Raw genomic sequence first — 115,343 nt, 5'->3', positions numbered from 1 at the left:
TAATATTGTCATTAACGCTGCGCATTTAAGCATAAAACAAGCCATATTAAATAATTATTTATTTTCAATACGTTAAGCTTTAACAAGCATCAGACACTGACAACATGTAAAAAAACCTGACAAAATAGCTTAGGCATTCATATAAGAAATTAAAAAATAATTTTGCTTAGTCAATAATGTGTTAGATCTAAATTTACTCGAATATAATGTTGATATCGTGAGACTTCGAGTTGTTTAAAATATTTAACCGACAGAGCTATTATTTTTAGTAAAATCCGCTTCTAACCTTAGACTCGATGTTGATCTGAATTTAATGAGCTAGATAATCTATCTAATACGCAGTAGATAATCATTAAACCAACAATTAAATCTCATTAATCAGGGTTAAAAACATACCTAATTTAATAACATTAAACACATAAAAAACCCTAGCAACTTTACTCAGCTAGGGCTTGTTATTTAACTTATCAAAGTACTAAATTAGACCCCTAAATAGGGTGACTTTCATTAGCCTTTTGCTCAAGTTTTTCAATTTCATTAGCAATCGCTTGCGGCGAACCGGTATTACGACATAACCAGTAATAAGCACCCGGGACGATAAATAGGGTAAATATACTGGCGAGTGATACGCCGGCAAAAATAACTACACCTATAACCATACGACTCTCAGCACCTGGACCAACAGCTAACACTAACGGAATAGCACTGGTTACTGTGGTAAAGGTGGTCATCACAATCGGGCGTAGTCTTTGTTTAGAAGCACTAATTAATGCCTCCTCAAAAGCAATGCCTTTGTCACGTAACTGGTTGGCAAATTCGACAATTAAAATACCATTTTTTGCCGCTAAACCAATGAGCATAACAATACCTATTTGACTGTAGATATTTAAACTCATGCCCATCAACTCCAATCCGGCAAGTGCGCCAACTAACGCCAGCGGCACCGTAAGTAAAATAACAAATGGATGAATGAAGCTTTCAAACTGCGCGGCTAATACCAAGTAGGTAATTAGCAGGGCAAGTAAGAAAACAAATAAGATAGAGCTACCCGATTCTTTAAGTAGTAAAGACTCGCCTTTATAATCAATCTGTACGTGTTCCGGCAACTTATTTTTAGTTACCTCCACCAGGAAGTCTAGTGCTTCACCTAAGGCATAACCATCGGCTAAGTTTGCTGTGATGGTAATACTACGTAAACGGTTATAACGATTGAGTCGTGACGAGGTCGCATTTTCACCAATGGTTAATAAGTTCGCTAATGGAATTAACTTATTGGTCGTGCGTGAACGGACATAAAGGTTATCGATATCCGTTGGGCTTTGAAATTGCGTCTCATCGCCTTCAACAATAACGTCATATTCTTCACCGCGATCGACAAAAGTAGTGACACGGCGCTGACCTAACATGGTCTCTAAGGTTTCGGCGATATCACCTACAGGCACCCCTAGATCATAAGCACGTTCACGGTCGATTTGAACTAAAAGCTGTGGATAGGTTTCTTGATAATCACTATTAATATTTGATAAATTAGGGTTCTTTTGCGCTTCGGTGATCAAAATATCACGCCACTCAGCCAACTCGGCAAATGTATTACCTTGTAGTACAAAAGACACAGGTGCATTACTACCGCCACCGCCACCAATACCACGACGCATAATGGCAAAGGCGCGCACATCGGTAACACTTTGCACATCAGCATTTATTTTATTAATAAAGCTAAAAGTATCAATGCTACGTTTATCCCATGCAGGTAAACCGACAATAGCAATACCACCCGTACCACCAAAACCTGGCACACGGACAATCACTCGGTCTAATTCGCCCTCAGCTTGATAACCTAAAAGTTTCTCTTCAATTTTATGCATGTTTTTGACGTTATTTTCATAACTGGCGCCTTCAGCACTTTGCATAATTAAGAAGAAATTACCGCGATCTTCTTTTGGCGTGTATTCAGAAGGTAACTTATTAAACAATAAAAATACTGCTGCTAATGATAAGCCCAGCACCAGTACAATAAGAATGGGTTGATGAATACTATTTTTTAATGCTCGCCCATAAGCTGCTTCAAAGCGAGCAAAAGTGCGATCAAGTTTTTGACCAAAAGAAGAACTACGCTCTCTGTGTTTTAACATTTTTGAACACAACATTGGCGTTAGTGTTAAAGCCGTCAAACTTGAAAAAACTACAGCCGCCGCGATGGCAATAGCGAATTCAGTAAATAATCGTCCCATGTTGCCCGATAAGAATACCAAGGGAACAAAAACAGCTACCAAAACTAAGGTAGTAGCAACTACGGCAAAGGCTACTTCCCTACCGCCTTCATAAGCGGCCATTAAAGGTGTTTGACCATTTTCGATACGGCGGTAAATATTCTCTAATACCACAATGGCATCGTCAACAACTAGACCGATAGCCAAGACTAAAGCCAACAATGTTAATAGATTAATGGAGAAACCAAACCAAGATAATGCCATCAAGGAGCCAATTAAAGCTACCGGAACAGTAATCGCTGGAATGATGGTAGCGCGAATATTTCCGAGGAATAAGAAAATAACCAATACCACCATTAACATGGCAATAATTAAGGTGTTATAAACTTCATCAATAGAGCCTTGAATAAAGACCGAGCTATCATAGCTATTGGTAATCGTTGTACCTACGGGTAAAGAGCTACGGATAGTAACCATCTCTTTTCTCGCAGATTTAACCACGTCCAAGGTATTGGCTTTAGATTGCTTGATTACGCCCAAGCCGACCATATTTTTACCATTGCCGCGGAACATGTTTTCATCATCTTGCGCGCCAATAAAGACTTCGGCAACATCACCTAAACGCACTACAGACTTACCTACTAAATTACTTTCAGAACTACTTTCAGAGTTACCTTCTGAGTGACTAATTACCATATTGGCAAAATCTTGCACGGTTAAATAGCTACGCTCGACCCGAATAGAAAAATCTCTGTCTATTGACTCGATGCGCCCTGCTGGTAACTCAACATTTTCATCACGTAAGGTATCTTCTATATCTTGCACGGTAATATTACGTGCCGCCATAGATACACGATTTAGACGTATTTTCATGGCATAAGTGCGACCACCACCTACTTGCACACGAGCAACACCATCAACCACCGCAAAACGGTCAACGATATAACGATTCGCGTAATCGGTTAGCTCCAGCGTGCTCATGGTTTCACTTTGCAGCACAAACCAAACAATAACATTTTCATCGTCATTGGCTTTTGAAACTTCAGGTGGATCAGCCTGCTCTGGTAAGTTATTTAATGCGCGAGAGATGCGATCGCGGACATCATTAGTCGCGGCATCAATATCTCGGTCTAAATTAAATTCAATGGTAATACTCGAGCGACCTACACGGCTATTAGAATTGATGGTTTTAACCCCTTCAATCCCACTAATTCTGTCTTCAAGTAATTGGGTTATTTTAGTTTCAACTATGGCGGCAGAAGCCCCTGGGTAATTGGTACTAATATTAACTATCGGTGGATCAATATCTGGATATTCTCTTAATGGCAGCATTAAAAAAGCAACAATACCAAAGGTGATAATAAGTAAGTTTATTACCGTGGCAAAAACTGGTCGTTTTACCGATAAGTCAGATAAAATCACTAGTGCTTGCTCCCTTTATCAGCAGTAGGATTTTCTTCAGTTTCAGCAAGTGCTTGTTCTTCAGATTCTTGACCTATAATTGTCACCGCAGAGCCATCACGAAGTTTAAGTGCGCCTTCAACCACCACTTCTTCACCGGCAACTAAGCCTGAAACGACTTCCACCACACCAGGATGGCGACGACCAATTTTTATCGCTTTACGCACGGCTTTACCATCAATCACAGCAAAGACATAATGCATATCTTCAATAGGGATAATACTGCTTTCAGGTAATTGCAGTATGTTTTCTACTTGCAATAACACGCTAATTTTAAGCAACATACCAGGGTGGAGTTTTGACGCTTTGTTATTGATGGTAGCGCGAACTTTAATGCTACGGGTACTTGAGTCAATACGACTATCAATGGCAGAAATTTTTCCAATAAATTCTTTATGTTGGTAAGCGGTATTTACCGCGCTAATTTGTTGACCAACATGAATATGCGTTAATAAACGCTCGGGTAAATGAAAGTCTACTTTAATAACACTCAAGTCATCTAAGCGAGTAATCACACTACCAGCATCAATATAAGCCCCCTTACTCACTTCGCGAAAGCCAAGTACACCGGAAAATGGTGCTCGAATAGTTAAGTTACTTAATTTAGCGCGAGCACTGGTTAGCTGCGCTTCAATCGCTTTGGTTTTCGCTTCTTGTTGCTCTACCAATGATTTAGAGGTAGCTCTACTGGCAAGTAACTCAGATAAACGCTTCAAGTGCGCCTGTGATTCTGACAGGTTAGCTTTTAACTCACTCACTTTGGCTAGCTCTTCTTGATTATTCAGCTTAACCAGTACAGCACCTTTTTCAACTGTTTGGCCATCGTCAAAGTAGATTTCATCTACAAGATCAGAATATTTACTGGTGATCACCACTTGCTCATTGGCACGCGCGGTACCGACCGCTTCGACACTTTCAATAAACTCAGCCAATACCACTGGCACCATTTTTACCGCAACCACACGCTTGTATTTACTTTTTTCTTGCTTAGCTTCTGGCCATTGCAAATAAGTAATTAAGGCCACAAGAATGGCAAGTATAATGAATAAGGGCAAACGGCGGGTAACAGCCGAAGTACTTGAAGTCGCTGTAGATACAGACTGATTTGACATAAAGAGGTTCTCTAATAACATAGTAATAGTGTGGTGGAGATAGTGCACTTGACGCATGTTTGACGGATAATTGCACGCAAATACTATAACCTATAGACCTATCAATAGCATTTACCTAGCCAGTAACTTAGCTTAAAATATTAACCACTTAACGCAAATTAACGTAAAAGAGAAAAACTTTGAATAAATTAGCTGTACTAGCCTTTGCCATATTATTATTTCTCAGTACCATGTTATGGTATCTCGCCAATGGCTCTTTAAATGATTACCTAAAAAGCCAAGTTCTTTTGCAAAGTCATTACTATAGCGGGCAAAAGTCTCAGTTACTCAGCGCTGATTTTTCAACGAATACCGGTATCACTACCTTTACCAATTTCTCTGTTGCCAATATCGATGGTTTAACTCAGCCTCAGCTATTTAAAGTCGATAACATCAGCGTACAACTGGCAGAGCTTGCAACTAGCCAATTTGACGCCCCCAGCGTAGCGAAAAAAACCACTACTTTAGTGCATGTTAAACAACTTCGCTTCAGTAACTTACACGCTTGGTCAGAGATTGATAAAATAAGTGAAACCGGTAAAACTAATTTACAGATTTTGATTAAAAAAGTTGAGAAACAACTAGCCACTGACTACCCCGCTTTATACCCACAACTAAGCGCTGAGCTATACGCAAAAATGTACCCTGAGCGCAGCGAAGAATTGGCCTTAGAAAATATTGATTCCAGCCGAGAAGTAGCAGAAATTGAAACCAACAAAGCAGTTATCGCCTCCAATGCCGCTAAACAGAAAAGACGTTTATTAGGTAAAGCACTAACCCGCGTTCGCATCAGTTCAGTACTTATTGAAGAATTAACCCTGACTATTGTTAAAGACAATAAAGTGCTTACCAAACAATTTGAGAATATCGAGCTAGGCAGTATTGGTAATGAAGATGGCTTAGACAGTAATCAATTAGGCGGAGAGCTACTTAGGCTGTTACTCAAGGAGTTAATTCGTCTTGAAAACTCTAACACTATGGAAAGATTGGCTAATTAGCTTGAACAGCAAAAATAAATAAATCATCTAGATGACTAAAAAACACTAAAGTTCACTCATTATTGCCGATATAGATCAAAGCGATTATTTAACCTTACTGTTAAAGTTAAATAATCACTTTTATTAGCCTACTCACTTTTATGTTGTGCAAACTATGTCATCTACTATGAAACAATTAATTTCTGTTACCGATTTAAAAGGTAATTATACCTATGTAAATCAAGCGTACTGCCAAACCACAGGTTATCAAGAAAGTGATCTGCTAAATACTGATACACGTAGCTTAACTCATCAGAAAATGCCCAAAGTGGTGCTCGATGAGTTATCGGCAACTTTGGCTAAAGGTTTTTCATGGCAAGGCTTATTACAGCTGAAGAGTAAAGCAGGTAAGAGTATTTGGCTTGATGTCTTTATCACCCCGCAATATAGCCAAAGCAAGATAACCGGATTTCAATGTATTAGCTCTGTGGCAAGCACCAAGCTTGCCAGCGATGCTGATCACATCTACCAAGCGCTCAACAAACAGAATAACTGGGTAACTTTTGAATTTACTAAGAACCATAAATTTGCTTTTTTAATATTGCTCACTGTCTTAGCTCAAGGTTATATTTTCACTCAGCTTGGTTTACTTGCTTCAGTTATTGCCGGCCTGAGCGCGGTTACCCCCATTATCATATTTTGGTCAGATATAATCCCGACTGCTATGCGTGCTCAGCGCATGCAAACAGTGTTCGACTCAGTATCACGTAAAGTCTACTTCGGTAAAGGCAGTGCCAGTGTTTTTGATTTTAATTTCTCACTGTTAAAAACCAAAATCAAAGCCATCATAGAGCGCACACTTGATGCTGCTAAACCGATAAAAGCGGTAATGGCGAAAGTAAGCCAAGGTTTAACCGATACCCGCAGCACACTAGCGCAGCAAAAAGATGATTTAGAGCAATTAAGTACGGCTATGAGTCAAATGCAAGAATCAACCCAAGATATTGCCCAGAATACAGTTAATGTTGCTAGCGAATTAGAAATAACTTTCGAACACTGCGAGCAATCACAAAAAAATATTTATGAAACCAGTGATAAAATTAGCCAATTAGCGCAAGCGGTAGAGAATGCTTCAAGCTCAGCCGATAGCTTAACGCAATCGGCTAATAATGTGGGTGAGTTGATGGAGGAGATTCAATCTATTGCCGATCAAACTAACCTGTTGGCATTAAATGCGGCCATTGAAGCGGCTCGCGCGGGTGAACATGGTCGTGGTTTTGCTGTCGTAGCTGATGAAGTACGTAACTTATCATCACGTACGCAAGAATCTGCAGTAAAAATCCATCAACGCTTAACCATTATGCTCAATACCATAGAGCAATGGGTAGCTTTAATGAATAAAAACAAAGATGAAGCGCAATACTGTGTCGATAGTGCACAAGCATCACATCAGCAAATTGATTTAGTGGTTGAGAAAATGCAAAACATTAACCAAGCCGCCACTCAAATTGCTACGGCCGCAGAAGAGCAATCTTGTGTATCTCATGAAATTAATAATCACTTAAATGATATTGCTCACAGTACTGAGACGACTTGGCAGCAAACCGATAGTGTTGCTGAGCAAATGCAAGAGCTGGCGAAGAGTGTTGATGATATCGCTGATTTAGCTAGCACCTTTGTGCCAAAGAATAAGTAAACTCTCTAACAATTAAAAGGACTGAAAATGTCTTGGAAAAATAGTGAAAATCACTACGGGCTTGTCTCAATAAAACTTCACTGGTTAATGGTGGTTTTAATGATTTTTGTTTTCGCCAGCATTGAAGGTAGAGTATTTTTTGAAAAAGGCACCGACATGCGAGATCTCTTCAAAACGATACACTTTATGCTAGGTTTATTGGTTTTTACCCCAGTCTGTATACGTCTCTATTTACGCTGCCTACAAGTAACTCCAAAAATAACCCCGCCACTTTCTAACATGCAAGCATGGGCAGCCAAAACGGCTCACTTAGTGCTTTATGTTTTTATGATTGCCATGCCAATTTTTGGCTGGTTTGTGCTCAGTGCAAAAGGCAAAGTTATTCCCTTTTTCGGGCTAGAACTGCCTGCGCTTATTGCTTATGACAAACCTTTAGGAAAAGTATTAGAGGGCTGGCATAAAGAAATAGGCTCATGGGGTTATTATCTTATTGCTTTTCATGCTGTCGCAGCTTTAATGCACCATTATATTCAAAAAGATGACACCTTAAAGCGCATGTTACCTTTACGAAAAAAAAGATAGGGAACTAGCTATTCATTGGTCTCAATAAATACTGTTCTACTACCGTCACAATGCAAGTCGGCAATCAAATGTGGTGAGCCATCATCATTAAGCTCTAAATACCCTAAGCCGATTTTTGGCTGCAGCCCTTGATGGCCCTAATTTTAATTTTTCAGCCTTAGCTTGTGTTCCAGCTGAAGGCTTATATTGAGTATCGATGCTAACCATTAACTACAGCCTTTAATACGCATAGAACGACGTTTGGTAAATTAGTATTAATAGTAAAGCCAAGTCATTACCTTATGGAATTAAATCAACATATTACCATTACTGCCGATACCATATATTGCTTGCATAACAATACTCAAGCCTTGAGTTACTTCCATTTCATTCATGGCAGCAAAACCCAAGCGGATAAAGCGATACTCCTTTTTGGGTAAGTCATGGTCAGATGATTTTTCGCAAGATAAGTCTTTGAGCCTGCTAAATTCAACTTCCGTTTGCAGGTAGACCCCTTTGGCTAATAGCTTTTCTTTTAAGCCAACAACAGACTTACCAATATCAAGCCAAATTGCCATACCGCCGGCGGGAATTTCAAAGTGTAATGGCAGGCCCTGCCTTTGATAACTTTGTAGCAGTGACACCATATGATCACGGCGCTTGTGATAAAGCTTAGTCATGCGGCGTAGGTGCCCTTCAAAGCCACCTTGCTGCATCCACTTAGCTACCGATTGCTGCACTAAAACATTACACTTATGATTCATCAACATCTTATAAGCCGCAAGCTGCTCAATTAAGGCATCATTTGCCACCACATAACCAATACGCGCGCCGCCAAACATCAGTTTTGAAAAGGTAGAAATATAAATAACTAAGCCTGCGGGATCATCGCTAGCCATCGGTGCTATAGGTTGGCTGTTATAGTGAAACTCATGATCATAATCATCTTCCACTATGGCAACACCATATTGCACCGCTAATTGGTATATTTGCATACGCCTGCTGATATCAAGAGATACTGTGGTTGGATATTGGTGTAATGGCGTCAGATAAAGTAGCTTTACCTTACCCTGAGAAAATACTTGCGCCAGATGCTCAGGATCTATACCACGATCATCTTGTTTGATGGCAATTAACTTCGCACCGGTACGCTCAAAAGCAGCCCAAGCCGGTGGATAACCTAGTTGTTCAACCGCAACCTTATCGCCAGATTGTAACAGCAGTTGTGAAATCATATACAAGGCTTCTTGTGAGCCATTACAAATCATTAATTCTTTATCAGTAATCGAGCGAACACGCCTTAAATAAGTGGCGATTTCTTTAATGAGACCTGCTTCTCCAAGACTATCACCATAACTTAAATCATCTATTTTAGGCCGCTGACAAACTTGCGAAAAATGACTTTTAAACTCATCAAAAGGGAATTTTCTGATATCAGGCTGACCACCAGAGAAGTTAAAAGGATATTGGCTAGCTTTTATTTTTGGCGTGACTGGTACGTTTTGTTTAAAGCGAAATTGCCAAGTAAAACTTTGCTGCGTTTGCGCTACTTTATTTACTTGCTGGCTTGTTTGAATTGGTAAGTTTTTTACCACTCGATAACCTGAACGCTCTTTCGCTTCAACCCAGCCTTGTGCCACTAATTCAGCTAAGGCCGCCATGATGGTATGGCGATTAACCGTTAACTGCTGGGCAAGTTTACGTGCTGACGGCAATGCTTCAGTGGGAGCAACCTGCCCATCTTTAATGGCTTGTCGCAACGCATCGGCAATGGCCAAATATTTTGCTTGTTTAGCTGAGGTCTTATTTTTATCTAAGCTCTCAGAATTTAATTTTAAGCTTAAATGTAAATTCAAAGTTAGGGCTTTCAATCTGGTCTATCAACTTATACAAATCTGGTTGTAGTAGTTATACCAAAGACAATCATAATAACAACCACTAACCAGCCAATTTATGCAGCAACTTATGTTAAAAAACCCAGCGTTAAAAGATTTCCTTATTAAATCTTGTCCTATTAAACCATTACCTCTTAAGGCGATAACATTAGAAACCCGCTTAATAAAATTAGTACCCCTGACAATGCAGCACCTTGAAGGGTATTGCTTAGCAGGTAATTACCCGCAAGTTTGGCAACACATGCCCATCAACCGCTGTCAAAGCCAAGAGATTGCTAAGCCTTGGCTAGCAGAAGCCATCAAAAAAATGGACCAAGGGCTAGAGCTTGCTTTTGTCATCATTAATAAAGTAAGTGAGAAAGAAAGTGATACCGTTATCGGCTCAACTAGACTGTTTCGTTACAACGACAATGATAAAACCATTGAACTAGGCCACACCTTTATCACCCCTGATTTTCAACGCAGCCATGTTAACTCCCATGCCAAGTACTTAATGTTAAAACATGCTTTTGAGCAGTTAAAAATGGTTCGGGTAGAAATATGTACGCACGAAAATAACCAGCAATCACGTAATGCTATAACGCGAATTGGTGGTCAGTTCGAAGGGATTTTAAGAAAGCATCGCCGTGCTCCTAATGGCGACTATAGAAATACGGCACTCTTTAGCATCATCGATGAAGACTGGCTGCAGGTAAAACAACAACTATTAGCTACAGGAAAAAGCCAAGAGGAGTTTATGCATGTGCCAAGTTAATGAATACCCTACGCTCTTTAGCATCATTGATGAAGACTGGCCGCAGGTAAAACAGCAACTACTGTCAACAGGAAATACTATGAACAGCAAAAAAGCAGAGGTGTTTATACATGTACCAAGTTAAAACACACTCGGAACCAGAGTATCCCGCTGAGCATTTCATTAATACAAAGCCGATCGCTATGCTTGAAGTTATCGAGCAAAGTCCATTAGCGACATTACTCTTTTTTGATAACAATAATGAACTAGATATTAGCCACATTCCCTTTCACTTTACCGACAACACAATAGTTAGGATTAACGAAAACCAGAGTGAAAGTAAAAGTGATAGTAATCGGTTGATAGGTCATCAGTTAATGGCGCATGTTAGTAATCAGCATCCCTTAGCACAACACCTTAAAGCTGTTGCTAACAGTGACTATAAAGATAATGCTGAAGGCAAAAAAAATATCACCCTAATCTTTCACGGTGAAGATGATTATATTTCCCCTAATGATGTCAGTGCTGAACATAGTTCAATGCAAAAAGTTCCCACGTGGAACTACGCAAAAGTACATGTTAGTGGTCAAGTTACGGAGGTGACTAACCTTGATGAAAAATACCAGCATATGCTGATCAGCAGTGATCATTTTGAACAAGTTAAAGTGCAACAAAAACTAACATCACCGAATACGCAAGTTGCTTGGTCACTTGCTTCAGCGCCAAGCCATGCTATTGAACACATGCTAAAATCGATTACTGTTTTTACCTTCACCATTAGCCGTATTGAAGGTCGCTTTAAGTTAAGTCAGAACAAACCTACAGCATTAAGAGCGCAAATAGCCGAACAGATCACAAAGCGAAATAAACCTACATTAGCAAAACAGATAACTGGCATTTAGCCTTCACTTACGCTCCACTTATTTTCCATGACCCGGTACGGAATTGCGACGACTTGCGTTTGCTGATATGTTGTTAACGGATATATTGTTAATTAATAGTTAACATAACTACACCAGTGTTAACTTTTATCTATCCATATCAGATAGTTCAAAAAGCGACTGCTCAACTAGTGATAAATCAACAGGCAATAATAATACAAAAAGGACGTTACGATGAAAAAGACATTAGTATCTTTAACGGTACTTATAGGATTAATGGGCTGTAATAACAGTAATAATTTAACTGCAGCAAATGATGACAATAGCAGCCCAGTGCTCATTTCTGGTTTAGATATTTCCTCCATCGATGCCACGGTAAAACCTGGTGATGACTTTAACCTTTACGCTAATGGCAATTGGCTAAAGAAAACTGAAATCCCAGCCGACAAATCATCTTATGGCATAGGCACTATAGTGCACGAGCAGTCTCAAACTGATGTTAAAGCGATAATAGAAGCCGCTTCTGCCGGTAATTTCCCCCAAGGCTCAAATGAGCAAAAAGTCGGTGATTTATATCAATCTTATATTGATTGGGATACCCGTAATAAAATTGGTTTAGCCCCAATTCACCAAGAGTTTAGCCAAATAGATGGCATTACTAATCATGAAGAATTAGCGGTACATTTTGCCTTAGCAAATAAACTCGGTTATGCCATTCCATTTAATCTTGGTCAATATGTCGATTTTAAAAACCCAAACTCTTATATGAGATATACCTGGCAAGCAGGTTTGGGTTTACCTGATAGAGAATATTATTTCTTAGAGGACGATACATCAAAAGAGCTCAGAGCAAGTTACCTTAGCCATATTGAAAAAATGCTAACCCTAGCTGGATTAGCCGATCCCAAAGCGGCTGCTAAAGATATCTTTGCCTTAGAAACTAAACTGGCAAGTCATCATATGAAAAAAGAGCAAACTCGCGATATGGTTGCTCTTTATAATAAAATACCTACCGCTGAGCTAACTCAACTTATGCCAGATTTTAACTGGGATGGCTTCTTAGCACAGTCGGGTATTGCCGATATAGATGGCGTGGTCGTTACGCAAATGGACTACATGAAAGCGCTGAATAACATCATCAAGGATACACCGATATATACTTGGCATGTCTATTTAAAATGGGGCGTGATTAATAGCACTGCTAGTCGATTAACCCAAGAGCTTGATCAACAAAATTTTGAATTCTATGGCAAGACCTTACGTGGTGTAAAAACACAATTGCCAATGTGGCGCCGTGGCGTTAGCGTAGTTAATCAAAATATTGGTGAAGTAGTTGGCAAAGTCTATGTTAAAAAACACTTTCCACCACAAGCTAAAGCTCGCATGGAAGAGTTAGTAGCAAACCTAACCAAAGCTTATAAAGTGAGTATTGAAAATCTTGATTGGATGACGCCTGAAACCAAAAAACAAGCGTTAGATAAACTCTCTAAGTTTACCCCTAAAATTGGCTACCCAGATATTTGGAAAGATTACTCGGCCTTAACCATCAAAAAAGATGACTTGTTTGGTAACTTAAAACGCTCTGCCTTAGTGATTTACCAACAAGGTTTAGATAAACAAAATGGTCCGGTACAAAAACATGAATGGGCTATGACGCCACAAACAGTTAATGCTTATTACAACCCACCGCTAAACGAAATAGTATTTCCTGCGGCAATCTTGCAACCGCCATATTTCAACCTAAATGCTGAAGATGCTGTTAATTATGGTGCTATTGGCGCAGTGATTGGCCATGAGATTGGCCATGGCTTCGATGATGCAGGTAGTGCTTTTGATGGTGATGGCGTCTTACGTAACTGGTGGACAGATGCTGATAAAGCGGAGTTTAAAAGCAGAACTAACAAGCTAGTGGCCCAATACGATGAGTTTGAGCCACTTAAAGATGTGCATGTTAATGGTACTTTCACCTTGGGTGAAAACATTGGTGACCTTGGCGGACTAAGCATCTCACTGCTGGCATATAAAATGTCATTAGCGGATAAAACTTCACCGGTTATTGATGACTTTACCGGTGAGCAGCGTGTCTTCTTGGGCTACGCGCAAAGCTGGAGTAAAAAGTACCGCGAAAAAGCGTTAAAGCATCAAATCAGTACTGATCCACATTCACCTGCAATGTACCGAGTGAATGGTGTTGTCCGTAACGTGCCTGAATTTTACCAGCTTTTTGATGTGAAAGAAGGTGATAAACTTTACTTAGCACCTAGTCAACGCGTTAAAATTTGGTAGTGGTATTTCTCATCTGAACACAAGTTAAACGAAGTGCTCGTTAAAAGAATAAAGCGCTGAGTGGTTTTAAGCCACTCAGCGCTTTTCTTATTTTACCTTTCGAAAGGCGATAAAATCGTTAATCCTCCCAGATACTCTGCAACTCCGGCTTAGACTTAGCTTTAAACTTAGGCATAGGCTTAACTTTAAGTTTTAAATTTATCAACAATTTGTTGTAATTGCGCAGCTTGACTATCAAGGTTGTCAGTGATGCCTTTGATGTTACTAATACTTTTGGTACTTTCATCAATCGCTGTCGACATATGCTGAATATTTTGATTTATCTCTTCAATTGCGCTCGACTCTTCTTCAATAGAAGTAGCGACTAGGGAGGTTTCACTGGCAATTTTTTCACTGGAGGCAGTGATGTTTTTCAGTAATTCAAGTGACTCCTGCCCCTTTTCAACACTTTCTTGAATTTTTGAGTTTAGCAGGGTGATATGCTCATATGATTCATTCGATTGCGATTGTACTGTTTGAATCAACTCGGCAACTTGCGTAGCAGCACTGGTTGTTCTACCTGACAACTCTCTTACTTCATCAGCAACGACAGAAAAGCCTCTACCGGCTTCACCAGCCCTTGCTGATTCAATGGCGGCATTTAATGCTAATAAGTTGGTTTGATCAGCAATACCGGTGATGAGTTTAATTATTTCATTAATTTTCTCAGAGGAAGTTTGTAAATTATTCAAGGTCTCTTTAAGCGAGGTCATATCATCGGCGACACTGCTCATTAACTCGATAGCTTCAGAGATAGTTTTACCGCCAGCAATAACTTCAACTTTTGAATGTTCTGCTAAGTCTTCAGCACCTTTTACCGTGGCTGATATTTGCGCTGAGGTAGTAGATACCTCATGTAACGCCGCAGCCATAGTATGTGATTGAGTATTTTGTTCTTCGGTAGTCGTTGCTAAAGAGTCACTTGCTTGTGCTACATGACTAGACAGTTGGTTAACGCTATCGGCATTACTTTTAACCTCGATCACTAGCTCTCGAATTTTTTCAACAAAATCATTAAAGGAACACGCTAACTCGGCTGTTTCATCATTTTTGCTGCGAACATTAATCCTGATGGTTAAATCACCATCACCCGAGGCAATTTCTCTCAGGTTGTCTTTTATTTGAATGATAGGGTCAGTGATCAATTTAGCCACCTGCCAAGAAGCGACGATAAAGATGATTAACATAACAATTTCAATCATCATCATTCGGGTAATAATCGCATTGCTCATCATCAATATTTCATCTTTGGGCACGAAGCCAACAAACTTCCATCCCAATTCTGCTGAGGTGATGATATTCACTTCATAATCGATATCACCTAATAATATACTGAGTTGCCCTGAGTTTAGTTGTGCTATGTTCTTAAAAGCTTCTCCAGGTAAGGTATTGATATTTTTGAAGGTGTTTTGGGTATTATTGGGATCGACTAAAATAGTGCCATCATCTTGTAACAGCATAATATAACCCTGCTCGCCCAGTTTAATTTTCCTAACAATTTCTGTTAAGCCTTTTAAGCTTACATCCATGCCTTGCACACCAATAACCTTGCCATTAGCATCACTGACTGTGGCAACAGTACTAATGATTGAGGCATCATCTGAGGCAAAATAATAAGCACTGGTTCTAGTGATTTCACCACGGCTATTCAGCGCTGACTGGTAAAAAGGCCTTTGTCTGGGATCATAGTTAGCGCCAATATTCCCGGCAGGCCATTGTAAATAACCGCCTTCATGGTTAGCAAAATAAACATAGGCAAGGTTTTCATGGCTATTACCGAAATTGTCAAACATGGTAAAAATTGATGACTCTAAGCCACCATTTTTTGCTGGCGTCATTAATACGCTGCTAGCATTAGCTTTATAACTGGTGATATCTTTATTAGCCGAAATAATTTTTGGATGATTGATAAGATACTTAACGTTATCCTCTATGCCTCTAAAGAATATTTTCATGCCATTTTCAACTTGTCTTATTTCGCGTTCAGAGACATCATAAAATTGCTCATAAGCTTTTTCAGTAACAAACATGGCTAATATAACTGAAATAACAATACCTGGAATAACTACCGCCGACAGTACACTTAGCTGTATTTTCACTCTTATATTCATATAATTAAAACCTTTCCCTTAACTTAAGTTAACTTCGCAAAACCTAAAAGTAGCTTTAAAGCATTTTAAAAATAATAACCAAAGTTAATATTAAACCTTGTTTGCCAGTCATCACTATCCCCTGCCATGGTGCCGCCAACGAAAGGCTGGTTTTTTGCTCTGACTAAATCGACATAGGTATAAAGTGCGCCTGCTGAAATAGCGACCCCTAACACATTCATAATAGTGTCATTATTAAAGTCGCCTGATTTATCAGTCATCATGTTGTAGTTGTTATAAAAATTTAATGAGGTGATGGGACCAAATTCGACTGGTTTTAAATAGGCAACATTAACGGTATAAAGTTTAGCTTCGCTGGGAATAGAATCATAAAAACTATAAGCACCAACGGCTATTTGTGGCGAGTAACTATCAAAATCGTATTCGTAGTCTGTATATTGTAGTTTTACATTCCAACGATCAAATTGCGCGTCAGTGTGTATGGCAAAGGCGGTACGATCACCTATCGATGATGTCGCATCTCGTATATCTCCTGATAGCCAAGAAAAGCCCAGCTCAACATTAGCTAACTGATAAGCATAGCGTAAATTGAAGGTGTTGTGCTCAGCAGCTTCTAGGCTAGGTTGATCATAAATCCCCTCATCACTTGCACGTACACCAACTATATCGTAAGAATATCTATCGGTTCTATTATCAACATAACCATCTATGCCGCCCATTTCATCGGTGAAAAAAAAGGCTATCCGTAAATCATGGTTTTCATTTTTTCTAATAAACTTGATACCTGCATCATAATCATCTTCTAAACCAACGTAGTAATTACTACTAAAGAAATAGTTGTGAGAGTTATAATTTAAGTTACCAAAGGGCACACGTGTTATGCCAATTTGTCCTTGCCATTGCTCGTTAAAATCATAACCAACCCAGGCGTGATGAATGACATTCATATATTGAAACCAGCGATATTGCGCCGATAATATCACCCCGCCAACTTCACCATTTAAATCAAGGCGAAAGATATCAAAGTCTAGATCGCCTCCTCGACTGCTATTGTTATCATTGTAGTCTTCATATACATATTGAAAACGAACAGCTCCCCCCAAAGTAATGCCAGTATATTCTTTTTCAGCGGCTTTGCTATCTGCAGTGTTTTTTTCTGAAGTAGTGTTATCAGCTGCATTTACTGTCTTTTTTAGTTGCTGTATTTCTATTTCAAGTTGCTTTACTTTGTTGATCAACTCTTCTTGCTCAGCAGAGAAACATGCCGAAGAAAAACACAAGGGTAGTAAAAGCATTATTGATTTTTTCATAATATCGACCTAATTACCTTGCAATAAAATTATTTCCAGCCAAAAACTTATAGCTTTTATGGTTATTTATTTGATTAATTTAGATGATTAATTGATTTCAACTGGCCACTTCTCGCCGTTACTATCAGGAATATAATACGAGATTGACCGCAATTTTTTTAACTTAGCGAAGCCTTGATTAAACTTGTCTCTGAAGTACTCGGCATTGGGGTGATCTTTAGAGCAGAGTAAATAGTTTAACTGTGATTTTAGTGGTTTAGGGTGGGTGGTAATCTGCTTTATTGCTGCTTCACTATAAAGTTCCCGCAATTGAAACCAACCGGTTTTTACACTGGGAAAAAGATCAATTCTACCTGACATTAGTAGTTGCCAGTTTTGTCTGTCTCTGGCAACCCAGTGAACACTTAATTCTTGCTCGTCAGCCAGTTTATGAAATTCGTCACTATAAGTGTAGCTCAAGGTTGCCCCTATGATATAACGAGATAAGTCAGTTAACTTTTGCCATTCAACAGGTGTTTTTTTTAAATGAAAAAATAGCCACTCTTCTTCAAATAATGGTTCACTAAATATAAAATATTTAACTCTATCGGGTGTTTTTCCGTAATACATAATACAAGCTTCATGACCCAACCTTACCATTCGTAAGCCTCGGGCCCAGGGCACAAAGATAAAGCTCACCTTAATTCCTTCTAGTGCAAAAGCATCGGCAACAAGTCTAGATACGTAACCTTTATCCTCATCTGCTTCATTGATAGCTGGCGGGTAAGGACCTGTAACAATAACCATGGAAGTTAAATCATTATTTTCAGCGGCCATCGTTGAGGTGAACAGGCATAAACAGGTAGAAAAAATGCAAAGTTTTAAATAATTAATCATAGATAAACAGCCCCTGTTCACATGACTACTAAAGAGCTTATCTAAAAGCTCTCAACACGCTTAACTTAGTTTAAGAGTTGAATATATTTTATAGCTTATCTAAGGGATTATGCAATGTTTCACTACTAGAGGAATGTACTTGGCAGCGGGGTATACTTACTTTTAGCTAAATATATTTACTCTACGTTTCTTTGAGCTAATCTAAACCCGCAAACGTATTTCTTATAACACTTTTGCGATTATCAAAAAGCCCCCTCCCCCAATTTTCGATTAGCTTTTATCGCCGAAGAAAAAGCAGTAATTTAAGAGTGATATTGAGATAAAATAAATGATTCACGCTAATATTTTCCTGGAGAAGGTACTAGTGAAAGGACCAGTACCGTTACTAAAACAGTACTAATAGCATTACTAAAGATAGTACTAGCGTGAAAATAGGCTGAAAAAGAAAAGCTAGCTTAGTGCTTTTTCAACTCATTGGCTTTTAACAACATGGATTTACTTTCTTCAAGGAAGTCACCAGCATAATCTCCAAACCAATCAGAAACGTGATTAAACATATCAACAAAAGCATCTTTGTCATCAAGACTAACATCTTCAAGTAATTCTAAGAATCGATAAGCAAAGCGTTTCATCATGCCGACATTGTCTTTGTTAGCAAAAATGATATCGGCATAAAGAGTAGGGTCTTGGGCAAATAGTCGACCAACCATAATGAGCTCTAATCGGTAAATGGGTGAGCTCATCGCCACCAGTTTTTCAATATCTGCACCTTCGGCCATTAGATGGTAACCGTAAGCAATAGTAGAAAAATGTCGCATTACTTGCACCATGGACATAGCTTGATCATGTTCATGGGCTTCAACCGGATAAATTTTAGCGCCCCATACTTCAAACTGCTCAAGTAACCACTGATATTTTTCAGGAAAGCGGCCTTGACAACTAATGATGGTTTGCTTAATTAAACCGGTAACATCAGGGCCAAACATAGGATGTAAACCTACCACTGGACCTGCATGTGCCTTTTTCATCTCAAATAAAGGCGACTCTTTAATACTGGTTAAATCGGCCAAAATACAATCTTTTGGCAAGTTATTTAAATGATGAATAACCATAGTAGTTAAACGAATTGGCACTGCGACAATTACCACACCAGCATCAGCTAATATAGCCTCGCTGTTGGGCCAATCGTCTTGTTCTATAATGGCAACCTGATAATCAGAACGTTGAAATAAATCGACAAAAATGGCACCTAACTGTCCTTTACCACCAACAACAACCACTTTTTTACAATCAACATTCACACAGCGATAGCCGCTAGCATCTTGACTGACGTATGAGTCACGCATTAAACGGCGTAAAACATCTTCAATTAAATCAGGGGATAAACCAGCCTCACTGGCTTGTAAACGTCTTTTAGCAAATAAACTCGCTTCACGTGCGCCGTCATAAATAGGCTTGCCGACACTGCTTTTTAATTGCCCCACTTTACTGGTAACGCTAAGTCGCCGCTGTAATAGCTTAACTAAATCACTGTCAATTTCATCAATTTCATCACGCAAGCTGGTTAACTTTTTATCAAAGTCGGGATCTGAATTGGTCATTACTATCTCTTATATAAAACATCTTCTCTAAAGCACATTGTCTAGAACAAGAATATTAAAGTATTTTTCTTAAAATTATTTATCAAAGCCTTTAAAATAAAAAACGCGACATAAGTCGCGTCTAATACTTTACCTACCTACATTAGGTAAAGAACCGGTAGGTAAAAAACCTTTAGGCAATTCGCGCTGTTAAACAACCTGATAATTGTGCTTCGACATCGGCTAATAGCTGCTCAGTTTCAGCAAAATCAATGCAAGCATCGGTAACGGATACCCCATAAGCTAGATCTTCTTTGGCTAAATCGCTGCTTTGCTTACCAGCATTAATATTACTCTCTAACATTATACCAATAATCGACTTATTACCCGCACAAATTTGCTCAACAACATCCAGTGCAACCAATGGCTGACGAGTGTAATCTTTGTTGGAATTACCATGACTACAGTCGACGATAATACCAGCATCAATATCTTGTTTAGCTAAGGTTTTCTCACACTCGGCAATACTTGCTGCATCATAATTTGGCGCTGCGCCGCCACGTAAAATAACATGGCCATCAGGATTACCGCGGGTTTGAATCAAGGCAACCTGCCCTTGACGATTTATGCCCATAAAGTGATGCGGAGAAGCAGCTGATTGTAATGCATTTACTGCCACACCTAAGCTACCATTTGTGCCATTTTTAAAGCCAATTGGCATGGATAAACCACTGGCCATTTCTCTGTGAGTTTGAGACTCGGTAGTACGGGCGCCTATCGCTGACCAGCTAAACACTTCTGCCAGGTATTGTGGGCTAATAGGGTCAAGCGCTTCAGTTGCTAGAGGTAAACCAAGCTCTGTTAAGTAAAGAATTAATTCACGTGCTTTGCGAAGACCGGTTTCAACATCAAACGAGCCATCCATATGTGGATCGTTTATTAAACCTTTCCAACCAACAGTAGTACGAGGCTTTTCAAAGTAAACACGCATAACCACAAATAAAGAACCTTGGTGTTTATTATGCAGCGCTTTTAATTGGCGGGCGTAATCTTTAGCCGCTTCAACGTCATGAACAGAACACGGACCTGAAATAACTAATAAACGCGGATCACGCTTGTGGATTATTTCACTAATGGTTTTACGCGACTGTTTGACAAACTCACGGCCGGCTTCAGAAAGTGGTAATTCTGCACGCAAAGCTTCAGGGGTAATTAATACATGTTCGGCATTAACGTGAATGTCATTTGAGCTCGTTGGCACTGCGCTTAATTCGCTAGTTGTGGTCATGATTTTTCCTTAAACAATCTATTTTTCCACCAAGTGGATTTTTAAAGTGGGTGTACGCTAGCTAAATAAAGAGATTAAACATGTGAAATTCAAGGAAGGATAACAGCTTAAAACAAGGGCCACAGCTCAACCAAAAACAAAAACAAGGAATCGTAAAGATTTAAGTACGCAATTTGTATTGATATAATTACACCCTTTTAAGCTTATGTATAGTATTAAATAGTAAATAAGCGATAAAAAAAGAGTGAAAAATTTACCTGCTTGTTGAGCATTTAATTACACAACAACTTTGGTCAACTAAAACAGCTTCAGTAAACAATTAAATTCATATTCCTTACCCCACCTCACTTAATGATTACAAGTTCAAAGTCGCACAGAAAAACATAGAGCTAGCTTTCAATTAACTTGATAGAAGCTAAAAAGAACTAGATAAGTATTTGGTAAAAAGTAGATTTCATGCATACGTATTCAATATAGATAACGATGACATTGAATAAATTTTAAGCAAATATGCAGCGGTACTCAATTTAAGAAACGGATTTAAAGAGAAAATAAATAATAATTATAAATAGGAGCTAAAATGAGATCTAAAATAACTAAAAATTTAATGGCCACAAGCTTAGCTATTGCTTTACCACTTCTAGCCATAACTCCCGCACAAGCAGCCGCTCAACCAACTACCTTTGTGCATTTATTTGAATGGAACTGGCAAGATGTAGCCCAAGAATGTGAAGATTACCTTGGTCCGAAAGGATATGCGGCAGTGCAAGTATCACCACCCAATGAACATATTCAAGGAACACAATGGTGGACACGTTATCAACCAGTGAGCTATCAACTGCAAAGTCGCGGCGGTGATCGAGGCCAATTTATCGATATGGTTAATCGCTGTAAGGCTGTTGGGGTAGATATTTACGTTGATGCAATTATAAATCACATGGCAAATGGTAGCGGCACAGGTACTGCGGGCAGTAACTATGGCAATAAAACCTACCCACTTTTTAGCCCACAAGATTTCCATAGTACCTGTAACATCAGTGACTATAGTAACCGCTGGCAAGTGCAGAACTGTGAATTAGTCAGTTTACCTGATTTAAATACCGGCTCGGTTTATGTACAAGAAACCCTAGCAGGCTATTTAAATGACCTTACCAGTATCGGTGTCGCTGGTTTTCGATTGGATGCCTCAAAACATATGGCAGTTGGTGATATTCAAGGGGTTTTATCGAAGGTCAATGGCAGCCCATTAGTTTTTCAAGAAGTCATAGATCAAGGTGGCGAGGCGATCAGTGCGTCTGAATACACTAGTGCAGGTTTAGTAACTGAGTTTAAATATACCACCCAACTCGGTAATACCTTCAAAAATGGTAAATTAGCTTGGTTAAGTACCTTTGGCGAGGCTTGGGGCTTTATGGCCAGTAGCTCGGCAGTTGTTTTTGTTGATAACCATGACAACCAACGTGGCCATGGCGGCGGGGGCAATGTCATAACCTTTGAAGATGGCCGTTTATACGATTTAGCCAATGTATTCATGCTGGCTTACCCGTATGGTTACCCAAAAGTAATGTCTAGCTATGACTTTCATGGTGATACCGACGGTGGTGCTCCTAGTGTATCCGTACATAATAATGGCAATTTAGAATGCTTTGGCGACAAATGGCAGTGTGAGCACAGGTGGTCATACATTGCAGGGGCTGTCGATTTTAGAAATAATACTGCGGATAACTGGAGCACAACCAATTGGTGGGATAACGATAATAATCAAATCGCCTTTGGTCGCGGTAGTTCAGGTTTTGTTGCCATCAACAAAGAAAACTCAAACTTAACCACTACGTTAAACACTGATATGGTCGCAGGAACTTACTGTAATGTGCTTAAAGGTGAGTTATCTACCGATGGTCAATCTTGTAGTGGTGAAATCATTACCGTCAACAGTGACGGAACGATCAATGCCAATGTTAACGCTTGGGATGCCTTTGCTATTCACCAAGGTGCAAAAACTGATGGTGTAGTCATTCCGCCAACCGATGCTGACTGGCAGCGTACTGTGATATTTATTCAAGCGCAAACACAAAGCGGACAAGATATGTTTATTCGTGGCGGTATCGATCATGATTATGCTAACAACCAACTAGGCAGAAACTGTCAAACCAGTAACTTTGCTTGTGCTATGCCAATTAGGCATAACAATTTACTTAATAGCACAACAACACCATGGAAAAATAATGAAAACTATTTAGATTGGTATGGCAGTGAAGTGAATCAAAGTACGGCAGCTGAAGGTACGCCTCTTGATTGGACTACCAATGTTTGGCCAAGTAGCTGGGGCGAATTGCGCACCACAGCTAATGATGGTTATGGTGAAGACCCACTCAATATTTGGGGAGCTCATTACTGGATGATAGATGTTGATATGGATTGCAGTAAAGCGGTTAACGGTAAGTTTGAAGTAAAAGCCTTTATTAAAAATGGCCAAGGCTGGGAAGGTAATATTTCACAGGCTGATGCACCTTTTAGTTCTAATAACCACTTTGCCCAGTGTGGCAAGGTTAACAAGTTCGAATTCAATACTAATAGTGTTGAAATAACAAACTTTTAATTTTCATAGTTTAACACCATAAAAAAGCGCCTTTCGGCGCTTTTTTTATACCATTTTAACTAACCTCCTCCTCGTACTGTTAGGGCAAGGTTAGTTAAGCGCTATTTAATCTCAGATCTTTCACTGATCAACACGGGTTCACCATCAATGACCAATTCAAAAGTAACATCTACCGCATTAGGTTTGCTTTTAGCGCCTGCTTTTACAGTAAACTTATTACTAAACTGGCGAATTTCGTAAGGTGCCATGGTAATTTCTTCTTCATAATATGAGTTTTCAAAAATATCTGAAGGGTACGCTTGTACTATTATTTTACCTTTAGTTTCTCCCGCATGTGGCCCTCTAAATTCACTGGTAATTAATACTTCTTCGCCAATGACTTTTGCATCTTCAACAATTGCCATAGATGACCAAGGATATACCCGTGCACCTTGAGTTACCGTTAGCTCAATTAACTGCCCCTGCCATGCAACACTTGCCTTAGCAGTTATCTCCTCTTTACTGGTACGAGTCGCTAACGTAGTGGTTAAGTCTTGCATGGTTTTATCGCCACTTGCTAGCTCAAACTCTTTAGCCAATGTGTTATTACCTTGTTGGCTCAATACTATGTTCGCCTTAGCTACTGAAGCGCCTTGATTACGCAAAACTGCAGAAACAACTTGCTCACCATTGGTCTTTTCTTGACGCCACTCTAAACGCAGGTGCAAGCCAGACAGCTCTTTTAAGGCATGATTAATCTTGTCTTTCGTTGCGCCTGAATTAACAATGGCAGCAACTAAGCTAGCACTAGCAGCATTCAACTTATCTAAAGAAGCTAATTGAGTTTTACGGTCTTTTGGTGTGGCATCTATCATATATTCATACATAGCTGATAACTCACTAGGAACCTTATCACCTAAGCGCCACATGGCTCTAAATAAACGGCTGATAGCACGATCGGCTGGGTTTGCCCACGGGTTAACTTCTAGATTAGTGGTTAAATCTCTAGGTACTGGGTTAAGGTCTCTGCCATCATCAAAAAAGGCAGTGAGCCTATGCTCAGCATTTTCTGCCAGTATTGCCATATTTCTATCAAGTAACTTAGCGCGTACATCATTAGATATTGAAAAATTCACCTTATGCTGACTAGCTTTCGATTTAAGTAAAATAGTTAAATGATCAGCGTTAATGGTAACCGACAGTCCCAATTTAGGTTGTTGCTGGCTTTCTAAGTCAGCAATCATCTGTGGTGAAATAGAGTAACGAATATCTTCTCCGCCCAAAGAACTCGCATTGACCACAATGGTATTGCCTTTAACGACTTTTATTTGCAGTAATTCATCTTCATCTGGTTTATAAGACTTTTGTTTGAAGGTGCCAACTTTTTTGTCCGCTGTTAATCTTTGCTGGTTTTCATCACTGATCTTTAAACCTAAACCAATGCCGACATGACCACGATGCAAATGGTCAGCCAAATAATCTATCTCTAATGCCACCGTAGGGTTATCAACGCCACGGACAGGTTTAACGATTAATGACGACATTTCTGCTAAAGGTTGATCAAATTTAAATGACTTATAGCTAGGTTTCTCACCTGGTTTTAAGCGGACATCCATACGAGGAGAGCCATGTTCGTAGCTATTATTTAGCACTCGTACCCATAACTTATTGCCGTCTTGTTCCCAAGGTCCAGCAGCGGTATTGAAGGTTTTATTAATACCGGCAACATATTCAACAAACTGAGCTTCTACCTTCTCCCAATTGCCAAAAATATCCATCATCAACTGATGAGATAATTCTTTGCCACTACCATAATCCGATTGACGTTTTGCCGCCATTTCATCGCGGTACGCTTTAAATTTATGTGATCTGTCTGGATCGTCTAACATAAAATGCACAATGAAAAAGTTTACCCCACGATACAAACTCGGGTTGTTAGTCATGTCTTGAATACTTGGACTATTTAAGGCTTCATATTGTTTTAAACCTAAGCGCACATAATCCATGGGTGATGCTCGATCGAACACCATCACTTTTAGCTGTTTTTTCTCAGGATCATAATAATGATGTGCTAATGCATCAGCAGTGCCTTCGGTAAACCAAGTGGGTAACCAGCCCGGATAGTCCATTAACGACATTTGAAAAACATGACCTTGCTCATGTACAACAATATATCGTTGATGTTGCTCACGCGCACTGGGAAAACTATAACCTACAAGGTTATAAAACATCGCTTCGCCACCCGCACTAATGCCTCGGGTTAAATTATCGTCGGTAACAAATATTTTAGTTTCACTTTTACTGGAACCATAAACTGCCGCCATGCGTTTATTTTCCATATCTGGCGGTGTCATGCCAAATAGTTCGATATAGTGTGGAAATGAACTTTCCAGTAACTCCATATACAAGAGCACTTGATCTTCTGGCCGGTTACTTTTAAGGGCAAAATGTTTACTGACGTACCAGTCAAAACCTGGGGTATTGTTTACTCTACCTGAGCTATAGGTATAAGGAATATTTTTACCGACCTTAACTACCTCTATGCTATTGAGCGTCGACACTCTGCCATTAGCAGTAACGTCAACACTCATTGCTGAAGGGTGTGGAATGACACTTGCTACTGGTATCAAAGAGCCTTGCGCTGTTGTTAACTCTGCAGAAGTTGCTGGCGACTTAGTAGCGTGATTATCAGTAGAGGCATTACAGCCGGATAAAATTGCACTGGCAATAACCAATGATAGTAACGTTGGTTTTAAGTTCATGCTTAACCTTATAAATGAGAAATTATAATTATTGAGATGACAAACACTATATATGTATATTGTATACACGCAAGGGAAATTGATAAGCAGTTGTAACAAAAACAAATCACCGTAGTAATAAGCGTAATAAAAAATGACTAAGCAAGGGCTTCACGATTAACACATTTCAGGAATGACAAACCTCTCTTCGTCATTCCGGCAGTCTTTTGGCCGGAATCCAGTTGATTTGGACAGTGAAAGTTAATTTGTTTTCTAGATTCCCGACAAGAAACCTCGGGAATGACGACCAATTAAATACTCACTACAAATGACAAATACAAAAAAAGCGCCTTGCGGCGCTTTTCAGTAGTGTAGCTATGATAAACAGTTAAGATTTAACTGCTAGGTATTAACCACCATGAATAATACGTTTAGCAATTAAGTTTTCAACAACACTTGGGTCTGCCAATGTTGAAGTATCACCTAAGCTATCAACATCGTTTTCAGCAATCTTACGTAAAATACGACGCATGATTTTACCTGAACGTGTTTTCGGTAAACCTGGTGCCCATTGCACATAATCAGGCTTAGCAAAACGGCCTAATTCTTTGGCAACAAATTCACGTAGCTCAACATTTAACTCATCAGACTCGGTCGCATTACCCATTAAGGTCACGTAACAATATACGCCTTGGCCTTTAATTTCATGTGGGTAACCAACAACAGCCGCTTCAGCAACAGCCGGGTGAAGTACTAGCGCACTTTCAATTTCTGCAGTGCCAAGTCTGTGACCTGATACGTTCAATACGTCATCAACACGACCGGTGATCCAATAGAAACCATCTTCATCACGTTTAGCGCCATCACCAGTAAAGTAATTACCTGGATATTGACCTAAATAGGTTTGATAGAAACGCTTGTGGTCGTTGTAAACTGTACGTAGTTGTCCTGGCCAGCTGGCTGTCATTACTAACAAACCTGCATTTTCGCCTTCAAGGGTATTACCTTCTTTATCAAATAACGCTGGCTGTACACCAAAGAACGGTTTACCAGCACAACCTGGTTTCATATCAACAGCACCTGGTAGTGAAGTAATTAAAATACCGCCGGTTTCTGTTTGCCACCAAGTATCAACAACTGGACAATTGCTCTTACCAACAATTTCATAATACCAATGCCAAGCTTCAGGGTTAATTGGCTCGCCAACGGTACCTAATAAACGTAATGACGATAAATCAGATTGGTTAACTAAGTCATCACCAACACTCATTAGCGCGCGAATAGCGGTTGGCGCGGTGTAAAATATATTAACTTTATGTTTTTCACATACTTGCCAGAAACGACCCGCATCAGGGTAAGTTGGTACACCTTCAAATACTAAGGTGGTTGCACCGTTTGCTAACGGGCCATAGAATATATAAGAGTGGCCTGTGATCCAACCAGCATCAGCGGTACACCAATAAATTTCGCCTTCTTTGTAATCGAATACATATTTATGGGTCATAGCCGCATATAAGATATAGCCACCACAGGTATGTACTACACCTTTAGGTGTACCTGTTGAACCTGAGGTATAAAGAATAAATAATGGATCTTCTGCGTCCATGATTTCTGGTTCACATACCGCAGATTGTTTTGCGACAGCATCAGCATAGTTAATGTCAACTTTCTCATTCCAAGCAACATCTCCACCAGTACGGGCAACAACAATCACTGAGTGCACATTTGGACAATCAGCAACGGCTGCATCAACATTCGCTTTTAATGGAATACGCTTGCCACCACGAAGACTTTCATCAGCAGTGATAATGACTTTACAGTCAGCATCTAAAACACGGGCTTTAATAGATTCAGTAGAGAAACCACCAAAGACAACAGAATGAATTGCGCCAATACGCGCACAGGCTAACATGGCATAACCCACTTCAGGGATCATCGGCATGTAGATACAAACACGGTCGCCTTTTTTAACGCCGCGTTCTTTTAATAAGTTAGCTAAACGACAAACATGGTCGTGTAACTCTTGATAAGTAACTTTTGAATCATCACTTGGATCATCGCCTTCAAAAATGATGGCGGTATCATTAGCTTTAGTCGCTAAGTGACGATCGATACAGTTATAACTGACATTAAGTTTAGCGCCCGAGAACCAGCTAATTTCAGAGTTTTTTAAATCAACTTTACTTACGCTGTCCCATGGTTGGTACCAATCAATAAATTCTTTCGCTTGCTCGCCCCAAAACTCATCAGGTTGCTCAATTGATTGTTTGTACATGGCATCGTATTTAGCCGCATCAATATGAGTATCCGCTTTAGCTTTATCAGACACTGGATAACGTAATTTTAATTCTTTCATTCTCTCTTCCTTCGGACTTAACTTGAGGTGATTAACTTGAAATATTTTATTAATTGTTTCTTATAATTTTCTTATATTAGTTCTTTATCTTTTTATTTTATTAACGCTAACTATTCTATGGCTACTCTCTGAAAATTAGCTAAACATTCGTTAAAATTTCATTGAACATAGTTTTAACGTATTGCTTGCGCTATTTCCAGCAATAACGTTTTCATCATTTATACCGCTGCGATAATTGCTTAACTAACATGCTAGAATTTTTAATTCGTTTTTCATATACGGCTTTAGTCTTAATTTACGTTTTTACTCTATATTTAGAGTAATTAACTGTAAATTAAATGTACAAGTCAATCACCATAACATTGAACCTTACAATTGACAACGCTGTCATTTTACTAAAATGACACAGAAATAAAAATGCACCCGCTTGTATCTGGATGCTTTTTGCTATTTTTTGACATGGTGGATTGTGTTTATAGAGTGATAAATCCGCCTCTATAATTAATGCTAGGGGGCTTTATACTAGCTGTAATTAGTAACTCATTTTGAGTGATAAGGATATACTTTCTATTTTATAGTCAACAGTCGTTGTGCCTGAATAACTAAGGTATTCATAGTTTTCTGATACCGCCTCGCTCAAGCCCATATCAATAACGGAATATTCTATTCCAATGCTAAAGGTCTCATAAATACGGTATTCTGCACCAACACCATAATAAATATCGTTACCATCACCTTTTATTAGCACTAATTCATTTGGCAAAGAGGAGTTAGTTGAACTGGCTTCAAAATCCCAATTAGCAATACCTAAACGGGCAAATACAGAGAAGTCATCAAAAAGTGGTAAAAGACCTTTAATGCCAACAGTACTTGAAGAGCTTTCTATTTTATCAATAACAGCGTCACCAAACTCATCAATGTCAAATCCATCCAAGTTACCATATTTGTTGTGACCCAATTCAACAGCAAAGTATTGGCCAAATTGATAGCCTAATTTAATAGCCGCAGACATGCTATCTCCTGAAAGGTTTACTGTTTCGGCTATGGGCTCTGCTAACAACGCTCCATTTGTATTGGCAATTGTTGAAAAAGTACTTAGTTTGCCACTATTTTGAGTCAAACCTAAAGAGAGTTCTCCATAAAATCCAGCATCCGCTAAAGCGGGAACGCTGAAGAATAGAGTTGATACCATCGTTGATAATACCGAGGCAATTTTATTCATTGAAAAACATCCTGTTTCTTTTCTATGAGAGAATAAACATAAAAATATGTGTCTATTAAATTTAACATTTTTATTACATTTATAAATAAGCGGGCATACTAGCAAGGGGCATTAACAAACTCCATTGCTAATCCCCCTTGCTAGTATAAATATGCTTTCGCCCATAAAAAAACCGAGCACATGGCTCGGTTTTATCAACGGATATTAAACGACTAACTATTCGTCATCAAAATCAATATCGGCTTCATCTCTTGGGGTAAAGACTCTAACGCCTTCTTTTGCGATGATCTCAATATAAAATGACGTTAAACCGTCAACTTGAGTTTTATCAATGCGTTTATTAATGTCTGACAATTGCACTGGTTCAGCTTCTTCTTTGGTATTACCGAATTGGCAATCAAAGTCCCAATAATCAGCACCCGCTGGTAACTTTTTGTTGCGTTCTCTTTTAAGGTATTTTTTAACCTCGTTCTTTACCGCATCAACACGTCTTTCCAGTTTTACTTTTTCATGGGTTAATTCAAATGTTTTTTTCATGGTTGGCCTTAAGTCTATGGCTACAATTACTCGTTTTTACAACGCGAGCATAGGTGTAAATAAATCAATGCCAGTATTTTACGTTACTTTCACGCAAGTAGCGAGATAGTGATGGCAACACAAGTAAAAAAAATACTGTTGTTGCCCCCTACTGCTATTTTACCTTGATAACGTTAAACGGATAACTTGGTAGCAAAGTTATCCAGACAGAAAGGTTATAGCGATAACATCGCCTGTGTCGCGGCAATAAGGTGATGTTTAGTATTTGGCTCTACTGAAGCATGACCCGAAGCTTCGCTTAACACGAGTGTTGAGTTAGGCAACTTTTGATGTAATAACCAAGCATTATCGGCTGGGCAAACAATGTCATAACGGCCGTGTACTATTGCGGTTGGAATATCTTTTATTTTATCGCAATTAGCTAAAATTTGATTATCTGTTAAAAAACAATCATTAACCATATAGTGCGCCTCGTGACGTGCTAAGGTCCACGTGGCCTTATCATCACTTTTCGCATCAACAAAAGCTTGATCAGGAATTAAAGTACAGCAGCGTGTTTCCCATAGACTCCATGCGCTGGCAACCTTTTGCGCGAGCACTTTATCTTCACCCACTAACATTTCATAAGCAGCTTTGGTATTAGCTTGTGCGCTGCCTTGTGGTAGAACATCAACATAGTCTTGCCAATAATCAGGGAAGATACGTGTGGCGCCACCACCAGAGAAAGTCCAGTTAGTATCAACATCACGACCTAAGAAAATGCCACGTAACACTAAACTGCTAACACTTATCGGGTGAGTTTGTGCATAGACTAAAGATAAGGTTGAGCCCCATGAGCCACCAAATACATGCCATTGCTTAATTTGTAAGTGCTGACGAATTTTTTCTATATCAGCCACTAAGAAACTGGTTTCATTATTATCTAAACAACCATGGGGTAATGAACGACCACAACCACGTTGATCAAATAAAATTATATGATATTGCTCTGGATCGAAAAAGCGTCTGTCATTGATTGAACAGCCGCCACCAGGACCGCCATGAATAAAAAGCACTGGCTGACCTTGTGGGTTACCACATTGCTCAATATAAATTTGATGTTGACCATCTACATCGAGTAAAAAGTCATTAAATGGCGATATTTCCGGATAAAACTCATTCATTTTGTTCATACTTTTATTCTCTTCAAAGGTGATTTTTTCTAGGCTGGCCTTGCTTAGTGCTTGTTTTATCTTGCGCTAGTTCAAATCCAAGGCATATTTTTTTAATAACTCAATAGGCACTATTTCCAGAGCTTTAAGATGAGTTTTTCGTAAATGTACTCGCGGCGCTCTATCATTTTCATAAGCCTCTAACCAGCGTGCTGCACACAGGCACCAAGTATCACCGGCTTTAATGCCTTTAAAGTCAACTTCAGGTACGGGTGTTGACAAGTCATTGCCTTTAAAACGTGAAAACTCAAGAAATGACTGACTGGCTTCAATACAAACGGTATGTGAACCGACATCTTGTGCACAAGTATTACATTTATTATCTCGGAAAAATCCGGTTACTGGCTCACCACTGCAGTCTTCTAGTACTTCACCAAAAACATTAATTGACTCATCCATTGCTATCACTTGTTCCATAACTTGACCTTTATTAACTTGAATGTACTGAATATGCTGACGTTACCGCATTAGCGCGCAAGTTTATACTGTTACCCGCGATAAAAATGGCTCAAATCGCCCATTGACCGGCCGAATAGCAGTAAATGGTTAAGTAGCAGTGCCAAAGGCAGGGTTTTAGCAACTTTGTCGACTCAATAACAAGCTAGATAAGCAATCTACTGCTTGTTAAATATGGCTACATAGAATTTCATCAATTCTTAATCAATTGTTTTTTTTGATAATTAACTCAAAAAAACAAATAGTCTATTATCAAAAACTCAAAGCTAAATGATTTAAAATAGCGTGAGATAACTGTAATAATAAGCTATACATAAGGCATCGTTTATTCTTCTATGATGAATATTTCAAATGGACTTAGATAACGTGCGAGGTAATATGCAAGGAAAGTCGACGGCTCTGCGCTTTAAAATCAGTGAATTTACAATTCGATTTTCCCTACAAATAGCAGTATTGCTAATGGTCACAGGCATAGTCAGTGCCTACTTTTTTCTATCGAGTACCACCAAGTCACTGACCAACCACACATCAGAACTCAATGCACAGCGCTATTTAGAAGCTTTATCCGCCTTTCGCACCCTTTATACCAATGAAGTAGTGAATACCGCTAAAAAGCAAAACATCACCATAAGTCACGATTACAAAAACATTAAAAATGCCATCCCTTTGCCGGCAACCTTAAGCATGGCGTTAGGCAAGGAAATAGGTAAGTTTCAATCAGGTGCTCAAACCTTTTTATATAGCCGCTACCCTTTTCCTTGGCGAGAGCAAGAAAATAAAACGATTTTTAGCCAAGATTTCTCTCAACAAGCTTGGGATAGTTTAACGAAAAATCCAGAGCAAGCCTTCTTTCGTTTTGAAGAGGTTAATGGTCAGATGGCGATACGTTACGCTATTGCTGATGTTATGCGCGAAGGTTGTATTGATTGCCATAACAATCATGCACAAACACCTAAAGATGACTGGAAACTAGGCGATGTTCGAGGCGTGATGGAAGTAATTTTACCCGTAGACAAAGCGCAATTAACCGCGCAATCTTCGTTAAAAGCCACCTTTATCGTTTTGTTTGCAATGATAGTTCTTATCACTTTAGTACTATTTATCTTTGTTAGTCGCATTAAGAAAGATGCAAAAAAACTGGCTGACTCCAATGTGGAAATGATGAACAAACAAGAGCAAGTCAATTTTGCCAATGAAGAAATGGGCTTAGCTATCGAGCAGTTAGAGCTCAAGGCCAGCGAGTTAATTAGCAGCAACCAGGTTAAAGCTGATTTTATGGCAACGATGAGTCATGAAATTCGCACACCACTCAACGGTGTTATTGGCATGTTAAGTTTATTAAAGCAAAGTGAAATGACCCATGAGCAAAATCATCATGCTCACCTTGCCACTGTTAGCGCTAGCTCGTTGTTAAATATAATTAATGACATTCTTGATTTTTCAAAAATAGAAGCCGATAAGTTAGTCATTGAATCAGTGGAAATACGTTTAGCTGAGCTAGTGAGTAACCTTAGCTCTACCATGGCACATATAGCACACGAGAAAGACTTAGAGCTTATCGTTGACGTTTCTCAATTAAAGCATGTGGTCACCAAAGGAGATCCGCATAGGATCAGACAAATTCTGACTAATTTAATTAGCAATGCCATTAAGTTTACCACTCAAGGTGAAGTGGTTATCAGCACCAAGATTGAGACTATTGATGAAAAACATCTGCAGTTTTCCTGTTCAGTTACCGATACCGGCATAGGTATCGCGCAGAATAAATTAGATTCTATGTTTGAACGTTTTACCCAAGAAGATAGCTCAACGACACGCCAATACGGTGGCACAGGCTTGGGCTTAGCCATAGTAAAAAAATTATGCCAGTTAATGAATGGCGACATCACAGTAACCAGTACACAAGGCCAAGGTAGTACTTTTAGTTTTACCTTGTTATTAGAGTCCTGCGATACCCTTAAAGCAGAATTGCCACAAGTAGACTTATCGGCTTATAAAATATTAATTGTTGATGATAATAAAACCAATAGAGAAGTATTGTATGGCCAGCTTAAATTATGGGGAGCAGATGTCAGTCAAGCTGATAATGCTAAAACGGCGTTCTCATCTTTGACTGAAAACTTTGCCAAGGCTAGCGAGTCAAACTTTGACATTGCCATTTTGGATATGCAAATGCCTGAAATGAATGGCGCGCAACTAGGGCAAATAATAAGAGCCTATAAACAGTTCGAAAATTTAAAACTCATTATGCTTACTTCCTTAGCTAGACCCGGTGATGCACAGTACTTTGCCAACTTAGGTTTTGATTTTAGCCTGCCAAAACCTGTTATTACTGCAGATTTAGCCCATGCGTTAATTCAAACGGCAAATAGTAGTGAGCCAACTAGTCAGCAGAAATTATTACCCGCCAGCGCTAATAATAAGAAAATAACTATTAAACCCTTGCCTAAATCTACCCGAGTATTATTAGTAGAAGATAACGCCATCAACCAAATTGTTGCCAAAACCCTATTAACAAACTTAGGTGCGCAAGTTGAAATAGCGAATAATGGCGAAGAGGCACTAGCTTGCTTAGAAAAGGACTATTTTGATGTGATACTAATGGATTGCCAGATGCCGATAATGGACGGCTATACCGCAACGAGAGCCATCAGAAATTCGCAACGAGATTATAACGATATATATATTATTGCTATGACGGCAAACGCTATGAGTGGCGATCGAGAAAAGTGTATTAATGCCGGTATGAATGACTACTTAACTAAACCGGTCGATATTATTGCCCTAGAAAATAGTCTACTCAATGCGCTGAATATGTCCTTAGAAGAGCTTGAATCTGTAAGCCCCACACAAACCGAGCAAGATATTACCAGTAAAGATAATGCAATAAACACAGCAGATGAAAGTAACAGCGATCAGATTTGGGGGAAAGGTGAATTCTATAAAAGGGTTGGACAAAATCAGCAACTAGCTGAGCGGATAGTCGCTATGTATTGTCAGGATATACCCGGTGAAATAGATAAGTTAACTCAAGCGATGACGGCCAAAGATATAAAATCAATTGAAGCTATCGCGCATAAAATAAAAGGCTCAAGTGCCAACCTTGAAGCGAAAAAGTTGGCCCAGTGTGCTCTTGAGATTGAGTTAGACGTGAAGGAAAATAACTGTGTCGATATTGAATCACTATCAATTAAGCTAAAAGATAATTTTGCTGAACTACTCGTTGAGCTTGAAGAGTTCCTCGCCATTAATGTGCAAGATGAATGATAACTTAACTAGAATAGTTGAATTGGAAAGACTTAGCTGATGTGGCTTAACTGAATAGCTTCACTAAATAGAGTAGTTGTCGTCGCTTAGCCTTTGAACTTTGCAATAAACCATGGCAATGCCCCCTGCACTTAAAATGGTATCGGCTATAGTGCTTTGACACCATGACAGCCATTATCTACAATACTCACTCTTACCTTATGCACAATAATTCATTGATAAAGAAGCAAGTCATGTCGAATCAAGCCCTACCTAATAACGAAACTAATAACGAAACCGATATAACACAAGTCATCGCTTTTTTTAAAACCCTGCAAGATAGAATTTGTCAGGCACTAGAAGCCGCTGACGGCTCTGGAACTTTTGTTGAAGATAACTGGCAGCGTAAAGAAGGCGGCGGTGGTAGAACCCGCGTAATGACCAATGGCACAATAGTTGAGCAAGGCGGGGTTAATTTTTCCGTAGTTTCTGGCGATAAGTTACCACCTTCCGCCACCGCGCATCGCCCTGAGCTTGCTGGCAGAACATGGCAAGCTTGTGGTGTATCATTAGTTATTCACCCGAAAAACCCTCATATTCCTACTTCACACGCTAACGTGCGCTTTTTTATTGCCGAAAAAGAAGGTGAAACGCCTGTTTGGTGGTTTGGCGGTGGTTTTGATTTAACACCTTTTTATCCAAAAGATGAAGATGTAGCGCATTGGCATCAAACCGCATTCGATTTATGTCAGCCTTTTGGTGATAATGTTTATAACGATCATAAAAAGTGGTGTGACGAGTACTTTTATTTAAAACACCGTGATGAGACGCGCGGTGTTGGTGGGCTATTTTTTGATGATTTAAATCAGTGGGATTTCGACACTTGTTTTGATTATGTTAAAGCAGTAGGTCAAGGTTTTATCGATGCTTATGTACCCATCATGCAGCGCCGTAAAGATGATAGCTACAGTGAACCTGAGCGCCAATTTCAGCTTTACCGCCGTGGTCGCTATGTCGAGTTTAACTTGGTGTTTGATAGAGGCACTTTATTTGGTTTGCAGTCTGGCGGTAGAACGGAATCAATTCTGATGTCGATGCCACCATTGGCACGCTGGGAATATAACTATCAACCCGAAGAAGGTAGTGCTGAGGCTAAGTTAGCTGATTACTTGAGTCCAAAAGATTGGCTTAAGGTTTTGAAATAGAATAAGGGTAGTACGATTCTATAACATTTACTCTTTCAAACGACTCTAACATGCCTATGTAGTTTACTCCGGAAATTTTTGTAAACGTCATCTTCGAAGTCTCTGATCGAAGATCCATTGCTCTTTATACACTGGATTCAGGACAATAAGCTCCATGCATTGTCTAATAAGTGCCATCCATGGCACGTCCGATTAAAACACCACGGGGATGACGATCCTGAGCCAAGTGCATAGGTTTGAACTCTAAAGATAAAAAGTCTTATTTAATAAGGGCTAGCAATTACTTGCTAAGCCGCCATTAAATAAGACTCTCCTCTTACATTTTTAGCTTTACGCTGATACGAACCTTTACCTTTTTTCGCTTTAACCACCTGCATCTTATAAAGCTTTGATGTTACTAGTGCCGCTAAAAAGTTATCTTTAATTTTTCCCCTACCCAGCTCCGTTTCACTTTTCTTTGTTACTGTGCTCTTAGCTTTCGCTAATGCATTTGTCTGCTTACTCATGATTTATCCTTTTAAATTTTATCAATGACTGAATGTCATTACCTTATGGTAACGTTTGATTATTATACAGCTAAAATACACAAGCTTTGTAAAAAACTTTCTAGTTAAGCTTTTCCCTCAACTTCTTTATTTCTATATACAAAAGCAGCTAATAACGCTACTTTCTTGTAATCTATACCTAGATTACAGTCACACCGCACTCATTTAGCACAAGGACATTAAAGTAATAATGATCATTCAACAGCACAGCCAAGATATAGAAACGCCAACAGGCACCATGCGTACCTATGTTTATCGTCCACAAGCATCAGGCAAGTTCCCCACTATTATTTTTTACTCTGAAATATTCCAACAAACTGCGCCAATAGCAAGAACAGCAGCATTGATGGCGGGACATGGCTTTGTGGTACTGGTACCTGAAGTATTCCATGAATTAAACCCTCTTGGCACTGTGTTAGGTTACGACGATGCCGGTAAAGACAAAGGTAATCAAGATAAGTGGGCTAAACCTTTAGAGCATCATGATAGCGATACCCAAGCCTTAGTGGACTTCGTACATCAGCAAGAATATTGCACTGGTAACATTGGCACCATGGGCGTTTGCATTGGTGGTCATCTAGCTTATCGCGCGGCATTAAATGAGAATATTTTAGCTGCTGCTTGTTTGTATGCCACCGATATTCATTCAGGCGATTTACCCAGTGCTGAGGGCAATGACACACTAACACGCACTAAAGACATTAAAGCCGAGCTATTAATGATTTGGGGCAAACAAGACCCACATATTCCAGATGCAGGTCGTATGATGATTCACAAAAACCTTTTAGCTTCGGGCAATACGTTCTCATGGCATGAGTTTAATGCCTCGCATGCGTTTATGCGTGATGAAGGCGAGCGCTATGATCCTCAGCTTGCCTTAAGAGTTTATGGTATGTCAGTGGAACTATTTCGTCGGACATTAGCTTAATAGTACACTTACCGGAATTTTTATTCTGAGATAAGCACCACCTGTGCACACAGGCACTTAATGCTACACAGAGAAAGTGCACTTATGTTTACTCTCTTCTCGGTGTAGCGCAGCCTCGGTGTTCTCTGTGGTGATGTAGTCAGTTTTAACCTTTGAATAAATTAATAACTTACCACCGAGGCACTTCGTGCTACACAAGAGTTATTTCCCCCTAGCTGGCTATGCTGTGGGTCTCGACTTTAACGGCTCAACCTGAATATCACCGCCCTTTTCAACAAGTAAGGTAATGAGTTGCTCAGCTAACACGGGTTTACTAAACCAGTAACCTTGAATTTCATGACAACCTAAACCACGTAAAAACTCAACATGGCTTTCTTCTTCTACGCCTTCGGCAATTAAAGATAGATTTAAGCTTTTCCCTAACGAAACAATGGTTTTTATTATCGCTTTATCTTCATCATTTTGATGACAGTCACGAATAAATGACTGGTCAATCTTCAACTTATCAATAGGAAAGCGCTTTAAATAAGAAAGCGATGAATACCCCGTACCAAAGTCATCAATAGATAAATGTAAGCCAAACGATTTTAGCTGTTGCAGCACTGCTAGGGTGTTTTCTTCATTGTGCATAAAAACCCCCTCAGTAATTTCTAACTCAAGGTTTTGTGCTGGCAATTGTACATTTTCAAGAGTACTTTTCACTGTGTGACAAAACTGTGGATGAGTAAATTGACGAGGCGATACATTCACAGCAACAACAATGTCGATATAACCTAAATCCACTAAGCGCTTAGCAAACAGGCAAGCTTGCTCTAATATCCACTGCCCAATGGGAATAATTAGCCCTGATTGCTCAGCTAGCGGGATAAAATCTACTGGTGAAATAATCTCACCACCGTGCTGCCAACGAACCAAGGTTTCAATACCCGTAACGCGATTGCTCTGAATATCAAGTTGCGGCTGAAAGACTAAAAACAATTCTTTTTTGGCCACCGCATGGCGAAGTTTATTAATTAACTCACTATTATGTTGCCTATCTTCTGAGAACTTAGGCTGATAGAGGCAAAAATTATTATGCTCATCTTCGCTAGCTACCGCTAAGGCACTATGGGCACTCTTGATCAAAAAATTACGATCTTCACCATGGGTTGGATAACAACCATAGCCGAAATCCAATTCAACAAAGAACTCACCACAATGAGTTAGCAATGGCTGCTCGGCCACAGCGCTAACCACTTTTGTGAGTTTTTGCAGCGCTAATGAATTATTACTTTTATTACACAACAAGCCAAATTGACTATCATTAGTCTGATAAAAATAAACACCTACGGGTAATGCTTGAGAAATATTTTTAGCTAAGGCTTTAACTAATGCCTCCGTTGACTCTAGGCCTAATGTACTCACTTTTTCATCAAAAGCACGAATAGAAAAAATACCAATAGAGAAATTTTCTCCTGCTTTAATGGCATTATCAATATCGCGATTAAATTTATATTGGTTAGGTAAATTAGTCCCTTGATTATAAAACGCCAGATGATTCACTTGCTCTTCTGCTAGTTTGCGTTCGGTAACATCTTTAATGTGAATATCATAAGCATCAATCTCTTCATGCCAATAGACACTAATCTGTAATATATGATCATTAAGTACTTGCTCAACAACCATACTATGTTCTTGTTGTGAGCTCAGCAGCTGCCTTAAAGACAAGAAATTACTGGGGAGCAAATAGTCGACTTCATTAGCTTGATAGCCCACACAAAGCAGTAGTTTTCCACACGCGGGGTTAGCAAAGACAACCTCACCTACATTATTAACACTTAAGATGGGATTAGGATTTTGCTGTGAAAACAGCGCTAAGCGGGTATTTTTTGCTTGAGTTAGCATGTACTGGCGAATATACCAAGAAATAACCCCAGCAATAAGCACAATCGCCACGCCATAAATAATGACTAACCAACGTGAGATAGCCATTTGCGCTAACGTAGCTTGATGACCTTCATCCACAGTTTTTTTGGTTTGCATTTCAATAAATTTAAGTGTTGGCAGTAGTTGTCGCCTTACCTTTGATACTTGCGATAAGATAGCCCGCATTTCATCCCAATTATCTTCGTCAACTTGCATCGCTTGATAAAAATCGTCAAATAAAACAACGATTTTTTTCTGATCTTTAACAATAACAGCCGCTTCACTGGAAAAGCGATCTTGCGATAATATAACCGCTAAGTGCATATCAAAGGTATTCATAACTGCTGTAGATGACTGACGGAAGGTGTCATTATCTTGTGAACGATAATATTCATATATAACCCGCTCTTGCTCACTTAAATCAGCGATTAGTTCATTAATACTGGTCAAAATAGGGATGCGATGGCTAACCAGATCTATGGCGTTGCTTTTAACCTTTTCTGTTGATTGATAAACCACAAAGGATAATGCCAAGCCCATAAAAATGGCAAAGCCAGCTAATAGTGATGCTCTAACTAAATAAGGTTTGCTCATTGATGCCATGGTGAGTCCTTGTCCCTTGGAGAATTTCATTGGTTATTTTACTTGTACTAGATTGACAGGTTTTTTAAAGCAAAAATTACAGAGAATTAAAAATATATTTGCAATGACTATGACAGAGTAGCCGATACTTTATAAAATGACACCAGGGAAAATATTAACGTTTGTTGTTAGTCGATATTGAGCAGGCACTGTGCAGACAATAACTTTTCAAATTTTAAACACAAAAAAGCCTGAATAATTGCTTATTCAGGCTTTTTTTCAAACTTTCTTTACAGAAAAATGTATAAGAAATATTTCTATCTCTTAGCCAATTTTTCTTTAATACGTGCTTTACGGCCAGATAGCTCGCGCAAGTAGTAAAGTTTAGCTTGACGAACATCACCGCGACGTTTCACTTCAATTGAGTCAACAATTGGGCTATGTGTCTGGAATACACGTTCTACACCAACACCGTTCGAAATTTTACGAACAGTGAAAGCAGAATGTAAGCCACGATTCTTAACAGCAATAATTACACCTTCAAATGCTTGAAGACGTGATTTCTCACCTTCTGTAACTTTTACTTGAACTACAACAGTATCGCCCGGAGCGAATGTTGGTAGATCAGTTTTTAATTGCTCTTGCTCGAGCATATCAAGAATTTTACTCATAATACCTTCTTCCTAGTGTGCACAGTCTAAGTGGTTTGCTTCGCTTGTTTTTTAATTAAAGCGAGTGCTTTTTCCTGCTCAGCTGTCAGAGCTAGGTTAATTAATAATTCTGGTCTTCTAGTCCACGTTCTTAGCAAAGATTGCTCTTGTCGCCATAAGCGTATGTGTTCATGATTACCACTAAGCAACACTTTTGGTACTGACATTTCGTCCCCGTTAGGAGTAGTCATTACTTCTGGCCGAGTGTAATGAGGACAATCTAATAAACCGTTAGAGAAGGAGTCCTGCTCTGCTGATTCTTTATGTCCTAAAACGCCTGGCACTAAGCGTGCTACGGCATCAATCACATTCATCGCAGGGAGTTCACCACCACTTAAAATGTAATCGCCGATCGACCATTCTTCGTCAATATCTGACGCGATTAATCGCTCGTCTATGCCTTCATATCGCCCAGCAATAAATACTAGTCGATCATGTTGTGCTAATTCACTTACGCCTTGTTGATCAAGCTTTCTTCCTTGCGGAGACAAGTAGATAACTTTAGCCTTTTTACCACCATGAATGGCAGCATCAGCATCCGCAGCTTTACGCGCTTCAGCTATTGCATCACGTAATGGTTGCACCATCATTAACATACCCGGACCACCGCCATAAGGACGATCATCAACGGTACGATGTTTATCATGGGTAAAGTCTCTTGGATTCCATAACTGAAATTCAATTAACCCATTACGAATCGCTCGACCTGTTACCCCGTACTCCGTGATAGCATTAAACATTTCGGGAAAAAGGCTAATAACCCCAATCCACATTTTGTTTTTCTCTTTAGTAGAGGTAGTGCTAGTCACAAGTTAAAAACCCGGATCCCAGTCAACACAGATTTGTTTATTTTCAATGCTAACAGACTCGATAACTTGTTCAAAAAGATAAGGGATTAACCGCTCTTTCTTACTAAAACCATCATTTAAGTTAGCTTTCACAACCAGTACATCGTTAGCGCCAGTTTCCATCATGTCTGAAACTACACCCAGGTCGTAACCCTTGTTAGTCACAACAGACATACCTATTAAATCGCGCCAGTAAAAATCATCTTGCGATAATTCTGGTAACGCTGCTTCACTGGTTTGTATTTCTGAGCCGACTAATGCTTGCGCTTCGTCTCTGTCATCAATACCCGCCACTTTCACAATTAGGCCTTTGTTATGCTTGCGCCAATCAGTAATTTCTACTGTTTGTATCTTATTCCCTAATTTTAATGACCAAGGGAAATAGTCAAGTATGGCATCGGTTTCACCCGTGAATGAATGAATTTTCAACCAGCCTTTGATGCCATAAACAGCGCCTACTTTACCTAAGGTGATCTGTTGTTCTTTACTCACAAAATTCTCCTAATACCTACTAAGCAATTAAGCCGCAGTTGCGTCTTTAACTAACTTAGCCACACGATCAGATACTGTCGCACCTTGACCTACCCAATGGGTAATACGGTCTAGATCTAAGCGTAATTTTTCTGCTTGACCTTGTGCTGTTGGGTTGAAGAAACCAACTTTCTCGATGAAACGACCATCGCGAGAGTTACGGCTATCTGCAACAACAACCTGATAGAATGGACGCTTTTTAGCGCCGCCACGAGCTAAACGAATGGTAACCATATCGTCCTCTATATATGTTAAGTGTTAAAACGGATTTTCCAGACACTTCCTGCCGATAAACGACAGAAAAGCTCGCGTATTCTACGCTTTTAGAGGCTTTTTACAAGCTTTATTTATCTAATAGACTAGTTCGGTTTATTACTACTCTTGCCTATTTAAATAAAACATGGCGTAAAAGGATAGTTGGTCAGCTCAATACTGGGTTAAGTTTGCTGCCAGGACGGGGATTGCAGTAGCTGCTCAAAGGCTTTGACGTCAACAGGATGACTAAAGTGATAGCCCTGCATAGAGTTCACATGACTCACCGCCATAAACTCACGCTGCTCGGCAGTTTCGACTCCTTCAGCGGTTACGTGTAGCTTTAATTGCCTAGCTAGAGCAATCATGGCTCGAGTAGCCATGACATCAGTTTCACTTTTAGGGATGTTTTTTATAAAACTACCGTCTATTTTCAATTTGTTAAGTTTAAATTTAGATAAATACTTTATTGAAGAGTATCCGGTACCAAAGTCATCAAGGGCGATAGAAACACCTAAATCACTCAATTGCCTAAGTTGCACGATGGATTGTTTGGCATCCTTCATCAGAGTTTTTTCAGTAAACTCTAACTCTAGGTATTGGGGCTCTAAGTTACTATCAGCTAGCGAACGGGAAATGGTGGCAGCGCAATCCCTTATACCTAATTGCATTACAGACATATTAATTGACATCACTAATCCCGGATATCCCATCTGCTGCCAAGTTTTGTTCTGTAAACAAGCCTGGTTAAGCACCCAATCACCTATTTGTGCCATCATGCCTATATCTTCGGCAATGGGGATAAAAACATCCGGCGCCAAATTACCAAGGAATTCATTATGCCAACGTAATAAGGCTTCAACAGCGATGATTTCATTAGAGGCTGTTGATACTATTGGTTGGTAATGTAAAGTAAATTCATCCTTCTCCATAGCCTCAAGTAATTGTTCGGCAATTTTTTTCTTGGTGTTGACTTGCTGTTGTAACTCTTTAGAAAAGAAGGCTAAGCCATTACGGCCTTTTTCCTTGGCGAAACACATCGCAGTATCTGCATGTTTTATTAATTCTTTACTGTGCTCTCCATCATTAGGATAGACAGCAATACCAATATTACTGGTTATATACATTTCTTGCATCGAAATTCTGTAGCATTTAGTAAGCTTTACCAATAACTTAGCTGCAAAATAATTTATATCTTCTGTGGGCGAAAGTGATTCAAGTATTATTAGAAACTCGACACCAGTAATTCTCGCTAAGGTGTCACCAGAGCGTAACTCTCTTGATAAGCGCTTGGCGACTTGTTGCAGTAACTTATCACCACTCTCGTGGCCTTGTTTATCATTGATAGACTTAAAGTCTTCAATGCCAATAAATAACACCGCTATTGTGGTATTGCTTCTTGCTGCGCCTGCTAAGGCATGCTGTAAACGATTTAGGCAAAGTTCTTGGTTCGGCAGGTTAGTTAAGCTATCAAAAAAAGCTAGGCGTTTAATTTCTTCTTCGGCCACAAATTGTCGCTTCATTTTATTACGTAAATATAAGCTGTAGCGAATTAATAATATTAATAAACCAAGGGCAGAAATACTGGCGAAGGTAATGATTTCATCTAAGCGCCAATCTTGCTGTTTACTAGACATTTGCATGACAAATTCAGGTACATCGACTAAACGCGTTAGCCAGAGTGATACGGCAGTAAGGAGGATAATAAATATGCTTTCGAAAACAAAAGCAAAACGTTTGAAAAAGCCGACACTTTCAGCCTTTGCTGTATGTTCTCGAGTAACATTTTTACTGGCTTTGCTTTTAGCCATATAGCCGAATACCTCAATTAGAGTCTATAACTAAAGCCCACGGTTTACTTGCATGATTTACTTACAGAGTTTCATGACATAACTAAACAGTGAGCTTACTGTCAACAGATCACGTTAATTGACGAAGCGCTTTGTGCTATAAAAACGGAGAAATTAAGTGACTGCTAAAGAGTATAGCTAGCCTATAAGAAAATAGTTAACAACAAGTTATAAAGAACTATTTTCTCTGCTACCGCTTAGGCAGAAGACTTTGAGCAGCCTTTTTGAAGGGTTCAAAATATATTTGCAGCAAACTATTATGCCCTTGGTGATTAACACTGATGCCGTAAGTGATTTTTCCCACTTGTGAGGCTTTAATGTGACAGAAAAATAACCTATCCCATAGCGCAAGCGCTGAGCCGAAGTTACGATCAAAGTGCTTAGGGTTATCACTGTGGTGTATTTGATGTTGGGCTGGGCTTATCAAGTAATTCTCTACCTTATCACCCCAACTTAACCAAATATGACTATGGCGTAAATTTGAGCCACAAAAATTAAACATAAACACCAAAGCGTTTGCCCCTAAGATATCGTACATCTTCAATGTTGGACCAAAGAAGTAATAACAGAGCCCGACAACCAAACCTTGGGTTAACGTCATTCTAAAGGCGTACAGTAAGCTCTCAATTGGATGACTGCGATAAATGGTAAAGGGTGTAAGCACTAAAGCGGAGTGATGAACCTTGTGAAACTCCCACAACACCGGGACTTTATGCAAAATATAATGTAATAAAAAGCGGGTAAAATCATCAAATAAAAAAAGTAATACGGTAAAAATGGCAATAATAACGGTAGTAGATAAAGCTATGGGCTCTAGGTAACCAAATAGGTATTCTATTGCTGATGAAACGCCAATAGCAATAGGCGCCATGGTAATGACTACCAGCGGAAATAATGCTGATTTGATCAGTTTATTTACCACTAGCAGGACATAATCATGCCGAGCAGATTTATGTGTATAAACAGACTTTGGAAAAACAAAGCGTAAGAATGGCAACAGGGAAAAACCTGAAAATTTCAGCCAATAAACAGGAACAGCCAACGCTAGTGCAGAGAGTAGATAAACAATGTAAATACGTTTATTTGCATCAAAAAAATATTGGCTGAGTTCCGATATGTTAATTGATAAAAAATCCAGCACAAAACCGCCTTATAAGCTTTAAAATTAGAATAAATATAAGGCGCTAGCCTATATCAAAACAACGGTTATTGTTTTGATATAGCTCAAAAGTGACTAGAATTTAGAAACTATATTGATAACCGACAAACATCTGTTGTGGTTTACTTGGTCTTGCGCCATAAGGTCTACGGCTGACAATTTCTTGGCTATCAAGGATATTATCGGCTTTGATATAGACTTTACCATACTGGCCAAGATAATAGCTTGCTGATAAATCGACAACAACATAAGCTTCCGTTGTTTCACCTGACAAAGTCACATCTTCACCCGAAGCTTCAAGCATTTCACCAACATAACGGGCAATAAAGTTAATATCCCATTGCTCCGCAGTAAGACCAAGGTTTAGCGTTAATTGATGCTCTGCTAAATAAGGTAAACCATCACCAGCCGTGATAGTGCCCCACATTGTAAAATCAGATTCAAAGCTATTTTTAAATTCTGAGTCACTGTAAGTGTAAACAACTGACATTGGTACATCTAATTGCTCGGATAGTTTAGCAGTATAACTGGTAGAGAACTCCAAGCCGTAGACATCAACTTCACCACCGTTATATTCTTTATCTAAATTATCACTACAAGATGATGCCGCAGAGAACGAACAACTTTCTTTTAAGTTACTCATATCGTTATAGAAAAATATCGCCTCGGCTTGTAAATCGCCCTGATAAAAACGGCCGCCAAACTCATAATTAACGCTATTTTCAATTTCAGTTTCCGGGCCTTCTTTTGGACTGGTAGGAATAAAGCCTTCATGAACACCAAAAAGTAAACCTAGGTTTTCATTTACCGTATAAAACAAACTCAAGCTAGGTAACCAAATATGTGAGCTTTTCTTTTGCCAATCATCTTCTTTTCCAACAACACGATTTTGATAAGTCGAATCGATAAACTCACCACGCAGGCCTAACGTTATATCAAGGGCATCGTATTTAATGGTATCTTTAAAAAATACCGCGATAGCGTCAGTTTGTTCGCGATTGGTGCTACCTTTAACTTGCGCTTCGCCATCACTAACTAAATGACCATCACGCATATCAAAAGTATCTTCGGTATGATTACGTTCAATTTGATCTTGATGAAAACGAGCACCAATATTAAATTTATGATTTAAACCAAACAGCTGCTGTTCAAAATAAAGCTCGGTTTGAATGCCTTGTGAATAATATTCACGGGCATTATCACCAACAATAATTTTCTCATGTTCTCCAGCACTATCGGCTTGGCCAGTTAATACTTGATAAAAATCGGCATTACCATCATCTTCGGGGTTGGCTAAGATATCTTGCAAATCACTATATTGATTATCAAACTTTTTAAAACCATTTATTTTAAACCACGAACGCTGAAAATTATTGCGATAAACACGTGTGGTAATATCAAAATCATTGGTTTGCATAAAGTGAGTAAACTGGAACTGCTCATGCTGCCAATCCATATTATCTAATTCGCTAGCAGCATAGCGACGATCTGGGCTGGCGTAAAAGTCGTCGTCGGTTAACCCTAGGTATGTTTCATTGGACTTTTCGTCTGCATAAGAGACTTTTAAGCCAAAAGTATGATCAACACTGCCTGTAGTTAGGTCATAACGAAACTTCGCCATAATGTCATTTTTATCAAAGCCGGTATTACCATCACCGTTGCCATAAAGCGTAGAGCCGCCACCATCCAGCTCTTTAAAGCCATCGGCTTGCATATTTATAGCTTCAACTAATACGCCAAGATCACCAATACTCGTGCCGTAATAACCGTGTACTTTGCTATAACCATCACTACCCGCTGACAAATCTATCATACCCTCTTGGGCATCAGGCACAGCACGTGTTGTCATATTCAATGCGCCAGCAACGGTATTTGGACCATATTTTATTGCCGCAGGGCCTTTAAATACTTCTATAGAAGTCATTTTAGACATCATAGGAAAATAATAAGCCGCTGGAGCAGAGTAAGGTGCGGGGCCGATTAAAATACCATCTTCCATTACAGTAATCTTTTTACTACGCTCTGGGGTAGCGCCACGAAAGCCGATATTAGGTCTTAAACCATAACCATCTTCTTCACGAATATTGACACCGGGCACGTTATAAAGCACACGGTTAATATCATCAAACTTGAATTTTTCTAACTCAGCTTCACCAATTAAAGTGGCTGAACCACCTTCAGTTCTTAGTTTATCCCCGCGGCCAATAATTTGAATACGCTCAATAAAATCAACTTTATTGCTGATACCATCAGCAATTTCATTAATATTACTTGCGGTACTTGCCGCCGTAGTTGTTTGAGCATTATTGCCTGAAGCTTTGTTATTGGTTTCATCCGCCGCTATTGCTTTTGATAGCGGTATTAAGCTGGTAGATAGTGCAATTGACAGCGCAAGTGCTGTCGTTGACAGGGTGAATTTTTTTGTCGAATTAGCCATCATTAATCATTATCTCCAGCAGAAGTTTTTGGCAGCTCTAAAGCTAGGCTGGTAATAAAGTCACTTTTTAGTTTATCGGTAATGTTTTTTACCTCGCCATGGGTTGCCAAGGCTTTATCAGAGTCTGTTGCTAATGTTGTCGCAAGTGATTCTTGATAATTTTTAGTATCCGCTAGAGCCAGTTCTACATGCTCATTAATGATGTTAGCGGTAACTTCATCACCAACATCAATTAAGTAATGACTAAAACCCAAGGCATCTACTTCATCGGCAGTTAAACTGCCTTGCATAAACATTTTCAGCGCTTGTAAGTTATTAGTGATATTTTTAATCGAGTGGTTAGCATATTTTGACTCAACGGCCTCGGGACAAGCTTGTGCACCACATTCATTGGCAAACAATCCTAGCGGTTTCGCTAACTTGCCATCTTTGGTGTATTTATCGAGGTAAAAAATGGCATCACTTAATTTGTTTACTGCTTCATGTTGCGTGGCAAAATCACTGCCGACAGTGCCTGCGCTTTTAAGTTTAGCGGCGTAACCACCATTACCATCACTGCCTAACCAAGCAGTTAATAGCTCATCAGCGTTATTTACAATATCACTGGCCACTTCACTAGAAAATTCACAGCGGACAACTTTACGGTATTGTTCTGTTTGATTATCCCAGCTGTCCGGTTTTGTTGAACCAGTACAAGAGTGAGCAAGGTTATCATTGAAAAGTAAGTACTCTAAGGCGACCATACTTTTACGTGAGGCTGTTCGCGTAGCGATATTGTAAGGTTGGCCATTAACACTGCCGGCTTTAAAGTAAGTTACATCAAGGTCAACACCACAAGTATTTTGTGTAGGCCATGAATAGATATTATTTCGTAAAGCTCCATCACCAATTAGCAAAGGGGACAATTGCATCATATCCGCCTGTTGCCATGAGTTCATAGCATTACGCCAGCTTTCTTTTGCCAATACTTTGGCATCATTTACTAGTGTTTCACTACCAGTACCCAAGGCAAGTGCTGACTCTTGCACACAGTAATTACTGATTGCTTGTTGTTGAGAAGAAGCTACCGAAGAAAATTGTTGATAAGTGGGCGTAATAACCTTATCAACGATACTGACAATTAACTTGCCTTGGTCAAAATCGGTATTAGTGTTTTGGCTGTTATTAAAGCCCTCACCACTGCTGCTGGATGAGTCTTCACCACAAGCGCTTACCAAAAATACTGAGGCAAGTGCCACGGAAATAAGCTTCTTATTGAATGAAAGAGCTAAAGAGAGTTCTTTGGGATACTTCATGAATTTATTTACCTTAACTTGACCTATATCTTGCTTAAACCTTAACAACAATTTCCCCTTGCACAATGATGCAAGTTACTAAGTATTTAAACGCAACAAAGCTCGAACAACATCCCTGTTCAAGCTTTGTTTAAAAATTTTAATTGTCTAACCTAGAGTTTTAATGCCCTAGACTAGCAATAAACGCTTACCAAGCAGCAACGTTTTCAGCATTAAAGTTGTACGCTATACGTAACAACTCACTAGCTAATGCTAAATCTTCACGATAACCAGTAACATCCCCAGTTAAAACTGGCGCATCTTTTAATAGCGTATGAAGCTCTAAAAACTTAGCAAATTTAGCTTCGTCAGTACCAGCAATTGGTGAGTATGGGTTAAATTGTAAACCTAAAGCAAAACCTTTTAGCTCAGAGAAGTGTTTAGCTGTTGTTGCATAATCAAACTCTGCAGTATCAACTTTTGCCAAATCTGCATCTAGATCATTGATATAGTGGATAACTGTAGCAACTACGCCACGTTCCCATGCATCAACGGCAACATCACGGTAGCCTTCTAACTCAGTCATTTGCGCTTCAGTTAATGCCATACCAGCATTATCATTAATAAGTTTACGACCGTTTAAGAAAGCATCCATGGCTTGCTTAGTGTAATCAGTAGACACAACAGCTTTACGGTCACGTTTAGCGGCATTAACTGAGTTACCAAAGTTAAACTCACTCGTTAAGTCGATACCATCTTTACCATCAGTATCATGTTGACCCTGCCATTCATCACGACCACCTTTACTCGCGATCTCATCGTCGCTATATGACAAGTAGTCTCTTGCTGCACCAAAATAACCAAAACCTTCATCAAATTGATGTTCTAATGAGGTGTAATCTTTAGTGCCTTTATCTTGAGCTATGTTATCTGCCGCTAAACCTTTAGCTTCATCCAAGTAATCATCAGTAGCTTGTGAGTAAGCCACTGACATCAATAAAAACTTTTGAATTAATTGATTTAAATCTAAACCATTATCAGTAACGTAAACAGGTATTTCATTATCTACAACTTGCTCTGCACCTGGTACATAACGTTTATCACCCAAAGTACCAATGGCAATATCAGCAATTTGTTTGAAATATTGTTGAACAAGACCATGAGGTGTTTTCTGTGGAAGAACATCCTCAGCAGGGACAAGAGGAGCAACAGTTTCCCATTCAGACCAACCAGCAAAGGCGATGTTTACACCATTGTAGTGACCGTCTGCATTTTGTTCACCATTCCATAACTTGTGTTGACCACCAGAATCATTACCAGCAACTTTAGATTTTAAGCTTTTATAGCTACTTGATAATTCTTTAAATAACTTTTGTTTCGCTGTAGTGAAAGTAATTTCAAATCCATCCCACGATTCTTCAGTGGCATCATAGTAGCTATTTAACTTATCAATAACTTGCTGCTCAGTGGTTAAATCGCCATTAGCTAAATCAGCTTGTAAACCGCCTTTACCAATGTAATGTTTCAGCTCGGCAATTAATGCATGACGTGCAGATTGACCACCGTAAGAAACACTTGAGTTGTTGACATCACCAACTTTGCTCATAAAACCGTAGTAATCAAGTAAATCATTTACTTCGATGCTTAGTACCTTTGTAACAGCAGTACCGCTACTATCAGTAGCTGTAATATTAACATCTACTGTTTGTTCTTTTTCATAATCAAATGAGTATTCAGCGGCTAGGCTTAATGTATTACCCGAAATAACAAAATTTTCATTGTCTGTTGAATAAGTAAATGATTTTATTGAATCTAAAATATCTGTAGAGATAGAGCCAACTTCAGCACCTTTTGAATTTTCATCAACTGAGTTACTTGATAATTCTATTTTAGTTATTTTGTCGTTAATTATTTCTTTGACATCGTCACTTGAACAAGCGCTTAACGTTGAGGTTGCTACCATTACGGCTATAGCGAGTGCTTTTCTTTGAAATTTCATTACTACTCCAATTGAGCTCATTAGTGCCAAAAATGTTAGCTCAATGTTAAATACTGAGTGATAACATGTAGACTAGAGCTATTTTGTATTATTTTAATTGCCCGCATAATACACAAAGTTAAACACAAATGCGAATAAATCTCATAAAGATGTAAGTTAATGTTACCTTTATTGATTTATAGCAACAAATTACCAATATAGGCAAGTGAAGCGATAAACTTAATCGAGATAAAATAGAAAAGGCCGCGAATGTGACCTTATTAGAATAGATAAGTATTAAGCTTAATATTAGGAAAGTGAGGATTAACGGCCGTTCATATCGCCGATAGCGTACTGTCTTCATAGTGCATCATACTTGGCATGATGATCATTGTAGTTTACTTATAACTGCATTGGCTAACAGCATTTGATGTAACTTAAATTTACTGCTTTCTTATCTGTTATATTTTACATTTTTTTATTGCTGAAAATAAAAAAGGCCGCGAATGCGACCTTTATTAGAATAGATAAGTATTTAGCTTACTATTAGCAAAGTGAGGATTAACGGCCAAACATACCGCCGCCACCGCCCATTCCACCACCTGGTGGCATCATGCCTTGCATGCTGCGCATCATTTTCTTCATGCCGCCTTTACCTGACATTTTCTTCATCATTTTTTGCATTTGAGCAAATTGCTTGAGCATTTTATTAACATCTTGGATCTGAGTACCAGAGCCGGCAGCAATACGACGCTTGCGAGAACCTTTGATAATATCAGGACGTTCACGTTCGCCCGGAGTCATTGAATTAATAATGGCTTCCATACGCACGGTGATTTTATCATCCATCTGATCTTTGATTTTATCAGACATATTGCCCATACCCGGCAGTTTATCCATCATGCCCATCATGCCGCCCATGCTTTTCATTTGCACAAGCTGGTCACGAAAGTCTTCTAAACTAAAACCTTTACCACTTTTAACTTTTTTAGCTAATTTCTCAGCTTGTTTTCTATCAACTTTTTGCTCTATCTCTTCAACAAGCGAAAGTACGTCACCCATACCCAAGATACGTGAGGCAATACGATCTGGATGGAATGGCTCTAGCGCTTCAATTTTTTCACCGACACCCATAAACTTGATTGGCTTACCGGTAATATGACGAATAGAGAGCGCTGCACCACCGCGAGCATCACCATCGGTCTTGGTTAAGATAATACCGGTTAATGGTAAGGCATCATTGAAGGCCTTTGCAGTATTCGCTGCATCTTGACCAGTCATGGCATCAACAGTGAAAAGAGTTTCTACTGGGTTGATAGCGGCATGAAGTTGCTGAATCTCGGCCATCATGGCTGTATCGATATGTAAACGGCCGGCAGTATCAACAATTAAGACATCGAAGAAGTTTTTCTTCGCATGATCAATAGCGGCAGTAGCGATATCAATGGGTTTTTGCGAGATATCACTTGGGAAAAAACCAACATTAATTTCATCGGCTAAGGTTTCCAGCTGTTTTATCGCTGCTGGACGATAGACATCGACACTGACAACTAATACTTTTTTCTTTTCACGTTCGGTTAAAAACTTTGCCAACTTAGCAACAGAAGTGGTTTTACCCGCACCTTGTAAACCAGCCATTAATACGATAGCTGGTGGCGCCGCTTTTAAATCAAGGCCTTCGTTGACTTCACCCATGGCTGATTCAAGTTCTTTCTGTACAATTTTGACAAAAACTTGACCTGGGGAGAGACTTTTAGAAACATCGGTACCAACCGCTTGCTCTTTTACTTTAGCAATAAATTCACGAATAACGGGCAAAGCGACATCGGCTTCAAGTAATGCCATACGTACTTCACGTAGGGTATCTTTAATATTGTCTTCGGTTAAACGGCCACGGCCACTAATGTTTTTAAGCGTTTTACTTAAGCGATCGGAAAGATTGTCAAACATGAAATACTCTAACAGCGAAATATAGGTGAGGTTAATGCTGCTATTATACCCAAATATCCCTAAGATGCGACAGCAGATAGTCCCGCATGTCATTTAGTGCTGATAAAAGTGAATTATAAATACTTTAGTGCACAAGATTCATTCGCTATTCTCAATTAAAGTACTGAGTAGCTTGTGAATAAAATAACCTTTGGTTTTCTTTAATTTAAGTCAATACTTTGCACGAATCACATGGCGCAGGAGATTTTATCTGATAGAATCAATTTTTTAATGGATATGTTCCGTTGTTTTAGGGGTTAATTAGTGGATTTTTTGGTTATAGGTTCAAGTTTAGCTTTTGTGCTTTATATACTTGCTACGTTAGCAATCGTTACACGATTATTTCATCCTAAAGGACCGAATATCACTTTAGTATTAAGTTTAGCTACTGCTGCTATCACGGTACATGGCTTTAATGATGCCTTATTATTCTTCTCCCAAAACAGTATCAACTTTAACTTACCCAATGTGATTTCCTTAGTCAGCTTAGTTATCACAATGGTGATTACTCTGGTGGCGCTGCGCTTTAAAGTCAATTTATTGCTACCCGTGGTCTATGGTTTTACCGGCTTATGGCAATTAGTCATCATCTTTCTTCCGCCCATTGACTCCATTCCCTTGGTGGTAGAGAAAGTCATTTTATTGAGCCATATCAGTTTTGCCTTAATTGCTTATTGCATTCTCATTATTGCGACCTTATTTGCCTTCCAAGTCACTTATATCAACTTAAAACTAAAAAATAAAAACTTGACCGCTGTCGCTCATTTACCACCACTTATGCAAGTAGAGAAGCAACTTTTTAGTATCTTAACCGTAGGTACAGCCATTCTATTTGTTAGTGAAGTTATTGGCTTTGCTTTCCTTGATAACTTTCTGGCGAAAGAAAATGCTCATAAAACTGTACTATCACTGCTAGCTTTTGCTATTTATTGCCTTATTCTTTGGGGACACTTTGAAAAAGGTTGGCGTGGTCACCGAGTCTTGGTATTAATGATCAGTGCCAGTGGCTTACTGACATTAGCTTACTTTGGTAGCCGCTTGGTTAAAGAATTCATTTTATAAATAACCACTATTTCTCCCTGCCCTTGTCGCAATGACACTGCTGGTATAAGCTAGCAGTGTTACATCATTATTTTAATTTTTAACTTTTACTTTAGCTAAAGGAAATTCCCTTTTTGGACAGTATATCCACCCAGATGCTCTTTACCATTCTTGGCATCTTAATCGTTTTATCTGCCTATTTTTCAGGCTCTGAAACCGGCATGATGTCATTGAATAGATATCGATTACGTCACCTCGAAAAACAAAAGCACAAAGGTGCTAAGCGAGTCAGTAAATTACTTGCTCGCCCTGACCGCCTTATTGGTTTAATTCTTATTGGTAATAACCTGGTTAATATCGCAGCCTCGGCTATTGCCACGGTAATAGGTTTACGCTTATTTGGTGACATGGGAATTTTGATTGCCACCGTAGTATTAACCTTAGTCATCCTAATTTTTGCTGAAGTCACCCCTAAGACTCTCGCAGCGCTGTACCCGGAAAAAGTGGCCTTCCCGAGCTCAATAATTTTAAGCTTATTACTTAAACTACTCTTCCCTCTAGTGGTCGTGGTCAACTGGATAACCAATAGTTTCTTGATGCTTTTAGGTATTAATGCTGAACAAAGAGAGCAACATAGTCTTAGTAGTGAGGAATTAAGAACGGTAGTAAACGAATCAGGTGCGCTATTGCATCAGCGCGACCAAGCTATGCTAGTAAGCATTTTAGATTTAGAAAAGGTCTCGGTTGAAGACATCATGATTCCCCGCAATGAATTAGTAGGTATAGATGTTAACGATGATTGGAAAAAAATACAGAAGCAACTTACTCAATCAAACCATACTCGAGTGCTGCTTTATCGCGATAGCATAGATGATGTTGTCGGTTATATACATGCCAGAGACGCATTAAAGCTTCTATCCAAAAACCAATTTACTAAGGCGACATTACTTAGAGCGGTTCGTGAATTATATTTTATTCCTGAAGGCACACCATTAAATATTCAGCTATTAAAGTTTCAGCATGCTAAAGAACGCTTGGGCTTAGTGGTTGATGAATACGGTGATATCCAGGGCTTAGTTACTTTGGAAGATATTCTTGAAGAAATTGTTGGTGATTTCACCACCACCATGACGCCACCCACCAGTGATGAAGTTACCTTGCAGCCAGATGGCAGCTATTTAGTCGATGCTAGTGCCAGTATTCGTGATATTAATAAAGAGATGTCATGGCAATTGCCCACAGATGGACCTAAAACTCTTAATGGCTTGATTATCGAATACTTAGAAGAGATTCCACAGAGTAATATTAGTTTGCGAATTTCAGGCTACCCTGTAGAAATCATTGATGTGGCAGGCAATATGATAAAAACAGTACGGGTAATGCCTGAGCATTTTATTGATGATAACCCCGAAGACGAATAATTAAACAGTAACAAAGTTAACCACAAAGTTATCCACAGAATAGGGCTTTCGAATAACCTCATTCAGCTTTCCACAATTTCTGTGGATAACAATAGCCAACCCTATCAGTAGCAGCACTTTGTTATATCAACAACTATTTAACAAAAAAACAGTCTTTATTTTCTATTTTTCTTCTTAAAACGCTAGCTATTGCTGAAGCTATTATCACAGCTAGCCTTAGCGCTTTTTCGTTGTAAAAAGAAGAAAATGACAATCTTTATGGCACTGTGTTTATGATCATTACTAGATCTAAGCTGGTAAAAATTAGCCTGCATAACTAATATGCAATGATTTACTTTAGCCAAAGAATAATCGCCATAACCAACCATGATCGAGATCTTTTTCACAGCTCTTTAATTGACTACTATAACGCCTAGCTCGGTTATCCACTTTACGCGACACCTTAACTAACCAAGGCTTTTTCTTATAGCTTTTCTGCTTAAAGCCACCCCAGCCTTCGTGGTAATTTAGGTATTGGTTATATGCGTCCCATTTGGAGACACCATTCACTTTTTGGGTTTTAAAGATAAACCAGCCCATAAAATCAATGGCATCATCAAAGTCATCGCGATCAGCACCTGAATTGCCTGTTTCCCGCACGTAGTCTTTCCAAGTCATGGTTTTAGCTTGAGCATAGCCATATGCGCTGCTCACCCTACCCCAAGGAATAAAACCAAAGAGGTAATCTCTTGGTGGGATGGCATTATGACGAAAAGAGCTTTCTTGATACATCATACTCATAGGCACATGTATAGGCACACCCCAGCGCTCACGAACATCTTTAGCGGCAAAGTACCAATCACGGTGTTCGCGAAATATTTCACAAATATTTTCAGGGTTTTTAGGAGGTGGTGTTGCACAACTTACCAGCAATAAAACACTTGCAGCAGTTATTAAGGTCTTTTTACATGAAGGCATATACAAATAACAGTTATTTAAATCTACCTTGATAATGCCAGAAACACTTAACCAATGGCAGTTATTGCGAGTAAATTTATCATCTTTAAGTTAACCGATAAAATTATTTAATAATAAATAAAAATAATTTGAACTAAACCTTAAAGCGGTACTCTTACTAAACAGTTATGTTATTCCCTTAGTGTTTCATGTTTTACGCGCTTACTTTTATAGTTAAGCGCTTTTTTTTGCCTAGGATTTAGAGATAACTATAACAACACTGTTATTCCGCCATCATTAGTACCGTTTCATGCTTTTACACGCTCTCTCGTTCCTTTAAAAGACTGTTGAGCGCTTTTTTTACCTGACATTCAGCAAGTAGAATAACAACTATGTTATTCCGACCTCATTAGTGACGCCTCATGCTTTTACCGCGCCTTATAGTTTTAGTTAGGCACTTTTTTTGTCTGCGATTCAGCGAATAGAATAACCATGATGTTATTCCGCCTCTTATTAGTGATGTCTCATGCTTTACGGGTTTCCCTAAATTAAATCGTGAGTTTTAATGTTTAATTAGAAATAATGTGAACTAAACATAAAAGTGGCACTCTTACTAAACAGTTATGTTATTCCCTTAGTGTTTCATGTTTTACGCGCCTTCTAGTTTTAGTTAGGCGCTTTTTTTTGTCTAGAATTCAATAACTGAAAATGTACCGAATAACAGCTATGTTATTCCGCCTCTTATTAGTGATGTCTCATGCTTTTACCGCGCCTTTTAGTTTTAGTTAGGTGCTTGATTGAGAGCAACGCCGCGTTGGCGTATTTTACCCCGCAAAAGTGGGTAATAATTTAACGGAATGGGTATAAGGTTTAATAACAGACCATGTAAGCGTAACAGCCTTATTATTCCACTATCACTTGTAAGGTATTCGCTTTAGCCATTTTCATCGCTAAAACAAGCTTCAGGGCGTTCTAAAAGGGGAAATGGTAGTCTACTGCGCTCTAGGTAATGAATTAAACTATGGCAGTTTTTATCAGGATGAACTTAATGAATATAAATAATTTTTAAATAAAGTGAACTTCTCGTTTGATACGACGTCTTAACTATTGAAACATTCTTCCCTGGATTGCTTTCATTTAATTTAAGTATTGTTTGCTTAGATAACCGGCGCGTCAACTTGACGCGCTTTTTTTATCTCTATCCTACTGGTTTATCTATTAAGAATTCACTCAGTCCTACCTAGTTTTAAGCGAAATAGTCAGATAAAAACTCATCGAAATCTAGTACATCACCTGCTTCAATTTCAGCTTGCGCTTGATGAGAAGCCGGCACACTTTCGTCAAAGAAGGCTTGGTTATAAAACTGGTAATCGCGAGCTTTCGCCTGTTGTTGATATTGACTGGCTTTCTCTAAAGCATAGCTTGATAAACTCTGCTTTTGAATAGCCAATATTAGCTGCGCCGAAGGCGTTAAACTAGCATCATTAATTTTAGCTTGCTCACGAACAATAGCGGCACTGTAATTACTGGTTTGGTAAGCCTTATCTAACAGCTCAGCCACAAGTTGCAGCTGCTCAAATATCTCATTACCCCAAGTAGTAACCGATTTAAGTTTAACTTCACCTAGGTTATTGCTATCAGACAATAATAACTCAGGGTCTCTACCACGTAACACTACCTCATTCATATTCGAGTCATGAATTTTTTGTGCCGCGCAATCAAACTCTTTATTGTCGACAAAAGCGCAAAAGGTAAGGAATATATCTAAAAAGTGAACTTGTTCGATGCTAATACCGGTATCTGAAAAAGGATTAACATCAAGAGCTCTCACCTCAATGTATTCTACTCCACGCTCTCCTAACGCAACAGAGGGCTTTTCTCCAGATTTAGCCACTCGTTTAGGACGAATAGGTGCATACAGCTCATTTTCAATTTGTAGTACATTGTCGTTCAGTTGTTGGTATTGGCCGTTAACCTTGACACCAATGCCTGCAAAGTCTTTAGATTTTAGTTTTATCGCTTGTTGTACACCATCAACATAATCTGCCAAGTTGTTGTAACAGATTTTCAAGGTTGATTGCTCAGAGCTGGTATAACCTAAATCACTCATGCGTAAAGAAGTAGCATGCTCAAGGTAAAGCGCGCCAAAAGGTGATTTTTTAAAAGGTAACTTATGTTCTATACCTTGTAAGAAAGAGCCACAGATCGCCGGAGAGCTACCGTATAAATAGGGGATCAACCAACAAAAACGTTTATAATTTCTTAAGATAGAAAAATAGCGTTCAGAAATGAAGTCACCTAGCGGTAACGACTGCTCACCTGATGACTCTATTTTTGCAGTCTCATGTAGCTTATGTTGTACTTGCCAAAAATCTTGCGAAAATGAAAAGTTAAAATGAATTCCTGAGATGACTTGCATCATAGAGCCATAACGATTTTTCAGCCCTTGACGATAAACCGTCTTCATTTTACCAATATTAGAACTACCATACTGAGCAAGCGGTATCTTTTCAGCATCATTAACAAAACAAGGCATACTCATCGGCCACAACAGTTCTCCTTCAATATTCTCAAAGGTGTACTTTTGAATGTCTTGTAATTGGGCAATAGCTTGCTCTGGTGAATAACTTACCGGGGTAATGAATTCAAGCAAAGTCTCTGAATAATCGGTAGTTATCTGTCCATGGGTCAGCGCTGAACCCAGCTGATGATAATGACTATGCTCAGATAATTTACCTTCTGGCAATATGCGCAATGCTTCTCGCTCTATACCGCGCCCAATACCGGCAACGGCAGCTAAATTTTCACTTTGGCTAAAGGCGCCAATATAATCTGTTAATGAGAGTGTCAAAATAATTCCTATCTATACGAATGCGCTAAGTAGAGCCATTAGCTTAATTTAGTATTTAGCGAGTAAGGGTTTAAGTGTCTAAAACAAAAGACCCCTTATTGATACGATATTAATAAGGGGTCTTTTAATGTTTTTCAATACCTAGTAATTAAATTTCGGCTTTATTTGTTATACCTAAGGTTTTATTTGGCCAATTCTAAATCAACCACTTCAATACCAAGCTTTTCTAATTGTGGCTTAACTACTTGACCGTCACCAACCACAATCCATTGCATAGGTTTTGCTAATTCTTTTGCGGCAATCGCATTTAACTGCTTAAGGGTGATGTTTTTGATAATTTCACCTTGTTGCTCACCGTAATTAACCGGCAGATTAAATTGTAACAATTGTCTTAAGAAACCACTTTTTTGACTCGGCGTTTCAAAACTTAACGCTTCATTTTGTGAAATAGCTTGGCGCATAAAGGTAACCTCATCATCCGTTAAGCCATGTTGCTGGTAATTTTTCAGCTCTGCTTCGATTTCAAGCATAGCATCATAGGTATGCTCTTTTTTAACACTAGCGCCAGCACTGAAGCGGCCGAGGGTTTTACCTGCCGAGAAGTAACTTGAGGCGCCGTAGGTATAACCTTTGTCTTCACGTAGGTTTAAATTAATACGGCTATTAAACGCGCTACCTAGCGGATAATTCATTAACGTTGCTTTAAAGTGTTCACCTGTTGCATCATAAGTCATTGCTCGGCGAGAAAGCTTGATTACCGATTGACTGGCATTAGGTAAATCCACAAAATAAAGTTTATTTGGCGTTACTTGTGGGAACTGATAATCACCATGAATACTGTAGTCCTTGCCCTGCCAAGCTTTCAAGGGCGACAATTTCGCTAATAACTCAGCTTTATCAATATCTCCCACTACCACTAAACTTGCCTTAGCCGGTGAAAAGTAAGCTTGATAAAAGCCTTTGATATCATCAAGTGATATAGCCGATACCGTAGCTATGGTGCCGCTATCAGCTAAACCAAAGCGATTATTCTCACCGTAAGTCACTTGCTTTAATGCTCTACTGGCTAAAGTACGTGCATCTTTATTACCTTGCTCTAATCCTTGAATTAACTGATTTTTAACTCTATCAAAATCCTCTTGAGCAAAGGCAGGTTTAAACATCATTTCGTTCATTAACGCTAGCGTCGCATCAAGATTTTTAACTAAACTGTTAACTTTGATATAAGTGTTACGACCTGCTGCACCGATAGAGATATCACTGCCAAGTTTAGCGAGTTCATTCGATAACTCTTCTTTGCTGTGTACGGTAGTGCCTTCATTCATTAAGCCCGCGGTTAAACTCGCTAAGCCGGCTTTTTCGACTGAGTCGAGTAAGACACCGCCATCAAGACTTAGTAATAAACTTACCGTTGGTGTTTCACTGTTTTTAGTGGCAATCACTTCAATGCCATTATCAAATTTCTCACGCCATAAACTTGGTACGGTAATCTGTGGGTTTGCGCCAGAGCTAGGCATAACACTGCGATCAAAATCACTGGTGTTTTTCATCAGTGGTGTATCAAGTTGTGCCAGCGTTGGTGGCTTACTGATATCCGGCAGAGTAAAGTTGTTTGCTTTTGCTATTAGCGCTTCTTGTCCGTGAGGCACTATGGATAATACTGCCGCGCCCTTGCCTTGAATATATTGCTTAAATACTCGCATAACATCGGCTTTGGTCACTTTATTATAACGAGCCACTTGTTGTTCAGTGTAATTAGCATTACCTAGCATGGTTTGATAATGAGCTAAGTTAGATACTTTACCTGAAACACTTTGCAACCCATAAATGGTGCCAGTTTCAATGCCTACTTTGGTTTTTAATAAATCATCGGCATTTACACCGCGCTCTTCAAACTCAACTAGCGTGTCATTAATTACTTGCTCAATTTTTGTCAGTGATAAACCTTGTTGTGGGTTTGGCAAAGCAAAGAAATTCATACCACACGCTAATTCACGACATGGATGACTCGCTCCTGCTTGTACGGCAACGCCAGATTTCACTAAGTTTTTATAAAGTAGTGATGTTGGACCTCCACCTAAAATATTCGCTAATACATCTAATGCAGGCTCATCAGCATGCATGCCGTAAACCGTTGGAAAGCTAATGTAAAGTAATGGCAAAGAAACGTTATCGGTAAAGGAGTAATAACGATTATCGGTCAGGGTAACTGACGTCTTAGCAATGTTTTCTACCGTAGGACCGGCATTAAATGCACCAAAGTACTTATTCACCCAAGCAAGCGTTTGCGCTTCATCGATATCACCACCGATAGTCAATACCGCATTATTAGGTCCGTACCAACGAGAGAAAAACTCTTTTAAATCAGTTACTGTGCCGCGGTCTAGATCTGACATATAACCAATAACAGGCCATGAATAAGGGTGTTCTCGTGGGAAGATCATTTGATTCACGGTTTCATTTAATCGGCCATAGGGACGATTATCAACATTTTGACCACGTTCATTTTTTACCGTTGCACGTTGTATCTCGAATTTTTCTGGAGTGATAGCTTCAAGTAAAAAACCCATACGGTCAGACTCAAGCCACAACATTTTTTCTAATTGGTTTTTCGGCACAGTTTCAAAATAGTTAGTACGATCTGAATTGGTGGTGCCATTTAAGTCGCCGCCACTTTGCGTAACCACTTTAAAGTGCTGCTCATCGGCAACATTTTGTGAGCCTTGAAACATCATATGTTCAAAGAAATGGGCAAAGCCGGACTTACCTAGCTGTTCACGGGCTGAGCCAACATGGTAGGTAACGTCAACATGTACTAAAGGGTCAGAGTTGTCTTGATGTAAAATCACCGTTAAGCCATTAGCTAACTGGTACTTTTTAAAAGGTATATTAAGCGTACCTTGTTGAGCTGTAACCGTTTCAATTAAACTTACGCCGGTAGGTAACTGCGTCGTTTCTTGACTACTACAAGCAAATAATAACGCTGTACTAGCGGCTATCGCCGTGACTTTAAATGTAGATTTAAATTTATTTATTACCTGCGCAGAAAAGCGGCTTTGAGGAGATTTTCGCAAAATAACATCCTGTAAAAAGAGTAAAATATTTATGATTGAATTATCATAGCAAACATAAAGTCTTTTCGGTTAATTTAAATGTTTAAAACTATTACAGAACATCATGATTTTATTGTGGTTGATAAAGAACCGGGCGTTAATTTTCATGATGAAGGTAAAATCGGCTCCGGGCTATTCTCTTTAGTAAAACAGCAAATACAAAGCCATAATAAGAATGCCGAACTTTACCCAGTACACCGCTTAGATAAAATGACTTCAGGTTTGGTAATCTTTGCCAAAAATCTAACCTGTGCACAAACCTTTGGTCAGCTTTTTAATGATCACGATATCGAAAAATACTATCTTGCCATTGCGGATAAAAAACCGAGTAAAAAACAGGGTCTAATTAAAGGTGATATGGCAAAAAGTCGCCGTGGCATGTTTAAGTTATTACGCACCATGGAAAACCCGGCAATTACCCAGTTTTTCTCTTATAGCATTGCTAACAAGCAAAGGTTATATCTGCTTAAACCTCATTCGGGTAAAACCCACCAATTACGGGTAGCACTAGCGAGCATAGGCGCGCCCATTGTTGGCGACCAACTTTATTACAGTACCTCAAAAGCAGACCGAGGTTATTTACATGCCTATGCACTGAAGTTTACTTATTTAGGTGAAGAGTTTGAGTTTACTTCGCTACCGAGTAACGGTGATTATTACTTAAATACAGAGGTTAATGAGCTATTAACGGCAATAAAAAAACCTTGGCAGTTAAACTGGCCAAGGCTTTAAGGCTGGAACTTTCAAACATTACAGCTATAGAGTTTTATATACCCGTTACCATTCAAAGTGCTCGATTTCAGTGGGAATTAAAATGCCTTTAGGCAAGGAGAATAATTCAAACATAGTCACTCTATGTTTTGATTATTTACCGCTGCATAAAGACATTTTAAACCCATCAGAGAAGCGTTTGAGCAATTCCACTTCTTCGTTGCAGTGACTTAGAAGGGAATAACCATTCCTTCATCACTGCGCCTTGAATTGAAATACCTCAAGCGCTCTGAATATGCATCTTGAGTGGTGACGGGTATAGGTTTAGCTAACCTTAACAAATAGGTTAACGGCTATCTGTTTGGTGTTTATACAAGACATAATATGTGACGTGTAGTCTGCTACACGAACATACGATAACGCAGTATAAACTTCAAACAGGTGTCGTTAAAGAGAATGCCAGAATACTAATGCAATAGCTGTCGGACATACAAACTTAGTGTACCAAGGCCAAATCTTCCAGAAGAGGCTATGTTCCGCGGTATCATTACCTTGTTTAATCTCCGCTAAGATATCACTTCTATGCCATATCCAAGTGGCAAAGACACAACACAGCATGGCGATGATAGGCTGACCATATTGCGTTGATAAAATAGCAACAAAATCTAACATCCATTCTAAATTAACCACAATAATAATACTTAGCACTAAAATGCCTAAGCCAATAAAGGTGGTTGCTCGCTCACGTGGTATATCATGACGTTCTACCGCAAACGATACCGGTCCTTCCAACATAGATATACTCGATGTTAATGCCGCAATAGACATTAAAACAAAGAAGCCAAAGGCAACAAATAAACCAACAAAGCCCATTCCCGAAAATAATGCCGGCAAAACCGTAAAGACCAAGTTAGAGCCAGATATTAAACTGCCGTCTTCGGCGAATATAGCTACGCCCTGCGCCTGTGCTACATACATAGATGGGATAATTAATAAACCTGCTAAAAAGGCAATAGAGACATCAATTAGGGTCACTTGTGCGCCTAGAGTCACTAAGTTTTCTTTCTTCGCAATATAAGAGCCATAAATAATCATCACGCTGGTACCCAGTGACAAGGAGAAAAATGCTTGCCCTAAAGCACTGATCAATAGATCAGGCTCTAATACTCGAGAAAAATCAGGATTTAAATAGGCATTAAAGCCCTCTCTTGCGCCTTCAAGGGTAAAAACATAAATGATTAATAATATCAGTAAACCGATTAACATAGGCATCAGGCGCTTTGACCATTTCTCAATGCCCTGCTCAACACCACTTCGAATGATTAAAATGGTCAGTCCCATAAAGAACGCGGTAAATAGAATATTGCGTATAAGGGAGTGATTTATCAACCAGTCAGCTGCGCCAGTTAAACCCACTAACCTTGCTAGGGGTTCAATGGCATAAGACATCATCCAACCGGCGATAATGCCATAAAAACTTAAAATAAGTGCCGCACAAATAATGCCGCCAAAACCAACGACAAAGCCAAAGCGTTTTTGCCAAGTATTACGGGCAATTTTTTGCATACTACTCACGGCATTGGCTTGACCATAACGGCCAATTAACAGTTCCGCCATAAAAGCTGGGTAAGCTAAACAAAATGCCAAGACTAAATAAACGAGCACAAAAGCAGCACCACCATTACTCGCGGTTTGGGTTGGAAAACCCCATATATTGCCCAAACCAACAGCCGAACCTGCCGCTGCCATGATAAAACCGAAACGCGAACTAAAGCCGCCTCTTGAAACACCCATTTACTTCCTCACTCTCTTGCATTCACTTTAAAAATTATCCGTTGAATTTAGGTTACCCTTACTTTCAAGGAGAATATTATTGTTATATTTTATAAGTGCCCTAATCTACGCAATTACGGCTAAGAAAAATAGCGTTAGAGGTTAAATAAAGAAAAAAGCCCGGTGTATCACTCTCTGTACAGAGTTTTACACAAGGCTTTACATGTTTTAACACTATAACTTATCTGCAGCTAAGCATTACTTGTTATAAACGATAAATATTATCGGCACTATCTCGGTCAATGTATTTCACAAAAGGATCTACACCAGCAAATTTAGGTTTACCCTTTACCCGCACGGTGATTTCGTTACTACCGGTTTTAATTTCATGTTTAGCTAAATATAAAACAAAGTCTTTGGCTGAGAGATCTTCAGGGTCAGCACTAAATAAACCAATATCGATTGAGTCAACAAACTCAACCTCAGTTTCTTTACCTTGACCATCAGCTCTTTTTAAAGCGGCATCAATAGTAAGTGTTACGTCATAAAAGTCATCCATACCGTCAACAGCCACTACTTTTACATCGGTTGTCTTGAGGTCGTATAAACTAATATGTTCAAACAAATTACTGACAAACGCTTGTTCTTGCTCTGTCGCTTCTTTTGTTAAGTAAGCCATTAAATCTAGAGTGGTAGGATAAGGCGTACTTTGATACTTAAACGCTGTTAAAAATGCCTTCAACGCTGTATTAACCTTTTGCTCACCTAAACGATCTTTAAGTGCCATCATCACAACAGAGCCTTTACGGTAATGAATATATTGCTGATTTTCACTACGATAAAGTGGCATTTCTTCTATAGACTCAACACTTCGTCCACGTAAATAACGATCTAATTCGTATTTCAAGAACTTACGGATTTTTTCTTCTCCGTATTTTTTCTCCATTACCATTAACGCACTATATTGTGAAAGCGTTTCCGAGATAATCGCATTGCCTTGCACGTTAGCGGCGCCTACTTGATGTCCCCACCATTGGTGAGCGACTTCATGGGCCGTCACATAATAAGCTGGATCAATATCTTCGGGGTTACGTACATCGCTGATAAAACCAATATTTTCAGAGTACGGTACGGTATTAGCAAAGCTTTGCGCAAAACTTCTATACCCTGGAAATTCAATAATACGTAGTTGCTTGTGTTGATAAGGGCCAAAGTGTTCCGTGAAATAATCAATAGAGTCTTTCACTGACGCTATCATGCTATCCACGTTCATTACATGATTTTTGTGGAAATACACTTCAATATCAATACCTTTATATTGCTCTTTTCTACTCGCTAAATCTGCAGACATGAAAGAGTAAAAGTTTACGATTGGGGCATCCATTTTATAATGATAAATTTTTCGCTCACCAACCACTTTTTCAGATTGTAGATAACCCGGTGCGATAGCAAATTGATTCTTCGCAGTTGAAATTGTTGCTTCAAAATCAATAAAGCCAACACCATTGCCGAAAAAGCTCTCATTATAAAAGCGGTCATCTTCAAGTTTATTTGCTCGTTGCAAGGGTTCTAAATCATGGTTACGACGTTTATGGCGATCGCTGAGCTGAAAGCCTTTTTGATAGCCAAAGGTTGGAAACAATTCAAAGTTATTTATGAAGGTGCCATTTTTAACTAAGGTAACGTCATAATTACCATCAGTGAAACCATTATTATCTCGCGTTACGGTTAACTTACCTTGACGGATTTCACCGGGTTGTAAAGGTTTATCAAAAACAAACCATGCGCTTTTAAACTGAGTATCCATTTCACCTAGAGTACCGCCGTCAATTTCAACATTCCATTGTTGTGTATGCTGTGGTTTAGTGACTAAGAACTTTTCAATAGCAGTGTTTGAGGTATTTGTTAGCGTTAATTCAGCAACCGCTTCAATTCGCCTTTCTTCGGGGTAAATATCTACTTTTGCATGGGTTTTGGTAATGATCGGAATTGCCGCATTAAGATGCTCAACATATTTTTTCTCATAGGCAGCTTGCAAGTCTTCACTATCATCACTAATCACAAATTCATTAACAATACGGGTATTATAATGAATGACACTGCCTGCACCGATAAACAGTACTAAACCTAAAGCTATGCTTACTTTACCTGGCGTAGCAAGATAATAACTGACTTTATTTAGACGTGTTTTAATTTTTTGCGCTGGTCCTCTATGCCAAAGTGCATAGGTCAAGCTTGCAAAAACAATAGTTAAGCCGCCCCAATAAAGCGTATACCAATGCTGGCTTGTTAAAAAGCTACCATAACCATTGATATCTGAATATAACACCTGTGGTGCACTGCCAAACTGAAACATATTGTGGCTAAAACCAAAGCTACTTAAGGTTAGAGAGCTAATAATAAAGAGTACAAATAACAACATACCTATATATTTATTTGGGCTAATCACTTGTAAGAAAAATGCGAGTACAGCAGTAAAGATTAGTGGCAGTAAATTAACGTAACCTAATCGTATTACATACTGGGATAGCTCAATATGGTTATAGCCCTGTAATAACTGATTTACCACAGCAACCGCTATGCCACAAACATATAAAAGTGCCAGTACTAAACTGATTGCAATTATTTTTGATAACCAAAAAGTTATATTGTTCACTGGCATAGAGTCGACAATATCACCCATGCCTGAATTACGTTCACGCCAGACAATTTCAGCACTGTAATAGGCCAGCACGATCATCATTAACAAGCCTGTTGAGTTAGAAATTAATGAAACCATACTTTGCGTCAACGGCCAATTAGGCGTACCAAACATACCTTGCGGGTCTACCAATGGAGCGACTAACATAAAAATAGTTAATACTGATAACACCAAAAATGGTGCACTGAAAATCACTTGTTTAATTTCAAATAATATACGCATGCGCATATGCGAACCAGTTTGAATACCAGAACTTTTTGTAGAAATATTGTTTTGTAATAACTGAGGGATTTTTTCAGTTTGCAGTGTTAGCTGTTGTTCAGCTTTTTTCAGTGCTTTTTTGCTTTGCTTTTTTACTTTGCCTTGGCTTAAACGTACTTTCGAACGAAAACCACCAAACAACACCATAATTACCACAGAAGCGCCAAGCCATAACAAACGGTTCTCAAGTAAAATCCCCGATAGCTCTATTGGGCTATTATTTTTATCAAACATAGTCCAATAACGGGTTACTTCACCAAAAGTATTCAAGCCAAATGGATCAAGTAATGCCGCCAATGTTCTGTATTCAGGTTCATTCAATAACTGTCCTGAAATAGAGTAAAGAATAAATAAAGCAACGGCAGATAAATAAACCGCCATCATAGAACGAAACCTAATAGCTACGGCATAAAAAAAACAAGACAGCACAAATAAACTAGGCAATGATAAGTAAAAATAAGCACTAAAGTAGTAACTTAAATTAGTTGGCCCTAAACGTTCAGTATCAACCCAACCCGCTAGTTCACCTAGAACAGTACCGATAAGTATGCCTAAAGGTACAAAAGCAAATACTGTAGCAACAATCGCAAATGAGCCTAAAAAACGACCCAGTTGGTAACTTAATGGATTAATCGGTTTACTGTAAAGTAACTCCGACATTTTACTGGTTTCATTTCGGGTTGCCGTACTCGCAACAAAATTAACGACTAAAAACATGGCAAATATGCCCATGATCAGTAGTGTTTGGGCAATAGAAAATGGCCCGTTATATAATACATTACCGCCACCGCCAATTTGTATATTTTCACTTACTGTGGCAAAAAAAGTCAGTAAAAAAAACAGTAAACTGGTGACATAAAAAGAAGGTTGTCGAGTAAAGTATCGCCATTCAAAGGCAAACATTTTTATTAACATAATAGATTCCTCATCCTTTATTTCGCTAATTAAGCAACTTTGCTTTTTGTTGCTGCTTGATGAGTTGAACGATGCTGGTTTAATGTTGAAAAATATACATCCTCCAAATTCGCGGGAGCCGCTTCAAAACCTAATGGCGCATTTTCAGCCATAATATGCACGATAGTTTGTCCGGCAAATAAGCGTTTAGAAATCACATTGTATTGCTCTTCAATATTACTTAGCTCAGTTTGCGTAATTGCTTTACGCCAAATTTGACCATTTAACTGGTTAGTGACTTCAATAGGGTTACCCTCAAGTACTATTTTACCTGATGCTAACACCGCCATATTAGGACAAAGTTCAGTCACATCTTCAACAATATGTGTTGATAATATAATGACCTTTTCTTCACCTAAGCCCACTAACAGGTTATGAAAACGATTACGTTCTTCAGGGTCTAAACCCGCGGTTGGCTCATCCACAATTAATATATCTGGATCGCCTAATAGCGCCTGAGCAATACCGAAACGTTGACGCATACCCCCAGAAAAACCACTGACGGCATTTTTTCTGTGCTGATAAAGGTTAGTTTGTGCTAACAACCCTTCTACCGCTTCTTTGCGTTCGCCTGCATTTTTTAAGCCTTTCAATATGGCTAAATGATCAAGTAATTCATACGCGCTAATACGAGGATATACACCAAAATCTTGCGGTAAATACCCTAAGCGTTGCCTTAAGGCTTGAGGATCATTGAGTACATCAATGCCATCAAAGTCAATACTACCGCTGTCTGCATCTTGTAACGTTGCTATGGTACGCATTAATGACGATTTACCCGCGCCATTTGGGCCAAGTAAACCAAACATGCCTTTTGGTATTTCTAAGTTGACGTTATCAAGCGCTTTAACGCCATTATCATACGTTTTGGATAGGTTTTTTATTATTAACATTATTATTCCTGCGTTGTTTTATTATTTGCCTTCATGGCTATTTTATTAAAAAATAATTATCTCTTTTCAATATTTATTGACCACCAAAATTGATGGACGATGAACGATTAAGACTTTTGTCGGTTCTAGGAGTCTAGAGGGTTTTGACTAGTGAGAGTTCGATATCACAGACTAATCGTAGATTATTGAGAAGAGCTATATTGTAGTGCGCAAAGTACGTTCCTCAATTTCAAGAGGCATGCACTGCGATGAGTTTAAAATATCTACAAAGCTAACAATAACAATTTGTTAACCGAATGTAAATTCCAAAAAAGTACTACTTTTTATTCACTTAAGTATTAATACCAACTTGGTATAGGTGTATTGATTAACGCACATAAAAAAGCCCATTGTTACAGTGTGATAAACACTATAAACAACAGGCTTTAGTTTTCGATGTTAACGAATAAGAAATGAGTCTTAAGTTATTATTCCGCTTCAGGGCGCATATGCGGGAACAAGATAACATCTTTGATTGTTGGTGAATCAGTGAACAACATCACTAAACGGTCAATACCAATGCCTTCACCTGCCGTTGGTGGTAAACCATATTCTAGGGCTGTGATGTAATCAGCGTCATAGTGCATAGCTTCATCATCGCCAGCATCTTTTTCTGCTACTTGTTTTTGGAAACGTTCAGCTTGGTCTTCAGCATCGTTAAGCTCAGAGAAACCATTGGCTAATTCACGACCACCGACAAAAAATTCAAATCGGTCGGTAATAAATGAGTTTTCATCATTACGACGTGCTAATGGTGAAACTTCCCACGGGTATTCTGTGATAAACGTTGGTTGATCTAATAAATGCTCGGCAACTTCTTCGAATATTTCACAAATGTATTTACCTGGGCCCCAAACTTTAGAAGCACTACTTTCTTTAACACCTACAGCTTTAGCCATGGCTTTAATTGCGTCAAAGTTATTTTCAGGGTCACGTAATACGGCTTCATCAAGGTGTGCTGCAGCGCGATGTTCTTTGCCGTATTGTAAAATAGCATCAACCATAGATAAACGTACAAACGGCTTACCAAGGTCATAGAATTTCTCTTCTACTACTTCGCCATCAGCATTTTTAACGGTATTACGAATAGTGGTAGTACCTAGTACATCTTGAGCAATGGTACGTAACATTTCTTCGGTTAAATTCATCATGTCATTAAAATCAGCATACGCTTGATAAAATTCAATCATAGTGAATTCTGGGTTATGACGAGTTGAAATACCTTCGTTACGGAAACTACGGTTAATTTCAAAAACACGGTCAAAACCACCAACCACTAAACGTTTTAAGTTAAGCTCTGGCGCAATACGTAGGTACATATCAAGATCAAAAGTATTATGATGCGTCATAAATGGCTTAGCCGTTGCGCCGCCCGGTATGATTTGCAACATAGGTGTTTCAACTTCCATAAAATCACGCTGCGTTAAGAAGTTGCGAATTCCAGCAACTATTTTTGAGCGCATTTTAAAAGTATTACGGGTCTCTTCATTGATAATTAAATCAACGTAACGCTGACGGTACTTAGTTTCTTGATCAGATAAGCCGTGGAATTTTTCTGGTAATGGGCGTAATGACTTAGTTAATAGTGAGTACTCATCCATGTTCACGTAAAGATCACCTTTACCTGATTTATGTAAGATACCTTTAATACCAATTATGTCACCGATATCTAATGAACCCCATTTAGCTCTTATTTCTTTTTGCACGGTTTTTTCAGCATAACCTTGAATACGACCTGACGAGTCTTGTATCACTAAAAATGGTCCACGTTTTGCCATAACACGACCGGCAATAGCATAAGTAACCTGTAGCTCTTCAAGTTCTTCTTTGGTTTTTTCACCATGTTCAGCTTGGATGTCAGCGGCTAAGTGTTCACGATTAAAATCGTTAGGAAAACCATTAGCGGAACAATTAGAGCGAATCTTTTCAAGCTTTACACGGCGCTCAGCAATCAGTTTATTTTCGTCTTGTGCTACGGGTGTATTATTGGCTTTATCTGTCATGTTAGTTTCTCAAAGTTATCTTTAATTTTTCAATGTGTGATTCACACCTTGTTGAGGTAACTATGTCTTTCCTCTATTACCTTTAGTGAATCCATAATGTGTTCATGGATTCCCGACAAGACACTTCGGGAATGACGTAAACACGCTAAAGTGCTTACCTCAATGTTGGTTAATCTATGATTACTGCTACAAACCAGACTTTAAACTGGCTTCTAAAAATTTATCTAAGTCACCGTATTACTACAGTTTGAATACGGCTTGCTTGGTTTATGCTGCTTCTATTTTCAACACCCGCATGCCGATTCTACAAACCAGATTTTAAACTGGCTTCTAAAAACTTATCTAAGTCACCGTCTAAAACGGCTTGGGTATTTCTATTTTCAACACCCGTTCGTAAATCTTTAATACGGCTATCATCTAATACATAAGAGCGAATTTGACTGCCCCAACCAATATCTGATTTACCATCTTCTAATGCTTGTTTGCCTTCATTTTTCTTTTGCATTTCTATTTCATACAATTTGGCTTTAAGCAGCTTCATCGCTGTCGCGCGATTCTTATGCTGAGATCTGTCTGCCTGACATTGCACCACAGCTCCACTAGGAATATGGGTGATACGAATTGCTGAGTCGGTTTTATTAACATGTTGCCCACCAGCACCTGATGCACGGTAAGTATCAATGCGTAAATCTGCCGGATTGATATCAATCTCAATGTTGTCATCAATTTCAGGATAAATAAACGCTGAAGCAAATGAGGTATGGCGGCGACCTGATGAATCAAACGGCGATTTACGTACTAAGCGATGTACACCTGTTTCAGTGCGTAACCAACCGTATGCATATTCACCGGTATATTTTATCGTACAGCCTTTAATGCCGGCAACATCGCCATCGGTGACTTCAATAGCTTCGGTTTTATAACCGTGTGCTTCACCCCAGCGTAAGTACATACGCATCAACATTTCAGCCCAATCTTGCGCTTCAGTGCCGCCTGAGCCAGATTGAATATCTAAATAGCAATTATTGGCGTCTTGCTCGCCCGAAAACATCCGGCGAAATTCTAATTTTTCTAAGACAGCATCAAGGGCAGCAGCTTCTACTTCTGCATCGTCGAAGGTTTCTTGATCTTCTTCTTCAACCGCTAGCTCAACTAAATCTGCGATTTCTTCACAACCAGTTTCAAGCTCGACAATCGTATTGACCACTTCTTCAAGGGCACTACGCTCTTTACCTAAGGCTTGAGCACGCTCTGGCTCATTCCAAACTTCTGGCTGCTCTAACTCTCGAGAAACTTCAACTAAACGTTCTGCTTTAACGTCGTAGTCAAAGGTACCCCCGAAGCGAATTAGCACGTGCACGGATTTCTTTTAATTTACTTAATATTGGATTTGTTTCGAACATAAATCTTCAAGCATTAATTTAATTAACAGTCTTTTAGCTACCTTAACGGGCAAAAGACAAATAGTCGCGCATTGTAACGTAAATAAGGGGGTAAATATACGCCTAACAACTCGCCTTTATACTTTTTAAAGTTACTTTTATTCTTACCTATATACCTAGCTTTATTACTATTTTTTATAACGACTTTTCTAAATAAGTAATCATAACGAATTAGTCATATAAGATTATTGCGGTTTGGTTTTTTTTCTTTGTTTAATACTAAGAATATCGCCGATGCTAATCCCGCTGAAGCAAAGACCATACACATCACCATAATTTGATAGCGCGCTGCGATAAATGGCGAGACGCCAGCAAGTATTTGCCCTGTCATCATGCCCGGCAGAGAAACAATGCCAACGGCAAACAAGGCGTTAATATTAGGTATCATCGACGCTTTAAAAGCAATGTTACGGGCATTTATAAAACTTTCACCGCGATTAAGTTCGGCAAAAAACGCTCTCCACATAAACTGACGCTATTCATGCCATTGGCGAATACCATACCAGCGAGTGGCACTAGCGTTTTCGCTTGATGCCAGGGCTCTAGATTCAAGACACCTTGGGTGATGACGACTAAAACCACCAAGCTACTGATGAAAATAGCTAAAAAAGCACTGTTAAAAAGAGATTTTCGCGGCGACTCAATATTATTTAACGCGATCCAACTTGAAAACAGTACCATCACCAGCAGTAATGAACCTATAACCCAGGCATTATCACTGGCAAAAATATAGCTTAAAACATAACCTACTAACAATAACTGCACTAACATGCGCACTAAGGCATGCAAGGTTCGCTTTTGTGGTAATGACCAGCAAGCTAAAAGAATTAGTACCAAAGCCACGGGAATAAAAGCGATGGCAAGTTTAGTCAGTGGGATAGTAGCCAGTGCTTGCTCCATTTAAAATCCTTAGTTTTTATTGGTGCTATTTTTAATGCTGGTTTCTCTAGGTAGCCAGAGCCTGTGTTAGACAGTACGAATATCAGCAATCATCAGTTGTACGGTACGCTTGCCACGAAATTCATTAACATCGAGACGGTAAGCAAGATGAACCTGTTTAACTTGTGTATTAGGCCAAGCTTTAACATCAACATTAAAGGCAATGCCGTCAAAAACCTGCTTGCCTTGAGCACTGTCTTTTTCTACCACTATCTTCAGGTGCTTTTCACCGACAATTCTCTGCTGTATTAGGGTGAAGGTGTCATCAAATAACGGCTCGGGAAAACTTTGTCCCCAAGGACCCGCTTCACGTAATTGCTCGGCAAATTCAAGAGTCAGCATGTTTGCACTTAATTCACCATCGGAAAGGATGATGCTTTCTAAGTCTTCCGGTTTTAACCATTTTTCAGCCAATTCATCAAACTTCTGCTGAAATAGCGTAAAGTTTTTTTCTTTAATTGATAAACCTGCTGCCATGGCATGACCACCGAACTTAATAATTAAGTCTGGGTTTTGGCTATCAATGTGTTCAAGTAAATCACGAATATGTAAACCCGGAATTGAACGTGCTGAGCCTTTAATTTCGGCGTGTTCAGAATCATTATCTTCGACTTTCGCTTTAGCAAAGACAATACATGGACGATGAAACTTTTCTTTTAAACGTCCGGCAACAATACCAATAACCCCTTGATGCCAATCAGCTTGAAAGAGTGAAATTGCACTGGGTAAGTGCTCTTCATCAAAATTAAGTGATGTAAGTACACGCTCCGCCTCTTGTTGCATACCCTGCTCTATTTCTCGGCGGGTTTTATTTAAATCATCGAGTTCAGCCGCCATTACGCGGGCACTCGATAAGTCATTGGCAAGTAAACAATTGATTCCATAAGACATATCATCTAAGCGGCCAGCAGCGTTAATACGTGGACCAAGAGCAAAACCAAAGTCACTGGCAACCAGCCTTTGCTGGTTTTTATTGGCGATTTCAATCAAGGCTTGGATACCCGGCCGTGTTTGTCCGGCGCGAATACGCTTTAAACCTTGAGCCACGAGAATACGATTATTTGCATCAAGTGATACCACATCCGCTACTGTGCCAAGGGCAACTAAATCTAATAACTGGGCAATATTGGGCTCAGCAATACCTTGTTCAGTAAAGAAGTTGTGCTCTCGGCAATATTTTCTTAACGCCAGCATCAAGTAAAATGCCACGCCAACACCGGCAAGGGCTTTACTGGGGAAATTACAACCGACTTGATTGGGATTAACAATGGCATCAGCATTGGGTAATGAATGCCCTGGTAAATGATGATCAGTAACGATAACTTGCATGCCAAGATCTTTAGCGCGTTTAACGCCGGCAATACAGCTAATACCATTATCAACAGTAATTAACATTTGTGCTTGTTGCTGGGCAGCAAGATCAACAATCTCAGGAGTTAAGCCATAGCCGTATTCAAATCGATTAGGCACAATAAAGTCATGGTGATTACTACCAAACAGATTAAGCGCTGTCATCATTAAGGCGGTACTTGTGGCGCCATCAGCGTCGAAATCACCAACAATTATAATGCGTGTTTTATTTAATAACGCTTGATGTAATAATTGACATGCTTTGTCCATGCCCATAAGCGCAGTATCAGCCGACATGCCTTGTAAACGAGCAACATTAAGCTCAAGCTCTTGCGCTGATTGCATGCCTCGGCTAGCATAAATTTGTTTTATCGTTTCGGGTAAAGTATCTGGCAAATGAGCAGTTGATACTTGTGCTCGGCGAATGATTTTTTTAATCATCTTTATTCGGTCTCAGTTAGGATATTTACGGCTTGCGGACAGAGTTATTTTTAACATAAAAAAAGTACTTACAGATAATCAGCAAGTACTTTTATAAGGTAAGCCATAACAACTATTTAGCAGAGTAATAAAAACTTAAGTCTTTTTCAATAACTCTTCTAATTGTGCAGGTGGTTGGTAACCAGGGATCATCATACCATTGGATAAGATAATTGCTGGCGTACCGTTAACTCCTATTTGGCGACCAAAATCAAACTGTGCTTCTATTGGTGCGTCACAAATTCGATAAGGGATACCACTACCGGCTTTAGCTTTGGTTAATGCTTTTGCAGTATCGTCACTACACCATACTGAGCGTAAATCTTTAAAACCTTGACTCAAATTACCCATTCTGTCTTTAATACCTGAGCGTGGATAAGCTAGGTAGCGAAAGGTTATGCCACGGTCATTATAATCTGCCATTTGTTCATGCATTTTGCGACAATAGCCACAAGTGATATCGGTAAACACTGTTACCACATACTTTTCATTTTCTGCTTTATAAACAATCATGTCATCTTTAAAGTTTTCTATACCTTCAAGACGAATTTTCGCTAAGCTTTCTTCAGCTAAATCGGTCACTGTACTGCCTAAACTATAGACCTTACCTTGAATGAAAAAATCACCATTATAACTGGCGTAAAACAAACCTTGATTAGTGACGAGCAAAGCAATACCAGGTACCGGTGTCGCTTCAACTTTAATAACGGTTAAACCTAAAGAACTATTGATTTTTGCTTTTAACGCTTCAACATCAAGCACACTTGGGTCACTAGCTGTTTTAGCTAATGTCGCAGGCACATTAGCCTGCCCTTCAGCATGGGCGCCTTGGGTAAATAAAGCTAAGCTAAACGTAGCCAGTGCTACGCTAAAAAAGAACGTTTTATACATATTGATTCCTAACAGTTTCCTAATAAATAGGTAACAAATGGCTAATAAACTTTTAATTAATGTTTAATGGATTTTTAATTAACTAACAGCAATAACGCTATAAAAAATAAGCTAAACATAACGGCTCATTTGAATAGACCTAATTTTATCCAAGGAAATTACAGCCATGAGACATTATTTGCAACTTAAAATCGCGACTATAGTGAATTAACTTGTAAACAAAGATAAATGTTTTTGCTAAAATCCCTGTGAAATTGCTCTGTGATCCTGAACTTGTCTCTTGAAGTAGAGCGGATATATATATCAACATTGGAAATAGCAAAATGAAAATTGGTTTGTTTTATGGCTCAACCACTTGTTACACAGAGATAGTTGCCGAAAAAATCCAGGCAATAATCGGTGCCGATCTGGTTGATATATTTAATATCAAAGAGCAACCTTTGGCACTGTGCCTTGATTATGACTTTATAATTTTAGGTATATCCACTTGGGATTACGGTGAGCTGCAAGAGGATTGGGAATCAATTTGGAGTGATATTAACCAATTAGATCTTTCAGATAAGATTATTGGCTTATATGGTATGGGCGACCAAGTTGGTTACAGCGAATGGTTTCAAGATGCACTTGGCATGTTACACGAGCAAGTACTGGCACAAGGCGCTAAACCAGTTGGCTATTGGCCGATTCAAGGTTATGAGTTTGCAGCCTCAAAGGCATTAACAGCTGATGGCGAGCTATTTGTAGGGTTGTCGTTAGATGAAGATAGCCAATATAGCTTAACGGATGATCGTTTAGATACTTGGTGTGAGCAGATATTAGTCGAGTACAGTAGCTTACTTTAATTAGCCCCAGCCACTCAATAATAGTTTCCACAGCGACGCTACTCTATTGATTACTTAGCCCTTGCGATAAATAGTTACAGCAAGGGCTAAAACCACTATAATTGCCGCCATATTAACCTTTTTAACCCTTAGTGAATTATCCCCTATGTTTGAGCAATTCGATCTAGACTCAGAATTATTAGCCAGTATCAATAAACTTGGTTACACCAAGCCTACCTCAATTCAAGATCTAGTGATCCCTGAAGCGATGGCCGGCAAGGATATACTAGCATCAGCCCCAACTGGTACGGGTAAAACCGCCGCCTTTTTATTACCTATTGCTCAACATTTATTAGACTATCCGCGTACTCAACCTGGCTTTCCTCGGGTGTTAATTTTAACGCCAACTCGAGAGTTAGCGATACAAATTGGCGAAGATAGTAAGCAACTTACTGAGCTAACTAAAATCAAAACGGGTGTTATAACAGGTGGTGTTAACTATGGCAGTCATACTGATATTCTTACATCGACAACCGATATATTAGTGGCAACGCCAGGTCGATTATTAGAATATATTGAAAATGAGCAGTTTGATGCCCGCGAAATTGAAATATTAGTGCTAGATGAAGCCGATCGCATGCTCGACATTGGTTTTAGTGACACCATCAACCGCATTGTTGCTGAAGCCCGCTGGCGCAAACAAACCATGTTATTTTCAGCAACCTTAGAAGGTGCTGGTGTACTAGGTTTTGCCAAAGAAGTACTGGACGATCCTATATTTTTAGAATCAAACCCTTCACGCAAAGAGAAAGCGGTAATTCATCAATGGCTTCACTTAGCTGATGATTCTAATCACAAGTTAAATATGTTGATCAATATATTGAAGCAAGAAGGCGTCGAACGTACTGTCGTTTTTGCTAATAAACGTGAAACTGTACAAACTCTTTCGGGTAAACTTTACGCTGAAGAATTACCTTGTGTTTGGCTAGAAGGAAAAATGCCGCAAGATAAACGTAACAAGGCCATTGAACGCTTCAAAAATGGTGATGTGAAAGTATTAGTAGCTACCGATGTTGCTGCCCGCGGTTTAGATATTGATGACATCAGCCATGTCATCAATTTTGATATGCCACGCAAAGTAGATATTTATATTCACCGTATTGGCCGCACAGGTCGTGCTGGTAATAAAGGTACTGCCATTTCCTTAATTGAAGCACATGATATGGCTGTTATTGGTAAAATAGAGCGCTATACCAAAGAACGTCTGCCACGTCGTGTTATTCAAGAGTTACGACCACAGCACAAAGAATCTCGTGTGGTTAATAAGAAGGTAAAACTTAAGCTTACTAACTCGCAGAAAAAAGCCAAAGCTAAGAAACACGTAAAGAGAAAAGCTAAGCAAGCAAAAAAAGCAGCGAAGTAACCCCTTGCTAAATTCTAGCCCTCGCTAAGTGTTACATTGATATAACGCCAAAGATGGTGGCGTTTATCATGGTTGGGGCTTTACGGTAGCAATGTGTAGCTACTAGTAAAAGCATCACCAATAAAAAGACCGTAATGCTTTAAGCAATACGGTCTTTTTTTATCTAAAATTCAAACTGAATAAACTAACCAAATAAATCGCCAAGTTTATTTTTCAACTTATCTTTTAACTTATCTTTGGCTTTATCTTCTAGCTTTTTCTGCTGCTGTTTAACAATATCTGAATTCTTTAAGTCTGCCAGCGCTTTATCGGTATCCGTTAATAAGGCCTCAAGATCAAGCAGCTCTGCCGCTTGACTATCACCTAACTTCAAGGCATTAGCTAATTTCTCATTTAAGCCTTTATTCACTTTGTCCTTAAAGTCATTAAGTTTTCCGGCAACCTGCTGTTTAAATGCACCCGTTAAAGCGTCATTTAATGACGAGGCAATAGTAAAGTTTGGCTTACTTAGCTCACCACGGACACCGACATCAATAGTTAAACTATCTAATGACATAACGGTATCGAGTAATAATTGAGTGATTGTAGACTTAGCCTGACCTTGATAACTTGCCTGCTTTAGCGAGATATGATTAGTTGCGACAACTTCGCTATTGATTAAGTCAAAGCTGCCCTTACCGCTAAGCTGTGCTTTCTCAAGGGATAAGGTTAGCGCTTTGCTTTTGGTCAATTCAGTATTTGATAACTTTCTATCATTTACCAACCATTCTCCGTTAGCCTTAAAATCACCTGATTTTGACTGCATGAAGTTACTACTAAGGCTAAGTTCACCATTAGCGCTTGAGTTAATATTCATTAGACTGGCTTTACCCCTAATCCAATGTTGATGTGTTAACTCACTACCACTAACCGTTACTTCTCCCTCAGCAAGCTGAATAGAAAAAAGTGCCTTTTTGATTAATACTGATGGTAATGGTGACTCTTCTTTAAAGCTGATAAAGCGCCCTTTTGCATGGTTCTGTGCCGCTTCAGTAGTTTCTTCACCATTAGTATTATCAAGAAAAGGTGACACTTTATCATAGGCCCATTGAGCCTTTTGCACATATTCACGCGCTTGCTCGCCAAAGAGGATATGAGCAAAGTCTTCGGTATCGATACTTTCAAGTTGATACGTTTTTTCAATTTGTTGCCAATCTTTACTTGGTGCATCTTTTAGTTCACTAACTTGCTGAGCTAAAAGGCTCTTGCTGGCTAATATTTGTCGTTTAGCTTTTTTAACCAGTGCTTGATCCGCTTTAAACTCGGCTTTGATTTTATCGAATTTAGCTTTGATTTTTTCTATATCCGCTAATGAATTCACTTTCATCTTGCCTAAAGATTTGACTTTATCTTGGTAAGATTTCAGCTTCGCTTTATTAGGCAGTTGCGCCTGCAATGCTTTTAATTTCACTTGTTCAGCTTTATAACTATCTTGTAGTTGTTTGCTGGCGTTAACCGTTAATAAGTTACTGTCATTAAGTAAGGTTTTAACATCCGGTAGTTTCATATCAACTTCCGGTAGCATGGCTTTGGTTTGCTCAGCTAAGCTTATTTCAGTTGCTTCTCCATCCGATTGCTCGTTGAGGTAAACTTTACCCGCTTGTGTACGAATGCTAGAAAATTCTAATTTACTTACTTCAAGTTCATCAATAATGATCTTACCAAATAAGTATTGCCAAACATCGATACCGGCAGTGGCACGCTCAAAACTGAATAAGTTCTGCGTAGGGGCTTCTTTGTCGGTTACTTGAAAACCTAGAACGCTTAACTGCAATGGCGAGTATGAAAGCTGAACCTCTGCAACATTTACTTCTGCGCCAAAAGCACTTTCAGCTGAACTGACTATCGCTTTTTTTACTAAGCTTGCGGCAAATAAATAGATAAATACTGCTACTAAAGCACTTAATACAATAAAGGCAATCATACCTTGCCAACGAATAAAACGAGCCATTACAGGCCTCCTTTAGTTAGGCTAGAGTCACCAGAAAAACTACTATATAAGCTATAAAACTTAGAGGCTTTTAGTGCTTTAACAATTCTAAACTTCTCAAAAAATGTCATTATATGTACGCGGTATTTCTCAATCATAAACTTGCTGATAAAATATATTGGCGCAGATAACACCACACCTAAAACAAACGCACCCAAGGTATATGTATGATGCCAATGGGCGAGTTTAAATATGCTGAGTTGGTAGAGCGCGGTAAAAAAGTCAGCAAGAGCAGGTTGTGTTAGTAATGACTCACCCACCTGAACAATAACAGGAGAGAGTAAGTAACTCAGCCCGGAGAAGAAACCAACCGCAAGAATGAAGCTACCTAAATGCACCCTAATGAGTAAGACAAAAAAGATTATCACGATATTATGCAAAGTAAATAGTGGTGATAAACCCACTATAAAACCTAACGCTATTGCTAAGGCTATTTGCCTAATGGAACTATCACTGTTTAAGGCATGAAAAAGCTTTGCTAGTAAAGTTAACATGTCACCTCCTGTTAAAATGTTTATTTTATAAATTTGGCGAGTAAAGTTAACAACTTCAACTCTCCTGCAAAATGTTTAAATATATAGTCTAATGAATATTGTCGCCAATCACTCAAAGGTAATAGCTAGAGGTCTTTACGGGTAAAAACCCAGTCGTTACCTTGAGATAAACTGTCATTGTATTGATAACCCGCCAAATCGAAATCTTTGATTTGCTCAACGGAGGTTAATTTATTTTGAATAATATAACGCGCCATAAAACCACGAGCTTTTTTGGCATAAAAACTAATAATTTTATATTGACCATTTTTCCAATCTTTAAACAAAGGTGTGATTATGGTGGCATTCAAAGACTTTTTCTTTACTGATTTAAAGTATTCGGTTGACGCTAGGTTAATAAGCACCTCATCACCTTGCTCACTCAAGGCTTTATTAAGTTCACCGGTAATAATATCACCCCAGAATTGATATAAATTAGCACCGCGACTATTAGCAAGTTTACAGCCCATTTCCAAGCGATAAGCTTGCATTAAATCAAGGGGTTTTAACAAACCGTATAAGCCAGACAATATTCTAAAATGCTGTTGAGCAAAATCAAAATCTTCTTCACTAAAGCTAGCAGCGTCAAGTCCGGTATAAACATCACCATTAAAACTTAAGATGGCTTGCCTAGCATTATCCGTAGTAAAGGGGGTTGACCACTCACCAAAACGTGCGGCATTTAAGCCGGCAAGCTTATCACTCAGCTTCATTAAACTAGCGATATCACTCGGAGCAAGCTTGATACAATCGTCGATCAATAACTGGCTTTGCTCAAGTAAACTAGGTTGACTAAATTTATCTGTCGCTAACGGAGATTCAAAATCTAATTTTTTTGCAGGTGAAACAACAAGTAACATATTTTTTTGCCAATTTTAGTGAGACCTTAATAAGACGTAATATATCATAAGCGTTGAGTGAGTTAACAGCGTTTAATCTAGGGCAAGATAAGCCTAATCAATCACCTTTGGCGTAAGTTAAAAACAAAATCACAACAACTTGGTGAAAATAGCGCAATAAAGGGTGCTTTTTTATTTTTTTGTTGTAATATTTCTCCAGCTACATTCATTATCTAATTTTGAAATGTTCAGCAATCAATTTTTCAAGGATAAAAATAAGGTAACGTCATGACAAACTCTTCTTCACAGCTTGCGCAATTAAAACAAATGACCACAGTTGTGGCTGACACAGGTGACATTGAGGCGATCGCAAAGTTCCAACCTCAAGATGCAACAACAAACCCATCGCTTTTATTAAAAGCTGCTTCATTACCTAATTACCAAGGGTTAGTAAAAGATGCTGTTGTTTGGGCTATTACACAATCTGACAATGCTGAGCAGCAAGTTATTGATGCTGCAGATAAGCTTTCAGTATTAATTGGTCTGGAAATTCTAAAAACAGTACCTGGTCGTATATCTACTGAAGTAGATGCTAGATTATCGTTTGATACCACAGCATCAATTACTAAAGCACATAAGCTAATTGCCATGTATAACGAAGCAGGCATTAGCAACGATAGAATTTTAATTAAACTTGCCTCAACTTGGGAAGGCATTAAAGCCGCTGAGCAACTAGAAAAAGAAGGAATTAACTGTAACCTTACTTTACTATTCAGCTTTGCCCAAGCACGCGCTTGTGCTGAAGCCGGTGTATTTTTAATATCACCTTTTGTTGGTCGCATCCTAGATTGGCACAAAAAAGATACTGGTCGTACTGACTATGCTAGCAATGAAGACCCTGGTGTTGTTTCTGTTACCAGTATTTATAATTATTATAAAGAACAAGGTTACAATACCGTAGTAATGGGTGCTAGCTTTAGAAATATTGGCGAAATTCTTGAATTAGCAGGTTGTGACCGTTTAACTATCAGCCCAGCATTAATGGATGAATTAGCTAATAGTACCGAGACTGTTATACAAAAACTTACTGCCAGTGAAGCTTCTGCAGAGAAAGAGCCGGTATTAAGCCAAGCAAAATATCGTTGGTTGATGAATGAAGATGCCATGGCAACAGAGAAACTAGCGGAAGGTATTCGCAACTTTACCATTGATCAAGTTAAGCTTGAACAGCAATTAGCCGCTATGCTCTAGTATACGCCAGTCGTTTTTTATTCAAAAAACGACCATTTAAAACGCATAATTCGTAAGGAATATGCGTTTTTTCGTTTTAATCCTTAAAGATATGTGATAAAAAGTAAGGGCAATTGTTTTTCGATGTGATGGTAAAAATAAGGGGCGCTTAATGGATAAGATAAACCAAGTTTTCAACTCAACAAATCAAGTAGCAAAAAAACGTGTGGCATCAACAACTAAAAGAAAATGGCGAGAAATAGAATCCATTCGAGATAAATTTCAGCTAGAAAAAGATATGCGCATGTATGAGGACTCATTGGAATATATGTTAGAAGAGTTCTAATGAGTAAATAAGCTAAAAACAATCTCAGATAATCATAAAAGCCCAGTATGCTGGGCTTTTTTATGTCTGTTGTTTATTCCTTTAAATTTATTCCCTTAACTTTATTTCTTTAAGCTAACATCTTTAAATTAACACCTTAAAAATACTAAGCAGTTGACAAAATTTAAACACCCGTTTAAATTTCATCCTAGTCTCTTTTACTTGTTAATTTCACCAATGCCAAAACATATCATTAATTTCGCCCACGCTAACGGATTTCCAGCAGGTAGCTATCAAACCTTTTTTAGCTACCTGCCTGAAAATATGCAGGTCATCGCCTTAGATAAATATGGTCACAGTAAACAAAAACCGATTAACCATAACTGGCAAGCTCAAGTAGAAGAGTTAATAAGTTATGTAGAAAGCAATCAAGTGAATGGTAAGAAAGTCATCTGCCTAGGCCATTCATTTGGTGGCGTAATATCTTTTATTGCTTGCTGTCAAAGACCTGATTTATTTAACGGGCTGATCATGTTAGATCCCCCTGCCCTGAGTGGCGCTGGTGCTCTAGCGGCGAGACTGGTAAAGAAAACGAGATGGATAGATAAATTTAGCCCTGCCGGACGTGCTGAAAACCGTCGTGCTCAGTGGCCATTGGGCTCAGATATTGGCGCGCTCTTTTCTGGCAGAAAACTGTTTAAGGACTTTGATAGTCGTTGTTTAAACGATTATATTACTCATGGTATATGTGAGCGTAACAATCAATTAGAGCTGACTTTTGACGCGCAAGTTGAAGCAAATATCTTTCGAAATATCCCTTCAAACTTATCGAGTTATAAAAATAAATTAACTATACCTGCAACCTTGGTTTATGGCACTACTACCGATGTTTTCCCTCATCATATATTTAGTCGCTTTATCAAACTCAACAAACATATCAAGCTACAGACTACTCCTGGTGGCCATATGTTTCCATTAGAGAGCCCTGAACGAACAGCGAAGTTAATTACAAATATAATAAACAGCTTTCCTAAAGAGTAATCCTCCCCCTTCCTACATTAAACTACAGCCACAAAAAAACGCGACCTAGGTCGCGTTTTTCATATATTTAGTTCTGTTATGAATTAAGTATATTAATAATGATTAATACTGAAGCTAGAGGATAAAATAACAAGGCGTTTGCACGGAGCTGACGCTAGTCAGTGAGTACATGCAACGCAGTTATTTTACACACTAGCAAAGGTATTGATTATTATTGGCCTTTAATTTCGCTACGACCATTAAATATTGCTTTATCACCTAAGAACTCTTCAATACGTAACAATTGGTTGTACTTAGAAACACGATCAGAGCGACATAAAGAACCGGTTTTTATTTGACCAGCAGCAGTACCTACCGCTAAATCAGCAATAGTAGAGTCTTCAGTTTCACCTGAACGATGTGAAATAACCGCAGTATAACCCGCATCTTTTGCCATTTTAATCGCAGCTAAAGTCTCAGTTAATGAACCAATTTGGTTAAATTTAATTAAGATTGAGTTAGCAACGCCAGTATCAATACCACGCTTGAAGATTTTAGTATTGGTAACAAATAAATCATCACCAACAATTTGTACTTTATCGCCAAGTAAATCAGTTTGGTATTTAAAACCATCCCAATCAGACTCGTCTAAACCATCTTCAATTGATACGATTGGGTATTCTTTACAAAGTTCGCCTAAGAAATCAGAAAACTCGTTTGAAGTGAATTGCTTGCCTTCACCTTTAAGGTCATAAATACCTTTGTCTTTATCGTAAAATTCAGTAGCAGCACAATCCATCGCTAAAGTAACATCTTTACCTAAAACATAACCAGCAGCATCTACTGCTACCTTAATTACCGCTAAAGCATCAGCGTTAGAAGCTAAATCAGGAGCAAAACCACCTTCATCACCAACAGAGGTACTTAATCCCTTGTCTGATAGTACTTTTTTCAAGGCGTGAAATATTTCAGCGCCCATACGTAATGCTTCTGAAAAGTTTTTAGCGCCAACTGGCTGAACCATAAACTCTTGAATATCAACGTTATTATCAGCATGCTCACCGCCATTGATGATGTTCATCATAGGAAGAGGTAAGCTATAAACACCTGGAGTGCCATTTAAATCAGCGATATGTTCGAATAATTGTACACCTTTATCCATTGCCGCTGCTTTAGCGACCGCAAGAGATACGGCAAGAATAGCATTAGCGCCGAATTTTTCTTTGTTTTCAGTACCATCTAAATCAATCATGATTTTGTCGATATTGGCTTGCTCTACAGCACGTTGGCCAATAAGAGCAGGGGTAATATCATTTTTGATAGCAGCAACGGCTTTTAATACACCTTTGCCTAAATAACGAGACTTATCACCATCACGTAACTCTAATGCTTCACGTGAGCCAGTAGATGCGCCAGAAGGTGCTGCAGCACGACCCCAAGCACCTGATTCAAGATAGACATCGGCTTCAACGGTTGGGTTACCACGAGAATCCATGATTTCACGTGCTAAAATTTTGCTAATTTTTGACATTATCATTCCTGTTAAAATGTATGACGCTCAAGTAATACCAAGTGCTCAATAAATTAGTGCAATTGGTATAATGCTTTGAACGGTAAAGTTAATTTTTAATATTACTAAACTGAAAGCAAAAACCGCAGCGTTAGCTACGGTTTTGATAAAGAGGTTATACGTTTGTTTTTTGTTTTTGCAACTCAAAGGTGGTGGCAATAAAACTTTCAAACAACGGGTGTCCATCACGTGGAGTTGAATTAAACTCTGGATGAAATTGCCCGGCAATAAACCATGGGTGATCAGGCATTTCAATCACTTCCACTAAACTTTTATCCGCTGATAGCCCCGAGAACACTAAACCAGCTTTGCTTAATTGTTCGCGGTAGTTATTATTTACCTCAAAACGGTGACGGTGTCTCTCATTAATTGTTTCACTGCCATATACGTCACATGCCTTGGTACCTTTCATCAGGTGACACAATTGTGAACCTAAACGCATAGTACCGCCTAAATCTGATTGCTCATTGCGGTACTCTACTTGGCCATCTTCATCTAACCATTCACTGATCAAACCAATGACAGGATACTGTGTATCTTTATTAAATTCAGTACTGTGTGCATCCGTTAAACCAGCAACATTTCGCGCAAACTCAATTAAGGCAACCTGCATACCTAAACAAATACCTAAGTAAGGCACCTTATTTTCTCGGGCATATTGCGCTGCTAAGATTTTACCTTCAACACCACGTTCACCAAAACCGCCTGGTACAAGGATGCCATCAAGGTCAGCTAAAATACCAACACCTTTGACTTCAAGGTCTTGTGAGTCAATGTACTTTATATTTACCGTGACTTGGTTCTTAAGGCCAGCATGCTTTAATGCTTCGTTTACTGATTTATAAGCATCAGGTAATTCAATATATTTACCTACCATGCCTATAGTAACTTCACCTTGTGGATTTGCTTCATGGTAAAGTACTTCTTCCCATTCAGATAAATCTGCTTCTGGTACGTCTAGACCAAAACGCTTCACTACTATTTCGTCTGTGCCTTGCGCTTTTAATATCGCAGGGATTTTATAAATACTGTCAACATCACGTAGCGATACCACAGCTTTTTCTTCAACATTAGTGAATAAAGCTATTTTGGCGCGCTGTGCAGCGGGAATAGCGCGGTCTGAACGACACACTAAAATATCAGGTAAAATACCAATAGAGCGTAAGTCTTTTACTGAATGCTGTGTTGGTTTAGTTTTGATTTCGCCTGCAGCAGCTAAATATGGCACTAAAGTAAGGTGCATAAACATTGCACGTTCACGGCCTACTTCAAGCGCTAATTGACGAATAGCTTCTAAGAAAGGCTGTGACTCCATATCACCGACAGTACCGCCGACTTCAACCATGGCTATGTCGTAACCTTCTGCGCCTTCGATTACTCGACGTTTAATGTCGTTAGTAATATGCGGAACAACTTGGATAGTTGCGCCTAAAAATTCACCTTTACGTTCACGCGCTAAAATATCTTGATAGATACGGCCCGTAGTAAAGTTATTACGTTTAGTCATTTTGGTGCGAATAAATCGCTCATAATGGCCTAAATCAAGATCGGTTTCTGCGCCGTCTTCGGTAACAAAAACCTCACCATGCTGTATTGGGCTCATGGTACCTGGATCAACGTTAATATACGGATCAAGTTTTAACATGGTAACTTTTAAACCACGCGCTTCAAGAATTGCTGCAAGGGAAGCTGCCGCAATACCTTTACCAAGAGACGATACTACACCGCCAGTTACAAAAATATATCTAGTTGTCATGTTTACACCGATGTCAGAAAAAACAGAATTTTGTGCTTAATTAGCTAATATTAATAAACTTTATTTCAATTATATTTTAATAAATAACACGGTACACCAATATTTAATACAAGGTTAAATATAGTATTTGTGTAATTATCAAATTATTGAAATAGGAGTTTTGCTAAACAAGCAGGACGGGGAAGTATTATACGTAAAAGCGAATACCAATTCAATTAAGTTTTTACTTACTATGCGGTGATCAAAAGCGTTATTAGCAAGACATTGAAAGAAGGTATGGTTATTCTCTAATCAAAAAACATAACACCATAGACAAGTATTTTTAAACTCGTCTTTAGCTCCTGTCTGAAAACAATAACTGCATAAATTTATTTGGTTTAGAATAACTAGACCAACAAAAATTTTATTTATTCAACTCCCCCCCAACATAGCTCTGAGTTGGGAAGAGAATTATTTGACTTGGTATTTTCGAACAACAATAACAACAAGCCATCACAGCGATAAAATCGTCTATTTTTTATTATTATCTTATTGAGCTTTATTTGGCCTGATTCTTTTTTATTAGTAGTTGCGTATAATAGTGCTACTTTCCTGAATTAAACTGTGGTTTATTTTAAAATGACTAGAGAAAAATTAACTAATACCTTAGCCGCCATTGACGACGTTAATCGCCAAGACCCAAATACAATATTATTAAATGGGACTAGCCAAGTAAAAGAATTAATTTACGGTCAACAAATGACTGACTGCTTAAAAAAATATTGGCCTGAAGCAAATGAGTTATTACAAATTGCTGTTCGAGCTCAGCACATTAAACGCTGGCAGTTAAAGCGCACAGAGTTTAGCGAAGGAAAAGCGGGATATTATCAATGGCGAATTGCTCAAGGTAAGTTTCATGCTGAACTAGCGGCAAGTATTATGATTGAGCAGGGTTACGCGACAGAACAAGCGGAGCAATGTGCTGCTATTATCCGTAAGGACAATTTGAAAACAAGTAGAGATAGTCAAACGTTAGAAGATGTCGCCTGCTTAATTTTTCTTATGCATTACTTTGATGAGTTTTCGGGTAAGTATACCGAGCAAGATAATGAAGCTAAGATTGTTCGTATTGTACAATTAACCTGGAGCAAAATGTCAGCGCAAGCACATGACATTGCTTTAGGTTTAACATTACCGGATCATTTAGCGATAATAGTAAATAAGGCGCTTGCATAGCCTTTTACTAGCAAGTTTATTAGCTGAAAATCGATAATGCAGATTTTCTCCCTCAACCTCTTGTACTAGAGAGTAGAGAGTCTGTAAATTGCTACTCTATGCTTTATCGGTTGTTTAGTTATTTACTTTATTCTTTACTAATGGCTGCTTTACTGATTACTTCTTTGCTTATGGTTCCTTTACTTAGAGGTAAGCGCAGTAAAAAAATAAAGGGACCAATAACAAGTGCGACAACAAGCCCAGTTAATAGTGTATTTTGTAACAGAAAAGCCGACCAACACACCGATAAAACAATGGTTAACAATGCCATGCGCTTTGCTTTTTTGGGGATACTTCTATGTTGTTGCCAATCGATAATCAAGGGACCGAAGGTTTTATTTGCCAGTAATTTTTTCTGCATTCGTGGTGACGATTTAGCAAAACAGGCCGCCGCCATAATTAAAAAAACCGTTGTTGGCAGCACAGGTAATATCGCACCTAATATAGCTAAACCAACACAAAATAGCCCAGTGACTTTCAACAAGAGTATCTTGGCTTTACTCTGCACTGATGGCGAAACCGGACAGGAACTGATATTGATTTTTGCGTTTTCACTTACTTCTCCCTCAGTACTAATCACTCTTTCCATGTATGAATACTCCCTAGTTCAGCTATTAATTGCCGGTGTAAGTTTTAACTTTCACTTTGTTGTTAGTATCACGACTTTGACGAATTAGCACATCATCCGCCTGGCCATCACTTTCTTGCATAACACTAGATTTGGCTAATCGGTCATAAAGCAACACGTTAACCGAGGCAGCTAGGTTCATACAACCAACGGTAGGAACATAGACAACATCATCTGCATAATCTATAACCTGTTGCTTTATCGTGCCATCTTCAGGGCCAAATATATATACCGCCTGCGGAGGATGAATAAAGTGTGGTAAGGGTGTTGCACCCTCCACTAAGTCAACACATATGATTTTAGTCGTCGATGAGATATTTTCCAGTATCTCTTTAATATTTATAAAATCTTCCACTGCTAATAAAGGAATTTTACCCTGGGCATTTTTGGTATCTGTCTTTAAAGTGTCTTTATTATACTTGGCCGCTTGCTCATAGCGTCGGCCAGTATAAAGCACTTGATCTACTTGATAACAACCAGCAGCGCGCATTACTGCACCAACATTGGTAGGGCTCTTCGGGTTAGTTAAACCGATTGTAACGTGTCTTGGGCATTGTTCTTTATTTGAGGTCATAAATATGGTCATAAAATTATTAAGGAGTTTTCTATAGCTTCTTCTCTTGGATCTTAACCTGTTGCCAATATTCTTCTAGCTCGGCTAAGTCATGTTCGGTAAAACTTTTACCCGATTGATTTACTTGTGTTTCAACGCCATGAAAGCGTTTAGTAAATTTTTTATTCGCAAGTCGTAGTAATGTTTCAGGGTCTTCTTTGGCATGGCGGCATAAATTTACTACCGCAAACATTAAGTCACCTAATTCTTCGGCGAGCGCTTTTTTATCCAGTGAGTCTGCTTCTAACTCATCTTTGACTTCTTGCACTTCCTCTTCAATTTTAGCAAAGACATCTTTTATGTCATGCCAATCAAAGCCGACATGCGCACAACGCTTTTGAATCTTTGCGGCTTGGGATAAAGCCGGTAAGTTTTTCGGGATATCAGCCAAAAGGCTCAAGTTTTCGTTATCAGTCTGATTACCCATTTGCTGCTGATTCTTCTGCTGCCTTTCGAGTATTTTCTCATTTTCCCAATTAGCTTTTATCTCAGCATCTGATTGCAAATTAGCCTGAGCAAACACATGAGGGTGACGGCGAATCAATTTTTCACAAATGGCGGCTATGACACTATCAAAGTCAAAGTACTGCTGTTCTTGTCCCAGTTGACTATAAAAAATCACTTGAAAAAGTAAGTCACCGAGTTCTTTTTCAAGCTCGATAAAATCACCTTGCTCGATAGCATCCACAACTTCATAGGCTTCTTCTAGCGTATGACTCGTTATAGACGCGAAGTCCTGCTTAAGATCCCATGGACACCCTGTGGTTGGGTCACGTAGCTGCGACATGATCCAACGTAATTTTTCTATTGAGGCTTGTTTATTTAACATCTTATTTTATTTCTTAATTTCTCATTGTTTTTCATTATTGGCCGCACTGGCTTGAGTAATTAACAGATGGATTGATTGATAAATATTATCGAACAATAATCACAGGCGCCTTACTTGGCTAACATCATCTAATTGACGTAATTTATCTAAAACTCGCAGTAATAACTCACTACTTTCCACTTCCAACTTTAGCGTCATACTCATGGTCTGCTTGGCTTTGTCGGTATGACTTTCCATGCCAACAATACTTACTTTTTCATTGGCAATAATGGTTGATATATCACGTAATAAACCTTGTCTATCACTGCCGATAATTTGTGCCGAGGCTTGGTAACTTTGTTTATGTTCATTACCCCACTGCACTTCAACTAAGCGCTCTGGTTGCAGATTAAGCGCATTAGCAAGCTGCTCACAATCTTGTCGATGTACTGAGATCCCTCGGCCTTGAGTGATAAAGCCTGAGATTGTATCACCAGGTACTGGCTGACAGCACTTCGCCATATGAGTAAGTAAGTTACCAACGCCAGAAACGGTTATACCGTTATCATCTTGCGCTAGGGCTTTACTCGTCGGGCTTTGTTTAACTAGGCTTTGTGGATCTATTTCAGCTTGAGGTTTTAATTTACTGTCAAGGTGAGTAAAGTGGTTAATGACTTGCTGTAATCTAGCATTACCTGTACCGATGGCAGCATAAAGATCATCCACTGTTTTGACATTAAAACGCTTGCTCGCCGCTAATAAGTCTATATTGACTAAGTCATGTTTAGCTATTTCACTGTCAAATAACTCTTTGCCTTGGGCAATATACTTATCTCTATCAAGCAATTTAAAGAAGTGCTGAACTTTAGCGCGGGCACGTGAAGAGTATATGTAATTTAAATTAGGGTTGAGCCAGTCTCGGCTTGGGTTAGGCTGCTTACTAGTCAGTATCTCGACTTGATCGCCCGTTTGCAACTGATGAGTAAAAGGCACTATTTTGCCAAATACTTTCGCACCAATACAACAATGCCCCACATTAGAATGGATGTAATAAGCAAAATCTAATGGCGTTGAGCCCATAGGTAAATCGATAACATCACCGCCGGGCGTGAAAACATAAATTCGGTCTTCAAACACTTGACTGCGTAATTCATCAAGTAACTCACCACTCTCGCTCACATCATCTTGCCACTGTAATATTTTTCGTAGCCAGCCAATTTTATCATCAAAACTATTACTTTTACCGCTAGCGTTACCTTCTTTATAACGCCAATGAGCAGCGACACCAAGCTCGGCATCATCATCCATTTTCTTGGTTCTAATTTGTACTTCAACTGACTTGCCTTCTGGCCCTAATACCACAGTATGTATTGATTGATAGCCATTGGTTTTTGGCGTTGCTACATAATCAGAAAACTCTTTGGCAATATGTGGCCACTGAGTGTGAACAATCCCCAGTGCAGAATAACAATCTTGGACTTTTTCAACCACGACACGCACAGCACGAACATCAAACAGCTCTTCAAAGCCAAGGGATTTCTGCTGCATCTTCTTCCAAATGCTATAGATATGTTTGGGGCGTCCATAGACTTCCCCCTTAATAGCTAAGTCATCTAGCTCATTAGATAAGTGACCAACAAAACTGGCCATATATCGTTCTCGCTCCAAACGAGTTTCATCTAAAAGCTTGGCAATTTTTTTATAGACCTGCGGGTGAAGATAACGAAATGAAATATCTTCAAGCTCCCATTTTAATTGACCTATCCCTAAACGGTTTGCTAGTGGTGCGTAAATATTAGCGCTTTCTTTTGCCGCCAACACACGAGTTTCCTCATCACTATTTTTCTTTTCACGTAAGTCACATAGTCGCTCAGCTAACTTTATCACCACAGCACGGACATCATCCACCATAGCCAGTAACATACGACGAATGTTATCTATATTTTGTGGTGCCGAGCCAATTGATTGACTACTTTGTTGGCGTAGCGCTTTAATAGCTGCCATCTGCTCAACACCTTGGCAAAGCATTAAAATGTCTTTAGAGAAATTCTCTTTAACATACTCAATAGCAATAATATCATGGTCTAATAATGGTGAGATGAACGCCGCGACTAACGAGTCTGCATCAAGGTTTAAACCACTTAATATTTCCACCATTTCCATGCTTTTATTTAGCAGCTCGAATTTTTCAGCACTCTCATGCTGATAACAGTTACAGACTTGCAGCCATAAAGCAGACAAAGCCTTTGCTTTGACATCGATTAACGCTAAGTTGATTAGCCATTGCTCAAAACTTTGTGCTGCTATTTGATGTGATTTACGCACGGAGACCATGGCTATTCCTTTATCTTTTGAGAGGTAGCTTAATGTTAGCTAATACATAATTGAATGATGTTTAATGCTAAATACTATAGGGTAAACAATACCATAGTCTCAACATGCTTTGTTTGTGCAAACATGTCCATAAGAGATATTTTCTCAAGTTTATAACCCTGAGCAATAAGTATTGCACTATCTCTAGCTAAAGTTGCCGGATCACAACTGACATATAAAACGCTAGGTATATGTAGTTTAGCTATTTGGCTAACGGCTTGCTCTGCTCCTGCTCTTGCGGGATCAAGTAACACCTTATCAAACACCTGAGCTTTAGCCCAAGAATCCAAAAGCCAATTACTGTTTAAATCGGCCTGATAGAACTGACAATTATCAAGTTCATTGACTCGGGCATTATGACTGGCTTTTTCAACCATCACTTGCACACCTTCAACACCTACGACCAGCTTTGCGTGTTTTGCCAGTGCCAAACTAAAATTTCCCAAACCACAAAATAAATCTAAAACATTATCGCTAGGCGAAAGATTTAACCAAGCTAGGGCTTGGTCAATCATAGCATTATTAATTTGATGGTTAATTTGAATAAAATCACTACTAGCAAAATAAATTTTACTTTTATCTGCTAATGAATATGAAAGTACAGCAGAATTTTCGTCTTTGGTACTTACCAGCGGCAGCTGCTTATTACCATCATCAATAATGACCTGCCAGCGATATTTTCGAGCATAAGATTGCCAAAGCTCGATGTCAGTTTTATTCATAGGTTTTAGTTGACGAATAACTAGTACAACGTGATCATCTTTTTGTCTTTGCTCTGCAAAGATTGTCTCAACAATATCAGCTTGAATTACTTCTATATGACCTATGGCAGATTGTACGGTGAGTTGTGCCAGTAGTTTTTTTAGTAAGGGGAAAATGACATTAAGAGGTTCGACCAAAACCGGACATGATTTGATTGCGGCTAATTGATTAGTGGCTTTTTGTCTAAAGCCAATAGTTGCGTGAGATTTTTTGTCAAACTGCACCCCGATGCGTGCTTTTCGACGATAATGCCATGGGCTACTTTTTATCGGTGCTTGCCAAGGTAGGTCTTTGCCTTCAATTTTTTTCGCTATACCTTGAGTGCTAAAAAAGCGTGAAAAGAGATCGCTAACTTTATTTTGTTTGAAAATCAACTGCTCGTCTATAACAAGCATTTGTAGATCACAACCGCCACAAACACCAAAGTGCTGACACAGAGGCTCAACCCTATTATCACTTTGTTTGGTAATAGAAATAAGTTTGGCTCGAGCATATTTACTTTTTTGCTCGATAATTTTCACCTCGACCACTTCATGAGGTAAAGCACCGGCTATAAAAACAGGTTTATTTTGCCAGCGGCCAACACCGACACCATTAATATCGAGTTTTTCAACACTAACGGTCAATCGCTGATTGCACGTTTTTTCTTTGATTTTTGCTTTAAAAAAATTTGCCATTTTCACCCTAGAACTAACACTAACTTTATTAACTAATATCTATTTCAGAAGTAGCTTAGCCATCCATACCCGCTCTACTTGAAGATGCTCGTTTCAGGAAGTCTGAGCAATTCATAATCAAGGAGCATTTTTTATTAATGGTTATTCCCTTAATAAGAAATGCAACGTAGAAATATGATTTATTCAGCCTTCCCCAACGGGCTGGTTTAAAAACGCTTTATGCTGCGTTATTGATTTTGAGAAGGGAATAACCATTCTCTTCAATCAATGCCTTGCCCAAAGGCGTTTTTAGTTCCAGCTGAATCCTGCATATTCAAGTGGAACGGGTATATACTATTAATTTATAGCCGCTTATGAGATTATTTATGTTAACTTGGATAATCGATTATATAGCTAATTATTTCAGCGGGTATTTTACCCTAAATAGACAAAAAAAGTTCAACTAAAAATGCATAAAATAAGCCTGAAAGACTGGGTTATCATACTCACTATTATACCAACAACTTTAATCGGTTTTGGTTTAGCAAGTTACTTTTCTTATAGCCGCTCAGTAGAGCTTAATGACTTCCTTGAACAACGTGCCAAAAGCATCATTGAACCAATTGCTATTGCCAGTAAAGACCCTTTACTTAACAAGAACAGAGATAAGCTTCGCCAACTCATTGGCTTTACTCACCGCAATCAATCAAGCATTGTCAAAAGCATCGTTATATTTACCGAAGACAATCAAATTTTTGTCGCCAGTGCCTATCATGGCGATACTAATTTAATGAGACTAAAGGCCGGTGTAAAGCTACCTAGTCATACCAGCATTGAAAACATTGGTGACTATATTATCTTTAGAACGCCTATCATTGATGAAAACTATGGCTCTTCGTTAAGTAAAAATTTCAATATTAACAGTCGTTCATCATTTAACGCTGCCAACAATAGCGCCAGGCCATCCCCCGTTGGTTATATCGCTATGCAAATTGATAAGAGTCAGCTTAATTTCCAACAGCAAAGTCAATATCTGGTTGCTTTTGCTTTTGCCTTACTTGGCTCTTTACTCAGTACTATTTTTGCCCTTAGGCTCATCAAAAAAGTAACTAAACCAATAAATTCTATGGTTCATGCAATTGAACGTATTAGGGAAGGAAAATTAGAAAGCCGGGTTAGCGGTCAACTCATTGGAGAACTAAATTTTTTAAAAAATGGTATTAATGCCATGGCACAATCACTTGATAACTACCAAAATGAGATGCATGCCAGTATCGATCAAGCCACAATAGATTTACGGGAAAGTTTAGAGCAATTTGAAATACAAAATGTAGAACTAAGCATTGCCAAACGTAAGGCTCAAGATGCCAATAGAGTAAAATCTGAATTTTTAGCCAACATGAGTCATGAGTTACGTACACCGCTAAATGGAGTTATAGGCTTTACTCGGCAAGTGCTAAAAACCCCATTGACTGAAAATCAACGAGATTATTTACAAACCATTGATCGCTCGGCAAATAATTTATTAACCATTATTAACGATATCCTCGATTTCTCTAAGCTTGATGCAGGGAAAATGGTTATTGAAAACATTCCCTTTTCGTTGCGAGAGTCTCTTGAGGAGACCCTTACGTTATTAGCACCATCCGCCCATAAAAAAAATATCGAATTATCGATAAATATCCCACAAGAATTACCCGACTCACTTGTTGGCGATACTATGCGCATTAAGCAAATTATCACTAACTTAATCAGTAATGCGATAAAATTCACCCCGCAAGGCTCTGTTACTGTTGATATTACCAGTGAAGAATATAACCAAAAGAATATCAAATTAAAAGTTATCGTAAATGACACTGGCATTGGTATGACGAGCAAGCAACAGAGAACAATTTTTGATGCTTTTACCCAAGCTGATCAGAGTATTACACGTTTATATGGCGGCACTGGTTTAGGCCTAGTAATTTGCCAACGACTAGCACAAGAAATGCTTGGTGATATTGGTTTTACCAGCGAGAAAAATCAAGGTTCTAGCTTTTGGTTCACTTTTCAATGTGAAGTAAATGCTATGCCATTAATGCTAGAGTTAGACAATCAGCATTTAGCCAATAAGACGATACTCTACTATGAAGAAAATGATCACAGTCGAGAAGCCACCAAAAATATACTAAAGAATTGGCAGATGAGCGTTACCAGTGTGATAAACAAACATCAACTAGCGCAAGTACTTTCTCACAGTAAAGAAACACAACGTGGTTTTGACTACGCACTTATCGGCCATAACCAGACAGCTACAGCCTTAAGTGACTTAAAGAAAACCCTTGCACAATTACAACCCCTCACCGGTAATATACATCTCGCATTAAATAATCACTCACCTAGTTTACAAGACGCACTTGTTGCCAATGGTGCTATTAGTTGTATGAGCAAGCCGATAACATTAAGTAACTTGAGTAAAGTACTTCAACCTATGATAAAAGCCGAACCACAAAGGCTTATCCTTAACGCCCCTATAGTAAAAACATTACCGATTAAGGTGTTAGCCGTTGATGATAATGAAGCCAACCTAAAGCTAATTAAAGCCTTATTATTGGAGCAGGTTACTGAAGTGGTCGTAACAGACAATGGCATATCTGCTATCGAGCTTTGTAAGACAGAAACTTTCGCGCTAATTTTTATGGATATTCAAATGCCTATATTAGATGGTATTAGCACACTTAAAGAGATTAGAACTTTACCTATTAACGGTGACACACCAATTATTGCCGTTACTGCACATGCATTAAGTGGTGAAAGAGAGAAGATGCATCAACAAGGCTTCAATGCCTATATGACTAAGCCAATAGATGAAACAATGTTGCGCCATATTATTTATGAGTATTGTGACGTCAACCACTTAGTTAGCTCAGCAGTCCCCCATATTACTAGGAGCCGATTGGCTGAAGTTGAACAAACGTCGAAAGTAATTGATTGGCCTTTAGCACTAAAGCGCAGTGCTAATAAAGCTGACTTAGCTAAAGAAATGTTTTTAGGCTTAGTTGATAGTTTACCCGAAACACAACAAAGTATTCATCAAGCGATTGAAGCGCAAGATATTGCTATGCTTAAGAGTTTAGTCCACAAACTCAATGGCGCTTGTTGCTATACAGGTGCGCCGAGTTTAGCAACAATTACTGCCCATATAGAAACACAGTTGAAAATGGGTGTAAGCCTCAAAGAGCTTGAACCTGAATTTTTAGAGTTTTTTGAACATATAGAACAAGTATTATTTGCTGTGCCTGAAGCACTAAAAGAAATGACTATAAAAACTCATTAACTTTAAGTGATTAGTAAAATCGAAAAACAAATGAGTATTAATAATCAGCAGTAGCTATTGTACTTTTAAGGATAATAACTAGATTGGTAGTTCACCTATAGAAAATAGCTTATAGATAACTTGATTGTAGACTATGAATTGCTAGTTGTGGATTATTGAAAACTAGCGGATGGTGATTTTTGGCGAGGTTTCGATATCGCCATCTTCAGAAATTGCAGCAACACCGCCACTGCATTGCATTACAGCTAAGCTATGGCCATCATCATTACGCACAAAGGTAAGTTCATAGCCAAATTTCCCTAAACTACTAGCAGAAAACTTTTGCGCTAACGATAATTTATTCCACCAAACTGACTGCTCTGGAGCTTCCCTTCTACGCTCTAGCATTGGTTTCAACTGTGTCTGCATCATTTATCCTCACTTATTTTATGCTGAGTCCTTTCTACACCTTATCCATTAAAGTGTAGCCTATAATTTCAACAATTATAAAATAAATGAGTTTTTTTTAAACCATGCCTAATTGCAAGTATATGTACTAGCTAGTGTGTATTCTTGCTTCTAACATCAGTTGCTTCATATCACGAACAGCTTTATCTAGACCATCAATAACTGCACGTGCAATTATTGCATGGCCAATATTTAATTCGATAATTTCTTTAATGGCAGCAATAGGCTTAACATTAAAATAATTTAAACCATGACCGGCATTAACTTTCAACCCTAGGCTATGTGCATATTTAATACCTGTTGTTAAGCGTTCTAACTCTAATAACTGCTCATCTTCTGAGGTTAGATCGGCATAATGCCCCGTATGAATTTCTATATAAGGCGCTTTACTGGCAAGCGCGGCATCTATTTGCACTATATCTGCATCAATAAATAAACTGACCGCAATACCTGCAGCAGTTAACTGCTTTGTTGCCTTAGTAATTTTATCTAATTGACCGACAACATCTAAACCGCCTTCGGTAGTCAGCTCTTCACGCTTTTCTGGTACTAAACAACAAAAAGCAGGCTTAACGTCACAGGCTATAGCGACCATTTCATCAGTAACAGCCATTTCAAAATTCATACGAGTATGTAAAGTTTGCTTTAAGACATGAATATCTCTGTCTTGTATATGGCGTCTATCTTCACGTAAGTGAACTGTGATACCGTCAGCTCCGGCATGTTCAGCCACACTTGCGGCATAAACAGGATCAGGATAACTTGTTCCGCGTGCTTGTCGTAGCGTAGCGATATGGTCAACGTTTACACCTAATAATAACTCTGTCATTTTATCATCTCTTTATATTTATTTTTGACTAATTTTGGTATTTACTGATGCAATAAATAGCTAACTGTATGCTTTATTGGAAAATAGTTTACGGCTATTTAATGGCTTATTTCCTAGTAGCTGGTTGATAACCTGGCGCATTAACAACTTAAAGGTATTACTAACGTCAGCTGTAACCCTGTTACTAAATAGCGATTCTCGTTTGGCAATGGCTTGTAAATGGGCTTTATCGAAACATGGAGCACTATTGTTTGGGCTAGCACCATATACAGGAACAAAACCTTGTTCGGCGATATAATGAAAGTAGCTAACATCGTGCTCAAATACAGGGCTAAAGTCAAATGACAGCCCTAACTCTTCAAGCAGTGCCAATTCAAATAAGCGTAATTGCGGGGCAATCTCTTCTTCTTGGGATAGAGCGGTCAAGGTTGCTTGATATTGTGAGAACAACTGTGGACAAGCAATTTGCTCGGTTAATAGACGAATCAACAATTCGTTAATATAAAAAGAACTAAACAGACTATGCTTTATCAGTGAAAATGATCTGGCAGTGCAGTCAACTTGGCTAATTTGTTTAAAATTACCACTGCCTTTCAACGTTAATCTTAGTGGTAAAAAAGGCTGGATTAAGCCTTTTTTTATTGAACGCTTAGATTGACCAACATATACCAAGGCAGTCACTTTGCCATCTTGCTCTGTTAGTAAGTCAACTAACTGCTGATTTTCACGGTATGGGCGACTATGTAAAACAAAGGCGTTTTGTTCAATCATCTGGCGCATTCCAATTAGCCAGAGTAATCATCACCATAACCTAGGCTGCGTAATGCTCGCTCATCATCTGCCCATCCTGATTTCACTTTCACCCAAGTTTCAAGAAAGACCTTACTCTCAAATAAATTTTCCATATCGCGTCTCGCTTCCTGACCTATGGTTTTCAAACGCTCTCCTCTATTACCAATGACCATACGTTTTTGGGTCTCACGCTCAACTAGTATTAAAGCATTAATATGAATAATTCCCTTATCATCCATTTTAAATTGCTCAATTTCTACAGTAATAGAATAAGGCAACTCATCACCGGTAAAGCGGATAAGCTTTTCACGAATGATTTCAGAAGCCATAAAACGGCTAGAGCGATCTGTGATGTGATCTTCAGGGAACCAAAAAGTACCTTCAGGCAATGTTGTTAAACATAATTGGCGAATGGTATCGACACCATGGCCCTTACTAGCTGAAATAGGCACAATCTCTTTAAATTCGTGCATTTCGCCTAGCTTTTTAAGATGTGGTAATAGCTCATCTTTGTCCGATATATTATCAGTTTTATTAACAACCAATATGCAAGGTGTACCACTTTGTTTCACTTTAGTTAATACCAGCTCATCATCTTGGGTCCAATGAGTGCCTTCAACCAAAAACATGATTAACTCTACCTCGGCAATTGAGCTTGAAGCAGCACGGTTCATTAACCTATTAATGGCACGCTTTTCTTCGGTATGTAGACCTGGGGTATCTACTAGAATTGCCTGCCTGTTTTCTTCGGTCAAAATACCTAAAATACGATGACGGGTCGTTTGTGGTTTTTTAGACGTTATACTAATTTTTTGCCCTAACAAGGCATTTAATAATGTTGATTTACCAACATTTGGGCGACCAACAATAGCAATTAAGCCAGCATAGGTATTTGAGGTTTCGTTTTGCATAATTTATTTTCTCGTACTTATTTTTTTGCTTAAGTGACTTTGCTTACTATTAGTATGTCGGGGAGTTGCTAATTTAGCTTGCTTTGGTGAGTCTTTTTTTACTTCATTAGCCTTTTCAATTAGGGCAAGTATCTGCTGCGCTGCTGCTTGCTCTGCTTTTCTACGACTGGTTCCTTTGGCAACAACCACTTCACTGATCACTGATGTTTGACAACGAACGGTAAATTCTTGGTTATGGGACTGTCCAGAAGTATCAATCACTTCATAAGTAGGTAGAGCTATTTTTCGACCCTGTAGAAACTCTTGCAAGCGCGTTTTTGGGTCTTTTTGTTCATTGCCGGGCTTAATTACAGTTAAACGTTGCTCGAACCAACTTAAGATTAGTGCCTTACAGCAATCAATATTAGAGTCAATGTATACCGCACCAATAATGGCTTCTATAGCATCTTCTAAAATAGACTCTCGACGGTGGCCACCACTCTTTAATTCACCAGGACCCAGTATTAAGCATTCGCCTAAATTAAAGTCCCTAGCGACTTCAGCTAAAGTAACACCCTTAACTAAACTAGAGCGCATGCGAGTTAAGTCACCCTCGTCATGATTTGGGAACTGATCATAAAGTGCCTCAGCGATAACAAAACCAAGGATGGAGTCGCCAAGGAATTCAAGTCTTTCATTATGAGACCCTTTAGCGCTCCGGTGAGTAAGTGCTTGCACTAATAACCTAGGTTCATTAAATTCGTAACCAAGTTTTTTGGTTAACCTAGCTAGGTTATGAGGATTAATTTTCACGATATATCTCTACTGGACATGCAAAATAAGTGGCCATATTAAATAATAGCGCCGATGCGATCAAAACGAACGCCCGATGGTAGCCATTGTGGTAAAAAACTGTCTTCGCTGCGGTCAAAATCGAAACTCATCCAGATAGCAACAGCTTCGCCGACTAGATTTTCTTCAGGAACAAAGCCCCAAAAACGTCCATCTAACGAATTGTCACGGTTATCACCCATAACAAAATAATGCTTAGCAGGTACTAAAAACTCGTCTGCTGCAGTGCTAGATTGCTGAAAATAATGCATTACTCTGGGTAGAGTATGACTATCATTTAATACCTGATGGCTTTTATTCAACATTTTGGCTTCAAATTGATTCATACCAAATTCAGCATCTGGTCCGTCGTATTTGCCAACAAAATCTTGCTGTATCTGTTCAAACTCAGGACATTTAGTATCCGTATCGGTGCAGGCACGCTTAATATAAAGTAATTTATTGCGGTAAATAATACGATCACCAGGCAAACCAATCACGCGTTTAATATAGTCAACTCTCGGATCTTGCGGGTATTTAAACACCACAACGTCACCATGTTCAGGCAGACCATTTTCAAGAAACTTATGTCTTAACACCGGGTCTTTTAAGCCATAATTAAATTTGTTCACTAAAATAAAATCACCATCAAGTAACGTCGGCATCATTGAGCCTGACGGTATTTGAAAGGGTTCATATATAAACGAGCGTAGAATTAAGACAAAAGCAATAACAGGAAAAATTTGTACCGCGGTATCAACTAATGGTGATGGCTCGATTAATGTTGCAAGTGCCTCAGATGTTAACTCTGCAGCAGATTGTTTTTTAGCCATAACCTGAGCATTGACTGCCTTTAGCTTGCGTTGTGGTGCTAAATAGAACTTATCCGCAAACCACACTATCCCTGTTAATACAGTAATTATCACTAAGATAATCGAAAAATAAACGGCCATACTATTCCTATTTTAAAATCCTATAATGCAAAAATTAGCGACAGTAATGATTTACTATCACTAATTTTTATATTTGCGTAACGACTTAAACTAACTATCGAGTTTAAGTACGGCTAAGAAGGCTTCTTGTGGTACTTCAACATTACCCACTTGCTTCATGCGTTTTTTACCATCCTTTTGCTTTTGCAACAACTTTTTCTTACGACTAATATCACCACCGTAACATTTAGCAGTCACGTTTTTACGTAACTGTTTAACGGTTGTTCTCGCAATAACGTTATTGCCAATAGCCGCTTGAATAGCGATGTCAAACTGCTGACGATGAATCAACTCTTTCAGCTTATCAACTAATAAGCGACCGCGAGCAGCGGAGTGATTTCTATGGGTGATCATTGCTAAAGCATCGACCCTATCGCCATTGATCATGACATCTACACGTACCATATCGGCAGTTTGAAAGCGGATAAAATTATAATCAAGTGATGCATAACCACGACTGGTTGACTTAAGCTTATCAAAGAAGTCCATCACCACTTCGGCCATAGGTAATTCATAAGTTACCGCAACTTGATTCCCATGATAAATAATATCTTTTTGCACACCACGTTTTTCAATACATAGCTTAATAACATTACCTAAATATTCTTGCGGTACCAATATATTTGCTTGAACAATTGGCTCTCGAATTTCATCAATATTATTAACAGCAGGTAAATCAGCAGGGTTATCAATGGATAATAGCTCGCCATTAGTACAGGAAATTTCATAGTTTACCGTCGGCGCTGTGGTAATTAAATCTAGATCATATTCACGAGCAAGACGTTCTTGAATAATTTCCATGTGTAACATGCCAAGGAAACCAATACGGAAACCAAAACCTAATGCAGATGAGCTTTCAGGTTCAAAAAATAATGATGCATCATTAAGACTTAATTTATTCAAAGCATCGCGGAAATTTTCATAATCGTCTGAGCTTATTGGGAAAATACCCGCATAAACTTGTGGCTGTGCTTTGGCAAAACCAGCCAGTGGCTCAGCAGCTTCTTTTTTCGAAATAGTGATAGTGTCACCGACAGGTGCACCATGAATTTCTTTAATACCCGCAATAATAAAACCAACTTCACCAGTTCTTAATATGCCTGTTTCAGTTTGTTTTGGGGTAAATATACCTACTTTATCAATTTGGTGAACTTGTCCAGTAGACATCACCAACATTTTATCGCCTTTTTTAACTTCACCGTTCATCACACGAACAAGTGAAACAACGCCTTGGTAATTATCAAACCAAGAATCAACAATCAAAGCTTGCAATGGCGCGTCTGGATCACCTTCAGGTGCAGGGATATTGGCAACAATAGTTTCTAAAACATTTTCAATACCTAGACCAGTTTTAGCCGAGCATGTTACCGCGTCAGTGGCATCGATACCGATAATATGCTCAATTTCTTCACTAACACGCTCAGGATCAGCTTGCGGTAAATCAATTTTATTTAAAATCGGTATAACTTCTAAATCCATTTCAAGGGCGGTATAACAGTTAGCTACAGTTTGCGCTTCAACGCCTTGCCCGGCATCTACAACCAGTAGTGCGCCTTCACAAGAAGCTAAGGAACGCGATACTTCATAAGAAAAATCAACATGGCCTGGGGTATCGATAAAGTTCAATTGGTAAACTTCACCGTCTTTTGCTGTATAGTCTAAGGTAACACTTTGCGCTTTGATGGTAATGCCACGTTCACGCTCTATATCCATTGAATCAAGTACTTGCGCTTCCATTTCGCGCTCTTGCAATCCACCACAATGTTGAATTAAACGATCAGAAAGTGTAGATTTACCATGATCAATGTGGGCTATGATACTAAAGTTACGTATATTCTTCATTTTTATAGATTTTCTCTAAATAATGGATTATTTTTCAAACTTAAAATCCCGAAAAGGAATCAAGGAAAAATATTAAATGCAATAATGCGAGGGATTTTAACGAATTTACTGTCTTGGGGCTATCTTTTGTTCAGATATCTTTTGTTTCAAGCCGTAACAGCCTAAGACTTTATTTACCCAGGGTTGGTGAAAGAAGGACTTCAATTATCTTAGGCTGTAAGTTTTCGCTATGCTCACCCTGTTTTTGCTTAAACTTAGCAAGCCGATAACCTAAGTAGCCTCCCGTAAGACCAAAGCCTAGCGCTATTAATTCATGAGGGAGTATTTGCTGATTAACCAGCCACTGCCCAAGTGCTGAAAAAGCAATTAAGCCAAATAACGGTAGTAAATAAACTTGACCTGCACTCGATAATACATCTTTTTCTGGCAAGGCTAGGACCACACAATCACCCAGTTTCAATGTTTTACCAAACGTATTGATGTCATAAGGTAGCGTTAGGGTAAGCTTGGCTTGGGGTAGTGCTTTAGCAATTTGACCACTGCCACAGGTATCAACTTGCGCACAACCACTGCAACTTGATTTTATTTGACTGGTAACTGTCACTTGCCCTGCTTTAATAGCAACGACATTGGCGAGCTCTTTAATCATCTTGCTGCTCTCTTACCGAACGCTGAACATTGTTTATAGCATTATCTTTCGTTGCAGGAACAATTGATTCGGCAATTTTTTTGGCGGTAGTTAATGGAATATCACCAACAATGCCTACTTCAATCCCTTGTACTATATGGTTGAAGACCATTGTTGCGCCATCACTTGCATATTCTGGTGCTCTAAAATTTTCTTGGCTAAGATTAACGTAGACAGATATTTCAACTAAACCATCTGAAAATAACATAAACTCAACGGCTTTGTTCTCACCCTGGTTATGACTATTTAGGTTATGTTGGTTGGACTTAATCACAGCAAAGCCTTGCGGTAACCAATCAACTTTCCATGCGAGAACTCTATTTTTTTTCTGATTATTTAACTTAATAATTTCAGGTAGTTCAGTTGATTGAAATTGCACTAAGCTTTCCGATAACTGCTCACTCACTTCGATGTGGGTAAATTGAATTTGCTCTAATAATAATCCCTGACGTGTCAATATCGCCATCTTTAACAGCAGACCGGTTTGTTGATCAAGCCAAAGCCAATAACTAAAACGGTACTTATCTTTTGCAACGATACGCACCAGCTGCGCAACACGCCCCAGCACTCGACTGCGCCCGACAGAAATGAAACGGTAATTGTCTTCAAGTTCACTAAAATCACCACGAAAAATAGTAGGGATTGGACTTTGAACAGACTGAGAAATAATTGAGTAGGGTTCTTGCTCGGGTTCGATATAGCTAACAATATCCCCTTGGCGTAATATATCGCGGCGAGGACCATTAAGACGGGAAAATATTTCCAACTCTTGACTATTTTCACCAATGCCGTGTAACCAATGATAGGGCTCGGCTTGATTATTTTTAACGACGACAAAAGAGGTGGTGAAATTTAGCTCTCGTAAAGATTTGGATAGTTGTTCTAGCCAAAGCTTTGCTGATTCGGTCTCAGCAGCTAAAGCTGAGGTATTAAGGCTTACCAGCAATAAAAAAAGTGCCGAAAATTTCATAGGTTCTCAAAGATGATGGCTGAAAGTGCAATTATCAACTAATTCAGCCAATCAAGCTATTTTATATTACTACCTAACTTCACTTGCTGATTATGATCTTTTAAAAGTGCATGTAAACGACGCTGCTGCGCAACTCTTTCTGCGACTAGCTGCTCATTCAGTGCTTTTTGGTTTTGCAGTTTACTTGGTTCATTTTGAGCTGATTGTAGGCTAAAGCTTACTGGATTGGCATAGCCAGCTAAAGGCATAGTTTGCACAACTTGGCTTGGCGTTATTGAGGATGGATTTTCTGCAACATTGTGCTGAACACCAACAATCATTAAAGCTGCAGCAGAAGCAGCTATAGCCACCTGCCCCATCGGTTTAACAAAACTAGACACTCTAGCTTTAAAGCGATTGGTTGCATCTATAACAGCGTTACTACTATGCTTCGTTTCGGTATTTTGTACAAATGCTTCATCAGAAGATAAATCTGTGCTGTTCGCAACAGCCTGTGCAGATGTTTGTATTGATGACTTAGGTGATAATATCGTCGTCTCTTGCGCAATAGCATCCGCAATTGTTTTGCTTAAGTCAAACTGCAGCGACTGAGGTACCTCATCACGTAATACATCACCTATTAAGTGATAATTTTGCCATGTACTTGATAAGTGTTCATCCTTGAGCATGTTATCAATTAAATGTGCGCTGACACTATCATCTGTTGATGGTGAGTAGTTATCCACTAATGAAGATATTGACTCTGATTTTATTTCACTCATACATTACCTTAAAAACATTTCGTTAAATTTTGCTTTCACAAATGACTTAATTATTTCTTTGCAACAAGGGTCTAATCTTCTTGTCGATGGCATCACGCGCTCTAAAAATACGTGAACGCACGGTTCCTACGGGACACTCCATTATCGTAGCAATCTCTTCGTAGCTTAAACCTTCGATTTCTCGAAAGTTAATCGCTAAGCATAGATCTTCAGGTAGTGAGTCCATGGTAGTAAAAATAACTTTTTTAATTTCTTCGGTGAGTAATATCTTTTCAGGAGAGGCATGCTCTCGTAAAGCACCACCACCATCAAAAAGCTCCGCATCATCGATTTCAACATCGGTACTTGGCGGTTTACGTGCAAGCGAAACACTATGGTTTTTTGCACAGTTCACCGCAATACGATATAGCCAAGTATAAAAAGCACTTTCCCCTCTAAAATTAGGTAATGCTCTATAGGCTTTAATAAAAGCCTCTTGTACTATATCGGGTACATCGCTATGATTTTTAACATAACGACTCACTAAATTAGCAACCTTGTGCTGATATTTTGTGACCAACAGATTAAACGCATTTTTATCGCCGCGCTGAACCCGCTCAACTAATTGTTGATCTATATTTGGTTCGCTCTTTTGAGCCATATCCTTTAACACTGACAATTGATTTGTACTCATATTTTCCATTGCCTCATAACAAACGCATAAAATAAGACTGATGTTTTTCAAAAAAGTTCTTTTTATTTTTGATTTTTTTTAACAAGTAGACTTATTGGTTTATCGAGCAATGCTATTATTGATGCCAGAGTGCATTTAAACGCTATTATCTGGCGGCTTATACCTATGTATTATAGAATACCTCAAACTCCTTTACTTATATATTCGCTTTTACTCGCGGAACCTAATCAAAAGTATGACCCAACAAAACAATTGTGATGTTTTAATCATTGGCAGTGGCGCTGCAGGTTTAACTTTAGCGCTCCATTTAGCTAAAAATGCCGATGTTGTGATATTAAGTAAAGGACCATTAAACGAAGGTTCTACTTTTTATGCGCAAGGTGGAATTGCCGCAGTATTCGATGAAAATGATAGCGTTGCTGCTCATATTGAAGATACTCTCATTGCCGGTGCCGGCCTATGTGACGAAGATACAGTTCGTTTTACCACTGAAAATGCTAAATCGTGTTTAGAGTGGTTGATAAACCAAGGAGTAGAATTTGATAAAGAGCAAGGTAATAACGGTGAAGACCGTTATCATTTAACTCGCGAAGGCGGACATAGCCATCGCAGAATCTTGCATGCTGCTGATGCTACCGGGCAAGCAATTCAAACCACTTTAGCCGACCAAGTAAAGCAGCATTCTCGTATTCGTATATTTGAACGTTTTAATGCCATTGACCTTATTTGCCAACCTAGCTCTACCGGTAACCAAGAAAAACAATGTATTGGTGCTTATATATGGAATAGGAATACCGAAAAAGTAGAAAGCATTTACGCGCAAAAAACCATTTTAGCTACGGGCGGCGCAAGTAAAGTTTACCAATACACCTCGAATCCCGATGTTGCCAGTGGCGATGGTATAGCAATGGCTTGGCGCGCTGGCTGTCGCGTTGCCAATATGGAATTTAATCAGTTTCACCCTACCTGTTTATTCCACCCTTCAGCAGGTACTTTTTTGTTAACGGAAGCTCTACGCGGTGAAGGCGCTAAACTAAGACGCCCCGATGGTAGTCGTTTTATGCCCGCTTTTGATGAGCGCGCTGAGTTAGCTCCACGTGATATTGTCGCTCGGGCGATTGATTATGAAATGAAACGTTTAGGCGTGGATTGCATGTACCTAGATATTAGCCATAAACCCAGTGAATTTATCAAACAGCATTTCCCTACTATTTATGAAAAAACCATGTCTTTGGGAATCGATATTACTAAGCAACCTATTCCTATTGTACCTGCCGCGCATTATACCTGTGGCGGAGTTATGGTTGATCAGCAAGGTAAAACCGATATTAGCCAACTCTATGCCATTGGTGAAATGTCATATACCGGTTTACACGGTGCAAATCGCTTAGCAAGCAACTCACTGCTTGAATGCTTGGTCTTTGCCCGCGCTGCAGCCTTAGAAATTAGTGAAACCTTAGTACAAGATAATCGTTATTTAACCCTGCCGCTTTGGGATGAAAGCCGCGTTACTGACTCAGATGAAGAAGTTGTTATTCAACATAACTGGCACGAGCTAAGATTATTTATGTGGGATTATGTCGGCATTGTTCGCACGACAAAACGCCTTGAACGAGCATTGCATCGAGTAGAGTTACTACAGCAAGAGATTGAAGATTATTATCAGAACTTTAAAGTAAGTAACAACTTACTTGAATTAAGAAATTTAGTGCAAGTCGCTGAGCTCATTATAAAGTGTGCCATGGAGCGAAAAGAAAGTAGAGGTTTGCATTACACTTTAGATTACCCGGATTTGTTACCTACGGCACTACCAACAATACTGTCACCCACTTAATATACCTGGACTAGACAATAATTAAGTGACTTCACCGAGTTGCTTTATCACTCGAGCAAGACGAGAAAAATCTTGGTCAGAGATACTATCCCTAAATATAAATAATTGTTTAGGGGAGGTATTGTTAGTATTCCCGCACTGATTAAGTGTCAACTCACTTGGCACCATAATCAACCAACAACCAATAAAACCCAAACGACTTGTTGTTAACAGTTGATAACTTAGCTGATCTTTATCGAAACAAAGACCACCAGTATAAGTTAAGACGAAAGAGTGAGCGATGGCGTTGTTATTACTTTTACTCAAGAACAAACTTAGAAAAATGATAGCTGCTACAGCAATTATTTGAGCTATAACATAATAAAATGTAAAGCTTATTAACAATATCAAGCAAAATATAATTACGGAAAAACTATAAAGTACTAGCTTATATCGAGAGTGCTTAACATTAATATTATACTTTGATGCGCTTAAGTATATGTTGCACCATTGCATTGAGCTCTGTGTCTTCACAAGTTTCATGCCCCATAAACCATGCAAATAATTCAGGGTCTTGGCAAGTGAGTAGACGTTCAAAGGTGAACTGATCTTTAGTTGATAAGTCATCATAGGCTTCATCAACAAAAGGGATAAACAATACATCTAACTCTAACATACCGCGACGACATGCCCACTTTAAGCGAGCCTTATTGACTTTTAAGACATTAGTTGAGTTTTCATTATTTGTCACTGTGTTGCTTGAAACGTCATTACCCGACATAAGTACCCCTTTTTGTTGAACGCTGGTGATTATCACAACGCCATTCTAACAATATCTCAATGGTCACAGCTATCAAAAACCGCTACTTTCACTAATAAAAACCGCTACTCTAGTTGTTTTTACCATTTTCGCCCCGATTGTATAGTTAACCTTAATAGTCAAGCAAAGCTAGTTCTGTGCTTTTTCCTAGAGTTTATTATGACACTAACAACCAATACACAATTACCTTCTCTAAAGCAGTTGCCAAGTACCTACCTTGTTGAGCTTAGTGATTTTGGCGCAATTACTTTATCTGGTGAAGAACAAAGCAAATATTTACAAGGACAAGTAACCTGTGATGTTAATAGCAGCACAGAGCAAAGCTTACTTGTCGGTGCTCACTGTGACGCTAAGGGAAAAGTTTTTTCAGTTTTTAGATTAATTAATCGCTCTGCTGCTCACTTATTATTGCAACCTAAAGCCAGTATTGAAGGCTCGCTTAATGCGCTGAAAAAATTTGGTGTTTTCGCCAAGGTCACTATCGAAGAGGCGCAAGACTTAAGCTTTATCGCCTTAGTGGGTGAACAGGCTAGCGTGCTATTACAAGCTGAGTTCTCACAAATACCTGATAGCTTAAACCCGGTCGTACAACTTGGCTCAACCAGCTTAGTTTATCTTTGTGGTGACCAACCTCGCTATATCATCATTGATGAACAAGACACTATTGCCTCATTGGTTAAATCATTGGCACTACCTGTGTTTTCACAAGGCGTATGGGATTTATTAGAAATAAGCCAAGGTTTTCCAATACTCAACGAAAAAACTAGCGGCCATTACGTGCCGCAAATGCTTAACTTACAAGCGATGAATGGCATTAGCTTCACTAAAGGCTGTTATTTAGGGCAAGAGACTGTCGCTAGAATGCAATATTTAGGTAAAAATAAGCGAGCACTATTTTCTTTGCATGTTCAACTTGAACAAGCTATAGAAGTAGATGACGTACTTGAAAAGCAACTGGGCGATAACTGGCGCAAAGCTGGTGATATCCTAGCCTACTACCAAGCCGATGATGGCAACTGTTACCTACAAACAGTACTTGCTAACGATGGTGAACTTCCATCAATGCGTATCGCTGCACAAACTGATACCGTAGTAACAAAGCAAGCATTACCATACACTTTAGAAACTGAATAACCTGAGCTTTAGATAAATAAGCTCAAAATTTAAATTATTAGGATAGAAAATGAAAATAGCTAAAAACAATGTTGTTGTTATGCACTATGCCGTATCTGATAGCGATGGCACTTTAATCGATAGCTCATATGATGATAAGCCTATGGCGATTATTCAGGGTACCGGTTACTTAATTCCTGGTTTAGATGAAGCCCTTATAGATCGCCAAACAGGCGATAAATTTGAAGTGGCGGTAGCTTGTGAACAAGCCTACGGCGAACGTCATGAAGATTATGTGCAAGCAGTACCTAGAGAAGTACTTGCTGGTGTTGAAGATCTTGGTTTAGGCACACAATTACGTGCTACAACCGATGATGGCGAGCAAACCGTTATTGTTATTGATGTGCAAGATGATCAAATTACTGTTGATGGTAACCACCCACTAGCAGGTTTAGATTTAAGCTTTGATGTTGAAGTTATTGAAGTGCGTGAGGCTACTGCTGATGAACTTGAACATGGTCATGTGCACGGTGAAGGCGGTTGTGGCCACTCACACTAAAGCCATTTATAACTTGAGCATTAAATATTAATTATTAAAGGCTCAGCTCGACATTCCCCTAACTTTAAGCTGTAAGTTTTAGCGGTGAATTTCAGCCATAAAAAAACGTAACCTTAGTCCAAGGTTACGTTTTTTTTGATTAAGGCTTTACTGCTGTGCTTTAGTGACAGAAGTTTTAGCTACTTAAGCTTTAGTTATTCAGTTACCGCTTCTACTGATTTATCTTCTTTGGCATCGGCTTTTGATAAAAACATGTCACGTAACTTCTTATCAACATCTTGCGCCATCTCAGGATGTTCACCTAAGTATTTCGCTGCATTGGCTTTACCTTGACCAATACGCTCACCGTTACAGCTATACCAAGCGCCCGCTTTTTCAACAAAACCATGCTTAACGCCTAGCTCAATTAATTCGCCTAAGTTGTTAATACCTAGACCGTATAAAATTTGGAATTCAGCTTGTTTAAAAGGTGGTGCAATTTTATTTTTTACCACTTTCACACGCGTTTCATTACCAATGATTTCATCACCATTTTTAACCGCGCCAATACGACGGATATCTAAACGTACTGAAGCATAAAATTTTAATGCATTACCACCTGTGGTGGTTTCTGGGCTACCAAACATAACACCAATTTTCATACGAATTTGATTAATAAAAATAAGCATGGTATTGGATGACTTAAGATTTCCTGTTAGTTTGCGCATTGCTTGACTCATCATTCGAGCTTGTAAGCCCATGTGTGAATCGCCCATATCACCTTCAATTTCAGCTTTAGGTGTTAAAGCAGCAACAGAGTCAACAACAATAATATCAATGGCACCAGAGCGCGTTAACATATCAACAATTTCTAAAGCTTGTTCGCCGGTATCTGGCTGAGAAATTAATAGCTCATTAATGTTAACACCAAGCTTTGCAGCATAAATTGGGTCAAGTGCATGTTCCGCATCGATAAAAGCACAAACCCTACCATCTCTTTGTGCTTGTGCTATTACTTCGAGTGTTAAGGTTGTTTTACCACTAGATTCAGGACCATAAATTTCAACTACACGACCAAGCGGTAAACCACCAGCTCCTAACGCAATATCTAAACCTAAAGAGCCAGTAGAAACAGTTTCTATATCCATGGTGGTGTTATCACCAAGTTTCATTATTGAGCCTTTACCAAATTGACGTTCTATTTGACTTAATGCTGCTGCTAGTGCTTTTTCTTTATCGTCTTTCATAGTTGCTCCGCGATTACAATCGCTATTTAATTTTCATGTTTCAATTTAATAACGCCAGTATACTGTATGACCGTACAGTATCAAGTTTTTTATCGATATTTTATTTTTATTAAAAATAAAATCTCACCACGTACTTTTAATTGATTGATATAAAAGAATAATTTTACACTTAATATCTTTTTTATTTTTAATGTGAAAAAGTTACTTCGTATCATTTATAGTGTCAAAAATACTATTTTAACTTTCTATACTTTTTGCTAAACATTCTGATATTTAACTATCATAGTGGCGGGGCGCTCGCTGCAATAGTGAAACTTGTAAGGCCTTTATGCCTTATTGCTTTTCTGGAGCTGAGGTAGGGTTTAGCTGGTAAAGCCGAGACTCTAGGCATGGGGAGTTATTTACTCTTGGCTCGCTTCATACCAAGGCTCTGGTTTATGGATATGATAGCCTTGGCCATAATCGATACCTATCTCCCTTAGCATGACTTCAATGTCAGCATTCTCAACAAACTCAGCAATGGTTTTTTTATTCATCGCCTCGGCAGTGCGCTTAATATTTTCGACAAAAACACGATTTATGGGGTTAGTGTCCATATCTTGCACAAAAGCACCATCAATTTTGATTATGTCTACGGGTAGTTTTTGTAAGTAACTAAAAGAAGATAAACCACTACCAAAGTCATCTAATGAGAATTTACAGCCAAAAGCTTTCATTTTATCCATAAAGTATAACGCTGACTCTAAA

87 protein-coding genes (1 of these 87 only partly in view) are annotated in these 115,343 nt (G+C 38.8%); 24 read left to right on the top strand and 63 right to left on the bottom strand.

All coding sequences use genetic code 11. The features are described from left to right. Nucleotides 1-488 precede the first annotated feature (488 nt). Entirely contained in the window at nt 489-3,632 is a 3,144-nt protein-coding gene (locus tag HRT55_RS08340; RefSeq protein ID WP_291620347.1) for an efflux RND transporter permease subunit, read from the bottom strand. Then, nucleotides 3,632-4,783, bottom strand: a complete 1,152-nt coding sequence (locus tag HRT55_RS08335; protein WP_291620345.1) for an efflux RND transporter periplasmic adaptor subunit — start codon at nt 4,781-4,783, stop codon at nt 3,632-3,634. The genes HRT55_RS08340 and HRT55_RS08335 overlap by 1 nt, the downstream gene beginning before the upstream one ends. A 179-nt stretch (nt 4,784-4,962) precedes the next feature. On the opposite strand from HRT55_RS08335, the gene HRT55_RS08330 reads away from it, so the two are divergent. From HRT55_RS08330 to HRT55_RS08320, 3 genes are all read left to right on the top strand, one after another. Further along, entirely contained in the window at nt 4,963-5,820 is an 858-nt protein-coding gene (locus HRT55_RS08330) for a hypothetical protein (RefSeq protein WP_291620343.1), read from the top strand. Between the two features lie 154 nt (nt 5,821-5,974). Continuing rightward, the gene (locus tag HRT55_RS08325) at nt 5,975-7,495 is read left to right on the top strand and encodes a methyl-accepting chemotaxis protein (protein WP_291620341.1); all 1,521 of its coding nucleotides are present in this window, start codon (nt 5,975-5,977) and stop codon (nt 7,493-7,495) included. Nucleotides 7,496-7,522: 27 nt separating this feature from the next. Continuing rightward, a complete protein-coding gene (locus HRT55_RS08320; RefSeq protein WP_291620339.1) occupies nt 7,523-8,077 on the top strand; it encodes a cytochrome b in 555 nt (184 codons plus the stop codon). Nucleotides 8,078-8,364: 287 nt separating this feature from the next. Here the strand turns inward: HRT55_RS08320 and HRT55_RS08315 are convergent, their stop codons facing one another. Then, the gene (locus tag HRT55_RS08315) at nt 8,365-9,912 is read right to left on the bottom strand and encodes a PLP-dependent aminotransferase family protein (protein ID WP_291620337.1); all 1,548 of its coding nucleotides are present in this window, start codon (nt 9,910-9,912) and stop codon (nt 8,365-8,367) included. 109 nt (nt 9,913-10,021) lie between these two features. On the opposite strand from HRT55_RS08315, the gene HRT55_RS08310 reads away from it, so the two are divergent. The 4 genes from HRT55_RS08310 to HRT55_RS08295 all read left to right on the top strand — a co-directional run bounded on the left by HRT55_RS08310 (nt 10,022) and on the right by HRT55_RS08295 (nt 13,851). Then, entirely contained in the window at nt 10,022-10,705 is a 684-nt protein-coding gene (locus HRT55_RS08310; RefSeq protein ID WP_291620335.1) for a GNAT family protein, read from the top strand. Beyond that, the gene (locus HRT55_RS08305; protein ID WP_291620333.1) at nt 10,692-10,829 is read left to right on the top strand and encodes a hypothetical protein; all 138 of its coding nucleotides are present in this window, start codon (nt 10,692-10,694) and stop codon (nt 10,827-10,829) included. Before HRT55_RS08310 ends, HRT55_RS08305 begins: the two co-directional genes overlap by 14 nt. Then, on the top strand, nt 10,816-11,586 hold the full coding sequence (locus HRT55_RS08300; RefSeq protein ID WP_291620331.1) for an FMN-binding negative transcriptional regulator: 771 nt from the start codon (nt 10,816-10,818) through the stop codon (nt 11,584-11,586). The genes HRT55_RS08305 and HRT55_RS08300 overlap by 14 nt, the downstream gene beginning before the upstream one ends. Before the next feature lie 213 nt (nt 11,587-11,799). After that, entirely contained in the window at nt 11,800-13,851 is a 2,052-nt protein-coding gene (locus HRT55_RS08295) for a M13-type metalloendopeptidase (protein ID WP_291620330.1), read from the top strand. 185 nt (nt 13,852-14,036) lie between these two features. Here the strand turns inward: HRT55_RS08295 and HRT55_RS08290 are convergent, their stop codons facing one another. The 5 genes from HRT55_RS08290 to HRT55_RS08270 all read right to left on the bottom strand — a co-directional run bounded on the left by HRT55_RS08290 (nt 14,037) and on the right by HRT55_RS08270 (nt 21,055). Next, nucleotides 14,037-16,001: a methyl-accepting chemotaxis protein gene (locus HRT55_RS08290; protein WP_291620329.1), complete on the bottom strand. Its 1,965-nt coding sequence runs from the start codon at nt 15,999-16,001 to the stop codon at nt 14,037-14,039. Nucleotides 16,002-16,066: 65 nt separating this feature from the next. Then, nucleotides 16,067-17,311, bottom strand: coding sequence for a carbohydrate porin (locus tag HRT55_RS08285; protein ID WP_291620327.1), 1,245 nt, complete (start codon nt 17,309-17,311; stop codon nt 16,067-16,069). A gap of 87 nt (nt 17,312-17,398) precedes the next feature. Further along, on the bottom strand, nt 17,399-18,187 hold the full coding sequence (locus tag HRT55_RS08280) for an ABC transporter substrate-binding protein (RefSeq protein ID WP_291620325.1): 789 nt from the start codon (nt 18,185-18,187) through the stop codon (nt 17,399-17,401). A 455-nt stretch (nt 18,188-18,642) separates the two neighbouring features. After that, a complete protein-coding gene (tyrA, locus tag HRT55_RS08275) occupies nt 18,643-19,788 on the bottom strand; it encodes a bifunctional chorismate mutase/prephenate dehydrogenase (protein ID WP_291620323.1) in 1,146 nt (381 codons plus the stop codon). Nucleotides 19,789-19,960: 172 nt separating this feature from the next. Next, on the bottom strand, nt 19,961-21,055 hold the full coding sequence (locus tag HRT55_RS08270) for a 3-deoxy-7-phosphoheptulonate synthase (RefSeq protein WP_291620321.1): 1,095 nt from the start codon (nt 21,053-21,055) through the stop codon (nt 19,961-19,963). A 607-nt stretch (nt 21,056-21,662) separates the two neighbouring features. On the opposite strand from HRT55_RS08270, the gene HRT55_RS08265 reads away from it, so the two are divergent. Next, a complete protein-coding gene (locus HRT55_RS08265) occupies nt 21,663-23,654 on the top strand; it encodes an alpha-amylase family protein (protein ID WP_291620470.1) in 1,992 nt (663 codons plus the stop codon). A 101-nt stretch (nt 23,655-23,755) separates the two neighbouring features. Here the strand turns inward: HRT55_RS08265 and HRT55_RS08260 are convergent, their stop codons facing one another. The 6 genes from HRT55_RS08260 to HRT55_RS08235 all read right to left on the bottom strand — a co-directional run bounded on the left by HRT55_RS08260 (nt 23,756) and on the right by HRT55_RS08235 (nt 32,105). After that, a complete protein-coding gene (locus tag HRT55_RS08260; RefSeq protein WP_291620319.1) occupies nt 23,756-26,395 on the bottom strand; it encodes a hypothetical protein in 2,640 nt (879 codons plus the stop codon). Nucleotides 26,396-26,783: 388 nt separating this feature from the next. After that, nucleotides 26,784-28,730 (bottom strand): acetate--CoA ligase, encoded by a 1,947-nt coding sequence (gene acs / locus HRT55_RS08255; RefSeq protein WP_291620317.1) that lies wholly within the window; start codon nt 28,728-28,730, stop codon nt 26,784-26,786. A gap of 532 nt (nt 28,731-29,262) precedes the next feature. Further along, nucleotides 29,263-29,952: an outer membrane beta-barrel protein gene (locus HRT55_RS08250; RefSeq protein WP_291620315.1), complete on the bottom strand. Its 690-nt coding sequence runs from the start codon at nt 29,950-29,952 to the stop codon at nt 29,263-29,265. Nucleotides 29,953-30,168: 216 nt separating this feature from the next. Beyond that, a complete protein-coding gene (locus tag HRT55_RS08245) occupies nt 30,169-30,489 on the bottom strand; it encodes a DUF6172 family protein (protein WP_291620313.1) in 321 nt (106 codons plus the stop codon). Between the two features lie 215 nt (nt 30,490-30,704). Further along, the gene (pip, locus tag HRT55_RS08240; protein WP_291620311.1) at nt 30,705-31,661 is read right to left on the bottom strand and encodes a prolyl aminopeptidase; all 957 of its coding nucleotides are present in this window, start codon (nt 31,659-31,661) and stop codon (nt 30,705-30,707) included. Nucleotides 31,662-31,727: 66 nt separating this feature from the next. Next, nucleotides 31,728-32,105 carry a DUF2237 domain-containing protein gene (locus HRT55_RS08235; RefSeq protein WP_291620469.1) on the bottom strand — a complete coding sequence of 126 codons (378 nt, stop codon included), beginning with the start codon at nt 32,103-32,105 and terminating at the stop codon, nt 31,728-31,730. Between the two features lie 402 nt (nt 32,106-32,507). Between HRT55_RS08235 and HRT55_RS08230 the strand changes: the two genes are divergently transcribed. Together HRT55_RS08230 and hemF are read left to right on the top strand one after the other, a co-directional pair. Beyond that, complete coding sequence (locus tag HRT55_RS08230) at nt 32,508-35,423, top strand: response regulator (RefSeq protein WP_291620310.1); 2,916 nt, start codon at nt 32,508-32,510, stop codon at nt 35,421-35,423. Nucleotides 35,424-35,656: 233 nt separating this feature from the next. After that, nucleotides 35,657-36,607 carry an oxygen-dependent coproporphyrinogen oxidase gene (gene hemF, locus HRT55_RS08225; RefSeq protein ID WP_291620308.1) on the top strand — a complete coding sequence of 317 codons (951 nt, stop codon included), beginning with the start codon at nt 35,657-35,659 and terminating at the stop codon, nt 36,605-36,607. Nucleotides 36,608-36,894: 287 nt separating this feature from the next. Here the strand turns inward: hemF and HRT55_RS08220 are convergent, their stop codons facing one another. Continuing rightward, nucleotides 36,895-37,113 (bottom strand): alternative ribosome-rescue factor A, encoded by a 219-nt coding sequence (locus HRT55_RS08220; protein WP_291620306.1) that lies wholly within the window; start codon nt 37,111-37,113, stop codon nt 36,895-36,897. Between the two features lie 229 nt (nt 37,114-37,342). On the opposite strand from HRT55_RS08220, the gene HRT55_RS08215 reads away from it, so the two are divergent. Then, the gene (locus HRT55_RS08215) at nt 37,343-38,080 is read left to right on the top strand and encodes a dienelactone hydrolase family protein (RefSeq protein WP_291620304.1); all 738 of its coding nucleotides are present in this window, start codon (nt 37,343-37,345) and stop codon (nt 38,078-38,080) included. A gap of 219 nt (nt 38,081-38,299) precedes the next feature. On the opposite strand, the gene HRT55_RS08210 is transcribed toward HRT55_RS08215, so the two are convergent. The 11 genes from HRT55_RS08210 to ffh all read right to left on the bottom strand — a co-directional run bounded on the left by HRT55_RS08210 (nt 38,300) and on the right by ffh (nt 53,556). Then, nucleotides 38,300-40,618 carry an EAL domain-containing protein gene (locus HRT55_RS08210; protein ID WP_291620302.1) on the bottom strand — a complete coding sequence of 773 codons (2,319 nt, stop codon included), beginning with the start codon at nt 40,616-40,618 and terminating at the stop codon, nt 38,300-38,302. Between the two features lie 266 nt (nt 40,619-40,884). Next, the gene (rplS, locus tag HRT55_RS08205) at nt 40,885-41,238 is read right to left on the bottom strand and encodes a 50S ribosomal protein L19 (protein WP_291615865.1); all 354 of its coding nucleotides are present in this window, start codon (nt 41,236-41,238) and stop codon (nt 40,885-40,887) included. A 26-nt stretch (nt 41,239-41,264) separates the two neighbouring features. After that, a complete protein-coding gene (gene trmD, locus HRT55_RS08200) occupies nt 41,265-42,050 on the bottom strand; it encodes a tRNA (guanosine(37)-N1)-methyltransferase TrmD (protein WP_291620467.1) in 786 nt (261 codons plus the stop codon). Nucleotides 42,051-42,089: 39 nt separating this feature from the next. Then, nucleotides 42,090-42,617 (bottom strand): ribosome maturation factor RimM, encoded by a 528-nt coding sequence (gene rimM / locus HRT55_RS08195; protein ID WP_291620300.1) that lies wholly within the window; start codon nt 42,615-42,617, stop codon nt 42,090-42,092. Between the two features lie 27 nt (nt 42,618-42,644). Continuing rightward, nucleotides 42,645-42,890 (bottom strand): 30S ribosomal protein S16, encoded by a 246-nt coding sequence (rpsP, locus tag HRT55_RS08190; protein ID WP_011044805.1) that lies wholly within the window; start codon nt 42,888-42,890, stop codon nt 42,645-42,647. 203 nt (nt 42,891-43,093) lie between these two features. Then, on the bottom strand, nt 43,094-44,719 hold the full coding sequence (locus HRT55_RS08185) for an EAL domain-containing protein (protein WP_291620297.1): 1,626 nt from the start codon (nt 44,717-44,719) through the stop codon (nt 43,094-43,096). Between the two features lie 229 nt (nt 44,720-44,948). Next, nucleotides 44,949-45,899 carry a sterol desaturase family protein gene (locus HRT55_RS08180; RefSeq protein WP_291620295.1) on the bottom strand — a complete coding sequence of 317 codons (951 nt, stop codon included), beginning with the start codon at nt 45,897-45,899 and terminating at the stop codon, nt 44,949-44,951. 100 nt (nt 45,900-45,999) lie between these two features. Further along, nucleotides 46,000-48,357 (bottom strand): TonB-dependent receptor, encoded by a 2,358-nt coding sequence (locus HRT55_RS08175; protein ID WP_291620293.1) that lies wholly within the window; start codon nt 48,355-48,357, stop codon nt 46,000-46,002. Further along, nucleotides 48,357-49,649, bottom strand: a complete 1,293-nt coding sequence (locus HRT55_RS08170) for an imelysin family protein (RefSeq protein WP_291620291.1) — start codon at nt 49,647-49,649, stop codon at nt 48,357-48,359. Before HRT55_RS08170 ends, HRT55_RS08175 begins: the two co-directional genes overlap by 1 nt. A gap of 187 nt (nt 49,650-49,836) precedes the next feature. Continuing rightward, a complete protein-coding gene (locus HRT55_RS08165; protein ID WP_291620289.1) occupies nt 49,837-51,627 on the bottom strand; it encodes a DUF4856 domain-containing protein in 1,791 nt (596 codons plus the stop codon). Between the two features lie 540 nt (nt 51,628-52,167). Beyond that, on the bottom strand, nt 52,168-53,556 hold the full coding sequence (gene ffh, locus HRT55_RS08160) for a signal recognition particle protein (protein WP_291620287.1): 1,389 nt from the start codon (nt 53,554-53,556) through the stop codon (nt 52,168-52,170). A gap of 303 nt (nt 53,557-53,859) precedes the next feature. On the opposite strand from ffh, the gene HRT55_RS08155 reads away from it, so the two are divergent. Both HRT55_RS08155 and HRT55_RS08150 read left to right on the top strand, forming a co-directional pair. Then, a complete protein-coding gene (locus HRT55_RS08155) occupies nt 53,860-54,657 on the top strand; it encodes an inner membrane protein YpjD (RefSeq protein WP_291620285.1) in 798 nt (265 codons plus the stop codon). 113 nt (nt 54,658-54,770) lie between these two features. Further along, nucleotides 54,771-56,057, top strand: coding sequence for a CNNM domain-containing protein (locus HRT55_RS08150; protein WP_291620282.1), 1,287 nt, complete (start codon nt 54,771-54,773; stop codon nt 56,055-56,057). Between the two features lie 336 nt (nt 56,058-56,393). On the opposite strand, the gene HRT55_RS08145 is transcribed toward HRT55_RS08150, so the two are convergent. From HRT55_RS08145 to HRT55_RS08135, 3 genes are all read right to left on the bottom strand, one after another. After that, the gene (locus tag HRT55_RS08145) at nt 56,394-57,014 is read right to left on the bottom strand and encodes a hypothetical protein (protein ID WP_291620280.1); all 621 of its coding nucleotides are present in this window, start codon (nt 57,012-57,014) and stop codon (nt 56,394-56,396) included. Between the two features lie 1,225 nt (nt 57,015-58,239). Then, complete coding sequence (gshA, locus tag HRT55_RS08140; protein WP_291620278.1) at nt 58,240-59,844, bottom strand: glutamate--cysteine ligase; 1,605 nt, start codon at nt 59,842-59,844, stop codon at nt 58,240-58,242. Between the two features lie 182 nt (nt 59,845-60,026). Next, the gene (locus HRT55_RS08135) at nt 60,027-62,879 is read right to left on the bottom strand and encodes a pitrilysin family protein (RefSeq protein WP_291620465.1); all 2,853 of its coding nucleotides are present in this window, start codon (nt 62,877-62,879) and stop codon (nt 60,027-60,029) included. A gap of 117 nt (nt 62,880-62,996) precedes the next feature. Between HRT55_RS08135 and HRT55_RS08130 the strand changes: the two genes are divergently transcribed. Next, on the top strand, nt 62,997-63,689 hold the full coding sequence (locus tag HRT55_RS08130; protein WP_291620276.1) for a TIGR01621 family pseudouridine synthase: 693 nt from the start codon (nt 62,997-62,999) through the stop codon (nt 63,687-63,689). Between the two features lie 426 nt (nt 63,690-64,115). Here the strand turns inward: HRT55_RS08130 and HRT55_RS08125 are convergent, their stop codons facing one another. The 9 genes from HRT55_RS08125 to dsbC form a co-directional block, all read right to left on the bottom strand. Beyond that, on the bottom strand, nt 64,116-65,462 hold the full coding sequence (locus tag HRT55_RS08125; RefSeq protein ID WP_291620274.1) for a sodium-dependent transporter: 1,347 nt from the start codon (nt 65,460-65,462) through the stop codon (nt 64,116-64,118). Between the two features lie 244 nt (nt 65,463-65,706). Further along, the gene (locus HRT55_RS08120) at nt 65,707-69,318 is read right to left on the bottom strand and encodes a M1 family aminopeptidase (RefSeq protein ID WP_291620272.1); all 3,612 of its coding nucleotides are present in this window, start codon (nt 69,316-69,318) and stop codon (nt 65,707-65,709) included. Between the two features lie 29 nt (nt 69,319-69,347). Further along, on the bottom strand, nt 69,348-70,250 hold the full coding sequence (locus HRT55_RS08115; RefSeq protein WP_291620270.1) for an ABC transporter ATP-binding protein: 903 nt from the start codon (nt 70,248-70,250) through the stop codon (nt 69,348-69,350). Between the two features lie 467 nt (nt 70,251-70,717). Continuing rightward, nucleotides 70,718-72,292, bottom strand: coding sequence for a lysine--tRNA ligase (lysS, locus tag HRT55_RS08110; protein ID WP_291620268.1), 1,575 nt, complete (start codon nt 72,290-72,292; stop codon nt 70,718-70,720). A gap of 304 nt (nt 72,293-72,596) precedes the next feature. Further along, nucleotides 72,597-73,695 (bottom strand): peptide chain release factor 2 gene (gene prfB / locus HRT55_RS08105; protein WP_291620266.1). Its coding sequence is split into 2 segments (ribosomal slippage): nt 72,597-73,619 and nt 73,621-73,695, totalling 1,098 coding nucleotides; the frame shifts between segments, so codons are not numbered across the junction. A gap of 214 nt (nt 73,696-73,909) precedes the next feature. Continuing rightward, nucleotides 73,910-74,200 (bottom strand): ABC transporter permease, encoded by a 291-nt coding sequence (locus tag HRT55_RS08100; protein WP_291620264.1) that lies wholly within the window; start codon nt 74,198-74,200, stop codon nt 73,910-73,912. Beyond that, the gene (locus tag HRT55_RS08095) at nt 74,152-74,634 is read right to left on the bottom strand and encodes an ABC transporter permease (RefSeq protein ID WP_291620262.1); all 483 of its coding nucleotides are present in this window, start codon (nt 74,632-74,634) and stop codon (nt 74,152-74,154) included. The genes HRT55_RS08100 and HRT55_RS08095 overlap by 49 nt, the downstream gene beginning before the upstream one ends. Before the next feature lie 66 nt (nt 74,635-74,700). After that, entirely contained in the window at nt 74,701-76,464 is a 1,764-nt protein-coding gene (recJ, locus tag HRT55_RS08090; RefSeq protein ID WP_291620260.1) for a single-stranded-DNA-specific exonuclease RecJ, read from the bottom strand. A gap of 135 nt (nt 76,465-76,599) precedes the next feature. Beyond that, a complete protein-coding gene (gene dsbC, locus HRT55_RS08085) occupies nt 76,600-77,394 on the bottom strand; it encodes a bifunctional protein-disulfide isomerase/oxidoreductase DsbC (RefSeq protein WP_291620258.1) in 795 nt (264 codons plus the stop codon). Nucleotides 77,395-77,717: 323 nt separating this feature from the next. Here dsbC and fldB point away from each other — a divergent pair, with 323 nt between their 5' ends. Both fldB and srmB read left to right on the top strand, forming a co-directional pair. Then, on the top strand, nt 77,718-78,236 hold the full coding sequence (fldB, locus tag HRT55_RS08080; protein WP_291620256.1) for a flavodoxin FldB: 519 nt from the start codon (nt 77,718-77,720) through the stop codon (nt 78,234-78,236). A 145-nt stretch (nt 78,237-78,381) separates the two neighbouring features. After that, complete coding sequence (srmB, locus tag HRT55_RS08075) at nt 78,382-79,638, top strand: ATP-dependent RNA helicase SrmB (RefSeq protein WP_291620254.1); 1,257 nt, start codon at nt 78,382-78,384, stop codon at nt 79,636-79,638. Between the two features lie 184 nt (nt 79,639-79,822). Here srmB and HRT55_RS08070 read toward each other — a convergent pair whose 3' ends face one another. The 3 genes from HRT55_RS08070 to yaaA all read right to left on the bottom strand — a co-directional run bounded on the left by HRT55_RS08070 (nt 79,823) and on the right by yaaA (nt 83,060). Continuing rightward, a complete protein-coding gene (locus HRT55_RS08070; protein WP_291620251.1) occupies nt 79,823-81,628 on the bottom strand; it encodes a TIGR03545 family protein in 1,806 nt (601 codons plus the stop codon). Next, on the bottom strand, nt 81,628-82,161 hold the full coding sequence (locus tag HRT55_RS08065) for a DUF2062 domain-containing protein (RefSeq protein WP_291620249.1): 534 nt from the start codon (nt 82,159-82,161) through the stop codon (nt 81,628-81,630). The genes HRT55_RS08070 and HRT55_RS08065 overlap by 1 nt, the downstream gene beginning before the upstream one ends. Before the next feature lie 125 nt (nt 82,162-82,286). Further along, entirely contained in the window at nt 82,287-83,060 is a 774-nt protein-coding gene (gene yaaA / locus HRT55_RS08060) for a peroxide stress protein YaaA (RefSeq protein WP_291620247.1), read from the bottom strand. Between the two features lie 267 nt (nt 83,061-83,327). Between yaaA and tal the strand changes: the two genes are divergently transcribed. From tal to HRT55_RS08045, 3 genes are all read left to right on the top strand, one after another. After that, complete coding sequence (gene tal, locus HRT55_RS08055) at nt 83,328-84,290, top strand: transaldolase (protein WP_291620245.1); 963 nt, start codon at nt 83,328-83,330, stop codon at nt 84,288-84,290. A gap of 151 nt (nt 84,291-84,441) precedes the next feature. Further along, on the top strand, nt 84,442-84,615 hold the full coding sequence (locus tag HRT55_RS08050; RefSeq protein ID WP_291614366.1) for a DUF3545 family protein: 174 nt from the start codon (nt 84,442-84,444) through the stop codon (nt 84,613-84,615). 216 nt (nt 84,616-84,831) lie between these two features. After that, complete coding sequence (locus HRT55_RS08045; protein ID WP_291620243.1) at nt 84,832-85,635, top strand: alpha/beta hydrolase; 804 nt, start codon at nt 84,832-84,834, stop codon at nt 85,633-85,635. Between the two features lie 211 nt (nt 85,636-85,846). Here the strand turns inward: HRT55_RS08045 and eno are convergent, their stop codons facing one another. Together eno and HRT55_RS08035 are read right to left on the bottom strand one after the other, a co-directional pair. Further along, complete coding sequence (eno, locus tag HRT55_RS08040) at nt 85,847-87,145, bottom strand: phosphopyruvate hydratase (protein WP_291620242.1); 1,299 nt, start codon at nt 87,143-87,145, stop codon at nt 85,847-85,849. A gap of 154 nt (nt 87,146-87,299) precedes the next feature. Then, nucleotides 87,300-88,940 carry a CTP synthase gene (locus HRT55_RS08035; RefSeq protein ID WP_291620240.1) on the bottom strand — a complete coding sequence of 547 codons (1,641 nt, stop codon included), beginning with the start codon at nt 88,938-88,940 and terminating at the stop codon, nt 87,300-87,302. A gap of 618 nt (nt 88,941-89,558) precedes the next feature. Between HRT55_RS08035 and HRT55_RS08030 the strand changes: the two genes are divergently transcribed. Beyond that, on the top strand, nt 89,559-90,155 hold the full coding sequence (locus HRT55_RS08030; protein WP_291620239.1) for a DUF4202 domain-containing protein: 597 nt from the start codon (nt 89,559-89,561) through the stop codon (nt 90,153-90,155). 127 nt (nt 90,156-90,282) lie between these two features. Here the strand turns inward: HRT55_RS08030 and HRT55_RS08025 are convergent, their stop codons facing one another. The 5 genes from HRT55_RS08025 to rlmD form a co-directional block, all read right to left on the bottom strand. Beyond that, the gene (locus HRT55_RS08025) at nt 90,283-90,783 is read right to left on the bottom strand and encodes a YbaN family protein (protein WP_291620237.1); all 501 of its coding nucleotides are present in this window, start codon (nt 90,781-90,783) and stop codon (nt 90,283-90,285) included. A gap of 25 nt (nt 90,784-90,808) precedes the next feature. Further along, on the bottom strand, nt 90,809-91,396 hold the full coding sequence (locus tag HRT55_RS08020; RefSeq protein WP_291614378.1) for an RNA methyltransferase: 588 nt from the start codon (nt 91,394-91,396) through the stop codon (nt 90,809-90,811). A 31-nt stretch (nt 91,397-91,427) separates the two neighbouring features. Next, nucleotides 91,428-92,264 carry a nucleoside triphosphate pyrophosphohydrolase gene (gene mazG / locus HRT55_RS08015; RefSeq protein ID WP_291614380.1) on the bottom strand — a complete coding sequence of 279 codons (837 nt, stop codon included), beginning with the start codon at nt 92,262-92,264 and terminating at the stop codon, nt 91,428-91,430. A gap of 99 nt (nt 92,265-92,363) precedes the next feature. Next, nucleotides 92,364-94,577 (bottom strand): GTP diphosphokinase, encoded by a 2,214-nt coding sequence (gene relA, locus HRT55_RS08010; protein WP_291620234.1) that lies wholly within the window; start codon nt 94,575-94,577, stop codon nt 92,364-92,366. A 74-nt stretch (nt 94,578-94,651) separates the two neighbouring features. Next, on the bottom strand, nt 94,652-96,055 hold the full coding sequence (gene rlmD, locus HRT55_RS08005; RefSeq protein ID WP_291620232.1) for a 23S rRNA (uracil(1939)-C(5))-methyltransferase RlmD: 1,404 nt from the start codon (nt 96,053-96,055) through the stop codon (nt 94,652-94,654). Nucleotides 96,056-96,503: 448 nt separating this feature from the next. Here rlmD and barA point away from each other — a divergent pair, with 448 nt between their 5' ends. Continuing rightward, the gene (gene barA / locus HRT55_RS08000; RefSeq protein WP_291620230.1) at nt 96,504-99,350 is read left to right on the top strand and encodes a two-component sensor histidine kinase BarA; all 2,847 of its coding nucleotides are present in this window, start codon (nt 96,504-96,506) and stop codon (nt 99,348-99,350) included. A gap of 162 nt (nt 99,351-99,512) precedes the next feature. Here the strand turns inward: barA and HRT55_RS07995 are convergent, their stop codons facing one another. The 11 genes from HRT55_RS07995 to rpoE all read right to left on the bottom strand — a co-directional run bounded on the left by HRT55_RS07995 (nt 99,513) and on the right by rpoE (nt 109,065). Continuing rightward, entirely contained in the window at nt 99,513-99,761 is a 249-nt protein-coding gene (locus HRT55_RS07995; protein ID WP_291620229.1) for a hypothetical protein, read from the bottom strand. 124 nt (nt 99,762-99,885) lie between these two features. Then, the gene (pdxJ, locus tag HRT55_RS07990; protein WP_291620227.1) at nt 99,886-100,626 is read right to left on the bottom strand and encodes a pyridoxine 5'-phosphate synthase; all 741 of its coding nucleotides are present in this window, start codon (nt 100,624-100,626) and stop codon (nt 99,886-99,888) included. 60 nt (nt 100,627-100,686) lie between these two features. After that, the gene (gene recO, locus HRT55_RS07985) at nt 100,687-101,397 is read right to left on the bottom strand and encodes a DNA repair protein RecO (protein ID WP_291620225.1); all 711 of its coding nucleotides are present in this window, start codon (nt 101,395-101,397) and stop codon (nt 100,687-100,689) included. Nucleotides 101,398-101,411: 14 nt separating this feature from the next. Next, the gene (gene era / locus HRT55_RS07980) at nt 101,412-102,329 is read right to left on the bottom strand and encodes a GTPase Era (RefSeq protein WP_291620223.1); all 918 of its coding nucleotides are present in this window, start codon (nt 102,327-102,329) and stop codon (nt 101,412-101,414) included. A 3-nt stretch (nt 102,330-102,332) separates the two neighbouring features. Continuing rightward, a complete protein-coding gene (gene rnc, locus HRT55_RS07975; RefSeq protein ID WP_291615958.1) occupies nt 102,333-103,115 on the bottom strand; it encodes a ribonuclease III in 783 nt (260 codons plus the stop codon). Between the two features lie 44 nt (nt 103,116-103,159). After that, nucleotides 103,160-104,092, bottom strand: coding sequence for a signal peptidase I (gene lepB / locus HRT55_RS07970; RefSeq protein ID WP_291620221.1), 933 nt, complete (start codon nt 104,090-104,092; stop codon nt 103,160-103,162). A 90-nt stretch (nt 104,093-104,182) separates the two neighbouring features. After that, on the bottom strand, nt 104,183-105,973 hold the full coding sequence (gene lepA, locus HRT55_RS07965) for a translation elongation factor 4 (protein ID WP_291620218.1): 1,791 nt from the start codon (nt 105,971-105,973) through the stop codon (nt 104,183-104,185). A gap of 169 nt (nt 105,974-106,142) precedes the next feature. After that, nucleotides 106,143-106,622 (bottom strand): SoxR reducing system RseC family protein, encoded by a 480-nt coding sequence (locus HRT55_RS07960; RefSeq protein WP_291620216.1) that lies wholly within the window; start codon nt 106,620-106,622, stop codon nt 106,143-106,145. After that, nucleotides 106,615-107,631, bottom strand: coding sequence for a MucB/RseB C-terminal domain-containing protein (locus HRT55_RS07955; protein ID WP_291620214.1), 1,017 nt, complete (start codon nt 107,629-107,631; stop codon nt 106,615-106,617). The genes HRT55_RS07960 and HRT55_RS07955 overlap by 8 nt, the downstream gene beginning before the upstream one ends. Nucleotides 107,632-107,687: 56 nt before the next feature. Further along, nucleotides 107,688-108,392 (bottom strand): RseA family anti-sigma factor, encoded by a 705-nt coding sequence (locus HRT55_RS07950; protein WP_291620212.1) that lies wholly within the window; start codon nt 108,390-108,392, stop codon nt 107,688-107,690. A 46-nt stretch (nt 108,393-108,438) separates the two neighbouring features. Beyond that, the gene (gene rpoE, locus HRT55_RS07945; protein ID WP_291620210.1) at nt 108,439-109,065 is read right to left on the bottom strand and encodes an RNA polymerase sigma factor RpoE; all 627 of its coding nucleotides are present in this window, start codon (nt 109,063-109,065) and stop codon (nt 108,439-108,441) included. A gap of 235 nt (nt 109,066-109,300) precedes the next feature. Here rpoE and nadB point away from each other — a divergent pair, with 235 nt between their 5' ends. Next, the gene (gene nadB / locus HRT55_RS07940) at nt 109,301-110,899 is read left to right on the top strand and encodes an L-aspartate oxidase (RefSeq protein WP_291620207.1); all 1,599 of its coding nucleotides are present in this window, start codon (nt 109,301-109,303) and stop codon (nt 110,897-110,899) included. Between the two features lie 21 nt (nt 110,900-110,920). Here nadB and HRT55_RS20965 read toward each other — a convergent pair whose 3' ends face one another. Both HRT55_RS20965 and HRT55_RS07930 read right to left on the bottom strand, forming a co-directional pair. Beyond that, nucleotides 110,921-111,394 (bottom strand): protein YgfX, encoded by a 474-nt coding sequence (locus HRT55_RS20965; protein ID WP_367241169.1) that lies wholly within the window; start codon nt 111,392-111,394, stop codon nt 110,921-110,923. Continuing rightward, entirely contained in the window at nt 111,354-111,659 is a 306-nt protein-coding gene (locus tag HRT55_RS07930) for a succinate dehydrogenase assembly factor 2 (protein ID WP_291620204.1), read from the bottom strand. The genes HRT55_RS20965 and HRT55_RS07930 overlap by 41 nt, the downstream gene beginning before the upstream one ends. 198 nt (nt 111,660-111,857) lie before the next feature. Here HRT55_RS07930 and ygfZ point away from each other — a divergent pair, with 198 nt between their 5' ends. Both ygfZ and HRT55_RS07920 read left to right on the top strand, forming a co-directional pair. Then, nucleotides 111,858-112,832 carry a tRNA-modifying protein YgfZ gene (gene ygfZ, locus HRT55_RS07925; protein WP_291620202.1) on the top strand — a complete coding sequence of 325 codons (975 nt, stop codon included), beginning with the start codon at nt 111,858-111,860 and terminating at the stop codon, nt 112,830-112,832. Nucleotides 112,833-112,881: 49 nt separating this feature from the next. After that, nucleotides 112,882-113,370 carry a peptidylprolyl isomerase gene (locus HRT55_RS07920; protein ID WP_291620200.1) on the top strand — a complete coding sequence of 163 codons (489 nt, stop codon included), beginning with the start codon at nt 112,882-112,884 and terminating at the stop codon, nt 113,368-113,370. A gap of 194 nt (nt 113,371-113,564) precedes the next feature. Here the strand turns inward: HRT55_RS07920 and recA are convergent, their stop codons facing one another. Continuing rightward, on the bottom strand, nt 113,565-114,596 hold the full coding sequence (gene recA / locus HRT55_RS07915; protein ID WP_291620198.1) for a recombinase RecA: 1,032 nt from the start codon (nt 114,594-114,596) through the stop codon (nt 113,565-113,567). Between the two features lie 401 nt (nt 114,597-114,997). After that, on the bottom strand, nt 114,998-115,343 hold the 3' portion of the coding sequence (locus HRT55_RS07910; protein ID WP_291620196.1) for an EAL domain-containing protein. Its footprint extends 1,871 nt past the window's final position; 346 of the gene's 2,217 nt are visible here — the last part of the coding sequence; its start codon lies off the right edge, out of view — the gene reads right to left on this strand; it ends in the stop codon at nt 114,998-115,000.

Source organism: Colwellia sp. (genome assembly GCF_013214175.1).
In the GTDB taxonomy this organism is placed as follows: Bacteria; Pseudomonadota; Gammaproteobacteria; order Enterobacterales; family Alteromonadaceae; genus Colwellia.
Note: the sequence above shows the minus strand (reverse complement) of the source record. Positions and strands in the feature narration are given on the sequence as shown.

Bases quoted from the DNA above. Each gene is read 5' to 3' on its own strand.
- HRT55_RS08335 (WP_291620345.1), bottom strand. From the start codon at position 4,783: ATGTCAAATCAGTCTGTATCTACAGCGACTTCAAGTACTTCGGCTGTT.
- HRT55_RS08325 (WP_291620341.1), top strand. From the start codon at position 5,975: ATGTCATCTACTATGAAACAATTAATTTCTGTTACCGATTTAAAAGGT.
- HRT55_RS08320 (WP_291620339.1), top strand. From the start codon at position 7,523: ATGTCTTGGAAAAATAGTGAAAATCACTACGGGCTTGTCTCAATAAAA.
- HRT55_RS08310 (WP_291620335.1), top strand. From the start codon at position 10,022: ATGTTAAAAAACCCAGCGTTAAAAGATTTCCTTATTAAATCTTGTCCT.
- HRT55_RS08305 (WP_291620333.1), top strand. From the start codon at position 10,692: ATGTGCCAAGTTAATGAATACCCTACGCTCTTTAGCATCATTGATGAA.
- HRT55_RS08300 (WP_291620331.1), top strand. From the start codon at position 10,816: ATGTACCAAGTTAAAACACACTCGGAACCAGAGTATCCCGCTGAGCAT.
- HRT55_RS08295 (WP_291620330.1), top strand. From the start codon at position 11,800: ATGAAAAAGACATTAGTATCTTTAACGGTACTTATAGGATTAATGGGC.
- HRT55_RS08290 (WP_291620329.1), bottom strand. From the start codon at position 16,001: ATGAATATAAGAGTGAAAATACAGCTAAGTGTACTGTCGGCGGTAGTT.
- HRT55_RS08285 (WP_291620327.1), bottom strand. From the start codon at position 17,311: ATGAAAAAATCAATAATGCTTTTACTACCCTTGTGTTTTTCTTCGGCA.
- HRT55_RS08280 (WP_291620325.1), bottom strand. From the start codon at position 18,187: ATGATTAATTATTTAAAACTTTGCATTTTTTCTACCTGTTTATGCCTG.
- tyrA (WP_291620323.1), bottom strand. From the start codon at position 19,788: ATGACCAATTCAGATCCCGACTTTGATAAAAAGTTAACCAGCTTGCGT.
- HRT55_RS08270 (WP_291620321.1), bottom strand. From the start codon at position 21,055: ATGACCACAACTAGCGAATTAAGCGCAGTGCCAACGAGCTCAAATGAC.
- HRT55_RS08265 (WP_291620470.1), top strand. From the start codon at position 21,663: ATGGCCACAAGCTTAGCTATTGCTTTACCACTTCTAGCCATAACTCCC.
- HRT55_RS08260 (WP_291620319.1), bottom strand. From the start codon at position 26,395: ATGAACTTAAAACCAACGTTACTATCATTGGTTATTGCCAGTGCAATT.
- acs (WP_291620317.1), bottom strand. From the start codon at position 28,730: ATGAAAGAATTAAAATTACGTTATCCAGTGTCTGATAAAGCTAAAGCG.
- HRT55_RS08250 (WP_291620315.1), bottom strand. From the start codon at position 29,952: ATGAATAAAATTGCCTCGGTATTATCAACGATGGTATCAACTCTATTC.
- HRT55_RS08245 (WP_291620313.1), bottom strand. From the start codon at position 30,489: ATGAAAAAAACATTTGAATTAACCCATGAAAAAGTAAAACTGGAAAGA.
- pip (WP_291620311.1), bottom strand. From the start codon at position 31,661: ATGAACAAAATGAATGAGTTTTATCCGGAAATATCGCCATTTAATGAC.
- HRT55_RS08230 (WP_291620310.1), top strand. From the start codon at position 32,508: ATGGACTTAGATAACGTGCGAGGTAATATGCAAGGAAAGTCGACGGCT.
- hemF (WP_291620308.1), top strand. From the start codon at position 35,657: ATGTCGAATCAAGCCCTACCTAATAACGAAACTAATAACGAAACCGAT.
- HRT55_RS08220 (WP_291620306.1), bottom strand. From the start codon at position 37,113: ATGAGTAAGCAGACAAATGCATTAGCGAAAGCTAAGAGCACAGTAACA.
- HRT55_RS08215 (WP_291620304.1), top strand. From the start codon at position 37,343: ATGATCATTCAACAGCACAGCCAAGATATAGAAACGCCAACAGGCACC.
- HRT55_RS08210 (WP_291620302.1), bottom strand. From the start codon at position 40,618: ATGAAATTCTCCAAGGGACAAGGACTCACCATGGCATCAATGAGCAAA.
- rplS (WP_291615865.1), bottom strand. From the start codon at position 41,238: ATGAGTAAAATTCTTGATATGCTCGAGCAAGAGCAATTAAAAACTGAT.
- trmD (WP_291620467.1), bottom strand. From the start codon at position 42,050: ATGTGGATTGGGGTTATTAGCCTTTTTCCCGAAATGTTTAATGCTATC.
- rpsP (WP_011044805.1), bottom strand. From the start codon at position 42,890: ATGGTTACCATTCGTTTAGCTCGTGGCGGCGCTAAAAAGCGTCCATTC.
- HRT55_RS08185 (WP_291620297.1), bottom strand. From the start codon at position 44,719: ATGGCTAAAAGCAAAGCCAGTAAAAATGTTACTCGAGAACATACAGCA.
- HRT55_RS08175 (WP_291620293.1), bottom strand. From the start codon at position 48,357: ATGATGGCTAATTCGACAAAAAAATTCACCCTGTCAACGACAGCACTT.
- HRT55_RS08170 (WP_291620291.1), bottom strand. From the start codon at position 49,649: ATGAAGTATCCCAAAGAACTCTCTTTAGCTCTTTCATTCAATAAGAAG.
- HRT55_RS08165 (WP_291620289.1), bottom strand. From the start codon at position 51,627: ATGAAATTTCAAAGAAAAGCACTCGCTATAGCCGTAATGGTAGCAACC.
- ffh (WP_291620287.1), bottom strand. From the start codon at position 53,556: ATGTTTGACAATCTTTCCGATCGCTTAAGTAAAACGCTTAAAAACATT.
- HRT55_RS08145 (WP_291620280.1), bottom strand. From the start codon at position 57,014: ATGCCTTCATGTAAAAAGACCTTAATAACTGCTGCAAGTGTTTTATTG.
- HRT55_RS08130 (WP_291620276.1), top strand. From the start codon at position 62,997: ATGTTTAAAACTATTACAGAACATCATGATTTTATTGTGGTTGATAAA.
- HRT55_RS08125 (WP_291620274.1), bottom strand. From the start codon at position 65,462: ATGGGTGTTTCAAGAGGCGGCTTTAGTTCGCGTTTCGGTTTTATCATG.
- HRT55_RS08120 (WP_291620272.1), bottom strand. From the start codon at position 69,318: ATGTTAATAAAAATGTTTGCCTTTGAATGGCGATACTTTACTCGACAA.
- HRT55_RS08115 (WP_291620270.1), bottom strand. From the start codon at position 70,250: ATGTTAATAATAAAAAACCTATCCAAAACGTATGATAATGGCGTTAAA.
- lysS (WP_291620268.1), bottom strand. From the start codon at position 72,292: ATGACAGATAAAGCCAATAATACACCCGTAGCACAAGACGAAAATAAA.
- HRT55_RS08100 (WP_291620264.1), bottom strand. From the start codon at position 74,200: ATGTGGAGAGCGTTTTTTGCCGAACTTAATCGCGGTGAAAGTTTTATA.
- HRT55_RS08095 (WP_291620262.1), bottom strand. From the start codon at position 74,634: ATGGAGCAAGCACTGGCTACTATCCCACTGACTAAACTTGCCATCGCT.
- recJ (WP_291620260.1), bottom strand. From the start codon at position 76,464: ATGATTAAAAAAATCATTCGCCGAGCACAAGTATCAACTGCTCATTTG.
- dsbC (WP_291620258.1), bottom strand. From the start codon at position 77,394: ATGTATAAAACGTTCTTTTTTAGCGTAGCACTGGCTACGTTTAGCTTA.
- fldB (WP_291620256.1), top strand. From the start codon at position 77,718: ATGAAAATTGGTTTGTTTTATGGCTCAACCACTTGTTACACAGAGATA.
- srmB (WP_291620254.1), top strand. From the start codon at position 78,382: ATGTTTGAGCAATTCGATCTAGACTCAGAATTATTAGCCAGTATCAAT.
- HRT55_RS08070 (WP_291620251.1), bottom strand. From the start codon at position 81,628: ATGGCTCGTTTTATTCGTTGGCAAGGTATGATTGCCTTTATTGTATTA.
- HRT55_RS08065 (WP_291620249.1), bottom strand. From the start codon at position 82,161: ATGTTAACTTTACTAGCAAAGCTTTTTCATGCCTTAAACAGTGATAGT.
- yaaA (WP_291620247.1), bottom strand. From the start codon at position 83,060: ATGTTACTTGTTGTTTCACCTGCAAAAAAATTAGATTTTGAATCTCCG.
- tal (WP_291620245.1), top strand. From the start codon at position 83,328: ATGACAAACTCTTCTTCACAGCTTGCGCAATTAAAACAAATGACCACA.
- HRT55_RS08050 (WP_291614366.1), top strand. From the start codon at position 84,442: ATGGATAAGATAAACCAAGTTTTCAACTCAACAAATCAAGTAGCAAAA.
- HRT55_RS08045 (WP_291620243.1), top strand. From the start codon at position 84,832: ATGCCAAAACATATCATTAATTTCGCCCACGCTAACGGATTTCCAGCA.
- eno (WP_291620242.1), bottom strand. From the start codon at position 87,145: ATGTCAAAAATTAGCAAAATTTTAGCACGTGAAATCATGGATTCTCGT.
- HRT55_RS08035 (WP_291620240.1), bottom strand. From the start codon at position 88,940: ATGACAACTAGATATATTTTTGTAACTGGCGGTGTAGTATCGTCTCTT.
- HRT55_RS08030 (WP_291620239.1), top strand. From the start codon at position 89,559: ATGACTAGAGAAAAATTAACTAATACCTTAGCCGCCATTGACGACGTT.
- HRT55_RS08025 (WP_291620237.1), bottom strand. From the start codon at position 90,783: ATGGAAAGAGTGATTAGTACTGAGGGAGAAGTAAGTGAAAACGCAAAA.
- HRT55_RS08020 (WP_291614378.1), bottom strand. From the start codon at position 91,396: ATGACCTCAAATAAAGAACAATGCCCAAGACACGTTACAATCGGTTTA.
- mazG (WP_291614380.1), bottom strand. From the start codon at position 92,264: ATGTTAAATAAACAAGCCTCAATAGAAAAATTACGTTGGATCATGTCG.
- relA (WP_291620234.1), bottom strand. From the start codon at position 94,577: ATGGTCTCCGTGCGTAAATCACATCAAATAGCAGCACAAAGTTTTGAG.
- rlmD (WP_291620232.1), bottom strand. From the start codon at position 96,055: ATGGCAAATTTTTTTAAAGCAAAAATCAAAGAAAAAACGTGCAATCAG.
- barA (WP_291620230.1), top strand. From the start codon at position 96,504: ATGCATAAAATAAGCCTGAAAGACTGGGTTATCATACTCACTATTATA.
- HRT55_RS07995 (WP_291620229.1), bottom strand. From the start codon at position 99,761: ATGATGCAGACACAGTTGAAACCAATGCTAGAGCGTAGAAGGGAAGCT.
- pdxJ (WP_291620227.1), bottom strand. From the start codon at position 100,626: ATGACAGAGTTATTATTAGGTGTAAACGTTGACCATATCGCTACGCTA.
- recO (WP_291620225.1), bottom strand. From the start codon at position 101,397: ATGATTGAACAAAACGCCTTTGTTTTACATAGTCGCCCATACCGTGAA.
- era (WP_291620223.1), bottom strand. From the start codon at position 102,329: ATGCAAAACGAAACCTCAAATACCTATGCTGGCTTAATTGCTATTGTT.
- lepB (WP_291620221.1), bottom strand. From the start codon at position 104,092: ATGGCCGTTTATTTTTCGATTATCTTAGTGATAATTACTGTATTAACA.
- lepA (WP_291620218.1), bottom strand. From the start codon at position 105,973: ATGAAGAATATACGTAACTTTAGTATCATAGCCCACATTGATCATGGT.
- HRT55_RS07960 (WP_291620216.1), bottom strand. From the start codon at position 106,622: ATGATTAAAGAGCTCGCCAATGTCGTTGCTATTAAAGCAGGGCAAGTG.
- HRT55_RS07955 (WP_291620214.1), bottom strand. From the start codon at position 107,631: ATGAAATTTTCGGCACTTTTTTTATTGCTGGTAAGCCTTAATACCTCA.
- HRT55_RS07950 (WP_291620212.1), bottom strand. From the start codon at position 108,392: ATGAGTGAAATAAAATCAGAGTCAATATCTTCATTAGTGGATAACTAC.
- rpoE (WP_291620210.1), bottom strand. From the start codon at position 109,065: ATGAGTACAAATCAATTGTCAGTGTTAAAGGATATGGCTCAAAAGAGC.
- nadB (WP_291620207.1), top strand. From the start codon at position 109,301: ATGACCCAACAAAACAATTGTGATGTTTTAATCATTGGCAGTGGCGCT.
- HRT55_RS20965 (WP_367241169.1), bottom strand. From the start codon at position 111,394: ATGCAATGGTGCAACATATACTTAAGCGCATCAAAGTATAATATTAAT.
- HRT55_RS07930 (WP_291620204.1), bottom strand. From the start codon at position 111,659: ATGTCGGGTAATGACGTTTCAAGCAACACAGTGACAAATAATGAAAAC.
- ygfZ (WP_291620202.1), top strand. From the start codon at position 111,858: ATGACACTAACAACCAATACACAATTACCTTCTCTAAAGCAGTTGCCA.
- HRT55_RS07920 (WP_291620200.1), top strand. From the start codon at position 112,882: ATGAAAATAGCTAAAAACAATGTTGTTGTTATGCACTATGCCGTATCT.
- recA (WP_291620198.1), bottom strand. From the start codon at position 114,596: ATGAAAGACGATAAAGAAAAAGCACTAGCAGCAGCATTAAGTCAAATA.